The organism is Methylophaga muralis, from assembly GCF_001720165.1.
GTDB lineage: Bacteria > Pseudomonadota > Gammaproteobacteria > Nitrosococcales > Methylophagaceae > Methylophaga > Methylophaga muralis.
On sequence record NZ_MCRI01000008.1, the window covers coordinates 1 to 82,891 of the forward strand.

The 82,891-nt window shown below is 44.0% G+C and carries 66 protein-coding genes, 3 tRNA genes and 2 pseudogenes; 24 read left to right on the plus strand and 47 right to left on the minus strand.

Annotation, left to right across the window (positions count from 1 at the left end; all coding sequences use genetic code 11):
• Window positions 1-283: 283 nt before the first annotated feature.
• Entirely contained in the window at window positions 284-1,285 is a 1,002-nt protein-coding gene (locus tag A9E74_RS05165; protein WP_069295590.1) for a helix-turn-helix domain-containing protein, read from the minus strand.
• 113 nt (window positions 1,286-1,398) lie between these two features.
• On the opposite strand from A9E74_RS05165, the gene A9E74_RS05170 reads away from it, so the two are divergent.
• Window positions 1,399-1,929 (plus strand): hypothetical protein, encoded by a 531-nt coding sequence (locus tag A9E74_RS05170; protein WP_069295591.1) that lies wholly within the window; start codon window positions 1,399-1,401, stop codon window positions 1,927-1,929.
• Window positions 1,930-1,937: 8 nt separating this feature from the next.
• On the opposite strand, the gene tyrS is transcribed toward A9E74_RS05170, so the two are convergent.
• Window positions 1,938-3,140: a tyrosine--tRNA ligase gene (gene tyrS, locus A9E74_RS05175; protein ID WP_069295592.1), complete on the minus strand. Its 1,203-nt coding sequence runs from the start codon at window positions 3,138-3,140 to the stop codon at window positions 1,938-1,940.
• Window positions 3,141-3,262: 122 nt separating this feature from the next.
• On the opposite strand from tyrS, the gene A9E74_RS05180 reads away from it, so the two are divergent.
• Window positions 3,263-4,852: a M23 family metallopeptidase gene (locus tag A9E74_RS05180; RefSeq protein WP_069295593.1), complete on the plus strand. Its 1,590-nt coding sequence runs from the start codon at window positions 3,263-3,265 to the stop codon at window positions 4,850-4,852.
• A gap of 31 nt (window positions 4,853-4,883) precedes the next feature.
• Window positions 4,884-5,990, plus strand: a complete 1,107-nt coding sequence (locus A9E74_RS05185; protein WP_245652057.1) for an anhydro-N-acetylmuramic acid kinase — start codon at window positions 4,884-4,886, stop codon at window positions 5,988-5,990.
• Here the strand turns inward: A9E74_RS05185 and gcvH are convergent.
• Genes gcvH through glgC form a run of 4 tightly spaced genes read right to left on the minus strand, consistent with a single transcriptional unit; the run spans window position 5,966 to window position 10,749 of the window.
• Window positions 5,966-6,355 (minus strand): glycine cleavage system protein GcvH, encoded by a 390-nt coding sequence (gcvH, locus tag A9E74_RS05190; protein ID WP_069295595.1) that lies wholly within the window; start codon window positions 6,353-6,355, stop codon window positions 5,966-5,968. The two genes, A9E74_RS05185 and gcvH, sit on opposite strands and share 25 nt — an antisense overlap.
• Entirely contained in the window at window positions 6,348-7,805 is a 1,458-nt protein-coding gene (gene malQ / locus A9E74_RS05195; RefSeq protein WP_069295596.1) for a 4-alpha-glucanotransferase, read from the minus strand. The genes gcvH and malQ overlap by 8 nt, the downstream gene beginning before the upstream one ends.
• A gap of 3 nt (window positions 7,806-7,808) precedes the next feature.
• A complete protein-coding gene (locus A9E74_RS05200; RefSeq protein ID WP_069295597.1) occupies window positions 7,809-9,491 on the minus strand; it encodes a glycoside hydrolase family 57 protein in 1,683 nt (560 codons plus the stop codon).
• A complete protein-coding gene (glgC, locus tag A9E74_RS05205) occupies window positions 9,481-10,749 on the minus strand; it encodes a glucose-1-phosphate adenylyltransferase (RefSeq protein WP_069295598.1) in 1,269 nt (422 codons plus the stop codon). The genes A9E74_RS05200 and glgC overlap by 11 nt, the downstream gene beginning before the upstream one ends.
• 106 nt (window positions 10,750-10,855) lie before the next feature.
• Between glgC and glgB the strand changes: the two genes are divergently transcribed.
• Window positions 10,856-13,030 carry a 1,4-alpha-glucan branching protein GlgB gene (gene glgB, locus A9E74_RS05210; protein ID WP_069295599.1) on the plus strand — a complete coding sequence of 725 codons (2,175 nt, stop codon included), beginning with the start codon at window positions 10,856-10,858 and terminating at the stop codon, window positions 13,028-13,030.
• Between the two features lie 44 nt (window positions 13,031-13,074).
• On the opposite strand, the pseudogene pgi reads toward glgB, so the two are convergent.
• From pgi to ndk, 7 genes and pseudogenes are all read right to left on the minus strand, one after another.
• A pseudogene (pgi, locus tag A9E74_RS05215) lies at window positions 13,075-14,711 on the minus strand (glucose-6-phosphate isomerase).
• Window positions 14,712-14,728: 17 nt separating this feature from the next.
• Entirely contained in the window at window positions 14,729-16,003 is a 1,275-nt protein-coding gene (hisS, locus tag A9E74_RS05220; protein ID WP_069295600.1) for a histidine--tRNA ligase, read from the minus strand.
• A gap of 2 nt (window positions 16,004-16,005) precedes the next feature.
• Window positions 16,006-17,124, minus strand: a complete 1,119-nt coding sequence (gene ispG, locus A9E74_RS05225; protein WP_069295601.1) for a flavodoxin-dependent (E)-4-hydroxy-3-methylbut-2-enyl-diphosphate synthase — start codon at window positions 17,122-17,124, stop codon at window positions 16,006-16,008.
• Window positions 17,124-18,047, minus strand: coding sequence for a RodZ domain-containing protein (locus tag A9E74_RS05230; protein WP_069295602.1), 924 nt, complete (start codon window positions 18,045-18,047; stop codon window positions 17,124-17,126). Before A9E74_RS05230 ends, ispG begins: the two co-directional genes overlap by 1 nt.
• A gap of 5 nt (window positions 18,048-18,052) precedes the next feature.
• Window positions 18,053-18,808 (minus strand): type IV pilus biogenesis/stability protein PilW, encoded by a 756-nt coding sequence (gene pilW / locus A9E74_RS05235; RefSeq protein ID WP_069295603.1) that lies wholly within the window; start codon window positions 18,806-18,808, stop codon window positions 18,053-18,055.
• Window positions 18,805-19,911, minus strand: a complete 1,107-nt coding sequence (gene rlmN / locus A9E74_RS05240) for a dual-specificity RNA methyltransferase RlmN (RefSeq protein ID WP_069295604.1) — start codon at window positions 19,909-19,911, stop codon at window positions 18,805-18,807. The genes pilW and rlmN overlap by 4 nt, the downstream gene beginning before the upstream one ends.
• Window positions 19,912-19,921: 10 nt before the next feature.
• Window positions 19,922-20,353, minus strand: coding sequence for a nucleoside-diphosphate kinase (gene ndk, locus A9E74_RS05245; RefSeq protein ID WP_069295605.1), 432 nt, complete (start codon window positions 20,351-20,353; stop codon window positions 19,922-19,924).
• A gap of 174 nt (window positions 20,354-20,527) precedes the next feature.
• On the opposite strand from ndk, the gene A9E74_RS05250 reads away from it, so the two are divergent.
• From A9E74_RS05250 to A9E74_RS14660, 3 genes are read left to right on the plus strand one after another with little or no spacing between them, the layout of a single operon-like run.
• Window positions 20,528-21,397 carry an NAD(+) kinase gene (locus A9E74_RS05250; protein ID WP_069295606.1) on the plus strand — a complete coding sequence of 290 codons (870 nt, stop codon included), beginning with the start codon at window positions 20,528-20,530 and terminating at the stop codon, window positions 21,395-21,397.
• The gene (gene recN / locus A9E74_RS05255; RefSeq protein ID WP_245652058.1) at window positions 21,391-22,851 is read left to right on the plus strand and encodes a DNA repair protein RecN; all 1,461 of its coding nucleotides are present in this window, start codon (window positions 21,391-21,393) and stop codon (window positions 22,849-22,851) included. Before A9E74_RS05250 ends, recN begins: the two co-directional genes overlap by 7 nt.
• Window positions 22,848-23,063 (plus strand): hypothetical protein, encoded by a 216-nt coding sequence (locus A9E74_RS14660; RefSeq protein WP_245652059.1) that lies wholly within the window; start codon window positions 22,848-22,850, stop codon window positions 23,061-23,063. Before recN ends, A9E74_RS14660 begins: the two co-directional genes overlap by 4 nt.
• On the opposite strand, the gene fur is transcribed toward A9E74_RS14660, so the two are convergent.
• A complete protein-coding gene (fur, locus tag A9E74_RS05260; RefSeq protein WP_168800222.1) occupies window positions 23,064-23,486 on the minus strand; it encodes a ferric iron uptake transcriptional regulator in 423 nt (140 codons plus the stop codon).
• A 77-nt stretch (window positions 23,487-23,563) separates the two neighbouring features.
• Here fur and A9E74_RS05265 point away from each other — a divergent pair, with 77 nt between their 5' ends.
• Window positions 23,564-24,136 (plus strand): outer membrane protein assembly factor BamE, encoded by a 573-nt coding sequence (locus A9E74_RS05265; protein WP_069295607.1) that lies wholly within the window; start codon window positions 23,564-23,566, stop codon window positions 24,134-24,136.
• A 4-nt stretch (window positions 24,137-24,140) separates the two neighbouring features.
• On the opposite strand, the gene A9E74_RS05270 is transcribed toward A9E74_RS05265, so the two are convergent.
• The 6 genes from A9E74_RS05270 to A9E74_RS05290 all read right to left on the minus strand — a co-directional run bounded on the left by A9E74_RS05270 (window position 24,141) and on the right by A9E74_RS05290 (window position 29,704).
• The gene (locus A9E74_RS05270) at window positions 24,141-24,779 is read right to left on the minus strand and encodes a carbonic anhydrase (protein ID WP_069295608.1); all 639 of its coding nucleotides are present in this window, start codon (window positions 24,777-24,779) and stop codon (window positions 24,141-24,143) included.
• A gap of 3 nt (window positions 24,780-24,782) precedes the next feature.
• Window positions 24,783-25,424 carry an MBL fold metallo-hydrolase gene (locus A9E74_RS05275; protein ID WP_069295609.1) on the minus strand — a complete coding sequence of 214 codons (642 nt, stop codon included), beginning with the start codon at window positions 25,422-25,424 and terminating at the stop codon, window positions 24,783-24,785.
• 68 nt (window positions 25,425-25,492) lie between these two features.
• Window positions 25,493-25,714, minus strand: coding sequence for a hypothetical protein (locus tag A9E74_RS14665; RefSeq protein ID WP_245652060.1), 222 nt, complete (start codon window positions 25,712-25,714; stop codon window positions 25,493-25,495).
• A 97-nt stretch (window positions 25,715-25,811) separates the two neighbouring features.
• Window positions 25,812-26,729 carry a hypothetical protein gene (locus A9E74_RS05280; RefSeq protein WP_245652061.1) on the minus strand — a complete coding sequence of 306 codons (918 nt, stop codon included), beginning with the start codon at window positions 26,727-26,729 and terminating at the stop codon, window positions 25,812-25,814.
• Window positions 26,730-26,826: 97 nt separating this feature from the next.
• The gene (locus tag A9E74_RS05285; protein ID WP_084002941.1) at window positions 26,827-27,243 is read right to left on the minus strand and encodes a hypothetical protein; all 417 of its coding nucleotides are present in this window, start codon (window positions 27,241-27,243) and stop codon (window positions 26,827-26,829) included.
• 67 nt (window positions 27,244-27,310) lie between these two features.
• Window positions 27,311-29,704, minus strand: coding sequence for a Lon protease family protein (locus A9E74_RS05290; RefSeq protein WP_069295610.1), 2,394 nt, complete (start codon window positions 29,702-29,704; stop codon window positions 27,311-27,313).
• An 84-nt stretch (window positions 29,705-29,788) separates the two neighbouring features.
• On the opposite strand from A9E74_RS05290, the gene A9E74_RS05295 reads away from it, so the two are divergent.
• A complete protein-coding gene (locus A9E74_RS05295) occupies window positions 29,789-30,094 on the plus strand; it encodes a PilZ domain-containing protein (RefSeq protein WP_069295611.1) in 306 nt (101 codons plus the stop codon).
• 7 nt (window positions 30,095-30,101) lie between these two features.
• On the opposite strand, the gene coq7 is transcribed toward A9E74_RS05295, so the two are convergent.
• The 4 genes from coq7 to A9E74_RS05315 form a co-directional block, all read right to left on the minus strand.
• Window positions 30,102-30,746: a 2-polyprenyl-3-methyl-6-methoxy-1,4-benzoquinone monooxygenase gene (coq7, locus tag A9E74_RS05300; RefSeq protein WP_069295612.1), complete on the minus strand. Its 645-nt coding sequence runs from the start codon at window positions 30,744-30,746 to the stop codon at window positions 30,102-30,104.
• Window positions 30,747-30,764: 18 nt separating this feature from the next.
• Window positions 30,765-31,835, minus strand: coding sequence for a GGDEF domain-containing protein (locus A9E74_RS05305; RefSeq protein WP_069295613.1), 1,071 nt, complete (start codon window positions 31,833-31,835; stop codon window positions 30,765-30,767).
• Between the two features lie 87 nt (window positions 31,836-31,922).
• Window positions 31,923-32,876, minus strand: a complete 954-nt coding sequence (locus A9E74_RS05310; protein ID WP_069295614.1) for a chemotaxis protein — start codon at window positions 32,874-32,876, stop codon at window positions 31,923-31,925.
• Between the two features lie 203 nt (window positions 32,877-33,079).
• Window positions 33,080-33,166, minus strand: a tRNA-Leu gene (locus tag A9E74_RS05315).
• Between the two features lie 40 nt (window positions 33,167-33,206).
• Here A9E74_RS05315 and rnr point away from each other — a divergent pair.
• From rnr to A9E74_RS05355, 8 genes and pseudogenes are all read left to right on the plus strand, one after another.
• Window positions 33,207-35,375 (plus strand): ribonuclease R, encoded by a 2,169-nt coding sequence (rnr, locus tag A9E74_RS05320; RefSeq protein ID WP_069295615.1) that lies wholly within the window; start codon window positions 33,207-33,209, stop codon window positions 35,373-35,375.
• Window positions 35,376-35,475: 100 nt separating this feature from the next.
• A tRNA-His gene (locus A9E74_RS05325) sits at window positions 35,476-35,551 on the plus strand.
• Window positions 35,552-35,673: 122 nt separating this feature from the next.
• Window positions 35,674-35,749, plus strand: a tRNA-Thr gene (locus A9E74_RS05330).
• Between the two features lie 274 nt (window positions 35,750-36,023).
• Window positions 36,024-37,376, plus strand: coding sequence for an NADP-specific glutamate dehydrogenase (gene gdhA, locus A9E74_RS05335; protein WP_069295616.1), 1,353 nt, complete (start codon window positions 36,024-36,026; stop codon window positions 37,374-37,376).
• 45 nt (window positions 37,377-37,421) lie between these two features.
• Entirely contained in the window at window positions 37,422-38,087 is a 666-nt protein-coding gene (locus A9E74_RS05340; RefSeq protein ID WP_069295617.1) for a methylamine utilization protein, read from the plus strand.
• Window positions 38,068-40,418 (plus strand): annotated as a pseudogene (locus tag A9E74_RS05345) (putative bifunctional diguanylate cyclase/phosphodiesterase). The gene A9E74_RS05340 and the pseudogene A9E74_RS05345 overlap by 20 nt, the downstream one beginning before the upstream one ends.
• Window positions 40,378-41,208 carry a DUF3034 family protein gene (locus tag A9E74_RS05350; RefSeq protein ID WP_069295618.1) on the plus strand — a complete coding sequence of 277 codons (831 nt, stop codon included), beginning with the start codon at window positions 40,378-40,380 and terminating at the stop codon, window positions 41,206-41,208. The pseudogene A9E74_RS05345 and the gene A9E74_RS05350 overlap by 41 nt, the downstream one beginning before the upstream one ends.
• Window positions 41,208-41,636, plus strand: a complete 429-nt coding sequence (locus A9E74_RS05355) for a group I truncated hemoglobin (protein WP_069295619.1) — start codon at window positions 41,208-41,210, stop codon at window positions 41,634-41,636. The genes A9E74_RS05350 and A9E74_RS05355 overlap by 1 nt, the downstream gene beginning before the upstream one ends.
• Here A9E74_RS05355 and A9E74_RS05360 read toward each other — a convergent pair whose 3' ends face one another.
• Together A9E74_RS05360 and A9E74_RS05370 are read right to left on the minus strand one after the other, a co-directional pair.
• Window positions 41,637-43,076 (minus strand): sensor domain-containing diguanylate cyclase, encoded by a 1,440-nt coding sequence (locus tag A9E74_RS05360; protein ID WP_084002947.1) that lies wholly within the window; start codon window positions 43,074-43,076, stop codon window positions 41,637-41,639. It lies immediately after the preceding gene.
• Window positions 43,077-43,150: 74 nt separating this feature from the next.
• A complete protein-coding gene (locus tag A9E74_RS05370) occupies window positions 43,151-44,902 on the minus strand; it encodes a pyrroloquinoline quinone-dependent dehydrogenase (protein ID WP_084002949.1) in 1,752 nt (583 codons plus the stop codon).
• A 176-nt stretch (window positions 44,903-45,078) separates the two neighbouring features.
• Between A9E74_RS05370 and A9E74_RS05375 the strand changes: the two genes are divergently transcribed.
• On the plus strand, window positions 45,079-46,077 hold the full coding sequence (locus A9E74_RS05375) for a cytochrome-c peroxidase (protein ID WP_069295622.1): 999 nt from the start codon (window positions 45,079-45,081) through the stop codon (window positions 46,075-46,077).
• Between the two features lie 53 nt (window positions 46,078-46,130).
• Here the strand turns inward: A9E74_RS05375 and A9E74_RS05380 are convergent, their stop codons facing one another.
• Together A9E74_RS05380 and A9E74_RS05385 are read right to left on the minus strand one after the other, a co-directional pair.
• Window positions 46,131-46,733 carry a cysteine hydrolase family protein gene (locus A9E74_RS05380; protein ID WP_069295623.1) on the minus strand — a complete coding sequence of 201 codons (603 nt, stop codon included), beginning with the start codon at window positions 46,731-46,733 and terminating at the stop codon, window positions 46,131-46,133.
• Between the two features lie 69 nt (window positions 46,734-46,802).
• Window positions 46,803-47,801 carry a catalase family peroxidase gene (locus A9E74_RS05385; RefSeq protein ID WP_069295624.1) on the minus strand — a complete coding sequence of 333 codons (999 nt, stop codon included), beginning with the start codon at window positions 47,799-47,801 and terminating at the stop codon, window positions 46,803-46,805.
• A gap of 211 nt (window positions 47,802-48,012) precedes the next feature.
• Here A9E74_RS05385 and A9E74_RS05390 point away from each other — a divergent pair, with 211 nt between their 5' ends.
• The 3 genes from A9E74_RS05390 to A9E74_RS05400 are packed head-to-tail and all read left to right on the plus strand — an operon-like array spanning window position 48,013 to window position 51,591.
• The gene (locus tag A9E74_RS05390) at window positions 48,013-48,600 is read left to right on the plus strand and encodes a TetR/AcrR family transcriptional regulator (RefSeq protein ID WP_069295625.1); all 588 of its coding nucleotides are present in this window, start codon (window positions 48,013-48,015) and stop codon (window positions 48,598-48,600) included.
• A 30-nt stretch (window positions 48,601-48,630) separates the two neighbouring features.
• Complete coding sequence (locus A9E74_RS05395; protein WP_069295626.1) at window positions 48,631-49,629, plus strand: zinc-dependent alcohol dehydrogenase family protein; 999 nt, start codon at window positions 48,631-48,633, stop codon at window positions 49,627-49,629.
• Window positions 49,630-49,656: 27 nt separating this feature from the next.
• A complete protein-coding gene (locus A9E74_RS05400) occupies window positions 49,657-51,591 on the plus strand; it encodes a PQQ-dependent sugar dehydrogenase (protein WP_069295627.1) in 1,935 nt (644 codons plus the stop codon).
• A 102-nt stretch (window positions 51,592-51,693) separates the two neighbouring features.
• Here A9E74_RS05400 and A9E74_RS05405 read toward each other — a convergent pair whose 3' ends face one another.
• The 18 genes from A9E74_RS05405 to A9E74_RS14675 form a co-directional block, all read right to left on the minus strand.
• Complete coding sequence (locus tag A9E74_RS05405; RefSeq protein ID WP_084002951.1) at window positions 51,694-53,406, minus strand: bifunctional protein-serine/threonine kinase/phosphatase; 1,713 nt, start codon at window positions 53,404-53,406, stop codon at window positions 51,694-51,696.
• Between the two features lie 16 nt (window positions 53,407-53,422).
• Window positions 53,423-54,889, minus strand: a complete 1,467-nt coding sequence (locus A9E74_RS05410; protein WP_069295629.1) for a NarK family nitrate/nitrite MFS transporter — start codon at window positions 54,887-54,889, stop codon at window positions 53,423-53,425.
• A gap of 165 nt (window positions 54,890-55,054) precedes the next feature.
• Window positions 55,055-56,554, minus strand: coding sequence for a diguanylate cyclase domain-containing protein (locus tag A9E74_RS05415; RefSeq protein ID WP_069295630.1), 1,500 nt, complete (start codon window positions 56,552-56,554; stop codon window positions 55,055-55,057).
• A 49-nt stretch (window positions 56,555-56,603) separates the two neighbouring features.
• Window positions 56,604-57,881: an EAL domain-containing protein gene (locus tag A9E74_RS05420; protein WP_245652062.1), complete on the minus strand. Its 1,278-nt coding sequence runs from the start codon at window positions 57,879-57,881 to the stop codon at window positions 56,604-56,606.
• A gap of 132 nt (window positions 57,882-58,013) precedes the next feature.
• Window positions 58,014-58,805, minus strand: coding sequence for an ABC transporter ATP-binding protein (locus A9E74_RS05425; RefSeq protein WP_069295631.1), 792 nt, complete (start codon window positions 58,803-58,805; stop codon window positions 58,014-58,016).
• A 12-nt stretch (window positions 58,806-58,817) separates the two neighbouring features.
• Window positions 58,818-59,840 carry an ABC transporter permease gene (locus tag A9E74_RS05430; protein ID WP_069295632.1) on the minus strand — a complete coding sequence of 341 codons (1,023 nt, stop codon included), beginning with the start codon at window positions 59,838-59,840 and terminating at the stop codon, window positions 58,818-58,820.
• A gap of 38 nt (window positions 59,841-59,878) precedes the next feature.
• The gene (locus A9E74_RS05435; protein ID WP_069295633.1) at window positions 59,879-61,270 is read right to left on the minus strand and encodes a CmpA/NrtA family ABC transporter substrate-binding protein; all 1,392 of its coding nucleotides are present in this window, start codon (window positions 61,268-61,270) and stop codon (window positions 59,879-59,881) included.
• Between the two features lie 260 nt (window positions 61,271-61,530).
• Entirely contained in the window at window positions 61,531-62,148 is a 618-nt protein-coding gene (locus A9E74_RS05440; RefSeq protein WP_069295634.1) for an ANTAR domain-containing response regulator, read from the minus strand.
• Window positions 62,132-62,998: a nitrate- and nitrite sensing domain-containing protein gene (locus tag A9E74_RS05445; protein WP_069295635.1), complete on the minus strand. Its 867-nt coding sequence runs from the start codon at window positions 62,996-62,998 to the stop codon at window positions 62,132-62,134. Before A9E74_RS05445 ends, A9E74_RS05440 begins: the two co-directional genes overlap by 17 nt.
• A gap of 384 nt (window positions 62,999-63,382) precedes the next feature.
• Entirely contained in the window at window positions 63,383-64,645 is a 1,263-nt protein-coding gene (locus A9E74_RS05450; RefSeq protein ID WP_069295636.1) for a hypothetical protein, read from the minus strand.
• A 185-nt stretch (window positions 64,646-64,830) separates the two neighbouring features.
• Complete coding sequence (locus tag A9E74_RS05455) at window positions 64,831-67,479, minus strand: nitrate reductase (protein ID WP_069295637.1); 2,649 nt, start codon at window positions 67,477-67,479, stop codon at window positions 64,831-64,833.
• Window positions 67,480-67,489: 10 nt separating this feature from the next.
• Window positions 67,490-67,798, minus strand: coding sequence for a nitrite reductase small subunit NirD (gene nirD / locus A9E74_RS05460; protein WP_069295638.1), 309 nt, complete (start codon window positions 67,796-67,798; stop codon window positions 67,490-67,492).
• A 6-nt stretch (window positions 67,799-67,804) separates the two neighbouring features.
• Window positions 67,805-70,234, minus strand: a complete 2,430-nt coding sequence (gene nirB / locus A9E74_RS05465; protein WP_176718904.1) for a nitrite reductase large subunit NirB — start codon at window positions 70,232-70,234, stop codon at window positions 67,805-67,807.
• Window positions 70,235-70,790: 556 nt separating this feature from the next.
• A complete protein-coding gene (locus tag A9E74_RS05470; protein WP_069295640.1) occupies window positions 70,791-72,230 on the minus strand; it encodes a sensor domain-containing diguanylate cyclase in 1,440 nt (479 codons plus the stop codon).
• A 116-nt stretch (window positions 72,231-72,346) separates the two neighbouring features.
• Entirely contained in the window at window positions 72,347-74,467 is a 2,121-nt protein-coding gene (locus tag A9E74_RS05475) for a putative bifunctional diguanylate cyclase/phosphodiesterase (protein ID WP_141696767.1), read from the minus strand.
• Window positions 74,468-74,617: 150 nt separating this feature from the next.
• A complete protein-coding gene (locus tag A9E74_RS05480; RefSeq protein WP_069295642.1) occupies window positions 74,618-75,076 on the minus strand; it encodes a YybH family protein in 459 nt (152 codons plus the stop codon).
• A gap of 11 nt (window positions 75,077-75,087) precedes the next feature.
• Window positions 75,088-75,354 carry a MarR family winged helix-turn-helix transcriptional regulator gene (locus A9E74_RS14670; protein WP_245652063.1) on the minus strand — a complete coding sequence of 89 codons (267 nt, stop codon included), beginning with the start codon at window positions 75,352-75,354 and terminating at the stop codon, window positions 75,088-75,090.
• Window positions 75,351-75,617, minus strand: coding sequence for a hypothetical protein (locus A9E74_RS14675; protein WP_245652064.1), 267 nt, complete (start codon window positions 75,615-75,617; stop codon window positions 75,351-75,353). The genes A9E74_RS14670 and A9E74_RS14675 overlap by 4 nt, the downstream gene beginning before the upstream one ends.
• A 267-nt stretch (window positions 75,618-75,884) precedes the next feature.
• On the opposite strand from A9E74_RS14675, the gene A9E74_RS05490 reads away from it, so the two are divergent.
• Genes A9E74_RS05490 through A9E74_RS05500 form a run of 3 tightly spaced genes read left to right on the plus strand, consistent with a single transcriptional unit; the run spans window position 75,885 to window position 80,163 of the window.
• Entirely contained in the window at window positions 75,885-77,678 is a 1,794-nt protein-coding gene (locus A9E74_RS05490; RefSeq protein WP_069295643.1) for a diguanylate cyclase domain-containing protein, read from the plus strand.
• 32 nt (window positions 77,679-77,710) lie between these two features.
• Window positions 77,711-79,126: a YcjX family GTP-binding protein gene (locus tag A9E74_RS05495; RefSeq protein WP_245652065.1), complete on the plus strand. Its 1,416-nt coding sequence runs from the start codon at window positions 77,711-77,713 to the stop codon at window positions 79,124-79,126.
• Window positions 79,126-80,163 (plus strand): TIGR01620 family protein, encoded by a 1,038-nt coding sequence (locus A9E74_RS05500; protein ID WP_069295644.1) that lies wholly within the window; start codon window positions 79,126-79,128, stop codon window positions 80,161-80,163. The genes A9E74_RS05495 and A9E74_RS05500 overlap by 1 nt, the downstream gene beginning before the upstream one ends.
• Here A9E74_RS05500 and A9E74_RS05505 read toward each other — a convergent pair.
• A partial coding sequence (locus tag A9E74_RS05505) for a sensor domain-containing diguanylate cyclase (protein WP_218104291.1) occupies window positions 80,160-82,891 on the minus strand: 2,732 nt, incomplete at its 5' end. The genes A9E74_RS05500 and A9E74_RS05505 overlap by 4 nt on opposite strands.

Consider the following 82,891-nt stretch of genomic DNA (forward strand, 5'->3'; position numbering starts at 1 on the left):
ACCCCGCTTAATCTGTCAACCCTCAACGCGTTTATTTATCAGCGCTGAGGAGTGTCTGTCGAAACAGAACGGCGCATTCTACAGATTGAAATTCATTCGTCAACAGGAAGTTTTTCTTAATTGCATTAATGATGTGCTAGCTTTATGAATTGATAAGAAAAAAACTTTAAAGATAGAATATTTTTATCTATATCCACGCCAAATTAACCAGATATTCGAGCAAAATTCGAATCCTAGCGCTCCGTTGGAAACCAAAATTCCACTGTTTCAAACCTAGTGTCTTTTATTTGTTGAGATAAAGCTGTCGGTATTCTCGGGGTGAATGTCCGAAGTAACTTTTAAACACTCGGCTGAAATGCGACATATTGTTGAAGCCTGCCTGAAAAGCAATTTCGGATATGGTCTTTTCTTGTTGCATTATATTAAGTAACTGTTTTCGGCATTCAGCCATTCGGTGATCTAAAACAAACCCCATCAACGAAGTTTCTTCTTCATGGAAAAGATTATTCAAATAACGTTTAGAAATGCCGATTCGACTGGCTATGACATTTGCATCCAAGTCTGGATCAAATAATTGAGTCATGATTTGTTGTTTCACGCGGGTAAGTAATAATCGGCGATGTTTGGTATTTGATTGAAGCTGCGCTGTTTCTGTACCTGATAATGTCAGAGTAAACATATTGAGCAACTGTTCAGATAATGAGTTAAATTCCGACTGTTTTAGTGAACTGAGTTGCTGAACCGTAGTTTGAATGAAATTTGTGGTTATGGCTGGCAGTCCACTTGTTGGCGAAATTTTGGTTGCTGTCAGATCGTCTACATTTCTAATGGTTTGTTTTAACAAAGATCGCGGTATTGAAACCAGTACTTTGCTAAAGGATTGTGGAATGCTAATCCGATGTGGTCGAGTAGCATCGTAAAACGTCATCTCCCCGGCTTTTAAAAAAACTTCTCTGCCAGCCTGCTCAAGTTTGTAGTTTCCGGAACATAGCATTACAGCAAAATAACAATCCTGATTATCTGATGATGGTTCTGGAGATAAGCGTTCCAGAGATATAGCATGAGAACGAATCGTCGATAAACGTAATTGCTGCCATGGATAAATCGACATTTCGTTAAACAATTCGCCTTTTTTGGGTGGCGTAATTTCTACATTGGCGTATTCCCGACCAATCACTTCTTTTAGCCATTCCAATCGGTCCTTTTTTGGCAGATCTGCTGTAGAAAATCTTTGCCCAGATAACCTGTCTATGGAGGTTGAGCCAACAATTGCATCCATCATCATAGCCTACATGTCATTTGTTCCGATTTAGTCAAATTATCATACCCATGGAGAAAAGATGATCTTAAGTTGAGTGTGCAAAATGTACTCGGATGTTTAACGCACAGGAAATAAAAATGCCAAACTCAACAAATCGCGTGAATCTGGTTCTTCTCCGCGGAGCGACATTGTGGATATTGATGGCACTGCTCTTAGCGTGGATTTTAGTAGGGTTATATAACGAGATTGCTTTTTTGCAATGGCTCATACCTGGCAGACCTGTTCGAGTACTACAGGCGCATTTAGATTTTTTAATTATGAGCGCGTTAATATTGGGCTTTTACGCGACGAGAGTTCGACTGCCATGGCATGTATGCTGGGCTATGGTAATCGGCGCATTCACTAACTCAAGTCTGTTTTTACTACATGCCATTTTTCCAGTGACTGATCCATTGTCTGAACTGTACCAAGAAATAACTTTTTGGAGTTTGGCTTTTACTATCTATTTATATAGTAGTTTGTTACTTACCAGCTATGGCTTCGGAAAAGCGGCGGTATTAATTTTTAAATCAACCTTCAATGAAAAGGATTACGTTGCAAAGGACCAACAATCTTCATGTAAACGATGTGGCAGAGCCCTTGCCGATGAATTGACTCCATTGAATTGAAAAGCCGGCTATTGAATGGTCAGCACTTTTGCATATTTTCTTTTGCCAACTTGGATAATCAGCTGCTGATCATGCATCACAATCAAATCTTTGTTATCCATCTTTTCGCTGTCAATTTTTACTGCGCCCTGTTTAATCATTCTTAAGGCTTCGGAAGTACTGACAGTAAGTCCAGCTTCTTTAAGAACATTTGCAATTGGCATCCCTTCGGCGCCAACAGTCAAATTCACTTCAGCAATATCGTCTGGGATTTCGCCTTTTTTAAATTGACTTTCAAAATCAAGCCTTGCTTGTGGACCAGCTGCGTCACCGTGAAACCGTGAGACAATCTCTTCAGCAAATAACTTTTTGACTTCAATTGGATTACGACCATCAGCAACAGATTGTTTCCAGTCTGCAATATCCGTTAACGACTTAAAGCTCAGTAACTCAATATAACGCCACATCAACTCATCTGAAATTGACATCAGTTTGCCAAAGATATCCTTAGGGCTCTCATCTATACCAATGTAATTCCCCAAGGATTTGGACATCTTCTGTACGCCATCCAGCCCAACCAGAAGCGGCATGGTTAAAATACATTGCGGCGATTTGCCATAAGCTTTCTGTAATTCACGGCCCATCAACAGATTAAACTTTTGATCGGTTCCGCCTAGCTCAACATCAGCATCCAACACAACGGAATCGTAACCTTGTATTAAAGGATATAAAAACTCGTGAATCGCAATAGGTTGCCCGCCCGTATAACGTTTATGAAAATCGTCACGTTCGAGCATGCGTGCAACAGTATGATGCGAGGCCAAACGAATCATGTCAGCAGAGGACAATTCGTTCATCCAATGTGAATTGAAAACTACTTGAGTACGTTCGGGATCAAGTATTTTGAAAACCTGTTTTTGATAAGTTTCCGCATTCTGCTTCACTTGTTCGGGAGTTAATGGCTTGCGTGTCACATTTTTACCGGTTGGATCACCAATCATTCCGGTAAAATCGCCAATCAAAAATAGGATTTCATGTCCTAGATCTTGGAACAACTTTAGCTTATTCAGCAATACGGTATGACCAAGATGCAAGTCTGGTGCCGTTGGATCAAAACCCGCCTTGATACGCAGTGGTTTACCCGTTTCCAGCTTTTCAATTAACTCTTTTTCAACCAGAATTTCTTCTGATCCACGACGGATTTCTGCCAAGGTTTCTTGTACAGTTCTCATCATCGTTCTCCGCGATATAAAAATTGGCGGGCAATATAACACAAGATCTTGCCTTCTAGGGGTTTCAATTCCGAGCAAATGCTGAGAGAATTGCACGAATTTACTATAAACAGGGAATGCCCATGAAGAAACGTAATAGACTTCTGAGCTCATCACAGCAATCAAAATTATTTAAATCTGAAACGCTGTCTCCCCACAAAAACAGACATATTCCAATCCTATCTTTGTTAGCTCTTACCGGTATTTTTATAACCGGTATCGTATTGGCGACAAGTGAACCTAGCTCCACAACCAGTCAAACACAGGCTGTTACTTTACCTAACATGCCGACTGAAAGTGAATCTTCCGCCTCTGCAACTCAATCAGTTATTCCACTATCGGTACAGTCTGTTGAGACTGAAACGACATCTATCGATACTGCAATAATTGAAGAAGCTGAAACAGAACAGAAAGATATTACTTTGGACGAGTCATCTGAAATTGAGCGTCTACATCTGAGTCAACCAACTCCGGTGGTTGAAACTGAAGTTTCGAGTATTATCGATGCGACATCACCCCAAGATGTAACAGCTAACGACGCAAGTAATGGTGAGATGAGCTGGCAAGAAGTTGAAGTTAAGTCCGGTGATAACCTCTCATTAATTTTCCCAAGAGCTGGTTTAGGTGCTCGTGATGTTTATAACGTTGCTCAGACTGCTGGTGAAGATGCTAAAGCACTACTTAATCTTAGACCTGGTCAAATAGTACGTTTTGGAACAGTCACTGATAGTGAACAAAAGTTAGTTTTAAAACAACTTCAATTGCAATTAAACCCAATGAAAACCTTGACGTTAACAGCAACTGAGCAAGGTTTTGAAACCGAAGTTGTTGAACGCGAACTAGATAAGCAACGTCAACTGGTTGCTGGTGAGATTCAAAGTTCATTGTTTGTTGATGGACAAAAAGCCGGTATGTCAGACCGATTAATTATGGAAATGGCGCATATTTTTGGCTGGGACGTAGATTTTGCTTTGGACCTACGTAAGGGCGACAGTTTTAAAGTTATTTATAACGAAAACTTTTTAGACGGCGAAAAAGTGGCCGATGGTGAAATTCTGGCAGCAGAGTTTACTAATCGTGGTAACACCTTCAGAGCTATTCGTTTCACTGATAGCAATGGTGAAAGCCGTTTCTATACTCCTAACGGAGATAGTATGCGTAAAGCCTTCACAAGAACACCGGTGCCTATTTCACGCATCAGTTCTGGCTTTAATCCGAATCGTAAACACCCTGTTTTACAAACCAATCGTCCACATCGTGGCGTAGATTATGCGGCTCCTACTGGAACGCCAATACTGGCTACTGGTGACGGTAAAGTAGATTTTGTTGGAACGAAAGGTGGGTATGGCCGCACGGTAGTTTTATCTCATGGCGGTCGTTACACAACGCTGTTTGCCCACATGTCTAGTTATAAAAAAGGTATTCGTGTTGGCCAGCGTGTAAGACAAGGTGAAGTTATTGGTTATATCGGCATGAGTGGTTTGGCAACCGGCCCACACTTGCATTATGAATTCCGTGTAGATGGTGTGCATAAAAATCCTTTAACAGTAACTTTACCAAAAGCTGAACCAATTCCAAGTCAATATCTGGCGCAGTTCAAAACCACTGCACAACCACTAATTGCCAGCTTAGATAATATACAAGTACCAACCTTGGCCTTACGCCAAGATTAAAATATTCAGAATGGGCTTTTACATCGGTGTAATGTCAGGCACAAGCCTGGATGCTATTGATGTAGCGTTAATTGAAACATCGCCTACGGATCAACCTAGATTAATTGCCCATCACTCAGCAGAATTTGCTGCTGAGCTGCAAACAACGCTAACGGATTTAATTCGTTCTCAGCATTGTCAGCTCTCCCAGTTGGGTGAATTAGATGTTCAGCTGGGTCATGCTTATGCCGACGCTATTAACACCCTGCTAGCATCGTCAGGCATTTCTCCTGCTCAAATTGATGGCATAGGCTGTCATGGCCAAACGATATTCCATTCTCCCGACTCAAAATACCCCTTTAGTATGCAAATCGGCAATGGCAATGTTGTTGCTGAAAAAACCGGTATTACCACCGTTTGTGATTTTCGCCAGCGAGATATGATAAATGGCGGGCAAGGCGCCCCTTTGGTTCCGGCTTTTCATGCTGCTCTGTTTCGTTCGGATAGTGAAAACAGGGTAATTTTGAATATCGGTGGCATCAGCAATATCAGTATATTAACGGCCAATTCGCATAGCATTTTGCAAGGATTTGATACTGGACCCGGCAATACCCTTATGGATGCATGGATTCAGCAGCATAGACAGCAGGCTTTTGATAATGAAGGTAAATGGGCTGAAGGTGGCCAAGTAAGTCAGTCTTTATTACTGAAATTAAAGTCCGATCCTTATTTCGCACGAAAAATACCTAAAAGCACCGGTTGTGAATTGTTTAATTTAGGCTGGTTAATGCAGCAATTAAGCTTAGCTGGCATTTCAGATCTTGATGCGCAAGATGTGCAAGCGACTCTGATGGCTTTTACAGTATCAACCATTGTTGATGCTATACATCAATATGCCAGTCAAACAGACAAAGTTTACGTATGTGGTGGCGGTGCTAGAAACGCAGCTTTAATGCGACAACTGCAAAATGCCTTGGATACTATAGAGGTCATGACTACAGCAATGATTGGCTTAGATCCTCAATGGGTTGAGGCTGCTGCATTTGGATGGCTTGCCGAGCAAACATTGCAACACAATGCGCTTGATTTACGTGAGGTAACTGGCGCCCGCCGCCCCAGCATATTAGGTGCGGTCTATTGGTCTAAAAAAGCATCATAGTCCATAGCGGTCATTAACTCTGCTGTAACTTCTTCGATAGGAAGATCAGAACGAAAGCGCACAATCCAACCATTATTGAATGGTTCTTGATTGATCAGCTCAGGCATTTCAACCAGTTGTTGATTGATGGCAATAATTTCACCACTGATTGGCATAACCACATCCGAAGCCGATTTAACTGATTCAATTACTGCACAGGCCTCTCCCGCAGCAAACTCCTGGCCTTCTGCTGGCAACTCAACAAAGACTATGTCACCCAAACTATCCTGAGCATGCTCAGTAATTCCAAGAGTAAAAATTCCCGTTCCTTGTTGTTCCAGCCAAACATGCGACTCACTATAATAATATTCGTCTGAATTATTCATAAATGATGCGTCCGTATATTTGATTAAGTTGTCTTAACTTTTCAGCGCAACCTTCAGGAAGCATAGTCCACTCAAACTGCCATTTCCAGTTACCTTCCATAGTTCCGGGAACGTTCATACGATGCTCACCGCCCAATTCAAGTAAATCCTGCATTGGTATAACTGCCAGTTGTGAAACTGACTTTAGGGCTACACGGATCAGCAACCAAGGCATCGCCTCTTCACTAGGTCCGATATATTGATGTAAGTGTTGGCGAGTCGCCTCATCAATCTCATCATACCAACCCAAACTAGTATTGTTATCATGAGTGCCCGTATAGGTAATGCTATCGTTACAATGCTTGTGAGGCAGATAAGGATTGTCGGCATCACCACCAAAGGCAAATTGTAAAATCTTCATACCGGGCATCGCGAACTGCTCGCGCAAAGCAGTGACTTCAGCGGTAATAATACCCAAATCTTCAGCAACCAGCGGAAGCTCCCCAAACTCAGAAACCAGCTTTTTGAATAAAGCTTCTCCAGGTGCTTTGCCCCATTCACCTTCCATAGCTGTTTCACAGCTGGCTGGGATTTCCCAGCAGGCTTCAAATCCTCTGAAGTGGTCAATACGAATTAAATCAAACAAATCTAATTGTGTGGCAAGCCGTTTTAACCACCAACTGAAATCCTCTTTGATGTGCGCCTGCCAATCATAAAGCGGATTGCCCCAGCGCTGCCCTGTGGCTGAGAAATAATCTGGGGGAACCCCTGTAACCTTGGTTGCTTGTCCAGTGGCGTCTAAAGTAAATAGTTCTGGTGCAGCCCAGACATCCGCACTGTCATGAGCAACAAAAATAGGCATATCACCAAATAATTTGATTTGGTGTTGATTGGCATAGGTTTTTAGATTTTGCCATTGCTGGAAAAAAAGAAATTGCTCGAAACGGCGAATGGTTAATGATTCAGTTCGTTGTTCAGCTAGTTCTTTCAAAGCTGCCGGCTGCCTGTCGCGGAGTGGTTCAGGCCATTCAAACCATGGCATTGCATGATTCAGGTTGCGTATTTCCCGATATAAAACATAATCTTCGAGCCAGAAGGCCTGAAGTTGACAGAATTCATTGAAAGCCGTCCAATCCGCTTCTGTTGCATGCTCAACAAATTGTTTATAAGCATTCACCACGATAGTGAACACTTTTTTACCAGCCAAATCTTCATTACGACACCAAGGTTTAGCCTTAATGGAATCAATGCACAACAACTTATTATTGCCAGCATGAGCGGATAAGCACTGATAGGGTGAACCATCCTCATGGGTTGGCCCTAATGGCAGCATCTGCCAGACGGTTACTCCTGCTTGTTGCAGAAAGTCTATAAAGCGATATGCATCAGCGCCTAAATTTCCAGACGGCAAACTCGTAATGTGTAATAAAACGCCTGTGCGACGGTTATCAAAAATATGTGCCTGTTTCATGTATTAGCCGCCACGACGCATTGTGCCGCCTTGTTCAGCCTCACCTCCACCAAAAGATACGACTTCTGACAATATCTGCGGCACTTCTTCTCCCAGCATTTGATAGAGGTTGGATAAATGTAATCTGAACAGCCGCTCAAAATCGCTGACACTGTCTGCTGAGTTGTAATCGCCAAACCACCAGAACCAGTCCGATCCTTCACAAATTGCCAGCTGTCTATCTATCGCTAGCTGCATCTCTTCATCAAAAGTGGTGGTAGCCATTTTTTGGTCATAAACCTGTTTGACCTGACTGAGCAAATCCCACCCACGATTTTTATCAGCATCACCAATCCATGTCGAAAAGGATCCATATACCCAACTTCCAGCCACCATTTCAGGGAGGGAACCCGGAGTTACGCCACTTTCTAAACATTCGCTAAAGGTCGTGAGTTCAAGCTCTGGATGTTGCGACAATTGCTTATACAAACTCTGCAAGAAATAAAACCCATTGTAGGAGTAATACTCCCAGGCATTTTCACCATCGAGAATGACGGAAACCACCCGATCAGGATCATCTTCGGTTGTAGCTTTAATATTCAGTAAATGACTAATAAAATCATTTACCGCATCTTCAGCACTCCATTTGGTGTAGATAAAACCAATCATATCCGACAAGCCATCATCACGGAAAAAACACGCCGGAGGTAAATCTTTCAATCGATAAGGTTTATGGATATTTGCCTCAGGCATGTCCGACTTATTCAGGCTATTACGCAAGACATTTTCACCTGTAGCGGTCCAACTGAAACCATGTTCTGCTATTAATGGCAATGTTGCATCAGATACTGCTCCCTCAGAGGGCCAGCAGCCCTTAGGGCGAAATCCGAAAAATGACTCAAATACTCGCAAGCCCTCTTCCATTTGCCAATGAGCTCGAGCCTCACCACCAGGATATTCGGTAATTTCCGGTAAAGGAGCATCAGGCATAGCTTCAAGCGTACTGTTGATATCCAATAACAACGGCAAGATAGGATGGGCGTATGGTGTGACCGATAATTCTACTCGTCCCGACTCCGCTAAACGACGGTAACGTGGAATCAAGTCACTTAAGATTTCACTGATGACCGTCAATAACTGGCGCCGATCATGAAAAGTAAAAAAATGGCCTTTTTTCATCAGATTCTGAATACGAATATCACTACGTCGTACCGATTCAGCCATCCAAACTAAGTGATACCAAACCAGCAAATCCACCAAATATTGTTCATTGAGATAACGGAGACGTTCCGTCTGTTCCAATGCCCAACGGGCAATTTCGGCCAACCGTGCAAAATGCGGAAACGGTGCTATCAATTTTTCTTCATTTGCTCTTAGACAGGCATTTATCAATTTCCGTCGTTCACCAGCATGCACCGGTTGTACCGGTGAATCCAATGCAATTAACAATGGATCTTTCAAACGGCCCGTACCTTTAAAACGGCCTTTTAACTGCTGATCATAATCATCAATTTGTTCCAATAAAGTTGGCGCAAAATTCACTACCGCCTTAGCTTCAGAAACATTTTCAAGATGCCACGCCATATCTGCGTAATCTTTTATCGCATGCAAATAGGTCCAGGGAAGCTGATAATTCCCCCCCATCGGCTCACTGTACTGCGGCTGGTGCATGTGCCAGCAAAGAACAACTTTTAATTTATCGGACATAACGGTAATTTTGCCCCAGCATTTCAGGTGTCACTAAAACGACACCATTAGGTGAAACTTCAAAGCGTTGTGCATCCAATACCGGATCTTCACCGATAATCGTGCCCTCAGGAACGATACAGCCTTTATCCAACACAACTTTCTTTAGGCGACAATGCCTACCAACAGTAACATCAGGTAATACAACACTATCTTCGATAAGACTATAGCTCAGTACTTCAACGTTCGAGAACAGAACGGAGTGTCGTACGACAGATCCAGAAATGATACAGCCGCCTGAAACCATTGAATCGACGGCCATACCGCGACGATCATCGTCATCAAACACAAATTTGGCAGGTGGCAGTTGAGCCTGGTGTGTCCAGATTGGCCAGTCTTCGTCGTACAGGTTTAACTCGGGTGTGACGCCTATCAACTCCAGATTAGCTGACCAGAAAGCATCTATAGTTCCGACATCACGCCAGTAACCGGGATCATTCCCTTGAACATCTTTGTAAGGAAACGCGACGACTTTATATTTTTGAATTAAAGAAGGAATGATGTCGTGCCCAAAATCATGGCTGGATCGGGAATTATCCGCATCTTTAATTAATTGCTCGTACAGAAAACCCGCGTTGAAAATATAAATACCCATGGAGGCCAACGCCACATCATCCGAACCAGGAATTGGCGTAGGGTTTTCAGGTTTTTCATTAAAAGCAACGATACGATGGTTTAAATCAACTGACATAACCCCAAACGCTTTGGCTTGATCCAACGGTACTTCGATACAACCAATCGTCATATCGGCATTTTGGGCAACATGCTCGGCCAGCATATCGCCGTAATCCATTTTGTAGATATGGTCGCCGGCAAGGATCAATACATATTCAGGACCATGATTTCGCAAGATATCAATATTTTGATAAACCGCATCGGCCGTGCCGGTATACCATCCCTGCTCTGTACGTTGCGAAGCGGGTAATAATTCGACAAACTCACCCAAGTCACCACGCATAAATCCCCAACCTTGTTGAATGTGGCGAATCAATGAATGCGCTTTATATTGCGTTAAAATTCCTACCCGGCGGATACCTGAATTAACGCAATTTGACAGAGGAAAATCGATAATTCTGAATTTCCCACCAAATGGCACAGCGGGTTTTGCCCGCCATCCTGTCAGTTGTTTTAGACGCGAGCCACGCCCACCTGCCAGGATCAGTGCCAATGTATCCCTGGTCAGTCGACTGACAAAACGCGTGCTATTATTTTTTGGCATATTTAATTCTCCGGCCAGCTATGCAGTGAAATATGTTGTAATGGCTTTAAGCGTGCCACATCGGTAAGGTGGACAGCAATAGAAAAATTTATAGGACAGTATATCTATGGTTTTTGAACAAAATTTGACAGACGACCAACTTAAAATCATAGAGGCCAGACATCATGATCCCTTTGCAGTATTGGGACGTCATCCAACTAAAACTGGTGTGAATGTTAGAGCTTTTTTGCCGCATACCGAATCAGCTTCAGTGGGTAAGAAGAATCTTCCCATGAAACGGGTACCAGGGACGGATATCTTTGAGTGGTCAGGCCAGTCAGATGATTTAGAAGTTCCCTACCAAATTCATCGTACAACTGTAAAAAATGAAATTCACAGTCATTATGACCCTTACTGCTTTGCTCCGCAGATTTCAGATTATGATTTGTATTTGTTTGCTGAGGGAAAACACTGGCATGCCTATCGTATTCTTGGCTCGCATAAACGCATCATTAATGGTGTAGAAGGCGTTGTATTTGCTACTTGGGCTCCCAATGCTCAACGTGTCAGTGTAGTAGGTAGCTTTAATCGCTGGGACGGACGTTGTCACCCGATGCGTTCACGAGGCAGCACCGGTGTTTGGGAATTATTTATTCCAGGTATCGGTATCGGCGAACTCTATAAATTTGAAATACGTAACCATCAAGATGGCAGTCTGCACCTGAAAATGGATCCTTATTGCCAGCAAGCAGAACTTCGCCCCAATACCGCCTCGGTAATATTTGATAGCGAATATCAATGGCAGGATAGGGACTGGATGTCCACGAGAGAGCATACCAATTGGTTAAATGCGCCACATAGTGTTTATGAAGTGCATCTTGGCTCCTGGCAAAAACAGAGTGATGGCAGCTTTTGCACTTATCGCCAACTTGCTGACAAACTGGTGCCATACGTCACCAAAATGGGCTTCACTCATATTGAACTGTTACCTATTACCGAACATCCGCTGGATATCTCGTGGGGGTATCAGACGACAGGCTATTATGCTGCGACCAGTCGCTTTGGTTCGCCGGATGATTTCCGCTATCTGGTGGATCAATGTCATCAAAATAATATCGGTGTAATCCTTGATTGGGTGCCCGGCCATTTTCCAAAAGACAGTTTCGGTTTGGCTCGATTTGATGGCACAGCTCTTTACGAACATGAAGATCCACGACGTGGTGAACATCAGGATTGGGGCACATTAATTTTCAATTATGGTCGCAATGAAGTTCGTAACTTTTTGTTATCCAGTGCGTTTTTCTGGCTGGAAGAATTCCATATTGATGGACTGCGTGTCGATGCAGTAGCGTCAATGTTGTATCTGGATTATTCGCGCCAGGAAGGACAATGGTTACCAAACATTCATGGTGGTCGCGAAAACCTTGAAGTGATCAGTTTCCTCAAAGAAGTAAACACCATTCTGCATCAGGCTCATCCCGGCTGTATTATCGCCGCGGAAGAGTCAACCTCTTATCCAATGGTTTCAAGACCTGCCGATATGGGTGGACTTGGGTTTTCGATGAAATGGAATATGGGGTGGATGCACGATATTCTTGAATATATGAAGCAAGACCCCATCCACCGCCGTTATCATCATGATCAACTGACCTTCGGCTTGCTCTATGCATTTACGGAGAATTTTGTCCTACCCTTCTCTCACGATGAGGTTGTACACGGCAAAAAATCAATGCGTTACAAGATGCCGGGGGATGAGTGGCAGCAATTTGCCAACCTGCGGTTGCTCTATACCTTTATGTATAGTTATCCCGGCAAAAAACTCTTGTTTATGGGGTCAGAATTTGGTCAAGGCAGTGAGTGGAATAGTGAACAAGCACTTGACTGGTATTTACTCGATTATCCATTGCATCAAGGTTTGTTACAAATTGTCACCGATTTAAATAAAGTTTATCGCGAAAGCCCTGCGCTGCATTTTCATGATTTTGATGCGTATGGTTTTGAATGGATTGACTGTAATGATCGTGAGCATTCGGTGTTGAGTTATCTGCGCCGCGGTCAAGACTCTATTGTGGTGGCAGTGTTTAATTTCACACCGGTAGTACGGGATAATTATCGAATTGGTGTGCCGGAAGCAGGTGAATACGAGGTGATCATTAACTCTGATTCTGAATATTACGCCGGCAGTAATTATCCAGTGAGCTCGTTTATCTATAGTGAAGCTATTGAATGGTCAGATAGACCATACTCAATCGTAGTTAATTTGCCGTCGTTAGCTGGTCTGATTATTCGTAAGAAACATTAAAAAAAAAGCGGCTCGTTCGAACACGGGCCGCTTTTGTTTAATAATTACTGGCGTAAAGCACGGATCATTTTGATAAGCTCAGTGGTCGAGCTGTCATGTACGGAAATGTCTGCATTACCTTGCAAATCTGGCAATATCGCTTTAGCTAATTGCTTGCCTAGCTCAACACCCCATTGATCAAAAGAATTGATATTCCACACCACGCCTTGAACAAACACTTTATGTTCATACAAAGCAACTAATTGACCCAGCATTTCAGGCGTCAATTTTGGAAATAACAAAACGTTACTTGGACGATTTCCCGGGAACACCTTATGCGGCAGTAATGCATCCAAGGCTTTGCCTTCATAGCCTTCTTTAATCAGCTCTTCTCTGACTTCTTCGGCACTTTTGCCTTTCATTAATGCTTCAGATTGCGCCAAACCATTTGCCAGCAAAATAGATTGATGATCACATTCTGGATAATGGCTATTGACCGGTAACACGAAATCCACTGGGATTAACTGTGTTCCCTGATGAATCAGCTGAAAATAGGCATGTTGTCCGTTAGTGCCCGGAGTACCCCAGATAACTGGGCCCGTTTTATAACTGATACGGGCACCCTGACGATTAATAAACTTACCGTTACTTTCCATATCCAACTGTTGCATATGGTTTGGAAAACGGGCTAATGAATGGTCATAGGGCACAATGGCATGGGTCTGTGCATTAAAGAAATTAATGTACCAAATCCCCAACATGCCCATGATAACCGGGATATTTTCGGCTAATGGTTTGCTGCGGAAATGGTTATCCATTTCATGTCCACCTTCAAGCAGACGAATAAAATTATCCATGCCGACATACAACGCGATTGGTAGTCCGATGGCACTCCACAATGAATAGCGTCCCCCTACCCAATCCCAGATTTCAAACATGTTGGCGGTATCAATGCCAAATTTTGAAACTTCTTTAGCATTGGTCGACACAGCAACAAAATGCTTGGCCACATCAGCTTGAGTAGCGACTTTTAAAAACCAGTTACGAGCAGATTGGGCATTGGTGAGGGTTTCTTGCGTAGTAAATGTTTTTGAAGCCACAATAAAAAGCGTGGTTTCAGGATTGAGTTTCTCAAGTGTTGTACTGAGATCAGTACCATCCACATTTGAAACAAAGTGTGCTTCAAGACCATCAATACCGTAAGGTTCCAGTGCATCACAGATCATGCAGGGCCAAGATCCGAACCACCAATGCCGATATTCACAATATCGGTAATTTTTTTGCCGCTAAAACCCAACCATTTACCGGTATGAACCTGCTCGCAGAATGCGGCCATTTTGTCTAAAACCGCATTGACTTGCGGCATAACATCCTGACCATCCACCATAACAGGTGTGTTGGCACGGTTACGTAATGCAGTATGCAAGACTGCACGGCCTTCAGTGTGATTTATCTGCTCACCGGAAAACATGCGTTCAATCCATGATTGCATATCAACAGCTTGTGCAAGGGCGAGAAGTTTATCGATGGTTTCTTGGGTAATGCGATTTTTGGAATAATCCAATAACAGTTCGCCCGAACGCAGAGAAAACCGCTCAAACCGACCCGAATCCAGCACGAATTGCTCGCGCATCGACAGGTATTTGATATCGGAGTAATGTCTATCCAGTGATTGCCATTCGGCGATATTTAGTGGCGTCATATTTCTACTTATTTTTGTTAACGGTTATCAAAATGTGATGTAGAGAGAAAATTTGCTAGCTCCGACCAGGCTAATGTCTGTTGCTCGCCAGTAGACATGGTTTTAACACCAATATGTTGCTGCGACATTTCTTCTTCACCCAAAATTAAGGTCCAGCGCGCTCCACTGCGATCAGCCCGCTTGAATTGGCTTTTAAAACTACCACCACCACAGTGGCTAATCAAGCGAAGATCCGGTAGCTGGTCTCTTAGGCTTTCAGCTAATAACAAAGATTGCGCAGCAGCAGCTTCACCGACAGCAACCAGATAAACATCCGGCCCTTTAGTTTCAGGTAGCGTACCGCCCGCTTCCAATAGTGAAATTAATCGTTCCAGTCCGATGGCAAAACCGATTGCACTTGATGCTTTACCGCCCAGTTGAGTAATCAGTCCGTCATAGCGTCCACCGGCACACACGGTGCCTTGAGCGCCCAACTGATCTGTCACCCATTCGAAAACAGTTTTACCATAATAATCTAGCCCACGAACTAGCCGTGGATTGATTTCGAAAGCGATACCCGCTTCACGTAAGGTGGCGCATAACTGTTCAAAATGCTCAGCTGACTCTGCATCCAGATAATCAATCAATTTTGGAGCAGCTTCATTAAGTGACTGCATATCTGGATTTTTACTATCTAGTATGCGAAGAGGATTAGTTAATAAACGACGCTGACTGTCTTCGTCTAATTGCTCTTGATTGGACTGATAATATTCAACCAGTTTTTCCCGATAATTGAGACGCGCTTCTGTGCTGCCCAGCGAGTTGATTTGAAGCGTAATATCCTTTAACCCAAGCTTTTTCCATAAACGTGCCGTTAACAGGATCATTTCCGCATCAATATCCGGACCGCTGAAACCATAGGCTTCAACACCTAGTTGGTGAAACTGTCGATAACGGCCTTTTTGCGGACGTTCATGGCGAAACATAGGCCCCATATACCAAAGGCGTTGCTGTTGATTGAACATGCCATGTTCCATAGCTGCTCTGACACAGCCGGCAGTGCCTTCTGGTCGCAAAGTCAGGCTGTCACCATTGCGATCGTCAAAGGTATACATTTCCTTTTCAACAATGTCGGTGACTTCACCAATTGAGCGTTTGAATAATTCGGTTTTTTCCAGAATAGGTAAACGGATTTCCTGATAACCATAGCTATCGAGGATCTGTTTAAGGCTGGTTTCAACTGCTTGCCAATACGGCGTCATTTCCGGGAGAATGTCATTCATTCCCCGGACAGAACGGATTATCTCTGCCACCTTTAGCTTATGTCCTTTATCGGAATTACTTTTGCGGGTTGTTCGCTACGCATGGCGATCCGCTGACGAATCTCTTTTTCCAGCTCATCAACCAATGATTCATTGTCTAATTTATGATGGGGTTTTCCATCTCGATATAACAGATTTGGAGAGCCTCCAGTCAAGCCGATTGCAGCCTCTTTGGCTTCACCAGGGCCGTTAACCACACAGCCTATTACCGCAACATCCATCGGTTCGATAATATCTTCCAGGCGTGCTTCAAGCGCATTCACGGTAGATATAACATCAAACTCTTGTCTGGAGCAGGATGGACAAGCAATCAGGTTGATACCTTTGCTACGAATTCGCAGGCTTTTCAGAATATCAAAGCCGACGCGAATTTCTTCTATCGGATCAGCCGCTAATGAGACGCGAATCGTGTCGCCAATACCTTCAGCGAGCAACATACCAAGCCCTATAGCTGATTTCACTGCACCGCTGCGCAGGCTGCCAGCTTCTGTGATACCCAAGTGCAATGGTTGTTCAATTTGATCCGCCAATTGACGATAAGCATGCACCGTCATAAACACATCTGATGCCTTCAAACTCACTTTAAAATCAGGAAAGTTCAAACGATCCAGAATATCAATATGCCTTAAGGCCGATTCAACCAGTGCCTCTGGCGTTGGTTCGCCATATTTTTTTTGTAATTCTTTCTCTAGAGAACCGGCGTTCACACCAATGCGGATTGGAATACCAAAATCACGTGCCTTATCCACAACGGCACGAACACGATCTTCACGACCGATGTTGCCCGGATTTATCCGCAGACAATCAACACCCAGCTCTGCTACTCGTAAGGCAATTTTATAATCGAAATGAATGTCTGCGATAAGTGGGATATTCACCTGCTGGCGAATAGCACCAAAGGCTTCTGCCGCATCCATAGAAGGAATCGATACACGCACGATATCAGCACCCACTTTTTGCAAGCGCTGGATTTGATCAACTGTTGCTGCGACATCGGTAGTTTCAGTATTGGTCATACTTTGCACAGCAATTGGCGCATCGCCACCTACTGGAACATTGCCAACCATGATTTGACGTGATTTTCGCCGCTTAATGGGAGATGGTGCATGCATTAGGAGTCAGCTCCCAAAGTAAAGCGAGCGACATTACCACGGGTATATCCTGAAATATCAATTATCTCGCCATCAAATCTGACTGAAGCTGCATTCGCCTGTCCGAGTGAAACTTGCAAAGGTGAAGTACCAGTCAACTCGACCGTATTTCCGCCCCTAACCACACGGCTAATCAACACTTGCTGATTGGCATCACGCACTTCGACCCAACAATCAGAGTTTATGCCAATGATTAAATTTTTCTGACTTGAATCCTCAGCAACTGTCGGAGCAGTTGCTTCAAGCTCGGATTCTGCCATAACAGGTATCGGATCAACTTGAGAGGAATCATTTTGTATCAGATCTTCAGCTAATTCTTCTGATGATATGAGTGGCTCGTCGATATCAACAAACTGCTCAGTAGCCGATTCTGTATCTGGTATTGGAGACATTTCGCTAGTTTCCAGCGGGTCTAATGGCTCTATCAGCGGTTGATTAGGAATATCACTAATCTGATTGTCAGTTTGTGTCAGTTGCCATTGTTGATAGGCAAACCAAGCCAATATACCAACGATGATAAGTAGTAAAAACGGCAACAATTGAAACGAAGATTTCGCTGGTCTTATTTGTTGTATTGGGGCAATGGAAGGTGTTCGGTGATCAATGGTTTCATTGAACTCAATATTGAAGCCTGCCAGCATTTCATCCTGAGGAAGCCCCAAGAATTTGGCATAACTCAAAAAATAACCACGCGCATAAGTTCTACCGTGCAGCCTATCCCAGTTTTGTTCTTCAAGATGAACAATTGCATCTCGAGTTACTCTCAGCTGAGCAGCCGCATCAGTAATAGAGATCTTCTTTGCTTCCCGAGCTTCACGCAGACGTTTACCAACATCGGCTGTTGATGAAACAACACTCGCTTCTTCTGTATGACTTTCAGTCATAAATGTTAGATACCTTCATTGACCATACGCATTTCGTCGGAATCCGGAAACCGGGCTCGCATAATTAATTTGTAACTGGATACAGCGTCTTCGTTACCCAGTTTTTGCTCAGTTTTTATGGCTGTGAGTAAAGCCTGTGGTGTCCAGGGAGACACACTGTTAAAACGTTGTATATACGCTCTTGCCTGCATGTAATTCATCTGTTCATAGCTCAGATCAGCCATGCCCATCAAGGATTTACTTAAATTAGGGTTAATCTGTAAAGCTCGTCTGAAGTAAGATTCAGACTTAATCATATCCGGAATTTCTCGAGTGCATAGCCCAGCGTTTTCATAGGCCATTGCAGCACTTTGATACAGCGGATTTTCAACCGCCTTTAGAAAGCGTTTTTCGGCTTCCTCATATTTACCTTGCTGACACAGAAAAACACCATAGTTATTCTGTGCTTCTGAATATTGTGGAGCACGATTAACGGCTTCTTTAAAATGTTTTTCAGCCTTCTGATTTTCACCCAAACGCTGATATAGCAAAGCCATCGTATTATGAGCACTGGGTAAATTCGGATTTTGTTTTAATGCTTTATCAAGCTTCTCCATGGCAATTTCATAATCACCACGTTGCAGATAACTTATGCCCAACTGCATATTTAATTCTGCAGCTTTTGGATCCGGTGCTATATGTTCACGTGGTCCTGTTGTACCACATGCCGTTAGCAGCATAATAGATGTCGCCAGAAAACCTATTTGCAAAGATGATTTCATCGGACGAAAACAACCTCCCGCTCGACTAGTTTCTGAGTACGACGAGTTTTATCCTGTACCTCGCCTGCTAATTGACCACAGGCTGCTACGATATCATCACCGCGGGTTTTTCGTACAGTAGCTACCAGACCAGCAGCAATGAGTTGTTCTTTGAAACGGTTGATCACATTGCGTGATGAACACAAATAATCGGTACCTGGAAACGGATTAAACGGAATCAGGTTAATTTTATTGGGGATGCCTTTGAGAATTCGAATCAAATCCCTAGCATCCTGCTCTGAATCATTGATGCCTGCCAACATCACATACTCGACTGTGATATGACGACGCAATTGTTCACCAGTCACATAACGTTTGCACGCCGCCAGTAATTCGGCAATCGGATATTTATCGTTTAACGGAATAATCTCGCTGCGTAATTTATCATTTGCAGCGTGTAATGAAATAGCCAGACTGACATGACAATCTTCTTTTAAACGATCAATCATCGGTACCACACCAGAGGTACTCAATGTTAAGCGCCGCCAGGAAATACCATAGGCCAAATCATCTCGCATCAGGTTCATCGCAGTAATCACATTATTGTAATTAGTCAGCGGTTCCCCCATGCCCATCATTACAACGTTAGTCACCATACGATTGCCTTTCGGATCTTTGCCTAAGGCTTCATTGGCAATCCACAGTTGAGCAATAATTTCTGCTGCGCTCAGATTACGATTAAAGCCCTGCTGACCAGTAGAGCAAAAAGTACAAGTCAGGGCGCACCCCACCTGAGAAGACACACATAAAGTGCCTCGACCATTTTCAGGAATGAATACCGTTTCAATGGCGTTATCACCATCCATTTTGATGATCCATTTACGGGTACCATCTGTGGATATGTGTTCTTGCAGCAATTCGGGTACACGTATTTCGGCAATTTGGCTCAGTTTTTCGCGCAGAGATTTGCTCAAATTACTCATCTCTTCAAAATCAGTAACGCGATACTGATGGATCCACTGTAAAAGCTGGCGCGCACGAAAGGGTTTCTCACCGATCTCGACGAAAAACCCTTCCAGACCTTTCAGGTCCAGACCAAGCAGATTGGTCAATGTGTTTGCCATTATTTAACGATTAGCGAGTGCGGGCGCACAATTGATCTTCAGTAAAGAAATACGCGATTTCACGAGCGGCACTTTCAGCTGAATCTGAACCATGAACGGCGTTTTCATCAATGCTTTGCGCAAAATCAGCACGAATAGTCCCAGGTGCTGCATCAGCAGGATTTGTTGCGCCCATTAAATCGCGATGTGTGATAACAGCATTATCGCCTTCCAGGACCTGAATCATGACAGGACCAGAAGTCATGAAACTTACCAAATCGCCAAAAAACGGACGGGCTTTATGTTCGGCATAAAAGCCTTCTGCTTGCTGTTGTGTGAGATGCACCATACGGGCAGCAACAACAGAAAGACCAGCTTTCTCAAAACGTGAATAAATTTCACCAATAACATTTTTTGCTACCGCGTCTGGTTTAATAATTGACAGAGTACGTTCAGTCGCCATGTGTATCCTCATTGATTGATTGGATTAAATCGACATATTCTAGCATCTATAGGGCTCTGTGATAGTAGCGTTCACCGAGTTTTTATTAAGCGGCCAATTTTGCTTTGGATTTGATGACAAAACCATTACCATCAGCGGACTATTTTTTAATAACACTCAATTGCAAATTCGACGATGAATAACACTTTTAAACGTATCGGCCTGTTTATTCGCAAAGACGATCCTGTCTTGGAAACTGCTGTAATTCAAATAAATGAATTCCTGTTATCCAGAGAGTTAAAAGTATTTTGCAACGAACCGATGAGTTTTTTACCTAATTTGGAAGTTATTTCGATTGCCGAGTTTCCATCAGAGTGCGATCTGACTATAGCAATTGGTGGCGATGGCACAATGCTTTCAGCCTCACGGGCCTTGGCTGGTTTTGATCTACCGGTCGTTGGCGTAAATGTTGGTCGATTGGGATTTTTGGCCGATGTCACACTGAATAAACTGCAAACTCAGCTAGGCCGAATTCTTGACGGTCAATATCGGCACGACAATCGTTTTCTGCTTCAAGCCCACCTGAATAATGCTGAAAATCCTATCTGCATTGCGATGAATGATGTGGTAATACATTCACATCAAAGCAGGCATATGATCGAATTTGAAACTCATATCAATGGTCGTTTTTTAAACAGTCAACGTGCTGATGGATTAGTGGTTGCTACACCCACTGGCTCAACAGCCTATGCCATGTCAGCGGGAGGTCCGATTCTTGATGTAGATTTGGACGCGGTAGTGTTAGCATCAGTTTGTCCACATACCTTGAGCAATCGCCCTTTAGTGATTGCTGCCAGTAGCATTATTGACATCACATTAAGTGAAAATAATATTACTACGGCGATGGTTACTTGTGATGGACGACCCGGCCATGTTCTTGAACCTGGCGATAGTGTCCGTATTCAACGTCATGCGAACCGTATCGATTTACTGCACCTTGAAGATCATGATCACTACTCGATTTTGCGTGCCAAACTGGAATGGGGCCGAAAACTGACATGCTAACAGCGTTAACCGTCCGCCAATTGGCAGTAGTTGAAGATCTATCCCTAACATTCAAATCCGGCATGACCTCACTGACAGGCGAAACCGGGGCCGGTAAATCCATACTGGTCGATGCTTTGGGTTTAGTTCTAGGTGATCGGGCTGATTCGAACATGGTTAGGCACGGCAGTGAACGTGCTGAAATAGAAGCTAGTTTTGATATCAGCCATAATCTGCCATTACAACAATGGCTTAAAGAACAAGAGCTTGATGATGATGACCAATGTCATTTGCGCCGTACTATCAGTCGGGATGGTCGTTCCAAAGCTTATATAAACGCACGTCTGGTTCCATTAACTCAATTACGTTATATCAGTGAGTTAAGCATTGATATTCATGGCCAACATGAACACCAATCCCTGCTGCGCGCGGAAACACAGCGCGAATTACTGGATATCGTAGCGAATAATAAAACTCTGCTTAAAGCCTTGAAAAGCGCCTATACCGAGTGGCAGCAGACCCAACAACAGCTCGCAGCTATACGCCAACAATCAGAGCAGCAATTAGCTCGCCAGGAATTATTGAATTATCAGATAAGTGAACTGGAGCCCTTATCTCTCAGCGAAAGCGGTATTGAACAACTGTTACAGGAACAACAACAGTTAGCACATGCCGCGCAGTTGCTTCATACCACTGAGTCAACCTTGCATCGTTTATTTGATCAGGATCAGGGTGCTGCTTACGATCTTATCGGCGCGGCTCTAACTGAGCTGGAAAAATTACAGCAGTATGAGCCTCGGTTTGCTGAGGTCATTGAAACGCTTAATAGTGCCGCAATCAATCTGGATGAAACAGCAACATCGCTACGTCACTATCTGGACAGTGCTGATCTGGATCCATCACGACTTGAGGCTGTTGAAGCACAATTATCAGTTTTACATGATCTGGCTCGTAAACATCATGTCGAAATTGAAACATTACCAGCCCACTATCAAGCTTTGTGCGATGAATTAAACAGCCTTACCAAGTCCCAGCAAAATCAAACTGAGCTGGCACAGCAGCTTAAGATTCAAGAAAAGCGTTGTCTGGAGCTTTGCGCCGAAATCCGTGCAAATAGACAGCAACACGCAAAACCGTTAGCGGAAACTATAACCCAATCTATACAACAACTGGCCATACCTGCAGGTCGCATTGAATTTGTTATAAGACCTTTTGAGGAAGGCAAATTCACCGAACATGGTGCAGATCATATTCAACTATTAGTCAGCACTAATCCCGGTCAGCCAGCAGGTGAACTGGCAAAAATAGCTTCGGGTGGTGAGTTGGCTCGGATAAGTTTGGCCATTCAAGTTGTTACAGCAGGAAAACGCAGTGTACCTACGTTGATTTTTGATGAAGTTGATGTGGGAATTGGGGGTGGCGTAGCGAAATCGTCGGACAACACCTCAAATTACTGGCATCAACTCAACAAGTGATTTGTATAACGCATTTACCGCAAGTTGCTGCACAAGCGCATCAACAATTGCAAGTTACTAAAATTTTGGGTGAGCATAAAACCCACACCGAAATCAGCGAACTTAATCGTGAACAACGAATTGAAGAAATTGCCCGGATGTTGGGCGGGATGAACCTGACCCAGAAAACTCGTTCACATGCTGAAGAGATGCTGGATCAGGGCCAAAGTTGATTATTTATCTTTCTTGCACTCTTCGCGGTTGCATATGCCGTAAATGTACAAGCTGTGATCGGTCATTTCAAAACCATTTGCTTTGGCAATAGCTTTTTGACGCTCTTCAATCACTTCATCATAGAATTCAATAATGCGATTACATTTCACGCAAAATAAATGATCATGATGTTCGCCATCTTCCAATTCGAATACAGCATGACCGCCATCGATATTCAGACGTGATACCAGACCGGCGCCTTCAAATTGTGTCAGCACACGATATACCGTTGCCAAGCCGATTTCTTCACCCATTTCCAGCAAAGCTTTGTAAACATCTTCAGCACTGAGATGGCGTTGTTTGGAATGTTCAAGGATCTCTAACACCTTTAAACGTGGCAGAGTAATTTTCAATCCCGCTTTTCTTAAATCTTGTCTTTCCATTATTATTGTTGCCTCGTAGAATACGTACGAATAGCGTATCATCGCACTTTCGTCATCAATACAGAAACAAATACTAAATGAAAAGCCTGCTTATTTATAGCCTTTCCTTGGTTATTCTCACGCTTAGCGCCTGTAGCAAAGATAAAATACCTGGTGTTTATCGAATAGATATTCAGCAAGGTAACCAGGTTACTCAGGAAATGCTCAGCAAACTGGAGCCTGGTATGACCAAAAGTCAGGTCTCCTTTGTAATGGGAACACCGATGCTAATTGATGTATTCCATCCAAATCGCTGGGATTACCTCTACAGTTTCCAGCCTGGAAGCGGCCCACGCGAACAACGTCGCATCACTTTATATTTTGATGATGAAGAAACGCTGGACTATGTTGATGGCAACACACGTATTGTTGAAAGCATTCAATTGACTGAAGAGCAACGTACCGATACAAATGTCGTCGTACCACTTACCGAACAGAAAACTGGTTTTTTCAACAGTATTTTGAACCTTATCGGTTTGGGCGAAGAAAAAGTTGAGACAATTGACGAAACTGATCCTGCTCTTGTACAGCAAAAAGAAGCACTTCCAGAGACATCAAGAGAGCCTATGGGTGGACAACAACCCGCAGGCCAAATCCCGGATATTCAATAATCGTTTAACTAGTTGATTCCTGAACCGGTTCAAATTGACCGGTTTGGGAGTTAAAGCAAAGCAACTCCCCCGCCGCTAAATCAAAGTACCAGCCGTGTAAGGTCAAACGGCCATCTTCAACACGTTCCTTTACACACTCAAAGCTCATCAGATTATCTAACGAAACTAATACGGCCCTTTGCTCACATGCTTTCAATTGAGCAGGTTCATCTCCATGATGATGCTGTTTAACCCAATCTTTTGCTGGCTGCGCTATTGATACCCATTGATGAATGAACTTGGAGTTTTGCTGACCATCGTCTTCCCAGAGCGCCCTTATTCCACCGCAGTTTGCGTGCCCCATGACAATAATGTTTTCAACCTGAAGATTATTCACTGCAAACTCAAGTGCTGAACTAGTGCCATGGTGCAAACCATCATTCTCACAAGGTGGCACGAGGTTGGCGACGTTTCTGACTGTAAACAGATCACCAGGATCACAATCCGTCAAAATAGCCGGATCAACTCGTGAATCACAGCAGCCGACCATTAACGTTTTGGCGGGCTGGCCAGTTTTCATGCTGGCGTAGAGACGACTATCCTGTCCAAAATAATGCTTTTTGAAACGTCTAAAACCTTCAATTAATCTATCTGTATTAGCCATCTTTTATGCTTGTCTCAAAAACTTTAAATAAGGGTTATGTTGTTTCTCATGCTCAATCGTAGTGACTGGTCCATGTCCGCTATGCACACGCAAATGTCCTGGCAATTGCACTAAGCGTTGTAAGCTTTGCTGCATTATAGCCGGATTACCCATGGGCAGGTCAGTTCGGCCAACACTGCCTGAAAATAACGTATCACCCACAAAAATATCCTGCTCATCATAATAACAACCCTGCCCGGGAGTATGTCCTGGAGTGGAAATAAACTTGAGTGTTGTCTTACCTAGCTGAATCTCATCACCATCATCCACAAGATGATCAATACGTCCGCATTGTCGATTAAATGCCGGTTGCCCAAACCAATCACCTTGAACTGGTAGAGTTTCAAATAACGGGATCTCTTTACGAGGTAAATATGTTGGCACATTAAACTTTGACTGCAGAGCAATTAATCCACCCGCATGGTCAAGATGCCCGTGAGTTAACAATATCATCTGGATTTCTGGTACAGGTCGGATGGCCAGTAATTTTTTGACTAACTCATCCGTTTCTCCGGTATCAACAATTGCACTGGCACCGGTTGCTTCATCTTGGATCAAATATGTATTGACCTGAAATGCACCAACTGTGAAACAGGTAATGTGCATCACATAACTCCCAAAAAAAAGCAGCTGGTGATGGCACCAGCTGCTTTAATAACTTCATTTAAAACGTATTATTTGTCTGTTTTTTTCTGCGTTTCACGTGCTAAACGCATATTATTTTCAAACCAATCACGTTTGATTTTTTGGGTACGCGCCAGACTGATATTGGCTTCATACCATTTCTGTTTGATATCTGCATGCGGATCGGGATGCAGATTCGCTTCATACCATTTTTTATGGCTTTCGCGCGCCGCTTGCAGATTCGCCTCATACCATTTTCTATCACTGGCCATTTGTTCATCACTGAACTCATACCAATGTTTATCGGTTGGCGTTTGATCCAGATTAGCTTCATACCACTTGCTATGTTGCTCACGGAATTTAGCCAGATTAGCTTGTTGGAAGCGTTTTTTTCAGATCGCTATATTGTGAATCAGCAAACTCGTACCAATGAGTTTCAGTTGGTGTGTTATTCAGATTCGCTTCATACCAATGCTGCCGATTCGCCCGAACTGTTTCGAGAGCACTGCGAAGATTGGCTTCGTACCATTTTTTCTTGGTATCTAGGTGATCCACCATATTGGCTTCAAACCAGTGAGTATCGCGTTGCTGGGCAGGACGCTGATTAGCTTCATACCATTTCGAATTTTCACGTGCTACTTTGGTGTTATAAGCAAACCAGTCACGTTTAATCTGTTGTGTTCTTACCAGACTGATATTAGCTTCATACCATTTCTGTTTGATATCTGCATGTGGATCGGGATGCAGATTCGCTTCATACCATTTTTTATGGCTTTCGCGCGCCGCTTGCAGATTCGCCTCATACCATTTTCTATCACTGGCCATTTGTTCATCACTGAACTCATACCAATGTTTATCGGTTGGCGTTTGATCCAGATTGGCTTCATACCACTTGCTATGTTGCTCGCGGAATTTAGCCAAATTAGCTTGTTGGAAGCGTTTTTTCAAATCACTATATTGTGAATCAGCATACTCATACCAATGGGTTTCAGTTGGTGTGTTATCCAAATTCGCTTCATACCAATGACGGTTTGCGCGCACTGCTTCGACAGCACTGCGTAAGTTAGCTTCATACCATTTTTTCTTGGTATCAAGATGCTTCACCAGATTGGCTTCATACCACGGACGTTCAGAATGCTGAACAGGATTCTGAGCCGCTTTGTACCAAGGCAGTTTTTTCATTTTATCTCTCACTGCGTTTGCGGATTGCAACTTAGCTTTAATACTGTCTATCGCTGCGTGATTGCTCTCGTACCACTTTGTTTTAATATCGATTGTGCTACTCATTGTGTTTACCTCTCTGGGTAGTTTTACAATTTGATACTACCCCAGAAGTGAAGACGACTACAAGTAAAAGCATGCGAAGAAAACATGAAACTAACTTTTATTCAAAGCAATGCTTTTCCGCCTTCACCCGCTGTAACATGGCAATTTTCTGTTCTATCTGCTGTGTACGCCTTGCTTCTTTTTCATCCACCAATGAAGAATAGCTCAAATAGGCTAATCCTAACCAACCTTTAACAATCGGAATAGTATCGAAAGCAATTAGGGTAGTCGCCAGTTTATTACTGCCATCGGCATAAAAATCCGGTTTGTAACTGTATCGGTATGGGTGCAATTGATTAATCGCTCCATCAATCTCTACACAGCTATGTTTACGAATTTCATCCGTTATTTCAACAATAGGTGGTTCGTAGTAAATGGGTTCGGTGGGAACCGGCACAGGGGTCAATGCCTGTACCGGAACTGCCATTAATGCAAACGCCATACTTCCTAATTTAATAACAAACTGTTTATTCATGGATGACATACCTATCAATGAGTCTCTGCTTATTGATGTTAACGGCTGGTTTATTGATTACTGAAGTCTAATCACTCGCCTCGTGACTGGTGTCTTTGTCATGTTTATTGAGCTCAGCCCAATTCGCAAGTCTGGCTGCTACTGCCGCATTAAAAGTTTTTTCTGGGTAGTTACCATCTTCATCCGCTACACCAACTTCATGATCAGTCAGTATAGTAATAGCATCTGCAATATCATCAATGGCATAAATATGAAATAGCCCATTTTCAACCGATTGCCGGACTTCCGGTTTTAGCATCAGATGCTGCATATTACTGCGCGGAATTATTACTCCTTGCGTCCCAGTCATGCCGACCAGTGTGCAGACATCATAAAAACCTTCAATCTTTTCATTAACACCACCGATAGCCTGCACTTGACCGAATTGATTCATTGAACCGGTAATCGCCATGGATTGTTTCAACGGAATTTTGGCGATGGCGGACAATAAAGCACACAACTCTGCCACCGTGGCACTATCACCATCAATTTCACCATAGTTTTGTTCAAACACAATACTGGCAGCCATTGATAAAGGTTTGTCAGCAGCATAAAACGAACCTAGATAGGCGGCCAGAATCATCACCCCTTTGGCATGCAGGTTACCGCCTAATTCCACCTCACGTTCGATATCAATAATGGCATCATCACCATAACGACAACTGGCTGTGATACGCGTTGGTTCACCAAAATGAAAACCACCGATACTTAAAACTGATAAGCCATTTACCTGACCAACGCGTTTGCCGCTCACATCGAGCTGAATAATTTGCCGCTGGATTTGTTGATAGACCACGGTGCGTACCCTATCCACTCTTTGGAGACGTTGTTGCCATGCGTGATTCACAGCATCAGCCGTTATCTCTGCTTGTTGATATTTTCGCGTCCAATAGGCTGACTCACGCAACAGATCCGTCATATCGCCTATATGTAAAGATAACTGCTGACCGTCATTAATCGATCTTGCTGCGTACTCAATCATTAAGGCGACCGCACCTTGCTGCAATGCAGGCAAATGCTCATTCATTGCAGTTGAGGCAATAAGTTTAGCCATTTGCATATGTGTTTCAGCAGTACGAGGTAATTCGTCTTCCAAATCAGCCAGAACTTTGAATAATCCTGCAAATTCAGGGTCCCATTCGTAAAGCTGATAATAAAGATCTCGATTGCCAAGCAGGATTACTTTGGTCGAAAGCGGAATCGGCTCGGGTTCCAGTGAGACAGTAGCAACTAAACTGTATGTACGCTCTAGGTTTTCCAGTGGAATTTCCGATGATTTTAACGCGGCTTTTAAACCTTCCCAGGCAAAAGGTTGCTCCAATAATTTTTCGGCATCAACAATTAAAAAACCACCATTGGCGCGATGCAAAGCTCCCGCTTTGATCAAGGTAAAATCGGTGACTAACGCTCCCATCATCGCCATGTTTTCCACACAACCCAACAAGTTTTGATGATTCGGTTGATTGAGATACACCACTGGCGCGCCATGCAGGTCAGCATTGTCGACAATCAAGTTGATCTGATAGCGCTTCAGGCAATTATCAATGTTCACATCTTCCTGACGTTCATCGTTTTTTAAGAACATGTCGATATTGCGTTGAATATCAAACTGCATATCATCAAAATAATTCTGCAACAGCTGGGATTTTGGATATGCGTGACGTAAAAAATCTATCTGGCGCGTAATAACCTCCAAAGCCACCTGATCATTTAATGCAGTAATTTTATTAACGGTGTCATGTTCCCATTCGTGGATTTCAATCAACGTTTCCTGCATATCAACTTGCAGTTTGGCAATGGCCTCTTCCGTTTCCATTTTTTTGGCATAAGGTAGATCTTCAAAAGCCTCTCCAGATAAAGGCTCACCTTCGTGTTGGGCGGCAAAGGCATACGCGCCATCTTCCATCCGCAGTAACACCACACCTTGTTTATCTGCTTCAGCCTGTAACGCAGCAAACAACCTCACCCGATGTTGCCGACTGGCTTCTTCAATTGCGCGTAGTCGTCCACGGTAATATTCATCGTCAAATGCGTAAGGTAATTGTTGTTGAAGCTCTTTGATGACACGCTCGATATCAAGCTTTAGTTGCGCACCATCCCCCGCAGGCAATGACAACGCTTTTGGCTGCTGGGGAATATCAAAATTATGCAAATAGGCCCAGTCTTTGGCATCCGGACGACCAGCACAATATTTGGTGAGAAACTCCCCTACCAACGATTTTTTCCCCATACCGGCTTCACCCATCACATACAGGTTATAACCCTCGGCCTGAATATTGGCTGCAAACTCAATGGCTTCGCGAGCCCGCTCCTGACCAATCAAGCCCGTTAGAGGTTCAATGGTTGCGGTTGTTTTGAATGGCAAATCGGCCGGATTGCAGCCGTGGTAAAGTTGTGAAGCATTAAGTTGTGTGACTGGCATGGATATCTCTGGACGAATGAACAGAACTTAGCTTAGGCTAGGCACATCTGATAGGCAACTGCTTCAATAAATGGGATAAAGCTTATGACAAATCAGGATTATGAAGAGAAACGTAATTTTTTCCGCATGCGGGTAAATGGTCCGGTGAAGATCGAACGCCAGGATCCTGCGGAAACCTTTCATGCAGAAGGACTTGATTTAAGCGCAAGTGGCTTGAGTTTGATATCAGATGACATTGTTACTGAAGGCGAAATTTTACAAATTAGTATAAAAAGTCATAACCCAGAACTTGCTGACTTTGTCGCAGAGGCGAAGGTTGTGAGAGTTCAACCTATAGAAGAACAACCGGAGCGTTTCAATATTTCGGTGAAATTTACCACTATTTATTGAAATCCAGTTACAACCAGTAGCTGCTTCGCGTCATCACTTTCGACATCGGCTGCATTATTTTTCGCACCAACCAGGGTAATTCAGCCCCGCCAGCAGCTAAAGCAGTATCCTGATGATGGCGTTCATCTTCACGCATTTGCGCTAGTATTGAGCGGCTTCGCAAATCATTTTCACTGACTTTGCCCAAATGCTCATCAAGATGCTCAATCACCTGTTTTTCGGTTTCAGCAACAAATCCCAGACTCCATTTATCACCAATTTTACCGGCGACAGCCCCGATCACAAACGATCCGGCATACCAAAGTGGATTGAGTAAACTGGTGCGACCTTCAAGTTGTTGCAGTCGTTGTTCACACCACAATAAATGATCGTTTTCTTCAGCTGCCGCCTGTTGCATCGCATCACGTATATCAGTCAATTGCGCCGTCAAAGCCTGACCTTGGTATAAAGCCTGCGCGGAAACTTCACCGGAATGATTGACGCGCATCAAGGCAATTGATTGGCGTCGCTCATTATCATTCAACACGTTTTCTTCTATACCCTTCGCAGGATTGTCTCTGCCACTGGAAAGCGGTGTGCCCGCCAAAGTGGTTAAGGCTTTATCCAATTCGATAATGATTTTGTCAGCTAATAACAAATTACGGAAACTCATTTTTTTCCTGGGTTTAATTCAAAATAATTCAACATTAGAACTCACCATTTTTTTAGGCTCCATCACCTTCCCTGCAGCAACTAGATGATGATAATTTTGTACTTGATTACGACCTTCATTTTTCGCGGCATACAAAGCCTCATCGGCCTGACCAATTACGTCGGTTGGTGAGAGTTGGGCTGAGACTTCGACAAAACCAACACTCACCGTCACCTGACCAAGTTGAGGGAAACTATGATTTGCCACCACTTTACGAATTCGTTCAAATGCCTGCATGGCATCCACTTCATTTGCCGCTTTAAGCAACACCACAAACTCTTCGCCACCAAAACGATAAATCAGATCATCATCGCGAATCACGCCTGAAGTCATCAATCGGGCAACCAGAATAATTACTTCATCACCATATAAATGACCATAGGTATCATTAATGACTTTAAATTTATCAATATCCACTACCCCCAACCAATGTTTAATGGCATAGCGACGACGACGCGAATCATTTGGGGAAGCCATAAGTTTATTAAGTTCACTACTTTGATTCACCAGAATTTTGGTTATCTGCTCATCAAGCGTTTCACGATTGTATAAACCAGTTAATTTGTCACGTTGAGATTTGTCAATTAACGCCAGGTAGTTGGCATAAACTCTCAGAATTCCATGCACTAGTCGTTGATCATTGACAGAAGGCAACTCGTGACAGTGATGCACCAAACTCGCAAATATTTCGCCATGTGAATCAAAAGCAGGATAAATGACATTCCATCCGTCATTTCCAGATTGGCGATAAGAAACAATATCTTCTTTATCGATGGCTTTGGTAAGTGCTGCAGTCAATTCATCAGCCGTTTCAAAATTCAGTTTAGGGTGCTGATCAGAAGACGAAATAACATCATTCACACAAAAGGCCAGCAGGCTGATGTCATGCACCAGATCATGGCGGCGCACTCGAAACAGTCGCAGCGACTGCGCCGGAAATAATTCATTTAAGGTTTTTAACAGGCTTTTTTCCAACACCTGCCGATCATGGTGTCGGGTGATTTCAGCAAGATTGTCGACAATTCGTATACTGCTATGACGATGTTGCATAATTGTTTTGCCTTTAACAGAACGGGTGGACGATCATCGTTGATCGGGCTGATCAATTGCCACTCAGATCAATACGGCAGAAGCCAATTAATGATGGTTTTCAATAAAACCACGAATTGTGGCGGCGAGTTCACGTGGCTGAAATTTTGATACATAAGCATCTGAACCCACACCTCGGCCCATCGCCTGATTTGCCACAGCAGTGAGTGATGAATGCATAATCACCGGTAAATGCGCCATACGAGGATCAGCCTTAATTTTCTGGGTCAACACGTAACCGTCCATTTCAGGCATTTCAACATCGGTTAACACCACTTGAATTTCTGTGGTGATATCACGTTTTTCCTGCTCACATTGTGTCGCCAGTTTATCCAGCGCTTTCCAGGCAAGTGCTCCATTAATGACACCAGTATGGCTGACCCCCAACTTATCCAGAGTCTGAGTGATTTGCTTACGAGCAACATTTGAATCATCGGCATACAGTACTTTGTACTTTTTGCCGTTCTCAATTTTTTCGATACCCTCAAACGCATTTTCATCATAAAAGTCACCGGTATCGGCGAGAACTTTTTCAACATCCATAATCATCACCAGCCGATTATCCTGTAACTCGGCAACCGCAGTAACTAAACCGCCTAAACGTTTGGAAATTAATGGAGGTGGTTCTTTAACTTGCTGCCAGCTTAATCGTTGGATGGTATCAACTGAAGTAACCAGAAACCCCTGAACATGGGTGTTATACTCGGTAATCATCAGGATTTTAGGGGTTTCCTGAGATTTTAATTTACAAAATTTTTGTAAATTAATTATCGGAACCATATCGCCGCGTAAACTCACAAACCCTTCTATACCATCGGGCATTTCTGGTGCACTGGTGATTTCGGGAACATTCAGTACTTCTCGAACTTTGAAAACATTAATGCCGAACAGTTCATTTCGACCAGTATCATCATTGGTCCCCATGCTGAACAGCAATACTTCAAGGTGATTTGTGCCGGCTAATTTGGTACGTTCGTCAATCGAATCTATAAAGGTTGCCATGTCCGTTCTCACTGTGCAAAGGCTGATAATCCGCTGGGAACAATTGACACGTACCTTAGCGGTTTAAGTTGCACAATATCGTAACCTTAAAATAGGTTCAATAGCGTTAATAATCAAATTGAGGGAATGCAAAACGAGAAAGATTCACCTGAAACGACCAAAGCAGTTAAAATGGTCGGGTGACAAAAGAGAAAAATTCGGAATGGTGCCCAGGGGGAGACTCGAACTCCCACGTACATACGTACACTAGCACCTGAAGCTAGCGCGTCTACCAATTCCGCCACCTGGGCAAGAAGACGCGCATCATATAGATCGAGATAAAAACTGTCAATGACTGAACAAAACATAACGGACCCTTTTGAGGGTCGTGAAGCCGAGAAATACGACAATCCAATCCCTAGTCGTGAATTCATTCTCGAGCTCCTCAAAGAACACAATGCTCCACTCTCCCGTAAACATCTTTCCAAACTTCTAGATATTAAAGGTGAAGATCAAACCGAAGCGCTACGCCGACGTTTAAGAGCAATGGAGCGCGATGGGCAAATTTTGCGTAATCGCAAAAACGCTTATGGCATCGTCTCCAAAATGAATTTGGTCAGTGGCCGTGTAATGGGGCATCCCGAAGGCTTTGGCTTTTTAATTCCTGATGAAGGCGGCGAAGATTTATTTCTTAGCGAACGTGAAATGCGTGTGGTGTTGCATGGAGACCGTGCGTTAGCCCGAATCAGTGGCACCGATCGTCGGGGTCGTAAAGAAGGTGCGATTGTTGAAGTCGTGCAACGTGCTAATCAGACCGTCGTTGGACGCTTGCAAGCCGATGCTAGCCTTTATTATTTGATACCGCATAATCGTCGCATCAGCCAGGATATTATGATTCCTGCTCATGAATTAATGGATGCGAAAGACGGCCAGATCGTTGAAGCAGAAATTACTGAACATCCTAATAAACATCGCTCCCCTCTTGGCAAAATTGTCGCCGTTTTAGGTGACCATATGGCGCCAGGTATGGAAATCGACATCGCCTTGCGCAGTTTTGAATTACCACATGTCTGGTCACCTAAAGCACTCGCCCAGGCAGAAAGCTTTGGTGAGAACATTCCACAGGAAGCCATCAAAGACCGACTGGATTTACGTGAGCTGCCGTTAGTTACGATTGATGGCTCTGATGCGCGTGATTTTGATGATGCGGTATATGCCGAAAAGCTGGATTCCGGTAACTGGCGGTTATGGGTGGCAATTGCTGACGTCTCTTATTACGTCAAACCTGACGATGATCTTGATAAAGATGCTCAGGAACGTGCCACCTCGGTATATTTCCCAAGCCAGGTTATACCGATGTTGCCTGAAGCATTATCCAATGGCTTATGTTCATTAAATCCACAAGTAGATCGTTTGTGCATGGTCTGCGAAATGATCATCAATCAAGATGGTGAAATCGAGTCCTATAAATTTCACCAAGCAGTAATGAATTCAAAAGCGCGGCTGATTTACGAACAAGTCGCCAGCATCCTGCAAGATAACGATACTGCTTTACGTGAACAATTCGCTCATGTACTTCCAGGTCTGGAAACCATGTATGAGTTATTCCATGTCATGCTCAAAGCACGTGAAAAACGCGGCGCTATTGACTTTGAAATGACTGAAACGCAATTTCTGTTTGATGAAAACAGAAAGATTTCTTCCATCGAACCACGCACCCGTAATGATGCTCATCGGTTGATTGAAGAATTTATGATCGCCGCCAATGTTGCGTCAGCTCAATACCTGATCTCCAGTAAACTGCCGGCTTTATATCGTGTACATGAAGTGCCATCGGTCGAAAAACTCACAGCACTTCGCGAGTTTTTAGGCGAACTTGGTTTATTTTTAGGTGGTGGTGATGCTCCTGAACCAGCTCATTACGCCTCATTATTAAAAACCGTTAGCAAACGTCCCGATGGGCATTTATTACAAACCGTGATGCTTCGCAGCATGAAACAAGCTGTTTATTCTCCGGATAATGTCGGCCATTTTGGTTTGGGTCTGGAAGCCTATGCGCATTTCACCTCACCGATTCGCCGTTACCCGGATTTATTAGTGCACCGTGCTATCAAGCATGCCATTACCAAACAGAAAAAGGCCACTTGGCGTTATTCAGAAGAAGCCATGGTGCAACTGGGCGAACATTGCTCAATGGCCAGCCGTCGGGCGGATGAAGCGACACGTGATGTGGCTGACTGGCTTAAGTGTGAATATATGCGTGATCGTGTGGGTGAAGTTCATGAAGGTGTCATCAGTGGTGTGACTGGATTTGGCTTATTTGTTGAACTCAGTGACATCTATATAGAAGGTTTAGTCCATGTCACTTCACTGAAAAACGATTATTATCAATTTGATGCCAGTGGTCACCGCTTGATGGGTGAAAGAACGCGTAAATCTTATCGTTTAGGTGATTCAATACGTGTCAAAGTCGTACGTGTTGATTTGGATGAAAAGAAAATTGACCTTGATCTAGCTTAGGAACTGAATTTCCCTTGACCAGAAAAATAAAGGCAGTACAATTGTCGACTTCCTGAAAGTCACCCAATTAATTTGAGTGGCTTTTGAATAGATTTCTGTGGTGAATGTAGCTCAGTTGGTAGAGTCCCGGATTGTGATTCCGGTTGTCGTGGGTTCGAGCCCCATCATTCACCCCACTTTTTGTAATCGTCTATTACCCTCATGTGAATGTTTGTAAATAAACGATTCAGCATTATGTTTTAACAGTTGATTCAGGCTTGCACGCCACCCACACTGTTTGTATAATGCGCCTCTTGTTGCCGGTGTAGCTCAGTTGGTAGAGCAACTGATTTGTAATCAGTGGGTCGTAGGTTCAAATCCTATCTCCGGCTCCATAAATTAAATGGTCGTGTTTATACACGGCCTTTTTTTTGCCTAAAATTCGGCTATGACACCCTACTGTATCTCCCACCAATATAATCATAGTGCTGCCAAGTTATATTTTGATCGATATTTACGTAAGGTAAATACTATTTAAAAACAAAGCCAAGTTTAGTCAAATCAACTGCAATGAACGATTTACACGTCTTCAAGTCTGATAAACGGCTGCATTTCTGTTAAATTGTTTGACCTGAAATAAACCTGTAAACCTAACCAAGTGAGTGATGAATGTCTTATATTGAGACGACGATGAAAAAGCTGCAACGAAGCAGTCCGGGTCAACCAGAATTTTATCAAGCTACAGAAGAGATTCTGCAATCTCTCCGCCCGTTAATCGATAAACATCCACAATATCTGCAACAAAATATTATTGAACGTATGGTTGAACCCGAGCGTCAGATCATGTTCCGAGTTGTCTGGCATGACGATGAAGGTAAAGTGCATGTCAACAAGGGCTACCGCGTTCAGTTCAGTTCAACACTTGGCCCTTACAAAGGTGGCATTCGCTTTCATCCTTCGGTCAATGCCAGCACCATAAAATTTCTGGGCTTTGAGCAGATCTTCAAAAATGCATTAACCGGTTTATCACTGGGCGGAGGTAAAGGTGGTTCAGACTTTGATCCTAAAAACCGCTCTGAACAGGAAATCATGAGATTTTGCCAGGCATTTATGACTGAATTACATCGTCATATCGGCGCTACCGTCGACGTTCCTGCTGGTGATATCGGTGTGGGAAAACGTGAAATCGGTTATATGTTTGGTCAATACAAACGTCTGAATGGCAATTTTGAAGGCGTGTTAACGGGCAAAGGACTTAATTGGGGTGGCTCGTTGGTTCGTTCAGAAGCCACTGGATATGGTCTTGTCTATTTCACCGAAAATATGTTGCAAGCTCACGATGACAGCCTGGACGGTAAGAGATGTCTGGTCTCCGGCGCAGGTAATGTCGCAATTCATACCATTGAGAAATTGTATCAATTAGGCGCTCTGCCAGTTAGTTGCTCTGATAGCACCGGCACGCTTTACCATGAAAAAGGTATCGATTTAATACTTGTTAGAGAATTGAAAGAGCAACGTCGCAGTAGTTTAATCGACTATCTGGAATCACATTCCGATGCCAAATTTACCCCAATTGATCAATACCCCAAGGACGGCCATGCTGTCTGGCGGATAAAAGCGGATGCCGCTTTTCCCTGTGCAACCCAAAATGAACTGACTTTAGCAGATGCCAAAGCACTGTCAGAAAATGGGATTAACTGTATTGTCGAAGGTGCCAATATGCCTTGTACTGCAGACGCACAAGCCCATATTATCGCTACAGGCATGCATTATGGACCTGCAAAAGCCGCCAATGCCGGTGGCGTGGCAACTAGTCAGCTTGAAATGGCTCAAAATGCCAGTATGATTCAATGGTCTTTTACAGAGGTGGATAAACGCTTGCAGGAGATCATGAAAGATATCTATCAACGCTGTTCAGAAACAGCCATAGAATTTCATCAGCCGTGCAATTTAGCGTTTGGTGCCAATATCGCTGGATTCCGTAAAGTCGCGGATGCAATGCTGGAACAAGGGCTGGTTTAACCTCAACAATCCCTTCTCAATTTCAGGTCATAACAGGATAGAAAAGTGAGATCCTATTTGAAGATTGCCAAGAGCACACTGCTCTGCCCATTAATCCTGGTTTCACCGGTTCAGGCCAGTGCTGTGACATTAAATATTATCGATCAGCACCAGCAACCGGTTTCCAACGCAGTTATTGAAATTCTCAACTCCGCTGAAATCAAAGGTTCACCCACCAACATTGCGGTCATTGATCAAATCAATAAAGCTTTCGTTCCTGAACAAATTATTATTCAACAAGGCCAAGCAGTCGACTTTCCTAACAGCGATAATATTCGCCATCATGTTTACTCTTTCTCTGAAGCCAAGACCTTCGAACTCAAGCTATATGCTGATAAACCCGAGAAAGAAATTGTGTTTGAGCAACCCGGCGTTGTCGTGGTTGGCTGCAATATTCATGATTCGATGATTGGTTATATTTATGTCGCTGAGCATCAATTCTTTACTTCATCTGATTTGGGTGTCGCTCATATTGCTGCATCAGCGGAATCCTCCCCTCAAATCAGTATCTGGCATCCTTATGCGGCAAATGGTGCTGAAAGTCGTCAAACCTTTGAGGTAAACCAACTAGAAAAAAATGCTACCGGGGAATACATCGTTGAGATAGAGCTTACCCCTCCTCCCCCACGCGATTCTTTTGAGGATACTTTTGGTGCGATTGGGCATCACTAAGTTACGTACGCAAATACTGTTATTTGCGTTGGCACTTGTTCTGATAACGACTTTAGTTATTCAAGCTATTTCCTGGTGGTCCGCCAACACTTTTAACCAGCAACAAATTGCCCAAAACATCATCACTGCAGAAAACATTCTGCGTCAGTACATCCGCTCAACGGAAAACAATCTGGTGAACTCAGCACGCGTGCTGACAGCAGATTTCGGTTTTAAACAAGCAGTTTCTTCAGGAGATAAAGATACGATTGCCAGCGTGTTGGCGAATCATGGAGCACGTATCAATGCCGATTTAATGCTGTTGACCGACTTATCGGGTAATTTAATTTCCAGCAGTCGTTCAGGAAGTAATGACAGGGAAATACTGAGCCAAATAGTGCAAGACCTGCTACAAAAACCCGCTACAGCACACATCGTGATGCTGGATAATCGAATTTATGAGCTTATTTTGCTGCCGGTGATGGCACCACGAACCATCGCCTATAGCCTGGTTGGTTTTGAACTCAGTCAGACAACGCTGTTTGAACTCAAAGATCTTACCGGGTTGGATCTGACCCTGATGAATAAAGATATTCCGGTTCATTCAACACTAGAAGGTTTTCAAAATAACGAACGCTTTGTTGATGAAATCAACGCAGCCCATTCCAGATGGCTATGGCTGGACAGACCCACCTTTGTCAGTTCTGAATTTATGCCCACCAGCAGCAGCGAGAACCCTGTCAGTTTCTTATTCACCGCTGATTTACGATCTATATACAAACAATATGATGATATGGCTTACCAAATCATTTTTATTGTTTTTTTAGTGATTTTGTTTGCAACTCTTATCAGCACAGTCATCGCACATACCTTAACCACCCCACTGGCAAAACTGGTTAAAACCGCCAACCAGTTTGCCAAAGGTCATTACGATGCATGGAGTGAACCAGGCCAAGCAAGTAGTGAAATTCGTGATTTAGCATCTGCACTTCAAACCATGGGACAGGAAGTCAAACAACGTGAACAGGTGGTGACTTGGCAGGCGCGTCACGATGCCTTAACGGGTTTATTAAACATTCACACCATGCGAAGCACTCTAAGCACGATTTTCCATGATTATGGTCAATGTGTCGTTATCGCCATGTATATTCAGAATTTCAGACAGATTAATGATCGACTAGGACCTGAAATCGCTGATGCCTGTCTGTCAGCTTTGGCCAATCGACTTAATGAATTCGAGACCGAGGCAGCCAAAACTAATGCACGTTTGGAAGGCATCGAGTTTTTATCAGTCATTCAGTTAACACCGGATCAAAATCCTAAACAAATTGTTGAAGCCTTACTGGCAACATTACATCAGCCGTTTCAAATCGGTAATATCAGTTTAAGCCTTCACTTCTATGCGGGTGTCTGTTGTTTTCCAGAGCATAGTCAGGACAGTAAAGTCATGTTGCGAAGAGTCCGGATAGCCGCCGATCACGCTCGTCGCAATCGTCAGACCATACACATTTATGAAGCGGGCGAAGATGAACAGCATTTAGAAGAATTAATGCTGATCGAATCCTTACAAGCCTTATTAAAACAGCCTAATAATATTGAGTTGTTTCTAAACTTCCAGCCCAAAGTAGAACTGCATAATGACAAAATGGAAACTGTAGAAATCCTAATCCGCTGGCATCGTCCAGGGATTGGTCGTATTGCTCCAGATAAATTCATCGGACTGGCAGAACAATCAGGCTTAATCGTGAAATTAACCCATTGGGTTATAAATGAAACGTTTAAGCAACTGCGCATTTGGCGTGATCAGGGCTTGCTGTTAAATGCAGCTATTAACGTCTCAGCAGAAGATTTAGCCACCCAGATTTTTGTCATTATTTGAACACACGAATTGCGACTTACAACATACCAGCAGACGCCATAACGATTGAAATCACCGAGCGTGACATCATGCACGATGAGGCCTTGGGTATTGAGGTATTAAAAACCTTAAAGCGGGTTGGCTACAAAATTGCCGTGGATGATTACGGAATTGGCCAATCGTCTTTATCTAAATTGAAAATATTGCCGGTCGACGAACTTAAAATTGATATGAGTTTTATCCGCTACCTGGATACCTCAACTAAAGATCAAAAGATTGTCTGGTCCACTATTCATCTAGCACATGCTTTGGGTTTAAAAGTGGTTGCTGAAGGTGTTGAAAATACGGCCTGTTATGAATTGTTAAAAAAAATGGATTGCGATAGCGTACAGGGATATTTAATTAGTAAACCACGAGATGCGAATGATCTCGTTGCTTGGTTAGGTGAAAATAATGCGACATATTCTGCTCCTGCTGACTTTAACATTCACTAGTCAGCTTTATGCTGCTGATGGCAAATTACTCGCCACGCCCGGCATTTCACAAATTGAAGGTGCAGGTGGCGGCGGTTTTGTACCATGGGCACAGTTAGCCGGTTACGGCAGTCGAGATGAAATTGCCGCCAATGTGTTTTGCAGTGGTGCCAACGTTGATGACTATGACTTGCATGTATGTGGTGCACAGGCCACTTTTTATGACCGTGTCGAATTTTCTGTCGCCAAACAGAAATTTCATGTTGACGCGTTAAATCTCAATATCAAACAACACGTGTTAGGTGTCAAAGCCAGACTTTATGGCGATATTGTCTATAGTCGTTTCCCGCAAATCAGTCTGGGTATTCAGCATAAAAAGCTCGATGATCCAACAGTAGCTTATCTGTTAGGGGCTGATGAAGATTCAGGAACGGATGTTTATCTGGCCGCCAGCAAATTGCATCTCGGTGCTATTGGCGGATATAACTGGTTATGGAATATCACCGCTCGCTCAACCGAAGCCAATCAAACCGGCTTATTGGGGTTTGGCAGCGCAGAGCGTGGTAATCAGCGTGAGATAGTTCTTGAAGCTTCAACTGCTATTTTATTTGGTCGGCATTTGGCTTTGGGCGTTGAATACCGTCAAAAGCCCGATAATCTGGGCTTAAAAGAAGATGACTGGTCAAACGTGTTTGTGGCTTGGTTTCCTAATAAAGTCATCAGTTTGACGGCAGCCTGGTTGGATTTGGGTGAAATCGCTGGCGCTAAAAATCAGAAAGGTGCTTATTTTTCTGTGACGGGTTACTTCTGATGCTGACAAACTTTCGAAACAGTTTTTTTGGGGCTTGCTGTTTGTTATTTGCTGGCTGTGCCACCACCCCACAGACAACTTTGTATGACAAATTAGGTGGTGAACCGGGAATCCATAATATCGTCGAGAACCTGGTGCAAGAAATTGGTCGTGATGAACAAGTATTTCATTATTTTGCCCAGTCACGGGTCAGCAGGTTTAAAGAAAATCTGATTGAACATTTCTGTGCTATATCCGATGGGCCATGTCAGTACACCGGCGACAATATGGTGGATATTCATACTGGCATGAATATCAATGAAAGGGATTTTAACCACCTAGTGGATTTATTGATTAATGCCATGGATGACGAGGGTATTCCGCATCGAATACAGAACCAGCTGATTGCCAGACTCGCGCCATTACGCGAAGAAATCATTTATCGCTGATTAAGCTTCTTCATCCATTTCTGCTTCCTTTACCGGAAACTGTGGGATATGAGTGAAAATGACCTGATTGCGACCATGATCTTTAGCTTTATATAACGCCGAGTCGGCCGCCTGCAAAATGACATCCATTGGTGGTACATCGTCTTCCGGCCATAGCAAGCAAACCCCACAACTCATGGTGACAGGAATTAACTCCGATCCACCAGTAATTGGCGTCGATGAAATAACGGTTCGCAACCGTTCAAAAGATGCCGTTGCCTCCTCCGGTTTTAATTGCAGGGCAATTAAAAATTCCTCACCACCAAAGCGTCCGAGTACGTCATAGCTACGCAAAGTGGTCTTCAAACGGGCTGCAAAACCTCGTAATACTTCATCACCAACAGCATGGCCGTAGGTATCGTTTATCTTTTTAAAATTATCGATATCACATAACGCCACACAATAAATCTTGTCATTGCGTGAGGAACGTTTTAACTCATCGGTAATCCGCTCAATTGCTGCATAACGATTAAAAATAGCGGTGAGATGATCGTGCGTCGCCCGGTAAATTAAATCTTGGTAGAGATGTGATAACGGATTAGCCAGACGACGTGCCAGTAAAGTACTCAAGACAACTGCAATCACAACAATCACCAGCGTTAACAACAGCAACGAATAATTTAACCGATCAAACACCTGATAAAACACTGATAAATCGGCCAGCAGAAACAGTTGTATTTGTTGCTCCAAAGAACTTTGCAGTGCAACTTTTTCCAATAAATAGTCTGAGCGTTGCCACCACAATTTCGGTAGATTTTCTTGCTGTAAAATGGTTTCAAACTCAGCTTTATCTATGTTTAATGTGCTTAAAAACAAATCTGATAGTGACGACTGAAAAATGATATCCAGTCCTGTTTTTAGCTTTAATTCTTCAAGCAACATACCATTGATTTCAAACGCTATAACGCTAATACCAATTTGATGAGGAGCTCTGATGGGCAAACTAAACAAGCGGAATAAACGGTTATTTACTTCTACAAACTGACCTGCTTCTGAAGCTCGGTTGAAATCTAACCAATTAACATTGGCCAATTCTGTAAAGGGAAAGTCGAGTTCATTGCCAGCAATCAACTCTCCATCATTATTCAGCACCAACATCAGATCAGCCTGAATTCGTTGGGCGTGGTTGGTAAGCATACTGGTAATAGTCGGCAGATCGTTGGTTGCAATGGCTTGTCTGAAACCAAAATCCTGAGTAATCACATTGCTTGAGTAACGCAAATTTGATTCACGACTCTCGATATATTGCTGCAGAAAATACGAAGCATTCGCTACCTGCGAATTCATCTGCCGTTGGTTATGCTGGCTGATAAACCATCCATGACTGAACTGCATGGCCAGAGCTGTCAATATGATCAGACTGACACAAAGCAGAATAACTCTAGCCTTTATGCTATTCATCTATGTCGTTGTTTCCAAAAACTGTTAAAGGTCTATTTTCTGTTGGAAGCTGATGCTGCGATTAACACCAACTTCTAAGGTAACCGCCAGACTTTAATTTTCTGCCCGGTTTTAAAACCAAACAAGCGATTGCCGCCCACTGCTACTGCGATATATTGTTTGCCATCAATTCGATAAGTTATGGGCGGCGCATTAACACCAGCATCAGTTTTACCACTCCAGCGTTTTTCGCCAGAGTCGGCATCAAAAGCCATCAACTCGCCACTGCCCTCTCCAGTAAACACCAATCCACTGGCGGTACTTAACACGCCCCCGATCAACGGGTTTTCAGTTTTCACTTGCCAGACAATCTTGCCACTATCCAAATCAATTGCCGTCAACAATCCGTGTTTTTCAGGCGTATTTATAGGCGACATCGAAGAATAGCGCACAGCGTCTTTACCCTCACTCGCGGCCTGTTGATGTAATTTATACTCCACCGGCCAATGGATGCCAGGAATAAACACCAAGCGACGCCGAGCATCTACTGATACCGGAGACCAATTGGCTCCTCCCATAACACCGGGGTAAATGATCGTGCCCTCAGCGCTTGGCAGCGAGAACATATTTTTTTGTGGAACGAATGCTTCACTTTTATACAAAAAATTGCCATTACGCCGATCATGCACATAAAACCAGCCGGTTTTACCTGCCTGACCGATTGCTGGAACCGGCTGACCTCTGATCGTTATATCAAATAATACTGGCGGACTGGCAACATCATATCCCCACAGATCGTGTGGCACTTGTTGATAATGCCAGCGATAATCACCGCTACTGGCATCAAGTGCCAGTAAAGAACTGCTGTAAAGATTATCGCCAGGACGTGAGGAGCCTTCCATTTGAGGTGAGGGGTTACCAGTGCCGAAATGCAATATGCCAGTATAGGGATCAATAACCGGCGTACTCCAGGCAGAAGCACCGCCATAGCGCCAGGCATCGGCATTTTCTTGCAATGCGGCTTTTTCATTAGTGATATTACGAGGTAATTCAACCCCATCAGCCGTTTTGGTAACGAAGTTGCCCTCCCAGTTTTCTGACTTGATTGTGTCAAACTGCCACTTCTGTTCACCAGTGTGAATATCGTAGCCCGCCATAAACCCGCGACGTCCATATTTTCCGGCAATACCGACAACGGTTCCCAGAGGCGAGTCAGAATCGACTGCATCCAAATGCAATCCATAACCTACACCCGTGATGCCAATGATGACCGTATCCTGATAAATCATCGGCGCCATATTAATACCGGCACCAGAAGTGCCAGACACACTTCCAAGCTCGGTATCTTCAAGCTTGCTGGCATCTTCACTGATGCCGGTGTTCTCACCAATAACACGATGGTCCCAACGTTTTTTGCCGGTTTTGGCATCCAATGCAATCAGTCGGGCATCAATAGTGCCGGTAAAAACCATGCCATTGGACACAGCCACACCACGATTGGCCGAACCACAGCAAATCGGATAATCCTTGTCCAAATCATGCTGATAACGCCATAACTGTTTGCCCGTCGCGGCATCCAAGGCAATGACGTCATTAAACGGCAAAGAAACATACATCACGCCATCCTGTACCACTGGCGTAGCTTGAAAAGTGTCATTAACACCGGTATCAAACTCCCAGGCTTCGATCAGACCGGTCACATTACTTTTATTGATTTGTGTCAGTTTGCTGTGTCGCTGGTGCAAGTTATCACCACCATAAACGGGCCAGTCGTTTTCTGCTGCTGAAAGTGGCAGCGATATCACTGTCAACAAGCCGCTTAACCAGATGAAGTCTTTTACTCGCATTGTTTTCTCTCTCTAATTATTATTTAGTCATGATAACAATTAATCCCCGCTGGATAGCGCTTATCATGCTGATTGGATCTATTGATCCAGATCAATTACCTGCTTGTTAACCCTACTGCAAATAATTACTCCGCTTACACTCAAATTAACGACAACTGAATAAATTGAGGTGGGCAATGAATAAAACACTCTTATTGGGTCTGGTTACCCTTATGAATGTTTCACCTGTCATGGCTAATCGCCTGGCAAATGAACCGATTAAGCCTATTCAGCCTTTTATTATCACCGAACCGGATAAAGTTGAACTCGGGAAAAAACTCTTTTTCGATCCCCGGCTATCTCGTTCCGGTTTTATCTCCTGTAACTCTTGCCATAATCTGAGTATGGGCGGTAGTGACAATCTGCCGACATCGATAGGTCATAACTGGCAACAAGGCCCTATCAATTCGCCCACCGTGTTGAATTCCAGCATGAATCTGGCGCAATTCTGGGATGGTCGTGCCGCCGATTTGCAGGAACAGGCTGCAGGTCCAATTGCCAATCCAATGGAAATGGCTTTCAGCCACTCTTTAGCCATCGATGTTCTACGTTCGATTCCTCAATATGTTGCTGAGTTCAATAAAATTTATGGCAGCGATGACATTACACTGGATCAAGTCACCAACGCCATTGCTGTGTTTGAAGAAACATTGGTTACGCCGAATTCACGTTTTGATTTATGGCTTAACGGTAATGACAACGCTTTAACCGATACGGAAATTGCCGGTTATCAAAAGTTCAAACAAATCGGTTGTGTAGCCTGTCATAACGGCGAAGCAGTTGGTGGTAGCTCGTTTCAAAGAATGGGTATTATGGAGCCCTACCAAACAGATAACCCTGCCGAAGGGCGTATTGCCGTGACCGGTAAAGATGCCGACCGCTTTTCCTTTAAAGTACCGACCTTACGTAATGTTGAATTGACCTATCCGTATTTCCATGACGGTGCGTATTGGAAACTGGAAGATGCCGTGGATGTAATGGCCAGATTGCAATTGGGCCAGCAACTTGAAGAGCAGGACATCAAAAATATCACTGCATTTTTGAAAACGCTGACTGGTGACCAACCGCAATTTGCTATACCGCAACTACCACCATCAACGCCTAATACGCCAATTCCTGTTCCCTTCGAAAACTAATCGTGTCAAAAAAAAGCCCGGAGATGAAAATCATCACCGGGCTTTTTTATGGGCTAGTCAGGTAAATCTGCCACACGATCGACTACTGCAGCATATAAATCTCTGGTCGAAGCAATGGCCGCATCCTGAACCTGTTCTGCCGGGACCAGTTTGCCATGAGCAGCTTCAAGCGAACGAGTCGCTGTAGCACTGGCGACCACAGTCGGTTTATATCCCAAATTAAATCCGCCATGTGCTGTGGAGTTCACACACATATGCGTCATAAATCCCGCTAACACGATGTTCTCAATTTTCAGCGATTTCAGTCGTTCGTCCAGCTCTGTTTGAATAAATGAATTGGGAAAGTTTTTAGTGATTACATACTCCCCATCCTGCGGCGCTACTTCACTGGAGATTTGGCCGATATCTGAGGTTAAATCATACGGTGAGCCAGGGCCACCATCATGCTGAATATGAAAGATAGGAATATTGGCAGCCCTTGCCCGTTTGAGTAAGGCTTTCGCTTCAACAATCGCTTCTTCTACGCCACTGAGCTGCATAACGCCTCTGCGATAGGTATTTTGACAATCAATCAAAATCAAAGCCGAATCACTCAAATTAGCTGGTTGGTGACCGAGACCGACAATCTCTCTTAATGTTTGTGATGCTTGTGCCATAACAATCCTCATTGAATGTTCATACTAGGTAGTAATGTGCTGTTTTATTGAACTAGATTTTGATCTGAATTAATCCATACGATGTTGAAAACTGACCGCATAAGCCCCCGGTCTAGCTAATAGAATCGGATCCGCTGAAGGCTCTATTCCTTCTGGTAAAGCCAGTGGATTAAACATAGTGGCTTTTTCATACTCTGCAGCATCTGCTTTCGCCGCATAAAGAACAATCCTACCTAACTCAACTATTTGACGATCCTCTGGCCAAATAATGGTCGCATCATTCACCTCATCACCTGGCTCTGCAACTTGTACGGCTAAACGAAATTCCGCTGGTTGCTGCGGTAATCTTTCACGAATTTCATTCATCAAATAGTTTTCATTTTGTATTTCCGCATCGGCTTTTTCCAATGTTTTAACACCGTCTAAAGGAGTCACAATATAACGACCATAAACCGATTCACCATCTGCATTAGTGAATTTAAACGCATTAATACCGTGATATGACAAATTGGCAAAACTGGCTGGAAATGGTTTCGGGTATTCGACAAAGTGTTTGGCTTTAGGGTTGTCAGCTAAAAATTGTTGGATAGGTTTGGTTTCAGCTTCTGACGTGGCAGAGTCTCTGACTGCTGTGAGCATTTCTAAAAACGCTTCTGGAGTTGCCACCGGAAAACGCGGTACCGAACTCAATACCATATCGGTATATTCCTCGTCGCCCAGATCAATACGCATCGCCATGCCTTTAGCCAATCCTCTGGGATCGTTGTCCGCTATGTCGGGAAACCCGGTTGCATTGGAAAAACGTACTACTATCGGAGAGGACTGCTGTTGCAAATGAGCAGCAGAAGTAATTTGTCGTGCTGAATCAGCAGGATGAAACTCGCCGGTTAGCACCACCCCTTTTGTATGATTAGAACGCAATCCCTCTCTTGGCCCTTTGAATAAATCATGTTGCACATCAACAATCTTTTCAACCGTCGATTTTTCTCTTTCTTCAGCTAAAACCGGATTTATGCTGAAACCTAACAACAATGCCAGTGGCAAATACTTCAATGTTTTAGTAGCCATTAATGCTCTCCTTTTTATGAATTCACAGTCTGCTCTGGACATGAAAATTTATATTAAACCTTTATGAGCCTTCTGCATGAACTAAGTTCATGCTGATTTAAACACTGCAGCAAAAATTCAGCTGTATTGATTTGGGGTATTTGGCCAAGATTTGCATTTACTAGACGACTGGTCTATTGTTGTAACAAATTTACTAGACGACCGGTCTAATATGACAAAAAATGAAACCAGACAATTATTGATTCAAGTAGGCACCGAGGTGATTGGCAGTCATGGGTTCAATCCCACAGGATTAAATACCGTGCTGAAAACCGCTGATGTACCTAAGGGATCTTTTTATTATTACTTTGCGAGTAAAGAAGATTTTGGCTTGGCCATCATTGATGAATTCGCTATTGATTATGCCGATAAGATTGCATTTTTCTTGACCAATGAAAGTAGCAGCCCATTACAACGGATTCGTGACTATCTTGAGAACGGACTTGCCACCATCCGTGACAATCAATGTAAACGTGGTTGTTTAATAGGTACATTGGGTCAAGAGCTATCCAGCCAGAATGAAACCTTTAGAGTCCGATTGGATCAGGTTTTTGAGGGTTGGAAACAGCAATTCAGCCATTGCCTGCAACACGCTATTGAATGCGGCGAATTACCAACAACTACTGATACCGAACAGCTTGCTGAGTTTCTGTTATCGGGATGGCAAGGTGCCATTTTGCGAGCAAAAATGCATTCCAGTATCACCCCCATTCAGGCCTTTATCGATATTGTTTTTGAAAACGTATTGATCTCTCGCTAAATCTTATTTTCAAATTTCCGGAGGTGCTTTATGAGCAAAGTCGCTCGTTTCCATCAAACAGGTGGACCAGAAGTAATTCAATTGGACGACATGGAGTTGGCTGCGCCCAAAGCAGATGAAGTTCTTATCAGCATCAATACCATTGGTCTTAATCGTGCCGAAGTTATGTTCCGCAGCGGACACTATCTCGAAACACCAGAACTCCCTGCCCGTTTGGGTTATGAGGCATCGGGCATCATTGAACAGCTTGGTTCCAATGTCAGCCAGTTCAACATCGGCGACAAAGTAAATGTCATCCCAGCATTTTCAATGAACCAATACGGCACCTATGCTGAAAAAGCCGTTCTGCCGGTTCATGCCATTGTTAAACAACCCGCTAATGTTTCTGATATCGAAGCCGCAGCAATCTGGATGCAATATCTCACAGCATGGGGAGCTTTGATTGACATTGGCCAGCTATCCGTCGGACAAACTCTGTTGATTCCTGCTGCATCGAGCAGCGTTGGTCTTGCCGCGATTCAGATCGCCAATCAGGTTGGCGCTATCCCAGTTGCCATTACCCGAACCTCAGCTAAAAAAGCCCTGTTAGAACAATATGGTGCAAAACATGTCATTGTTAGTGAAACCGACAAAATAGCCAAACAAGTTCAACTTATAACCAATGGAAAAGGCGCAGATATGGTATTTGATCCCGTCGCCGGACCAGCCATAAATGAATTAGCAGATGCTTGCGGCCGCTTTGCACAATTGTTTATCTATGGTGTACTGGATACAGAAGCTACGCCTTTCCCGTTATTCGCCGCGTTAAGCAAAGGTCTGACAGTTCGTGGTTATACGCTGTTTGAAATCACTCAAGATTCTCAGCGCCTGCAACACGGCATCGAATTTATTAATAACGGTCTGGCATCAGGCCACCTGAAACCAGTCATCGCTAAAACCTTTACGCTGGATAACATTGTTGCTGCTCATCAGTATATGGAATCCAATCAACAAATCGGCAAAATCGTTGTTACCACGAATAACGCCTAATCGTTTATCTCAATGGAGAACGCCACTATGAAGTTCACTCTCAAGACTCTCAATACTTTAACGCTCGCCTCGTTAGGCTTAATCAGCACCGCCAGTTTTGCCGGTGCAGCCGATGTCGAAAAAAACCTGCATAAACTCAATGTGCCTGATGGCTTTAAAGTTGAAGTTTATGCTGAAGTACCGGGTGCACGCCAAATGGCTCTCGGACAATCCACCGGCACCGTATTTGTTGGCACGCGTGGCTCTAAAGTCTATGCTGTAGTTGATCGCAATAAAGATCGCAAAGCCGACGAAGTGGTCACCATTCTGGATGATCTAAAAGTTGGCAACGGCGTCGCCATGTATCAGGGCAATTTATATGTGGCAGAGCAGAACCGCATTGCACGTTATGCCGCCCCCGGCTTTGATCTGACTTTGCCTTTCAAAGAAATGCGCGAAGTGATTTATGAAGATCTGCCAGACAAAGCCCATCATGGCTGGCGCTATATTGATTTCGGACCAGATGGCAAACTCTATGTCACTGTCGGTGCGCCTTGTAATATCTGCGATGTCGAAGGCATGGAAGCAACCATTATCCGGATGAACCCGGATGGCAGCGAAGCAGAAATTTATGCCGAAGGCATTCGTAACTCTGTCGGCATGGACTTCCAACCTGAAACCGGCGTGTTGTATTTCACCGATAACGGTGGCGATATGCTGGGTGATGATATTCCACCTGAAGAGTTAAATGCTGCACCTGAAAAAGGCCTGCATTTTGGTTTTCCGTATTACGTCGGTGGTGATACCCAGCATGATGACTGGAAAGACAAAACGCCACCCAAAGACGTTACGTTTCCGGTTGCAGAATTTCAGGCACACACTGCTGGGCTAGGAATGAAGTTTTATACAGGCAATATGTTCCCGGAAGACTTTAAAGGTGATGTGATTATTGCTCAGCACGGTTCATGGAACCGCACAGAACCGGTTGGCTATCAGTTAATGCGGGTGACGTTTGACGACAATAATCAGGTCAGCGGCCAGGAAACCTTTATTGACGGCTGGTTACAAGATGGCGAAGCCTGGGGTCGTCCGACCGACGTATTGCAATTGCCCGATGGTTCAGTGCTAGTTTCAGATGATTTTAATGGCGTGATTTACCGGGTTAGTTATGGTGAAGAAGCTGCTACAAGCAAAACTGCAACGCATTCAACCAAAACAATTGAAGGTCTGGTAATGCCAGAATCGGCTATCGCTCATCCGGATGGTCGTGTTTTTGTCACCGAAATCGGCGAGTTTGGTAAACAAGGTGATGGCAAAGTCACTATTGTAAACACTGATGGCAGCACTGAAACGCTGGTCGATGGCCTTAATGATCCCAAAGGCATCGATATGTTTAACAACATATTGTATGTCGCCGATGTTGATCAACTGGTCAAAATCAGTCTCGATGGTCAGCACGAAGTGATCGTTGAAGCTGATGGATTCCCCGGCAAACCGGTGTTCCTCAATGACGTTGAAATCGACGGTCATGGCAATATCTATGTATCCGACAGTGGTGATGATGACGGCAAACATGCCGGTATTTATCTGATCAATACTGAAGGCAAAGTCAGCGAAATCATCAATGCTAAATCTGGCATTAAACGTCCTAATGGTCTGCTGATGGATGGTTATAACAAAATGCTGGTAGCAGACTTTGGCACCGGTGATTTGTTTCAGCTGGATATTGCTGCTGCCAAAGCCACCAAAGTGAACAGTGGATTCGGTGGTGCAGATGGTCTGGTCCGGGATACCGATGGGTTTCTCTATATCAGTGATTGGGCAAATGGCAAGGTTTGGCAATTAAATGAGCCCAAAGCTACACCACAACTTATCACCGACGAATATGAATCTGCAGCTGATATCGCCTTATCAGCAGATGGCAAACATATTCTGATGCCCGATATGAAAGCCGGAAAACTGTATTTCCTGCCGATTAAGTAAATTTAATCAAAGCAATCAAAAAGCCGGGATGATTCCCGGCTTTTTTGTATCTCGGCTGTTAAAGGTTGGTCAGCTTGAATTCCAGCTTTAAGGCTGATTTGATTAGCCCACTAAAAGATAAAGCAATATCAGATTAAACAGCACACTTAAAATAGTGAGTGTTTGCCAGAACCGAAGCGGATGACGTTCAATCAATGGAACATATTCATCTTGTAAAAATGCCGGGTTGGGTTTTGTCAGGTCTGTTTGCAGCTCGGATAAAACTTCATAACGGCGCTGCGGATTAAGCTGAACGGATTTTTGAATGGCTTTATCCACCCATACCGGGATATCTGCTTGCAATTGGGTTAATGATTGATAATTCAGTCGACTTAAGTGTTGTCGATTGATGGCTTTTTCAAAATGTTTTCCATAAGGCAATTGGCCACTGAGCAGGTTATAAATAATTGAACCTAAGGCAAACTGATCGGCTTGCACCCCCGCCTGTTCCCCCAATAGATATTCTGGCGCGGTATATTCTCTGGTGCCGAGTAATGTTTTGCGTTCTATCGGCGAGACGACATCAGCAATACCGGCGATGCGGGTAGAACCAAAATCAATAATTTTCACCACGCCTTCATCACTGAGCATGATATTGCCGGGTTTGAGATCCTGATGCAGCATATCCAGCCGATGAAAGGCTCTTAATCCTGAGATAAGTTGTGGCACTATCTGCCGGACTTCATTCAGACTTAATGGTCCTTCATCATCCAGTTTCTGTTGCAAGGTTTTACCTGCCACATACTCCATCACATAATAAAGAAACCGCCGTGGACGCTGCTGCTCAACAATACGAACCACATGGGCATTATCAATTCGTCGACCAATCCACTCTTCCAGCTGGAAACGTTCCAGATACGCCGGATCATCTTCAAAATTCACTGATGGGGTTTTTAACACCACTTTCTGTTTAGTTTCGGTATCAATCGCCAGATACAACTGACTGGTGGAACTGGCATGTAGCTCACGTAATACCCGATAACCATCAAGGATCACGCCTTCATAGAGTTCCGGAGGAAACGGTAACGCCGTCAGCCGTGCATAAACTTCATCCACTTTAGGCTCTGCCAGCTCATCTATAGAAAACAGTTGGCAGCTGACATTGTCATGGCTGCCATTCTGCAATGCCAATTCGCATAATGCTTTGGCAGATTGCTCAAGATCTTGCTGCTGAGTTAACTGTTGTTTGATGACGCTATCGGCAACAAACTCGTAAACACCGTCGGTCATCAATATAAAAACATCGCCCCGCTCAACGCTGAGGTTTTTGTAATCAATTTCCAGAGCGTAATCAACTCCTAGCGCCCGACCCAGATACTCTTTTCCTTCATCGAGTTTAATACGGTGATCTTGAGTCAGTTGCTCCAGCGAATTATTGCGAAACAGATAGATACGGGCATCGCCAACATGAAACAGATGGGCAGTAACTGATTTGATAATGACTGCCGAAAAGGTAGTAGCAAAGCCCCGCGACATTTCTCGAAACTGATGACTTTGCCCACACAGCCAGACATTAATCGCTGTTAGAACTTTGCCACCGGATTGTTTAACCGACCAAGTATCTGGCGTACTGAAATAATCCGCTGTAAACCCTTTGATAGCGGCATGACTGGCTTCGCGAGCCTGCTCGCTGCTGCTGATACCATCAGCAATCGCGCAGATGGCACCTTTACTCTCCAGCAGCAAGCTATTCTCCGGGGCATAAAAACCAATCGCATCCTGATTTTCGGCTTTTACACCCGCATGAGAATATTGTCCGCAACGGACTTTCAGCATGGTCCTTATCCCGTTATCAATGCACGTCGATCATTTGCACGGTACCATCCGGCAACACTTCTGCCATCTGGCCGCGAGGCTCATCCATAAACTGCACAATAACCAAGGTCACTAACGCTGTTGCAGCAATCACCCAGAAAAACAATTGAGCCGACACGACTGAAAGTACCGTCAAAAACAACAAGGCTCCGACATTACCATAAGCACCCGCCATTCCGGCAATTTGTCCGGTCAAACGACGTTGCACTAATGGTACGACTGCAAACACAGCACCCTCACCTGCCTGCACAAAAAACGAACAGCACATGGTTGCCAATACGGCTAACACAATAAACCATTCTGGGGTGATCAATCCCATAACAAAATAGCCAACCGCCAGACCCGCCAGACAAATGGTCAACGTCAGTTTACGGCCCAATTTATCACTGAAATAACCACCCGTTGGTCGTGACACCAGATTCATAAAGGCAAATCCTGATGCCAGTAAACCGGCCTGCACTACAGTGATATTGAATGTTTCACTGAAAAACAATGGCAACATTGACACCACCGCCAGCTCAGAACCAAAAGTCGCCAGATAGGCCATATTCAGTACCGCGACCTGCTTGAATTTGTAACGATGAATCTCTGGAACCGGTGTATGGAAGATGGATTTGTTGACCTGATAGATATGATAAAGCTGATACAAAAACAATAAGACCAATCCACCATAAATCATCATCGTTACCGACTCGGAAAGCAAGGAGACCCCATTAGGCGATAGTTTCCATGCCAGCAATCCCAAGGCACCATACATCGGAATGGTCATCAGGATTAACAATAAAAAATCACCTTTACTGGTCACTTCCATCGCCCCGGATTTTTTCGGTTTGAAATAAGTAGAGCCTTTAGGTGTATCGGAAACGCTGTTGTAGTAAATAAACGCATAAACCAAAGCAATAAAGCCGGTTAGAGCCACTGCATAACGCCAGCCTTCATCACCACCAAACATTAATGCAATAGTTGGCAGACTCATCGCTGCCGCAGCTGAACCGAAATTACCCCAGCCACCGTAAATACCTTCTGCCAGACCAACTTGTTTGGCCGGAAACCATTCTGAAATCATCCGAATGCCGATAACAAACCCTGCCCCAACAAAACCCAGTAAAAACCGTGCTAATGCCATTTGTTCGAAACTGTCTGCGATTGCAAAAAAGAAACACAACATACTGGATATGCCCAGCAGCATTGAGTACATGATTTTAGGACCGTATTTGTCCACCAACATGCCGACTACAATTCGGGCTGGAATGGTCAATGCGACATTGAGAATCAGAAGGGTTTTTATTTGCTGGTCGGTCAGGCCAAGGGTTTCTTTGATAGAAACCAATAAGGGTGCGTGGTTAAACCAGACCACAAAACTGATAAAAAAGGCCATCCAGCTGAGATGTAAGATGCGGCTGTTACCGCTGAAGGATAAAAATTTTAAATTAGATGCAGACATGGAGTTCTCGCTTCAGAACATTTGACCAACATTGGTCAACGGCTTAAGCGGGAACTGTGCCAACTTATAAGTTATTGATTTAACTATTGTTGACCACTTTAAACAAGTATCTAATGCACTTATTTAAATCAAATTAGTGCTTAGCGCACCATGGCTGTGCATGGTTCAGGCGACAAATGCCACAGCATTTTTTCCGGATTGTTTCACTCGATACATCGCTTCATCGGCCGCTTTCAATAAAGCATCAATATCTTCACCATCATCTGGATAACGAGCTATACCAATGCTGGCACCCACCTGGCATGGGCAATTATCAATCAGTATTTTCTCAGATAAAGCGGCGATGATTTTATCGCCAACGTGCTGTAAGTGCTGGTTATGGGACACATCACTGAGAAGTACCACAAACTCATCACCACCAATACGAAATACCGTATCAGACGCTCGCAGCCGTTGGCTGATTCGATTTGCCACTTCAATTAGCAACGCATCACCGACATGATGCCCGAACATATCATTCACTGATTTAAAGTCATCCAGATCAATAAACATCATGGCCAACGAGCTGCTTTTACGTTGGGCCTGCAAAATAGCCTGCTCTGCCAACAAACTAAATTGTGCCCGATTAGGCAGGCCAGTCAAACTGTCCTTATGCGCCATTTCAGTCAGCGCCAGTTCCAACTGTTTACGCTCAGTGATATCACGGATATCCGCACTGAGTTCGATGGTGCGACCATCTTCACTGCGATTAAGCTGCAGCAGCATTTCGGCATCAATCAATTCATTATCAGCCCTGACCAACTGCACTTCACAGCGGTTATAAGGCAATGGACGAAATTTCTTGGCGAGTAGCAGTAAATGTGAAATACGCGAAGCCGATTCCTGACTAAACAATCGATGATAAGGCTGGCCCAGATAATACATTTCGTCGTGTTGAAGCAGTAATTTAACCGACGCACTCATAAAAGTAATACGACTGGTAGCCGAGTTGATACCGATAACAATATCCGAGCTTTTTTCCATCAATTTGCTGAAATACTGCTCACGTCGAATCAAACGATTGATGGCCATACCAAATGACAACAGGATCAAAATAACGATAATTGTCTGCAACCCTCGCAACAGATAGGTCTGCCGTTTGGCCGACGCTTCGAGTTGATTGGTCAACTTATTCATTAAATAAAGCAGTTGCAGGTTATCTGCCACCATGGCGTCTACCAGCACATTTAACGCGGAGTCGCTTAGCTGCATCTGTTGAATCGAGCTATACAATGGCTCCCACAGCTCGATTGATTGCATCAATGTTCTTTGAATCACGGTTTCTTTGAGCTGTTTGACCTGAATCAGCTGGTCGTCCGCACTGAGTGTTTCACCACCCAAACTCATGGCTTTTAAGGTTTGATCAAACAATGACATAGCGTCCATCACTTCATGATAAGCCGCTTGTGTATCCATGCCTTGTTGATGCTGATAATGCATCAGCAGCAAAGATTTGGTCATTTTCTGTGACAGCATGCGTTGCCGGCCGGCAATATTGATATTGATAGATGAGGCTTCTAACTGGGCTGAAATACCGTAATTCATTGCCAGTAAAGTGATATCAAATATCACCACTAAACTGAGCGGCAACAAAAAATGCCGGTACTTTTTAACAACCTCGAACATGCTCCCCCTTGTCATGATCTTGCTCACTTATGGTGTGGGTGTTGGTGTATTAATCGTCCTGCCAATCCAGATCACAACAAAACACATACAACTTGTTATGCACCACTACCGTCTGGGAGACGGTAATGCACATTCTTGAGTCAGCGACTGAAAGATAAGGACGACTAACCTGCATTTCGCCGGGGTGTTCGATGGCACGAAAGTGATAGTGTTTATGCGACCAATTGGCGTTATCGCCGGATAGCAGCGGGGTAAATCGTGTGTCCATTTTTTGCTGATAATGCGGTGAATAAACATTACGCGCCATCTGAAAGCCGACTTCATCCAGCAGATAACAACGCACAGCGCGTTTTTCTATAAACAAAATATTGGTGCTGGTATCAAATGCATTGGTAATGGAGAACTCACTGACAGCTTGACGAAACAGCGATTCGATTTTTTTGAAATCCTGATTCATCTGGTGACTGTTTTTAAAACGCTGGCGTTGTTGAATTTTCAGCAGATGGTCAATGACTTCGGCGAATTTCAGGTTTTGGGTAATACGTGGTTGCGGTTTGGCAAAATAGAATCCCTGAACCATATCGGCATTTGCAGCAATGGCAACCAGAGCTTCACGCTCTGTTTCCACACCTTCAATAATGACCAGACTGCCCGCTTCATGGATCAATGACACGACCCCAGTCAAGATACGTTCGACCCGACTGGATGTGCCTGCTCCACGAATCATACTGCGATCAATTTTGACGATATCCGGTTCCAGTTCCCAAATACGATCAAAATTCGAGTGCCCTGCACCAAAATCATCAATGGCAATCAAACACCCTAAATCCCGAAAGTGGCGAATCAAATTACGGAGGTAGTGCCGGTCATCAATTTCACTTTCCAGAATTTCAATCACTACTCTATGTGGTGAAATACCGGTTTGTTCAAACAAGTTATTCATAAAGCCGGCATCAGGTCGTTCGGACACCAGACATTGTGAATTCAGATTTAAAAATAACCAGGCTTCACCATTTGGCTGGCGGGCAAAATTATGCATATGCAGACGGCGACACAAACGGTCCAAAGACAGGTTTTCAACACCAGTCTGTGGGATAGCCAGCAATTCCAAAGGTGAGTGCGAATGTTTTTGTGTATCAACGGCTCGAATCAACCCCTCATAGCCCACAGGTCGGCGATGCGAGATGCTGAAAATAGGCTGGAAATGACTACTTAATGTTAAATGATGATAATCAGCCGTGACATACAGACTGGTTTGATCAGCATCCTGCAATTGCTGCATAGGCATACCTTTAAATTCCGGTTGTGATACAACTGTGTTCAACATAAATGACTTCTAATATTATCGGTCAATGCACCAAGAAGTTTTGTTAAATATCAAACCCGCCCAACTAATGAGCAGGTTTGATTCACATTTGCATCCATGCCTAAGCGTTAATAAGGTTTATTGTTTAACGCATCAGGCAGCTTTCCTGGCATGCCTTTGATGTAAAAATTTAATCACTTCCGAGCGATAGTGGTTGTAATCTGGGTTATCAGCTAATGCCAGACGTTGTCTTGGTCTGGGCAGATCAACCTGCAGAATTTCGCCAATAGTCGCTGCCGGTCCGTTAGTCATCATCACAATCTTGTCTGACAGTAAAACCGCCTCATCCACATCATGGGTAATCATGATAACGGTATTGTTGAGATCAGCCTGAATTTCCATCAGAGAATCCTGCAAATGTGCCCGAGTTAATGCATCTAATGCACCAAATGGTTCATCCATTAACAATACTTTTGGCTCCATTGCCAATGCTCGTGCAATACCAATACGTTGCTTCATACCACCGGAAATCTCGGCCGGCAGTTTATCCTTGGCATGCGTCATATGCACTAACTCAAGGTTATGTAATGTCCAATCCCGAATTTGCTGACGATTACGCGTCTTGCCAAATACTGATTTCACCGCCAATTCGACATTTTGATAGCAAGTGAGCCACGGAAACAAGGCATGATTCTGGAAAACGATAGCCCGATCTGGTCCCGGTTCATTAACTTCTTTACCCTGCAGAATAACGCCACCCTCGGTAGCCTGATAAAGCCCGCCAACAATATTCATTACCGTGGATTTACCGCAACCGGAATGGCCGATGATACTGACAAACTCTCCCTTATTGATTTGGATATTCACCTTATCCAAAGCACGAAACGGGCCATTTGCCGTAGGGAAATCAATGCTGACATGATCGATATTTAAATAACTTTCCATTTTCATATTCTCCTATCGAATATTGGCGTTTTTGTCGTATGAGAAAAATTTCTGCAGAGTGAGCATAATGCGATCCAACACAAAACCAATCAGACCAATTGCCAGCACCGCTACCATAATGCGACTAAGTGAATTTGAACTGCCATTTTGAAACTCATCCCAGACAAATTTTCCGAGACCTGGATTTTGTGCCAGCATTTCTGCCGCTATCAGCACCATCCAGCCAATGCCAAGGGAAATTCTCAAGCCGGTAAAGATCATCGGAATAGAGGAAGGAATCACAATTTTCCAAACCGTGGTGAAATAGCTCAGCCGTAATACCTTGCCGACATTGAGCAAATCACGATCGATCGATGACACACCAACCGCCGTATTAATCAAGGTCGGCCATAATGAGCACAGCATCACCGTAATGGCAGAGGTGATAAATGATTTAGAAAACATCGGATCAGCCGAGACATACACTGCACTGACCACCATGGTGACAATCGGCAACCAGGCCAGCGGTGATACCGGTTTAAAAATCTGAATCAACGGATTGATTGCGTTATACAGATTTTGGCTCAGACCACTGACAATACCAATCGGGATCGCTATCAAACTGGCTAACAGAAAGCCGACAAACACAGTAAATAGACTGGTCCAGATCTGATCGACAAAAGTCGCCCTGCCGGTATAGTCCCGAACCCGAATTTCAGCATCCGGATTTTTGGCCAATGCTGCTGCATTTCGCTCTGCCTGACGCTGGTAAAACTCATCGGCACGTTGACGTTCTGCCTGATGCTCAGCATTAAGCACCTTGACCTGTTCCCAGACCTGAACCGGCCCTGGTAATTGCCCAAGGCTAGTATCGACCTTCGCTGCGCCTAAATGCCAGAACATCAAAAAGGCCAGAATGGCCAGCAACGGTAAGCCAATCATTTTAGTAAGTTGTTGAAACTGGAATCCGGCCGGTTCCCCACTGGCGATTTTCGCCAGTGGTACGAACCAGTTCAGCCCCGTCAATTCAAGAAAATATATAGCTTTATCTTTCATATGAATTCATCTTCGTCCGTTTTATGAAAACCAGGCGGTTAATCCACCTGCTCCTCGCCTTTCAGGCCAATGGCAAATTTTTCCAGGTAAGCATTTGGTGCTGTACCGTCGTACTCAATGCCGTCGATAAACTCATTTTGAGGAGCTTTAAATCCGGTTTCAGTCGAAAAATCCGGAAAATCAGTTGCACTTAATTTGCCTTCTTCAATCAACTCCATCGCCGCGATTTGATAAATATCTGGACGATAAACCTTCTTAGCCATTTCGGTGTACCAGCTATCAGGCTTGGCTTCAGGAATTTGTCCCCAACGGCGCATCTGTGTCAGATACCAGATAGCGTCACTGTAAAAAGGATAGGTTGCGTGATGACGGAAAAACACGTTGAAATCAGGGGTATCACGTTTGTCACCTTTCTCGTATTCAAATGTACCGGTCATACTGTTGGCGATGACATCGTAATCAGCCCCGACATAATAACTTTGTGAGAGGATCTTCACGGCTTCTGGACGGTTGGCATTGTTCTCGGCATCCAGCCAATGTGCTGCACGAATCAAGGCTTTAACTAAAGCGATGTGCGTGTTGGGGTGCTTATCAGCCCATTGTTGACTGACTCCAAAGACTTTTTCCGGATTGTTTTTCCAGATGTCGTAATTAGCAATGACCGGAACACCAATTCCCATAAAAACGGCTTGTTGGTTCCACGGTTCACCAACGCAATAACCATCAATTGTGCCGGCTTCCATGGTCGATGGCATTTGAGGTGGTGGCGTTACGGAAAGCATGGCTTCTGCATGAAGCTGACCACTGCTATCACCTTTGTGGGGAGCATAATAGCCAGGGTGAATACCACCAGCAGCCAGCCAATAACGTAACTCGTAGTTATGGGTAGAAACCGGGAACACCATACCCATATTGAAAGATTTGCCTTGTTGCTTAAACGAATCAATTACAGGCTTGAGTGATTCAGCACTTATCGGATGCTGAGGTTTACCATCTTCACGTGTTGGAATATGAGGTTTCATCTGTTCCCAAACGCGGTTGGAAACCGTGATGGCATTGCCGTTGAGATCCATACTGAAAGCAGTAATGATATCGGCCTGCGTGCCGTAACCAATGGTGGCACCCAGTGGTTGACCAGCCAACATATGTGCACCATCAAGTGCACCGTTAATCACACCATCCAACAGTACTTTCCAGTTGGCCTGTGCTTCCAGTGTGACGTACAACCCTTCATCTTCAAAAAACCCTTTCTCCTTGGCAATCGCTAACGGTGCCATATCGGTAAGCTTAATAAAGCCCAGACGAAGATCTTCTTTTTCCAGTTCTCCCGGTGCCGCGGTTAATGATGTTGAAAAGCTGATAACAGAGAGTATGCCGATGGCAGATAGCCAACGACGCAAAGGATGTGAATTTACTTTTGGTAAAGACATGGTTAACTCCAACAGTTAGGACAGAAAACGGCTACGTTGCCCAATACCGGGGAAATGATTTCCGCACACGGTTTCAATCCTGCGTTGGATTGGAGTCCAATCTGCAGTTAATATGCCAATTACATACCTATTTAAAATTATATATCTTTCAAACACTTAAAAATTATCACGCTCACACCATGACGTTAAATTGCGTCGATTTGGGGCTGATTCAAACGGTCGGCACTTTGTTGGTGCAGTAACCGACCGTTTGCTAATCATCAAGGATGAGAATGTGTTTCCAGCAAATTGGCCGTAGCAAGTACCTGTTTTGCCAACATCGCCAGGCGCATGTTCTGGTTCATCGCAGTCGTGCGTAACAGACGATAAGCTTCGTCCTCACTGCATTGACGTTGTTGCATCAACACGCCCTTGGCACGATCAATAATCTTGCGTTCGGCCAGTTTGGTTTCCAGTGATTGCACTTGTTCACGCATCGTTTGTTGTTGTAGAAAACGGTTGCGTGCTGTGCTGAGTAATGGCAACACCCGATGTGGTTGCAAACCATCAACCACGTACGCACTGACTCCAAGCTGAATCGCTTGTTTTTCGACCTGTGCGTCATAGGCGTCGGTAAATATAACCACCGGCATCGGTTGTTGCCTGAGCAACATGTCGATAAGTGCCATCATGTCACTATCGCAGTTTCGCACTGCGAGAATAAACATGCCGGTAAATTCGAGTTGCTTCATAGCAAGTTTGGGAAGAGAAGCCGACTGATTGGTCACCTCGAACATGGTGCCGCTCAGTTGTTCGACTAATTGCTGTGCAATATCAGAACGATCGCACACCAATGTGGAATTAAAACTTTGTGTCATGATGTCAGTTGAGTTTCGCATGATTATCCGCAGCATAGTTAATGATAAGAGAAAACACGTTAAGTACCGTATCAATGGCACGGGTGGCCGTTTTAAAATACTCATCTGCTGATAAGGTAATTGCCCCTTCAATCAGCACTTGTTGATCAATGGTCTGTAACAATAAATCGGTGTCACGTTCAATTCGGTCATTCTGACCTGCCAAAATCGCAATCAATTCTTTATTACGAATTCCGGCAGTTTCTCTGAGCAGCTCAGCAATTCGGCTGTTAGCTGTTAAACGTTGAAAAGACAACATCATGGTTTCAGCACCACCACCATGACCACGAGCGCATAGCGTTGACCCAACAGCACGCATTTGACCAAGAATTTCGGCCGCTCTGAGTGTGTCAAGGCAGAGTTCGGATAAGCGGGTAATGTTATCCAGCATGAAGTGATGCAGATTGTATAAACGGCTGAGGTCGTCAAACAGCGATAATTGACCTTCAATCATTGCGTTGTGTTGACGAATTACCTGATGAGATGTGAGCTTGCGTTGCTGAACCTGTTTTTTCAGTCGTGGCCAATGATCTACAAATGACAACCATTGCGGTAGTTTTTGCATATCAGTATTTTCACTGGCAGCGATGAATCGGTCGATTTCCTGTTGCAGGAAAGTTAATTTTCCGGTGAGAGATGCGTTACCAGCACAAACGGCACTGCTGGTACCACGATGTTGCTGACTAAGATCGATTAGCTCCTTAAGGCGAATCAGTTGTGAAATGGCATGTTTGATTCGCCGCTTATCACGTAAACTCACCGTCCATTGTTTGGTAGCGGCGAAACACGCCGCTACCGTAAATGCACCTGCTATGGTGGGGTTGACTATCATAGCCTGACTCTCAATTAGGTTTTTTTACCATTATTCCCAGCTGAAAAGGTAACCAGCCATTAAGCCCAAGGGAGAAATCAACACCAAGAAAAGCAGCTTGAAAAACTCTTTCATTAAATAGAAAAAATCAACTAGATATCCCATGTTGTGGCCTCCTTCGTTGTATGGCAACGTCAGGGATATTGCATAAGCCATGCCAGAGATTTAATCATTATTTATCAATAACTTAAAAATACATCTTGCCAGGTCCTGCATTAAAATGGGCTGTGACAGCTCTGTTTACGCTAGTTTTTGGTGCGTGAAACCCAAAACTAAAACATAAAAAAGCCAGCCCTAAATGCGGGCTGGCTTGGCTAAATAGCTAAATATTTAGCTGAGTAGATATCAGAATTTAACCTGTCCGTAGACCCAGAATTTTTCGGTATCCACTAATGATGGAAATTCGTTGTCAGCTTTATAATCAGCGTATTTCACCCCGACGGTATAATGCTGGTTAAAGGTTTTTTCCAGGGAAATATCCAGCTCATTACCGGCATCCAGACTGTCTTCATCGGTTTTAAAGTCATGATAAGAAACAATCAGTTTGGCATCCCAAAACACATTGCCCACCACGGTCAGATAAATATCTTTTATTCCCTGATCTGGTGTAGTCAGGAATTGATCGGCCCAGCCCTGAAAGGCATGATTGGTTCCCAGCGGCGTCTTAAAGCTATCCGTGCCATCCCCTTCCAAAACTTCATAAGAGAGTTTAGCCAGCCAGCCTTTATGTTTAGCACCCAATTCTGCCAGATAATAATTCTGGGCATCCATCGTTCCGCCCTTATAGTCGCTTTGGCGGGCATATTCAGCGGTATAAACCAGATTCCAGCTATCATTAATCGCTGGTGCACCACTAAGTCTCAGGCCAAATGTTTTAGATGAAATAACCTCAGCGTCTTCATATTCAAGCAGATAACCGTAGCCTTCCAACTTGCCAAACGGTAAACCACTGTACTGGGCATTGATCAAATGTGCTTCAACATCAATCACACCATTTTTAATCACTCCAGTCCCAATCAGATCTGAATCACGATCATCACCAAAAATAGTGTTTATTTTATTTACAAATGCATAACTCAATTGGGTATCGGGTAATGACGTATTCTGAATTGAAAATGCATCAAAGGTTTGATGATTCTGCCGCCATAACACATTACCAATATAGCGATGGAATGGTGCATCCCGATAGGTAATTTGCTGACGACCAAATTTTGCCACCGTGTCAAACCCCTGATAACTCAAATAGGCCTGATTGACTTCAGTACCATCCGGATCAGCTACTACTGAGTACTCGGTCTCTCCATTCGTTGTGCTATTGTAATTATCTCCACCTAAATCGGTCACATTCTCAAACTCAACAAATGCCCCAAAACCATTTAAGCGACCTGTTTCATAGCCCAAGGTTGAGCGGACAGTGAATGCATCAGCATCTTTCAGGTCATTATCCTGTTTGACTGACTCATAACGGGCACGTGCAGAAAAACTGACTTTACCGCCGGTCAGCGCTTCCATAAAACTGTCTTTTTCAGCAGCGGCTGCAGTGATTGGTAATGTACCAATCAAGCTCGCCATCAACGTCGTTGCAGAAAATGTATAAAATTTTGACATGATCCTTCCTTATTCACGGGACGCAGAAACTCGTTTCGGCGACCGAAATATCAAACAATAGAGATTGATTTGCCACGACATTGTGGCTGCATACGCGCTGGGCGGTTCGGAGGGAAATGCATCATCGTAAATGCACAGCACTCGTCAATTTGGTTTGGCAGAAATCATCTCTGCCATAACAACTGTCAGGGATTAGCTAACAGTTGTTTTAATTCGGGAATGCAGGAACCACAGTTGGTTCCAGCTTTTAAACAGCGGCCAATATCATCAACTGATTTGGCTTCACCTTTACGGATAGCATCCTTAATCGTGGTTTCACCCACTGCAAAACAGGCGCATACCAATTTGCCTTTATCCTGCTGTCCGGGACCCGGGCGTCCTGCCAGTAAACTTTGCCGGGCAGCTGCATCCAACGTTTGTTCAGCAAATAATTGCGACAACCAGCCTCGTTCAGGCAAATGATGATCGGCTGCCAGAAACATAACCGTCTGTAACTGGTTATCTACTATATTGGCAGCCCGATAGCGGCCAGCTCGCTGATCACTGAATTCCAGCCATTCACCCTGTTGTTCGGTAAGGTTCTGAATCCACTCAAGTGGTTGTTCCACCCAGTTTTCACCAGCCAGTTCATAGCGCCAGAATTGTTGACCTTTGACCTTGACCCAATAAGCTGTTTCAGTGAGGCTCAACTGCTGACGGGATAAAATAAACCCATGCCAACGCGGTAAAAAGGGTCGTACATTAACTGGTGTATGTTTGGATTCGGGTTGTCCTGAAATCGGATCGGTCAGTGGTGCAACCAAGGTATCGACACGGGCTTGTGAGGCGAATTGGCCATTCCAGTGAATCGGCACAAAAATACTGCCAGGCCGTTGATCCTGAGTTAAATTAACCCGCCCTGTCAGTCGTCCCCATTTACTTTCAACTTGCGCCAGTGCTTTGTTCTGGATCTGCCAGTGCCCGGCATCTACCGGATGCATATCAATCATCGGTTCACTGATATGAGCGTTTAGTCTGGGGGCACGACCAGTGCGAGTCATGGTATGCCATTGATCACGGATGCGGCCGGTATTAAGTACTAAAGGATACTCATCATCCACTTCGTTTTGCGGATAATGTGGATCTACCGCAATCATTCTGGCTTTACCGGAAGCGGTGTAAAAATGGTTATCGGCAAACATTCTGGCTGTGCCCTGAGGGGCATTATCAGTTATCGGCCATTGAATCGGTTGTAGTGACGCATATTCCTGCTCTGTGATATCTGCCAGTGCACTGATATCAAAATCACGCTCGCCATGATTTTCAAATGCTGACAATCTGGCATGTTCACGAAATACATCCACGGCAGTTTCAAACTCAAACTGTTCAGCAAAACCCATACGTTTGCCAACTTCTTTAAGCATCCACCAATCTGCTTTAGCTTCTCCAGGTGCTGGTAAAAAAGCCCGCTGATGGCTGATTCGTCTTTCTGAATTTGTTACCGTGCCGTCTTTTTCGCCCCAGCCCAATGCTGGCAGTAAAACATCGGCAAATTCGGTGCAGTCGGTTTGCTTTTCAATCTCAGAAACGATGACCAATTCGCATTGCTTTAAAGCTCTTTTGATCTGATCGGCATCGGGAATGCTTACGACTGGGTTGGTTGCCACAATCCAGACAGCCTTGATGTCACCGCGTTCAATCGCCTGAAACATATCAATGGTTTTAAGGCCGGCCGTATTGGTTAAGCGTTCGGTGTTCCAAAAACGTGACAGGCGATCATGATGTTCCGGCTTGTCGATTTCCATATGAGCAGCCAGCTGATTGCTCAGGCCGCCGACTTCTCGACCGCCCATCGCATTAGGTTGTCCAGTAATTGAGAATGGGCCCATTCCGGCTTTGCCAATCCGGCCGGTTGCCAGATGACAGTTGATAATCGCATTACATTTATCGGTGCCACTGGTCGATTGGTTGACGCCTTGCGAAAACAACGTGATAGTTTTTTCGGTCGAGGCAAATAATTGATAAAACTTGGCCACATCGGCTTCTGATAACTCGGTTTGGCGAGCTACCTGAGGAATATTTGCAGCGGTTTTGCTGGCCGAATCCAATGATGAAGCAAAGCCTTCGACATACTGTTCAAGATAATGCCAATCAATACAGTCATGCTGTTTGAGATAACTCAGTAAGCCGTTAAACAGAAAGGCATCGGCACCGGGACGTAATGGCAGATGCAAATCGGCGATATCACAAGTCGCCGTTTTGCGTGGATCAATCACAACCACTTTCATATTTGGGCGATTGAGTTTGGCCTGGGTAATACGTTGAAACAACACCGGATGACACCAGGCGGTATTGGAACCGATAATCACCAGCAAATCGGTTTGTTCGAGATCTTCATAACTACAGGGCACCGTGTCACTGCCAAAAGCACGTTTATGAGCAGCCACCGCGGAAGACATACACAAACGGGAATTGGTCTCGATATTGCCGCTGCCAATAAAGCCTTTCATCAGCTTATTGGCCATATAGTAATCTTCGGTCAGAATTTGACCCGACACATAAAACGCCACTGCGTCCGGACCATGTTCATCAATGATCTGTTTAAATCTGTCACTAACATGATCCAGCGCGGTGTCCCAATCGACCCGTTTACCATCCACCTGTGGGTACAACAAACGATTATCCAGACCGACGGTTTCACCTAATGCCGATCCTTTAGAGCACAAACGTCCGAAATTTGCCGGATGGGCCGGATCACCTTTTATAGCGACCGTTCCATCTGCCTGTGGCGCAGCTAAAACGCCACAGCCGACGCCACAATAGGGACAAGTTGTTTGTGTTGCGAGTTGTGCCAACAGTCAATCCTCAGAGTGAGATGTAAATCATGCCGTCTTCGACTTTGGTTGCAAAAGAACGGGTGCAACCTTCGTCCGGCCCTGTCGCTTCACCACTGCTTAAATCAATCACCCAATTATGCAATGGGCAGGCAACTCGTTTATCGTAAACAATGCCTTGCGATAAAGGGCCTTTTTTATGCGGGCATTGATCAAATAAGGCAAACACTTCATCCGAGCTGGTACGAAAAATCGCCACATCCCCATCCGGTGTGGTCATCACTCGTGAGCCTTTTTGCGGCACACTCTCCACTGGTCCAACTTCAGTCCAATTTTGCATCTTTTTTTAACCTACTTGCTTGATGGGAATATAGTTTTCACGTTGTTTGGCAGCATGTTCCGCCCAAGGATCATCTTGCGATCTTTCCTGTGACTCATAGAACCGCTGTGCCAAGACTTTACGGTTGTCATGATCATCAACTACTTTGGCCTGAACACTTTTCAGCCCTACCCGTTCAATCCACGGGGCGGTACGTTCCAGATAATGAGCATCTTCACGGTAAAGCTGCATAAAGGCTGCACAGTATTCCATTGCTTCTTCTTCAGTGGCGACTTTGCAAAGGAAATCAGTTGCCCGCACCTTGATACCACCATTACCACCGACATGTAGTTCGTAACCTGAATCCACGCAGACAATACCAAAATCCTTGATAGTGGCTTCTGCACAGTTACGCGGACAACCGGATACCGCAATCTTGAATTTATGTGGTGTCCATGAACCCCAGGTCATTTTTTCCACCTTGATGCCTAAGCCGGTTGAATCCTGAGTACCAAAACGACACCATTCAGAACCAACACAGGTTTTAACAGTACGTAATGATTTGCCATAGGCATGACCAGAGACAAAACCTGCTTCACTCAGATCGGCCCACATTTTTGGCAAGTCATCTTTTTTCACACCCAGCAAGTCAATACGCTGACCGCCGGTAATTTTTACGGTAGGTACATTATATTTATCGGAAATATCAGCAATGGCACGTAATTCATTGGCATTGGTCACCCCGCCCCAGATCCGCGGTACCACTGAATAGGTTCCGTCTTTCTGGATATTGGCATGCACCCTTTCATTGATAAAACGTGATTGCGGATCATCTTGATAATCCGGCCAAGTGCTCAGCAGATAGTAGTTCAGTGCTGGACGGCAAGAGTGACAGCCATCTGCATTTTTCCAATCCAAGGCGACCATCAGATCGGAGATAGTTTTCAGACCTTTATCTTTAATAGCGTTTTTCACTTCGCCATGACTCATGCTGGTGCATCCACACATGGCTTTTTTGCTTGGGGTATCGTTAAAGTCACTGCCCAATGTCGAGGCCAGAAGCTGTTCGACCAAACCAGTACAGGAACCACAGGATGCTGAAGCTTTGGTATGGGCTTTGACTTCATCGAGAGTAAACAGACTGTGTTTACTGATCGCCTTGACGATATCGCCTTTGCATACACCGTTACAGCCACAGATTTCGGCATCATCCGGCAGTCCATCAACCGAGTTGGCCGCGCCATGACCGGAATCACCAATGTGATGCTGACCAAACAACATATTCTCACGAATACTGGACACATCGGTGCCATCACGCATTAACTGGAAGTACCAGGCACCATCCACAGTATCACCATATAAAACGGCACCGATCAGTTTGTCGTCCTGAATTACCAGCTTTTTATAGACATGGCGGGCAGCATCTTTGAACACCAGATCTTCGGTGCTTTCATCACCAATAAAGTTACCTGCAGAGAATAAATCAATACCGGTGACTTTCAGTTTGGTTGAGGTAATAGAGCTGACATAACGGGCAATACCCATCTGAGCCAGATGATTGGCACAGACTTTTGCTTGTTCAAACAACGGTGCTACCAGACCAAACGTCGCTCCACGATGCTGAACACATTCACCAACTGCATATACCTTAGGATCGAAAGTTTGCATGGTGTCATCGACCACAATACCGCGCTCACAATGGATACCAGCCGATTGTGCTAACTCAATATTGGGCCGGATACCAACCGCCATAACGACCAGATCGGTATCGATTTCTGTGCCGTTTTTAAAGACAACTTTTTCAACTCGTTTTTTACCTTCAATCGCTGCGGTTTCATGCGACATCAGGAATTTAAGCCCTTTGGCCTGCAATTCATTTAACATCAAATCTGATGCTGGCTTATCCAATTGCTGATTCATTAAAACATCAGCGATATGCACGACGGTGACTTCCATGCCTTGAATCATTAAGCCATTGGCGGCTTCGAGGCCCAATAAACCACCACCGATAACTACGGCTTTTTTGTAGGACTTGGCTGTTTCGAGCATTGTGTCGACGTCAGCAATATCCCGGAAGCTAATAACGCCCGGTAAATCCCGGCCCGGTAATGGCAACATAAATGGGCGAGAACCCGTTGCCAGTAACAAACGATCATATTCAAATACTTCGCCTTCAGCTGTTTCCACTTGGCGTCGAACACGATTAATATGGGTGATTTTTTTACCGGCATGTAAGGTAATACCATTGTCGATATACCACTGGCGATCATTAATCATGATTTGATCAATGGTTTTATCGCCGGCCAGAACAGGCGAAAGCATAATACGGTTGTAGTTACCGTAAGGCTCATCACCAAAAACGGTGATGTCGTATTTTTCAGGCGCTAACTTGAGTAATTCTTCCAGTGTTCGCACACCGGCCATACCATTACCAATCAGCACTAATTTTTCTTTCATGGATCGCTCCTGCATTTCGATTAAATATGCCTGAGCAAGCACTATGCCAACAAGTAACCTATTAATTTAATTGAATATTAATTTTAAACAGGTAAGTAACATGCGACTTTGTGGTGCAAAATGGTGCATCACGCACAAAGATGGTGAATTAAGTTTTGTTGATCCTCAAGCCCTAGGCTTGTTTATCTTTCATATCCACCACTGCTGGCGGCTATTTTTGTGTCCGACAAGGCGAAAAGCACGCAGTGTAGCCACCCTACATAAGTGATTGACAACGCAGGCGGCCGCAAAAATAGCCCCAGCCCTTCGGGTTGTGACTGAAAAAGCGCCACTTATGTCCACGGATGGACTGTATGCCGGCGCGCCAGGGAGGCGCGCGCCGGTCTGCGTTGCTCGTCGCTTATTTAGAATAACTACAAAAACGTCAGGAACGTTTTTGAGCGCAAGCCCCCAATGGGGTGAGATACATGGAGGTATCTCACAAAAGGCGCTCCTCGTGCCTTGATTGACGCTTTTTCAGCTCACAACAGAGGCGGATATGAAAGATAAACAAGCCCTAGTAAACCGTAATACGATTTCGTCCTTTATTCTTGGATTCATACATAGCGTGATCGCACCGTTCAATCAAATTATCCATGCTTTCACCTAATTGATATTCTGCTACCCCAGCGCTGATAGTCACGCTAATACTCTCATCTTTAATACGGATCTGCAGCTCACTGACTGCCTCACGAATCATCTCTGCGACTCTTGCTGCATGCTGTTGATCACAGTTTTCAAGCAGCAATAAAAACTCTTCGCCCCCCCAGCGACATAAAACATCCACATCCCGTACTTTTTGTTTAATCAAACGACTGACCGATTTGAGCACTTGATCACCAAACTGATGGCCGTATTTATCATTGACCGATTTAAAATGATCGATGTCGAGTACGATCATCGATAAAGACCAGTCCTTTCTCAGTGCCGTTTTTTGTGCTTTATCAAAGACCCAATCAAACACCTGCCTGCTGGTAGCGCCAGTTAATTTATCTTTGCTGGCCATCAACTCAAGGCGACGTTGATAACCTCGTATCGTAAAATGAGCCAGCATCAACACACAAATACTGATTGCCAGCGAAACACCTACGTTGATCCATAAAGCCGTTTCAATTCTATCCGTCGCGGGATCATTGATTTGTTCAACAATTAAAAACCAGTCGAACTCAGGGACCAGTCGGCTGTTTAGATAGATGGTATTGCCATCTTTAGCAGCATAGCTCACGGAAGCACTTGGATTACTGAGTATCTGCATAAATAACTGATCTAATCCTGCTTTATTCTGCAGATAGATATCATCCTGAAACAGGCTGCTACGCAGTGTGATTTCACCTTGGCGGTCGACAAAGTAAATTTCCCGACCATAACGTCGTTGATAGTTTTCAATTAATTGAGCAACCATTTCCATCGACAAACCGACACCCGTCACTCCAACCAGCTCACCTTGTTGATTAATCACCCGGTAATTAACAAAAATGCTCATCCGGTTAGGTGCCGCCGTGTCCCAATCGATATTGATATCGTAATCGGTGTTGATTTTGCGGGCCTTGAAAAACCAGCTGTCAGCCGGATCAGTTTCATCAACCTGTTTGATAATGCCTTTGGGATGATAATAATTACGGGTTTTCTCAGAGACAAAAAATGCGGTAATAGTGTTGTATTTACGCTGAATCTGCGCCAAATAATCTGACAATTGTTGGGGATCCTGTTCGCCAGACTCAGCCCAATTAATTAGAAAAGTATCATTGGCCATCAATGACGAAATCAATAATGGCTGCAATAAATCACGCTGGATTTCGGAATAGATGTTGTCACTGGTTAGTGGCAGCATCTGTTTTTGCAATTGTTCACTGGTGGAATCGCGAGCGACAAAATAGCCAATCAGGCTGGTAGCCATAAAACCGAGCAAAACCAGCGAGCTGATTGTCAGCGTAAATATCCGTTTACGATTTTGCATCTAAAATTGCTCGTTATATAACAAAACATTTAATCATAGAGAATTTAGCACCAGGATCCTAGCGCATGTTTATCTTCCCTAATCATCAGGATTGATGAACAGTTGCAATTTTTTTGTTAAGTCCCGCGCTCGTCAGTAACCAACTCGGGCGGTTCCATATGCAGAATTTTCGACTGGATAAACTGATGCATATCCTGATATCTTAGCTGCAGAGATTGAAGGTTTTGCAGGCCGTTTTGTTTTCTACCAGCTTGATATAGCTTAATCGTCATCGTCATCAGGTGATGAAAGCTTCTATATTTCTCTTTTAGAATCTGCAGACATTCTTTATCAATTAACTGTAAATTTTCTGTTCTTTCCAACCAGACTCCACAATGCGATTGTTTGAGCGAGATAATTGACCAAACTGCATCGTTCTCATCGGAATCGACAGCAAAACGCCTCTGCAAACTTTCGACACTTAATTCTAAATACAAACAAAAAAGATTTATCTGTGTCCATTTAATATGTTGTTGGTGATAACGATATTTGCGCCAGTCCTGAGGTAAGGAAAATTGCTGATTCCAGGCAAGCAGTTCGTTGACCGGCATCGGTTTGGCAATCACGTATCCCTGTGCAAATTCACAGCCCATGGAAAGTAGTATTTGTCCATGACGAAGCGATTCAACACCTTCAGCAATCACCTCCAAATCAAATGATCGGGCCAATGCAATAACCCCTTCGACGATTTTGCAGTCATCAACATCCACCAGCATATTACGCACAAATGTCTGATCAATTTTTACCGCAGAGACCGGTAAAGTACGGATATGACTCAGAGAAGAATAACCTGTACCAAAATCATCCAAAACCGTTTTAATCTTAAATTCGTTTCTGCAGCGACGCACCACATCGACTATCAAACTCAGATCATCCAAGGCGTGACTTTCCAGAATCTCAAATTGAAAAAACTGTAAATCTACTTCGGGAAAGTCAGCAATGATTTCTCCCAGCCGTTGTAAAAAGCCATTAAAGCCAAGATGGTAGGCCGACAAGTTAATACTGATATGCCAATGGTGATTTTGATTCTGCCATTGCTGTAAGTGCATCAGGGCTTGCCGGATAACCCATTCGCCTAACTGTATCTCCAGCGTGGTGCCATTGATTAAAGGCAGAAACTGCTGAGGATACAACAGGCCCTGTTCAGGATGTTGCCAGCGAATAAGTGCTTCGTATCCTACTACTTCACCAGTACACATACTGATTTTAGGCTGCATAAATAGCTGAAATTCATTATCAGTCAAACCACGTCTAATCGCATACAACTGGTCAGATTTGTCATCACGCCAACCATCCTTACCTGTTTCATACATACGGAAGGTTTTCTTGCCATCCAGCTTAGCTTTATAAAGCGTCTGATCGGCATGCTCTATCAATGTCTGCATGGAGCCTTGATCAAAGGGATAAACGGTATAGCCAATGGAGGCGCTTATATGGATGTTGTGATCAGCAATTTGATAAGATCGACTAAGTTCATCGGTTAATCTGTGCAGTAATGCTTCGCAATCCTGTCGATTCTGGATTTCGCCAAGCAGAATGACAAATTCATCACCACCATAGCGAGAGACCGTATCGTCCTGACGCAACATGGATTTAATGCGTTGCGCGACTTCAATTAATAATTCGTCACCGATGTTATGACCCAAATCATCATTCACTGGTTTGAAGTTATCCAAATCAAGAAAACAAATCGCCAGTAAGCTTTGGGTACGGTTACTATGGGCGATTGCTTGTTCAAATCGATCCGCCAGCAGATTTCGGTTAGGTAATGCTGTTAATGCATCGTAATGAGCAAGCCTTTCCAATTCAGCCTGATGCTGCTTGAGCATGGTAATGTCAGACACCAAGCCCAAATGAAATAATTCACCAGATTGCGGATCAGTGGTGCGATGAATGGTCAGAACTTCGGCATAAAATGAACCGTCTTTTTTGCGATTCCACACCTCTCCACGCCAAAAGCTATTTTGCGTAAGGCTTTGCCACATTTCACTGTAAAAGGCTTTGCTTTGTTTGCCAGAACTGAGAATATTGGGCCGCTTGCCAATTAGTTCATCCCTGCTATACCCAGTGATTTCACATAAGGTATCGTTTACCTCAACAATGACATTGTCGGCATTGGTGATAATGATGCCTTCATGAACGCGATCAAACAGTAATTCCAATAGCATGTGTCTTTGATGCGTATGTAGGGCGCTCACAGGAAAATTTCCTTATTAAAACCATAATTTTTTCATGGTTTTTAGCACAGCACTGTTGGGTTAAGCAAATTTTCTCTGATCAGCATCACAAAAGCATAAAAAAAAGCCGGTTGAATTAACCGGCTTTTTTGTTTGGAAATGCAGCTGATGTTATTCAGCCATGTTCCAGATATGCGAAACAACTTCCCAGTCACCGGCATCATTCTGCTGTAAAACAGTCATCAATACACCTTGGAATGTTAACGTTTGACCATCCTCAGCTTCAACATCTGCTGACCAGTTTGCCAATTGGCTGATCTGTCCATCAGATGAATAGGTTGAGATAGTGTCGATTTGATGGTTGTGCAAGCCATTTTCAAAAAAGCCTTGAAACAACGCAGCGATTTCCTGTTGGCCATTTAACACTTTGCCATTACCAGGAGATAAAGTTGCTTGAGATGCATATAGCTCGACTAATGAATCTAAATCGTTGTCGTTAAATGCAGCATTCCATTGTTCATTGGCAGAATTTACAACTTCTTGCACATCATAGTCTGCAGCTGGATTGCTGCATGCGCTGACTGCCAGCACAATAAGACCTAGGGGTAAAAAACGTTTTAATACTTTCATTACGAACTCCTTTATTGATTCTTAATGTCGACAGTTTTATTTTCAAAAACATGCCGTTGTTGATAAATTTTTTGCAGTAGGGTCATTAAATGCATTGCTTCTGATTCTGTTAACGCCTGCATCAATTGATTTACTCGTTGATAGTATCCGGGCATAACATCATCCAGTTTGGCCTGACCCAACGAGGTCAAACGAATCTGGATCTGACGACGATCCTGTTTAGCGTGTACACGACTAATCAGTTTTTCGCGTAATAGGCCATCTAATAATCCCGTCATGGTGGCCCGTGATACACCTGCTTTTTCTGCCAAGCAGAAGGGGTTGAACTCAGATTATCTTCACGCATCAGCAACAGTAAAACCCACCATCGCCCCTGTAACAAATCATATTCAGCCAGATAACTATTTAGACCATACGTTAAATCTGAGCCCACACGTAACAAATTCAAAAATGTGATGACACTTTTGATATCAGTTTGTGGGTAGCGAGCTGCAAATTTCTGCATTATCTCGGCGTTAGGAATATCTTTGACTTGTAACATAGTAGCCAGCTTATAGTTAGCCGCCTTACTATGTCAACTATAATTAATATCGTCATTTTTTTAAATGGTGCTATATTTGAAGCAGAATTTAACAATCCTGTTTACCGAGATATCACTTTTGCTTTTTATTAATAACACACGGATTTTTTTAACTGAAATAACTCAGCAGAGGTTATTACCTCTGGACTCCTCCTGCAGCCAATAAATGGTGAATGTTGTGGTAGAGAAATCCAATTTCAAATTGCGCTGTCCTGTTCATTGCAAATTATGCTTTACGCCATATTAATAATCACGCTGACTGTGTTGGTTATTTATCAAAACTACCAACAGCAATTAGCGGCCTACTCTTCTCAAGTTAATCAACAGATTGCCCAACGTAATCAATTGCTTGCCTTAATGCAGGCTCAGTTACTTGAATCAAAACTCGAAGCAATTGATCAGACATTAAAGCTAATAAGTTCGCATCCAGATTTTGTAAGTGATCCTGAACCGCAAACCTATCTGCTCAGACATTACTCCATCAATAACCCTGAAATGCAGGCCTTATTGCATGTCAACGCGGATGGGCTATTACGTTATCCGCAGCACCTGCGTGGTCCGCTGGATTTGTCTGGTCGTGATTATTTTGTGGTGCATCAGACAACCAGAACTGACAAAGTCTATACATCCAAACCCATGTTGCCAGGGCGTGGTCATGAAGATCCGGTGTTGGTCATCAGTCGTGGGTTATATGATGCAGAAGATAACTTTCAGGGCGTCATCGCAGCAGTTATCGATATCAAAACCTTCTCATTAGCACTCAGCGGGATTAGTGTTAATGCACAATTATTTTCGTCGATCGTGCATGAAGAAGGTGAAATAGTCTTCCGTGTCCCGTACCAGGATTTTGAACCCGGACAGACACTGGACTATGTTACCGAACATATCAAAACAGACAAATTACCTTTAGCCGGGGAAGGTATATACCAACGTTCAAATGGCGATTATTATCAGTTTGCTTATCAAACGCTGCCCAAATGGCGACTGCATGTGTTTGTTGGAGAAAATCGAGCTGTAGTTGATGAATTACTTTCTATCTACAAATTTTCGCACCTGCGTAATAGCACCTTAACCGCTCTTTCGTTAATTATTTTGATAGTGATGACGGCTTGGTTAATTGGCCGCCGCTTGGAAATAAACCAACAACTAATCGAAAGTAAGGTCGCCCTTCAGCAGAGTTATCAGCGTAACCAAGCCATTATCAAAGCCATTCCTGATCTACTGTTTACCATTGATAGAAGTGGCAAAATCGTTGATTTTGAGCAGGGTGAAAGTGTGCCATTGTTGTTGCCTGAGGAAGATTTTATCAACAAGCACATCAGCCACACATTACCTGACTTTCTGGCTCGGCGGACTTTGAAGGCACTTCACAAGACCCTGGATGAAGGTGAAAGCGATTACTACGAATACGAACTAAACCTGGTTGGGAATCAGCATTATTTCATGGCCAGAACGTCCCCCATCAACCAAAACCGAATGTTAGTAGTAGTTATTGATATTACCGAGCGTAAAAAATCAGAAATTGCTTTGCAGTGGCAAGCTACACATGACAGCCTGACGAAATTGCCTAACCGGGTATTATTTTATGATCGGCTGAATCAGGCTATTGCAGAATCAGCTAGATACAAACAACCGTTTTGTCTGCTTTATATTGATCTGAACGATTTCAAAGCCGTCAATGATACTTATGGTCATTTAAACGGTGACATGTTGTTGATACTAGTCGCTGAACGTATTGGCGACACTATCCGTGAATCAGATACGGCTGCCCGTCTAGCAGGCGATGAATTTGCCATCATTATTAATCACAGCAATTATGAAGAAGCCCAGCAAGTAACCGAGAAACTGCGTCAGCAATTAGCTTTGGAATATGAACTCAATGAAGGTGTCATATTGAATATCAGTGCCAGCATTGGCATTGCGTGTTACCCGCACGATGGTAAAAATGCCGATGAACTGATTTCTTATGCAGATGACACAATGTATAACGATAAACGTTCAACGACTGCAGAATCTTCATGAGCGAGACACATTACTAGAGCTAGGGTAAGCTGATGGCTATGAATTCACAGATTGAACAACTCGGCCGCCGTCTAAATAAAACGCTTGAAGATATTGATCAACAAGCCAGTAAATGGGTTGCCCGCAGCCTTGATAAACATTTAAGCGTTGGCATTACCGGTTTCAGCGGGAGTGGTAAATCAACCTTCATCACCAGTCTGATTCATCAACTTAAATATTCCAACCATGCCCATTTGGGCGGTTTTCTCCCTGCCCGTGATGAACGTTTACTCGGTGTCAAAATACAGTCCTTGGATGATTTACCGTTGTTTGAATACCAACAGGGCATTCAGGCCTTAGCTGATGATCCGCCGCAATGGCCTCCATCAACAACACATATTAGTGGTTGCCGCTTAGTCATTGAATACAAGAAAAAAAACATCTTGCCAACATTCACTGGCGAAACCCGTCGCTTTACATTAGAGCTGCGTGATTATCCCGGAGAATGGTTATTGGATCTCGCCATGCTGCAACAGGATTACCGGCAATGGAGTATCGACACCGCAGCACTCTGCTCCAAAGGCATTCGCCAGGAACTGGCTGAAGATCTGCTAGAGAATTTGAATGCGTTGGATCCTCTGGCAGTCTTTGATGAACAGCAGATTGAAGCATTGTATGTTCGTTATCGAAATTTTCTGCAGACCTGTAAAACCGCTGGACTGACGTTTATCCAACCTGGAAGGGCTCTGTTACCTGACAGTGAAGACTTTCAAGTGTTTATTCCTTTATTCAATCTGCAAACGCTATCAGAACATCAATTAAACAAAGCCTCTGATGATTCTTTATATAAAGTCATGCAGCAACGTTATAAATCCTATCTAAAAGAATTTGTTCAGCCTTTTTATAAAACCTTTTTCCGTGGCATAGATCGCCAGGTTGTTTTAATTGACGTGTTAAAAGCACTCAGTGGCGGCAAGGAAAAGTTTGATGATATGGTGATTGCATTCAGTCGAATCATTGACAGCTATCACGTAGGAAATAATGCATTCCTGAATCGACTATTCAGTCCACAGGTAGAAAAGATCCTGTTTCTGGCTTCTAAGCCTGACCGAATCTTAATGAATCAACATGAAGCCCTTCGTCGCTTATGTGATGAAATCATCAGCCATATCTGTCCGCAATCAGTAAGAAATCGAATTGAGATTGAAACCGAAATTGCTGCAGCTGTGCGCAGCACACACGACCACAATGATCATCTGACAGCCAGATTATTAGACGGGCAGTTTGGCGAGTTACGCCACCCACCCATTCCTGATCAACTCCCAGACTCAGTTCAATGGCAGCAACTGTCTCAATGGAAACCGCCAGTGCTTCGAGCACCAGTAAATCCCGATTTACTGATTGGCGGACGGCTGGCACATATCCGCATGGATAAAGTCTTACGAGATCTGATTGGAGATAAATTTTAATGAGTTCCAATGACGATTTTTTCAAATCAAAACCAACGCAAACCAGTGAACCAGCAACACATAAAACTGAAACCTTTTTCAAAGCCGTCGCTGAAACAAACGAAGTCATTGTTCCTGACTCCATTGAGGCCGATCCGTTAACGGATTTTGATGACGGCTTGCTGATTCCCCCTCGCCGCAACCGAGGTTTGAAGTGGTTAATCGCCACCTTGTTTGTTGTATCAGTGATTATGCTGGCGTGGGATATTGCTGATTTTGCTCAAATGCTCTGGCAACAAAGTCGTGTGCTGGGAATGGCATTTAGTGCTTTTGCTTTGTTGCTGGCCGGATTAGTAATGCAGCAACTGCTGGTGTTTCGTCGTAATCAAAAACAACTCAAACAGGCGGATTTGATCCGTGAAGAGGCCGGGCGTTTAGTGCATGAACAACATATTGGCCATGCCAAAAAATGGCTACATTCTCTAGAACAATTCTATGAGGATCAACCTCAAGCCGAGTTGTTAACCCCGTGCATCCAACGGCTACCTGATTATTTAAATCACGGTGAAGTCGTTAGTCGTATTAGCGAAGACTTTTACAAGCAACTCGACAAACAGGCGCTTAATGTCATCGAACGCACCAGCATCAGCAGTGCAGCGATGATTGCCGTCAGTCAGTTGGCGGTGGTGGATTCGCTGCTGGTAGTCTGGAAAACACTGAAAATGATTAATCAGATCAATATGATTTATGGCGTGAGATTAAATCGATTGGCGCAATGGCGGTTGAACTTGCGTGTTGCCAAAATTGCTCTGGGTAGTTATGCCAGTCAGGCAGGCATCAGCTTCTTTTCTGAACAGGTCGGTATTGGTTTAGGTGGCAAAATTCTCGGTAGCGTTGCCCAAGGATTTGGTGTCGGTTTGTATCAGGCCAGAATTGGTATCAGCGCCATGCAGCAAATCCGCCCGGTAGCATTTAACCCAGATGAAAAACCTAAAATTAATATGTTTGCTAATCTGCTAAGACGTAATTTAACCAAATTAACAGCAGACAACGATTAAACTTTGTTTTTTTTCTGCGCTTTAGGTTCAGCCTTGATGTGATTAGAACCGAAGATGTGCACACCATTACGTCCGGCAGATTTGACTTCATACAAGGCAAGATCAGCTTTTTTGGTGAGTTCGCTGACGGTCTCAGTTTCCAAATCACCTGAGAAAATCGCTACCCCGATACTCAAGGTAATCCGGAAATCATGGGTATGCACATGCAGCGGTTGTGACACGGTTTCCAGAATATGTTCAGCAACGCCTTTGGCATCTTCAGGTTTTTTGATTTCGGTCAGCAGAATCACAAACTCATCACCACCAACTCGGCTCAACGTATCGGTCTGCCGTAAACAATGCGTCATCCTGTCGGCTACCGCTTTAAGGATTTCATCCCCCACATCATGGCCATGTGTATCGTTGATTTGTTTGAAATGATCAACATCAACAAACATCAACGCTATCGGGTACCCAACTCGTTTAGCATGCGCCAATGTATGGCCGATACGTTCATCAAACAGGCGACGATTCGGCAGGCCTGTCAAAGTGTCGTGATAAGCCATTTGGCGGATGCGATCTGATTCAGACTTACGAGCAGTCACATCTTCAATTTGTGAGATAAAGTGAATAACCTCACCTTTTTCATTACGCACCAGTGAAACGCTCAACAAAACAAAAATAATGTCGCCGGTCTTATGAAAATAGCGTTTTTCCATCTGATAATGCTCAAGATCACCATTGAGCAATTTCTGTACGTATTCTAAATCCAGATCCAAATCATCAGGGTGTGTGACATCCACAAAGGTTTTGCCCATCAACTCTTCTTCACTGTAGCCAAGCATTCGACACAGTGCACCATTCACTTCTAACCAACGGCCGTCCAATCCGACAATAGCCATTCCTATTGCTGCAGTATCAAATGCATTACGAAACCGCTCTTCACTTTGTTGCAAAGCCAATTCCGCCTGTTTACGCCAAGATATATCTGTCTTGGTTCCAATCACTCGAATCGCATTATTATCAGCATCTCGCTCTCCCACCGTGGCGCTACCAAGCATCCACTTCCAGCTACCATCCTTAGAGAGGATACGATGCTCGTTACGGTATTCGGGTTTTTCACCGCTAAGCATACGATTAATATCGGCTGTAACCCTTTCGATATCCTGTGGATGAATCAGTTTGAGCAAATTTTCCATTTTGCCAACGATATCGCCCGGCAAGTAACCCAATGTTGAAAGTAATTGCTCTGAAAATACCACCACATTGTTTGGTACATTCCAGTCCCACACACCCGCACCGCTGCCTTCCAGGGCATGCTTCCAGCGCTGCTCAGTCTCCAGAATAGTTTTCTGATGCAACCAGTCTTCAGTAATGTCATAACTGACACCCACTAAAGAAACGCTCTGCCCTGTCTCATTAAAGTACACCTCAGCAGAAGTATGTAACATCCGAGTTTCGTTGCCATGATGAATTCTGAAACGAATCTCCATGGTTTTATGTTGCTGCATGGCTTGTTCAACAGCGACGCGAAATGCCAGCAAATCCGCTTCATAGATCAGTTTTTCAAATTCGCTATATTCCAGTTGTTCAGTGCCAGACTTCAAGCCAAAAACATTGCTTGCCATTTTATCCAGCAGAATCATGTTGCTTTCAACTTCCCATTCCCAAATAGCAATCTCAGCCGCTTCAGTGGCTAAGGCCAGTCGGCGAGCATTCTGCCGATATGATTTGGTCATTTGCGCGGCGATTCGAAGAGCATTTGCCCGACTATTGGCAATGGCTGCAATCACTAAAGCAAATAATAATGAAATAACACTGCCAATCAGCCAGATTAAAGCTGGGTTACTGCGTGATACATTTTCAGCAAACTGACGATCTGGCTGACCAACAAAAGACCAGGTACGTCCGCCGATGTCATAGCTTTTTTGTAAACTGAAATTTACTTTGGAAGGGGTACCGCTTTGAGAGAACAACAAACCTTCTGACTGTTCGTCAGCATCGTCGTAAATTTTTAACAATCCAACATTGGTATGAGTGGCCAACACATCCTTTAAAACATCATCAATACGGAATACTGCATATACCCAACCAGAGTTAACCGTTCGCAACTCTACTGGTAAATTGGATTCGCTGGGATCAATGAATACCGGCAAATACATTAACAAACCATTTACAGGTGATGCCGAGCCATCCTGTTTTAATAAAACCTTTTCAGTAAGTGTTGCTGCACCACTCACAATGGCACGATCCATTGCTACTTTGCGTGACGAATCTGAATACATATCAAAGCCTAGGGCTCGAATGTTTTTGCTGGTCATGGGTTCGATATAAAGGTTGGCAGAATACTGTTCGCGCTCACCTTCCGGGAAAATATTGTAATCCGTCAATCCCAATTGTTTTACAGCATTGATATGGGCTTGTTTATCTTCTGGAGCTATAGCAGCAACATAACCAAGCCCCTGAATGCCATGATAATTTTCTTCAAGTTTTAAGCTTTGATAAAAATTGGCAAAATCTTCGCGAGATAAATCTGGAGCGACATAAAATAAACCCTGAGTCGCACGTAACATTTCACCATAAGCATTAACTTTACCGACAACGGCATCAGCAGCTTGGTTAAACATTATTGTATAAGCAGATTCGAGCCGGAAATATTCTGTCTCGGCAATTTTCCCTGCAACGAAAAATGTCACTACCAACCCTGACACTAAAGCGACTAACGACGTGACTAATGTAAAAGGCCTGA

What these genes read in the sequence shown, in the direction of transcription:
- A9E74_RS05380 (WP_069295623.1), bottom strand. Translation starts at nt 46,733, where the DNA reads ATGGCACAAGCATCACAAACATTAAGAGAGATTGTCGGTCTCGGTCAC.
- A9E74_RS05430 (WP_069295632.1), bottom strand. Translation starts at nt 59,840, where the DNA reads ATGAAAGATAAAGCTATATATTTTCTTGAATTGACGGGGCTGAACTGG.
- A9E74_RS05265 (WP_069295607.1), top strand. Translation starts at nt 23,564, where the DNA reads ATGAAAAGCCTGCTTATTTATAGCCTTTCCTTGGTTATTCTCACGCTT.
- ispG (WP_069295601.1), bottom strand. Translation starts at nt 17,124, where the DNA reads ATGCATGCACCATCTCCCATTAAGCGGCGAAAATCACGTCAAATCATG.
- A9E74_RS05395 (WP_069295626.1), top strand. Translation starts at nt 48,631, where the DNA reads ATGAGCAAAGTCGCTCGTTTCCATCAAACAGGTGGACCAGAAGTAATT.
- A9E74_RS05440 (WP_069295634.1), bottom strand. Translation starts at nt 62,148, where the DNA reads ATGCGAAACTCAACTGACATCATGACACAAAGTTTTAATTCCACATTG.
- A9E74_RS05275 (WP_069295609.1), bottom strand. Translation starts at nt 25,424, where the DNA reads ATGCACATTACCTGTTTCACAGTTGGTGCATTTCAGGTCAATACATAT.
- glgB (WP_069295599.1), top strand. Translation starts at nt 10,856, where the DNA reads ATGGTTTTTGAACAAAATTTGACAGACGACCAACTTAAAATCATAGAG.
- glgC (WP_069295598.1), bottom strand. Translation starts at nt 10,749, where the DNA reads ATGCCAAAAAATAATAGCACGCGTTTTGTCAGTCGACTGACCAGGGAT.
- A9E74_RS14670 (WP_245652063.1), bottom strand. Translation starts at nt 75,354, where the DNA reads ATGACGGGATTATTAGATGGCCTATTACGCGAAAAACTGATTAGTCGT.
- coq7 (WP_069295612.1), bottom strand. Translation starts at nt 30,746, where the DNA reads ATGAGTTTCCGTAATTTGTTATTAGCTGACAAAATCATTATCGAATTG.
- A9E74_RS05500 (WP_069295644.1), top strand. Translation starts at nt 79,126, where the DNA reads ATGAGTTCCAATGACGATTTTTTCAAATCAAAACCAACGCAAACCAGT.
- fur (WP_168800222.1), bottom strand. Translation starts at nt 23,486, where the DNA reads ATGGAAAGACAAGATTTAAGAAAAGCGGGATTGAAAATTACTCTGCCA.
- A9E74_RS05310 (WP_069295614.1), bottom strand. Translation starts at nt 32,876, where the DNA reads ATGGCAACCTTTATAGATTCGATTGACGAACGTACCAAATTAGCCGGC.
- A9E74_RS05470 (WP_069295640.1), bottom strand. Translation starts at nt 72,230, where the DNA reads ATGCAAAATCGTAAACGGATATTTACGCTGACAATCAGCTCGCTGGTT.
- A9E74_RS05295 (WP_069295611.1), top strand. Translation starts at nt 29,789, where the DNA reads ATGACAAATCAGGATTATGAAGAGAAACGTAATTTTTTCCGCATGCGG.
- A9E74_RS05385 (WP_069295624.1), bottom strand. Translation starts at nt 47,801, where the DNA reads ATGGCTACTAAAACATTGAAGTATTTGCCACTGGCATTGTTGTTAGGT.
- A9E74_RS05425 (WP_069295631.1), bottom strand. Translation starts at nt 58,805, where the DNA reads ATGGAAAGTTATTTAAATATCGATCATGTCAGCATTGATTTCCCTACG.
- nirB (WP_176718904.1), bottom strand. Translation starts at nt 70,234, where the DNA reads ATGAAAGAAAAATTAGTGCTGATTGGTAATGGTATGGCCGGTGTGCGA.
- A9E74_RS05285 (WP_084002941.1), bottom strand. Translation starts at nt 27,243, where the DNA reads ATGAATAAACAGTTTGTTATTAAATTAGGAAGTATGGCGTTTGCATTA.
- A9E74_RS05280 (WP_245652061.1), bottom strand. Translation starts at nt 26,729, where the DNA reads ATGAGTAGCACAATCGATATTAAAACAAAGTGGTACGAGAGCAATCAC.
- A9E74_RS05410 (WP_069295629.1), bottom strand. Translation starts at nt 54,889, where the DNA reads ATGTCTGCATCTAATTTAAAATTTTTATCCTTCAGCGGTAACAGCCGC.
- A9E74_RS14665 (WP_245652060.1), bottom strand. Translation starts at nt 25,714, where the DNA reads ATGGCCAGTGATAGAAAATGGTATGAGGCGAATCTGCAAGCGGCGCGC.
- A9E74_RS05450 (WP_069295636.1), bottom strand. Translation starts at nt 64,645, where the DNA reads ATGTCAAAATTTTATACATTTTCTGCAACGACGTTGATGGCGAGCTTG.
- A9E74_RS05200 (WP_069295597.1), bottom strand. Translation starts at nt 9,491, where the DNA reads ATGTCCGATAAATTAAAAGTTGTTCTTTGCTGGCACATGCACCAGCCG.
- A9E74_RS05305 (WP_069295613.1), bottom strand. Translation starts at nt 31,835, where the DNA reads ATGCAACATCGTCATAGCAGTATACGAATTGTCGACAATCTTGCTGAA.
- rnr (WP_069295615.1), top strand. Translation starts at nt 33,207, where the DNA reads ATGACTGAACAAAACATAACGGACCCTTTTGAGGGTCGTGAAGCCGAG.
- A9E74_RS05445 (WP_069295635.1), bottom strand. Translation starts at nt 62,998, where the DNA reads ATGATAGTCAACCCCACCATAGCAGGTGCATTTACGGTAGCGGCGTGT.
- A9E74_RS05185 (WP_245652057.1), top strand. Translation starts at nt 4,884, where the DNA reads ATGTCAGGCACAAGCCTGGATGCTATTGATGTAGCGTTAATTGAAACA.
- A9E74_RS05405 (WP_084002951.1), bottom strand. Translation starts at nt 53,406, where the DNA reads ATGCTGAAAGTCCGTTGCGGACAATATTCTCATGCGGGTGTAAAAGCC.
- A9E74_RS05390 (WP_069295625.1), top strand. Translation starts at nt 48,013, where the DNA reads ATGACAAAAAATGAAACCAGACAATTATTGATTCAAGTAGGCACCGAG.
- pilW (WP_069295603.1), bottom strand. Translation starts at nt 18,808, where the DNA reads ATGAAATCATCTTTGCAAATAGGTTTTCTGGCGACATCTATTATGCTG.
- ndk (WP_069295605.1), bottom strand. Translation starts at nt 20,353, where the DNA reads ATGGCGACTGAACGTACTCTGTCAATTATTAAACCAGACGCGGTAGCA.
- A9E74_RS05250 (WP_069295606.1), top strand. Translation starts at nt 20,528, where the DNA reads ATGAATAACACTTTTAAACGTATCGGCCTGTTTATTCGCAAAGACGAT.
- A9E74_RS05370 (WP_084002949.1), bottom strand. Translation starts at nt 44,902, where the DNA reads ATGCGAGTAAAAGACTTCATCTGGTTAAGCGGCTTGTTGACAGTGATA.
- A9E74_RS05355 (WP_069295619.1), top strand. Translation starts at nt 41,208, where the DNA reads ATGCTGACAAACTTTCGAAACAGTTTTTTTGGGGCTTGCTGTTTGTTA.
- A9E74_RS05495 (WP_245652065.1), top strand. Translation starts at nt 77,711, where the DNA reads ATGGCTATGAATTCACAGATTGAACAACTCGGCCGCCGTCTAAATAAA.
- A9E74_RS05270 (WP_069295608.1), bottom strand. Translation starts at nt 24,779, where the DNA reads ATGGCTAATACAGATAGATTAATTGAAGGTTTTAGACGTTTCAAAAAG.
- malQ (WP_069295596.1), bottom strand. Translation starts at nt 7,805, where the DNA reads ATGAAACAGGCACATATTTTTGATAACCGTCGCACAGGCGTTTTATTA.
- A9E74_RS05480 (WP_069295642.1), bottom strand. Translation starts at nt 75,076, where the DNA reads ATGAAAGTATTAAAACGTTTTTTACCCCTAGGTCTTATTGTGCTGGCA.
- A9E74_RS05170 (WP_069295591.1), top strand. Translation starts at nt 1,399, where the DNA reads ATGCCAAACTCAACAAATCGCGTGAATCTGGTTCTTCTCCGCGGAGCG.
- gcvH (WP_069295595.1), bottom strand. Translation starts at nt 6,355, where the DNA reads ATGAATAATTCAGACGAATATTATTATAGTGAGTCGCATGTTTGGCTG.
- nirD (WP_069295638.1), bottom strand. Translation starts at nt 67,798, where the DNA reads ATGCAAAATTGGACTGAAGTTGGACCAGTGGAGAGTGTGCCGCAAAAA.
- A9E74_RS14675 (WP_245652064.1), bottom strand. Translation starts at nt 75,617, where the DNA reads ATGTTACAAGTCAAAGATATTCCTAACGCCGAGATAATGCAGAAATTT.
- A9E74_RS05350 (WP_069295618.1), top strand. Translation starts at nt 40,378, where the DNA reads ATGCGACATATTCTGCTCCTGCTGACTTTAACATTCACTAGTCAGCTT.
- A9E74_RS05230 (WP_069295602.1), bottom strand. Translation starts at nt 18,047, where the DNA reads ATGACTGAAAGTCATACAGAAGAAGCGAGTGTTGTTTCATCAACAGCC.
- A9E74_RS05375 (WP_069295622.1), top strand. Translation starts at nt 45,079, where the DNA reads ATGAATAAAACACTCTTATTGGGTCTGGTTACCCTTATGAATGTTTCA.
- A9E74_RS05490 (WP_069295643.1), top strand. Translation starts at nt 75,885, where the DNA reads ATGCTTTACGCCATATTAATAATCACGCTGACTGTGTTGGTTATTTAT.
- A9E74_RS05180 (WP_069295593.1), top strand. Translation starts at nt 3,263, where the DNA reads ATGAAGAAACGTAATAGACTTCTGAGCTCATCACAGCAATCAAAATTA.
- A9E74_RS05360 (WP_084002947.1), bottom strand. Translation starts at nt 43,076, where the DNA reads ATGAATAGCATAAAGGCTAGAGTTATTCTGCTTTGTGTCAGTCTGATC.
- A9E74_RS05435 (WP_069295633.1), bottom strand. Translation starts at nt 61,270, where the DNA reads ATGTCTTTACCAAAAGTAAATTCACATCCTTTGCGTCGTTGGCTATCT.
- rlmN (WP_069295604.1), bottom strand. Translation starts at nt 19,911, where the DNA reads ATGGCAAACACATTGACCAATCTGCTTGGTCTGGACCTGAAAGGTCTG.
- A9E74_RS05420 (WP_245652062.1), bottom strand. Translation starts at nt 57,881, where the DNA reads ATGTTGAACACAGTTGTATCACAACCGGAATTTAAAGGTATGCCTATG.
- A9E74_RS05290 (WP_069295610.1), bottom strand. Translation starts at nt 29,704, where the DNA reads ATGCCAGTCACACAACTTAATGCTTCACAACTTTACCACGGCTGCAAT.
- recN (WP_245652058.1), top strand. Translation starts at nt 21,391, where the DNA reads ATGCTAACAGCGTTAACCGTCCGCCAATTGGCAGTAGTTGAAGATCTA.
- A9E74_RS05415 (WP_069295630.1), bottom strand. Translation starts at nt 56,554, where the DNA reads ATGTTCGAGGTTGTTAAAAAGTACCGGCATTTTTTGTTGCCGCTCAGT.
- A9E74_RS05165 (WP_069295590.1), bottom strand. Translation starts at nt 1,285, where the DNA reads ATGATGATGGATGCAATTGTTGGCTCAACCTCCATAGACAGGTTATCT.
- gdhA (WP_069295616.1), top strand. Translation starts at nt 36,024, where the DNA reads ATGTCTTATATTGAGACGACGATGAAAAAGCTGCAACGAAGCAGTCCG.
- A9E74_RS05400 (WP_069295627.1), top strand. Translation starts at nt 49,657, where the DNA reads ATGAAGTTCACTCTCAAGACTCTCAATACTTTAACGCTCGCCTCGTTA.
- tyrS (WP_069295592.1), bottom strand. Translation starts at nt 3,140, where the DNA reads ATGAGAACTGTACAAGAAACCTTGGCAGAAATCCGTCGTGGATCAGAA.